93 protein-coding genes and 3 riboswitches (1 of these 96 running past the window's edge) are annotated in these 115343 nt (G+C 35.3%); of the genes, 76 read left to right on the forward strand and 17 right to left on the reverse strand.

Translation table 11 applies throughout. The annotated features are described in order from the left end of the window. Positions 1 to 11: 11 nt before the first annotated feature. The 7 genes from DM447_RS18460 (at position 12) to DM447_RS02650 (ending at position 9409) form a co-directional block, all read left to right on the forward strand. Positions 12 to 503: a DEAD/DEAH box helicase gene (locus tag DM447_RS18460; RefSeq protein WP_232824320.1), complete on the forward strand. Its 492-nt coding sequence runs from the start codon at positions 12 to 14 to the stop codon at positions 501 to 503. Positions 504 to 626: 123 nt separating this feature from the next. Further along, the gene (locus tag DM447_RS02620; protein WP_112179766.1) at positions 627 to 1367 is read left to right on the forward strand and encodes a Fic family protein; all 741 of its coding nucleotides are present in this window, start codon (positions 627 to 629) and stop codon (positions 1365 to 1367) included. An 858-nt stretch (positions 1368 to 2225) separates the two neighbouring features. Beyond that, positions 2226 to 3911, forward strand: coding sequence for a choline dehydrogenase (gene betA / locus DM447_RS02630; RefSeq protein ID WP_112179767.1), 1686 nt, complete (start codon positions 2226 to 2228; stop codon positions 3909 to 3911). 377 nt (positions 3912 to 4288) lie between these two features. Then, complete coding sequence (locus tag DM447_RS02635; RefSeq protein ID WP_157967407.1) at positions 4289 to 5515, forward strand: DUF3500 domain-containing protein; 1227 nt, start codon at positions 4289 to 4291, stop codon at positions 5513 to 5515. Then, complete coding sequence (locus tag DM447_RS02640) at positions 5512 to 6804, forward strand: HupE/UreJ family protein (protein ID WP_112179769.1); 1293 nt, start codon at positions 5512 to 5514, stop codon at positions 6802 to 6804. Before DM447_RS02635 ends, DM447_RS02640 begins: the two co-directional genes overlap by 4 nt. A gap of 433 nt (positions 6805 to 7237) precedes the next feature. Then, complete coding sequence (locus tag DM447_RS02645) at positions 7238 to 8374, forward strand: anaerobic sulfatase maturase (protein WP_112179770.1); 1137 nt, start codon at positions 7238 to 7240, stop codon at positions 8372 to 8374. 153 nt (positions 8375 to 8527) lie between these two features. Next, entirely contained in the window at positions 8528 to 9409 is an 882-nt protein-coding gene (locus tag DM447_RS02650) for a LysR family transcriptional regulator (protein ID WP_112179771.1), read from the forward strand. Between the two features lie 137 nt (positions 9410 to 9546). Here DM447_RS02650 and DM447_RS02655 read toward each other — a convergent pair whose 3' ends face one another. Further along, positions 9547 to 10344 carry a TSUP family transporter gene (locus DM447_RS02655; RefSeq protein ID WP_232824319.1) on the reverse strand — a complete coding sequence of 266 codons (798 nt, stop codon included), beginning with the start codon at positions 10342 to 10344 and terminating at the stop codon, positions 9547 to 9549. Positions 10345 to 10586: 242 nt separating this feature from the next. Here DM447_RS02655 and DM447_RS02660 point away from each other — a divergent pair, with 242 nt between their 5' ends. The 6 genes from DM447_RS02660 (at position 10587) to DM447_RS02690 (ending at position 19150) form a co-directional block, all read left to right on the forward strand. Then, the gene (locus DM447_RS02660; protein WP_112179772.1) at positions 10587 to 11552 is read left to right on the forward strand and encodes a formylglycine-generating enzyme family protein; all 966 of its coding nucleotides are present in this window, start codon (positions 10587 to 10589) and stop codon (positions 11550 to 11552) included. Positions 11553 to 11661: 109 nt separating this feature from the next. Continuing rightward, positions 11662 to 12441, forward strand: a complete 780-nt coding sequence (locus tag DM447_RS02665) for a MurR/RpiR family transcriptional regulator (protein ID WP_162632546.1) — start codon at positions 11662 to 11664, stop codon at positions 12439 to 12441. A gap of 237 nt (positions 12442 to 12678) precedes the next feature. Next, a complete protein-coding gene (locus DM447_RS02675; RefSeq protein ID WP_112179774.1) occupies positions 12679 to 14457 on the forward strand; it encodes a sulfatase in 1779 nt (592 codons plus the stop codon). A 60-nt stretch (positions 14458 to 14517) separates the two neighbouring features. After that, a complete protein-coding gene (locus DM447_RS02680; protein ID WP_112179775.1) occupies positions 14518 to 15939 on the forward strand; it encodes a 6-phospho-beta-glucosidase in 1422 nt (473 codons plus the stop codon). Between the two features lie 129 nt (positions 15940 to 16068). Continuing rightward, positions 16069 to 17982, forward strand: coding sequence for a beta-glucoside-specific PTS transporter subunit IIABC (locus DM447_RS02685; protein ID WP_112179776.1), 1914 nt, complete (start codon positions 16069 to 16071; stop codon positions 17980 to 17982). Positions 17983 to 18259: 277 nt separating this feature from the next. After that, on the forward strand, positions 18260 to 19150 hold the full coding sequence (locus DM447_RS02690) for a LysR family transcriptional regulator (RefSeq protein ID WP_112179777.1): 891 nt from the start codon (positions 18260 to 18262) through the stop codon (positions 19148 to 19150). On the opposite strand, the gene DM447_RS02695 is transcribed toward DM447_RS02690, so the two are convergent. The 4 genes from DM447_RS02695 to DM447_RS02710 form a co-directional block, all read right to left on the reverse strand. After that, on the reverse strand, positions 19119 to 19679 hold the full coding sequence (locus DM447_RS02695) for a UbiX family flavin prenyltransferase (RefSeq protein WP_112179778.1): 561 nt from the start codon (positions 19677 to 19679) through the stop codon (positions 19119 to 19121). The two genes, DM447_RS02690 and DM447_RS02695, sit on opposite strands and share 32 nt — an antisense overlap. 20 nt (positions 19680 to 19699) lie before the next feature. Further along, positions 19700 to 20050: a prenylated flavin chaperone LpdD gene (gene lpdD / locus DM447_RS02700; RefSeq protein WP_112179779.1), complete on the reverse strand. Its 351-nt coding sequence runs from the start codon at positions 20048 to 20050 to the stop codon at positions 19700 to 19702. Between the two features lie 84 nt (positions 20051 to 20134). Then, a complete protein-coding gene (locus tag DM447_RS02705) occupies positions 20135 to 20848 on the reverse strand; it encodes a DUF554 domain-containing protein (RefSeq protein ID WP_112179780.1) in 714 nt (237 codons plus the stop codon). Between the two features lie 73 nt (positions 20849 to 20921). Beyond that, on the reverse strand, positions 20922 to 22415 hold the full coding sequence (locus DM447_RS02710; RefSeq protein WP_112179781.1) for a UbiD family decarboxylase: 1494 nt from the start codon (positions 22413 to 22415) through the stop codon (positions 20922 to 20924). Positions 22416 to 22929: 514 nt separating this feature from the next. Here DM447_RS02710 and DM447_RS02715 point away from each other — a divergent pair. The 3 genes from DM447_RS02715 to DM447_RS02725 are packed head-to-tail and all read left to right on the forward strand — an operon-like array spanning position 22930 to position 27130. Then, positions 22930 to 24789 carry a beta-glucoside-specific PTS transporter subunit IIABC gene (locus tag DM447_RS02715; RefSeq protein WP_112179782.1) on the forward strand — a complete coding sequence of 620 codons (1860 nt, stop codon included), beginning with the start codon at positions 22930 to 22932 and terminating at the stop codon, positions 24787 to 24789. After that, entirely contained in the window at positions 24789 to 26255 is a 1467-nt protein-coding gene (locus DM447_RS02720; protein ID WP_269813826.1) for a glycoside hydrolase family 1 protein, read from the forward strand. Before DM447_RS02715 ends, DM447_RS02720 begins: the two co-directional genes overlap by 1 nt. A gap of 29 nt (positions 26256 to 26284) precedes the next feature. After that, the gene (locus tag DM447_RS02725; RefSeq protein WP_112179784.1) at positions 26285 to 27130 is read left to right on the forward strand and encodes a BglG family transcription antiterminator; all 846 of its coding nucleotides are present in this window, start codon (positions 26285 to 26287) and stop codon (positions 27128 to 27130) included. A gap of 84 nt (positions 27131 to 27214) precedes the next feature. Here DM447_RS02725 and DM447_RS02730 read toward each other — a convergent pair whose 3' ends face one another. Further along, entirely contained in the window at positions 27215 to 28279 is a 1065-nt protein-coding gene (locus DM447_RS02730; protein ID WP_112182630.1) for an iron-containing alcohol dehydrogenase family protein, read from the reverse strand. A 224-nt stretch (positions 28280 to 28503) separates the two neighbouring features. Continuing rightward, complete coding sequence (locus tag DM447_RS18465; RefSeq protein ID WP_232824149.1) at positions 28504 to 29547, reverse strand: response regulator transcription factor; 1044 nt, start codon at positions 29545 to 29547, stop codon at positions 28504 to 28506. Between the two features lie 359 nt (positions 29548 to 29906). Between DM447_RS18465 and DM447_RS02740 the strand changes: the two genes are divergently transcribed. The 3 genes from DM447_RS02740 to DM447_RS02750 all read left to right on the forward strand — a co-directional run bounded on the left by DM447_RS02740 (position 29907) and on the right by DM447_RS02750 (position 33895). Beyond that, positions 29907 to 31361: an amidase gene (locus tag DM447_RS02740; RefSeq protein WP_112179785.1), complete on the forward strand. Its 1455-nt coding sequence runs from the start codon at positions 29907 to 29909 to the stop codon at positions 31359 to 31361. 143 nt (positions 31362 to 31504) lie between these two features. Beyond that, a complete protein-coding gene (locus DM447_RS02745; RefSeq protein ID WP_112179786.1) occupies positions 31505 to 32800 on the forward strand; it encodes an MFS transporter in 1296 nt (431 codons plus the stop codon). Between the two features lie 276 nt (positions 32801 to 33076). Beyond that, positions 33077 to 33895 (forward strand): molybdenum cofactor biosynthesis F family protein, encoded by an 819-nt coding sequence (locus tag DM447_RS02750; RefSeq protein WP_112179787.1) that lies wholly within the window; start codon positions 33077 to 33079, stop codon positions 33893 to 33895. Between the two features lie 174 nt (positions 33896 to 34069). Here the strand turns inward: DM447_RS02750 and DM447_RS02755 are convergent, their stop codons facing one another. Beyond that, positions 34070 to 34873: a helix-turn-helix domain-containing protein gene (locus DM447_RS02755; protein ID WP_112179788.1), complete on the reverse strand. Its 804-nt coding sequence runs from the start codon at positions 34871 to 34873 to the stop codon at positions 34070 to 34072. Between the two features lie 289 nt (positions 34874 to 35162). Between DM447_RS02755 and DM447_RS02760 the strand changes: the two genes are divergently transcribed. The 16 genes from DM447_RS02760 (at position 35163) to DM447_RS02835 (ending at position 60481) form a co-directional block, all read left to right on the forward strand. Continuing rightward, positions 35163 to 36581: an APC family permease gene (locus DM447_RS02760; protein WP_112179789.1), complete on the forward strand. Its 1419-nt coding sequence runs from the start codon at positions 35163 to 35165 to the stop codon at positions 36579 to 36581. 267 nt (positions 36582 to 36848) lie between these two features. Beyond that, positions 36849 to 38492, forward strand: a complete 1644-nt coding sequence (locus tag DM447_RS02765; RefSeq protein WP_112179790.1) for an amidohydrolase — start codon at positions 36849 to 36851, stop codon at positions 38490 to 38492. A gap of 31 nt (positions 38493 to 38523) precedes the next feature. Further along, the gene (locus DM447_RS02770) at positions 38524 to 38973 is read left to right on the forward strand and encodes a DUF3237 family protein (RefSeq protein WP_112179791.1); all 450 of its coding nucleotides are present in this window, start codon (positions 38524 to 38526) and stop codon (positions 38971 to 38973) included. A 106-nt stretch (positions 38974 to 39079) separates the two neighbouring features. Further along, positions 39080 to 41029: a primary-amine oxidase gene (locus tag DM447_RS02775; RefSeq protein ID WP_112179792.1), complete on the forward strand. Its 1950-nt coding sequence runs from the start codon at positions 39080 to 39082 to the stop codon at positions 41027 to 41029. A 66-nt stretch (positions 41030 to 41095) separates the two neighbouring features. After that, positions 41096 to 41671: a hypothetical protein gene (locus DM447_RS02780; protein WP_112179793.1), complete on the forward strand. Its 576-nt coding sequence runs from the start codon at positions 41096 to 41098 to the stop codon at positions 41669 to 41671. Positions 41672 to 42131: 460 nt separating this feature from the next. Continuing rightward, positions 42132 to 44627 (forward strand): glycoside hydrolase family 3 protein, encoded by a 2496-nt coding sequence (locus DM447_RS02785; protein WP_162632548.1) that lies wholly within the window; start codon positions 42132 to 42134, stop codon positions 44625 to 44627. A gap of 510 nt (positions 44628 to 45137) precedes the next feature. Further along, positions 45138 to 45851: a LytR/AlgR family response regulator transcription factor gene (locus tag DM447_RS02790; protein WP_112179795.1), complete on the forward strand. Its 714-nt coding sequence runs from the start codon at positions 45138 to 45140 to the stop codon at positions 45849 to 45851. After that, complete coding sequence (locus tag DM447_RS02795; protein ID WP_112179796.1) at positions 45848 to 47167, forward strand: ATP-binding protein; 1320 nt, start codon at positions 45848 to 45850, stop codon at positions 47165 to 47167. Before DM447_RS02790 ends, DM447_RS02795 begins: the two co-directional genes overlap by 4 nt. A gap of 93 nt (positions 47168 to 47260) precedes the next feature. After that, positions 47261 to 49615 carry a glycoside hydrolase family 3 C-terminal domain-containing protein gene (locus DM447_RS02800; protein WP_241964551.1) on the forward strand — a complete coding sequence of 785 codons (2355 nt, stop codon included), beginning with the start codon at positions 47261 to 47263 and terminating at the stop codon, positions 49613 to 49615. Positions 49616 to 49674: 59 nt separating this feature from the next. Further along, complete coding sequence (locus tag DM447_RS02805; RefSeq protein WP_198663139.1) at positions 49675 to 50136, forward strand: hypothetical protein; 462 nt, start codon at positions 49675 to 49677, stop codon at positions 50134 to 50136. A gap of 62 nt (positions 50137 to 50198) precedes the next feature. Then, entirely contained in the window at positions 50199 to 53144 is a 2946-nt protein-coding gene (locus DM447_RS02810; RefSeq protein WP_112179798.1) for a beta-glucosidase, read from the forward strand. A gap of 132 nt (positions 53145 to 53276) precedes the next feature. Beyond that, positions 53277 to 54290: a glycosyltransferase family 2 protein gene (locus DM447_RS02815; protein ID WP_112179799.1), complete on the forward strand. Its 1014-nt coding sequence runs from the start codon at positions 53277 to 53279 to the stop codon at positions 54288 to 54290. A gap of 591 nt (positions 54291 to 54881) precedes the next feature. Then, a complete protein-coding gene (locus DM447_RS02820; RefSeq protein WP_157967851.1) occupies positions 54882 to 55928 on the forward strand; it encodes a carboxylesterase family protein in 1047 nt (348 codons plus the stop codon). Between the two features lie 199 nt (positions 55929 to 56127). Then, complete coding sequence (locus DM447_RS02825) at positions 56128 to 56958, forward strand: hypothetical protein (RefSeq protein WP_112179801.1); 831 nt, start codon at positions 56128 to 56130, stop codon at positions 56956 to 56958. Between the two features lie 363 nt (positions 56959 to 57321). Continuing rightward, positions 57322 to 59019 carry a methyl-accepting chemotaxis protein gene (locus DM447_RS02830; protein WP_112179802.1) on the forward strand — a complete coding sequence of 566 codons (1698 nt, stop codon included), beginning with the start codon at positions 57322 to 57324 and terminating at the stop codon, positions 59017 to 59019. Positions 59020 to 59305: 286 nt separating this feature from the next. Then, positions 59306 to 60481 (forward strand): GGDEF domain-containing protein, encoded by a 1176-nt coding sequence (locus DM447_RS02835; RefSeq protein WP_112179803.1) that lies wholly within the window; start codon positions 59306 to 59308, stop codon positions 60479 to 60481. Between the two features lie 193 nt (positions 60482 to 60674). On the opposite strand, the gene DM447_RS02840 is transcribed toward DM447_RS02835, so the two are convergent. After that, a complete protein-coding gene (locus DM447_RS02840; protein WP_112179804.1) occupies positions 60675 to 61313 on the reverse strand; it encodes an O-methyltransferase in 639 nt (212 codons plus the stop codon). Between the two features lie 276 nt (positions 61314 to 61589). Beyond that, positions 61590 to 62090, reverse strand: coding sequence for a lactoylglutathione lyase family protein (locus tag DM447_RS02845; RefSeq protein WP_112179805.1), 501 nt, complete (start codon positions 62088 to 62090; stop codon positions 61590 to 61592). Positions 62091 to 62192: 102 nt separating this feature from the next. Between DM447_RS02845 and DM447_RS02850 the strand changes: the two genes are divergently transcribed. Continuing rightward, on the forward strand, positions 62193 to 63002 hold the full coding sequence (locus DM447_RS02850; RefSeq protein WP_241964552.1) for a CPBP family intramembrane glutamic endopeptidase: 810 nt from the start codon (positions 62193 to 62195) through the stop codon (positions 63000 to 63002). A 169-nt stretch (positions 63003 to 63171) separates the two neighbouring features. On the opposite strand, the gene DM447_RS02855 is transcribed toward DM447_RS02850, so the two are convergent. Beyond that, positions 63172 to 63807, reverse strand: a complete 636-nt coding sequence (locus DM447_RS02855) for a pentapeptide repeat-containing protein (RefSeq protein ID WP_112179807.1) — start codon at positions 63805 to 63807, stop codon at positions 63172 to 63174. A 323-nt stretch (positions 63808 to 64130) separates the two neighbouring features. On the opposite strand from DM447_RS02855, the gene DM447_RS02860 reads away from it, so the two are divergent. Then, entirely contained in the window at positions 64131 to 65258 is a 1128-nt protein-coding gene (locus tag DM447_RS02860) for an NADH-dependent flavin oxidoreductase (RefSeq protein WP_112179808.1), read from the forward strand. A 568-nt stretch (positions 65259 to 65826) separates the two neighbouring features. Next, complete coding sequence (gene kdgT, locus DM447_RS02865) at positions 65827 to 66819, forward strand: 2-keto-3-deoxygluconate transporter (RefSeq protein ID WP_112179809.1); 993 nt, start codon at positions 65827 to 65829, stop codon at positions 66817 to 66819. A 93-nt stretch (positions 66820 to 66912) separates the two neighbouring features. On the opposite strand, the gene DM447_RS02870 is transcribed toward kdgT, so the two are convergent. Then, complete coding sequence (locus tag DM447_RS02870) at positions 66913 to 67665, reverse strand: IclR family transcriptional regulator (RefSeq protein WP_112179810.1); 753 nt, start codon at positions 67663 to 67665, stop codon at positions 66913 to 66915. A gap of 233 nt (positions 67666 to 67898) precedes the next feature. Here DM447_RS02870 and DM447_RS02875 point away from each other — a divergent pair, with 233 nt between their 5' ends. Both DM447_RS02875 and DM447_RS02880 read left to right on the forward strand, forming a co-directional pair. Continuing rightward, positions 67899 to 68543 carry a bifunctional 4-hydroxy-2-oxoglutarate aldolase/2-dehydro-3-deoxy-phosphogluconate aldolase gene (locus DM447_RS02875; protein WP_112182633.1) on the forward strand — a complete coding sequence of 215 codons (645 nt, stop codon included), beginning with the start codon at positions 67899 to 67901 and terminating at the stop codon, positions 68541 to 68543. A gap of 147 nt (positions 68544 to 68690) precedes the next feature. Further along, positions 68691 to 69368: a uracil-DNA glycosylase gene (locus tag DM447_RS02880; RefSeq protein ID WP_112179811.1), complete on the forward strand. Its 678-nt coding sequence runs from the start codon at positions 68691 to 68693 to the stop codon at positions 69366 to 69368. 43 nt (positions 69369 to 69411) lie between these two features. Here the strand turns inward: DM447_RS02880 and ytvA are convergent, their stop codons facing one another. Beyond that, positions 69412 to 70188, reverse strand: coding sequence for a YtvA family blue-light photoreceptor (ytvA, locus tag DM447_RS02885; RefSeq protein WP_241964553.1), 777 nt, complete (start codon positions 70186 to 70188; stop codon positions 69412 to 69414). Positions 70189 to 70328: 140 nt separating this feature from the next. On the opposite strand from ytvA, the gene DM447_RS02890 reads away from it, so the two are divergent. From DM447_RS02890 to DM447_RS02920, 7 genes are all read left to right on the forward strand, one after another. Further along, complete coding sequence (locus tag DM447_RS02890; RefSeq protein ID WP_112179813.1) at positions 70329 to 71417, forward strand: hypothetical protein; 1089 nt, start codon at positions 70329 to 70331, stop codon at positions 71415 to 71417. Between the two features lie 189 nt (positions 71418 to 71606). Beyond that, positions 71607 to 72974 (forward strand): TrkH family potassium uptake protein, encoded by a 1368-nt coding sequence (locus tag DM447_RS02895; protein WP_112179814.1) that lies wholly within the window; start codon positions 71607 to 71609, stop codon positions 72972 to 72974. A 181-nt stretch (positions 72975 to 73155) separates the two neighbouring features. After that, positions 73156 to 74118, forward strand: a complete 963-nt coding sequence (locus DM447_RS02900) for an AAA family ATPase (protein ID WP_112179815.1) — start codon at positions 73156 to 73158, stop codon at positions 74116 to 74118. Continuing rightward, positions 74118 to 75377: a DUF58 domain-containing protein gene (locus DM447_RS02905; RefSeq protein ID WP_112179816.1), complete on the forward strand. Its 1260-nt coding sequence runs from the start codon at positions 74118 to 74120 to the stop codon at positions 75375 to 75377. Before DM447_RS02900 ends, DM447_RS02905 begins: the two co-directional genes overlap by 1 nt. After that, entirely contained in the window at positions 75377 to 77584 is a 2208-nt protein-coding gene (locus DM447_RS02910) for a DUF4129 domain-containing transglutaminase family protein (protein WP_112179817.1), read from the forward strand. Before DM447_RS02905 ends, DM447_RS02910 begins: the two co-directional genes overlap by 1 nt. A 27-nt stretch (positions 77585 to 77611) precedes the next feature. Continuing rightward, a riboswitch (purine riboswitch) is annotated at positions 77612 to 77713 on the forward strand. Positions 77714 to 77799: 86 nt separating this feature from the next. Further along, positions 77800 to 79347, forward strand: coding sequence for a glutamine-hydrolyzing GMP synthase (guaA, locus tag DM447_RS02915; RefSeq protein ID WP_112182634.1), 1548 nt, complete (start codon positions 77800 to 77802; stop codon positions 79345 to 79347). Positions 79348 to 79462: 115 nt separating this feature from the next. After that, positions 79463 to 79562: riboswitch (purine riboswitch) on the forward strand. A 93-nt stretch (positions 79563 to 79655) separates the two neighbouring features. After that, positions 79656 to 80960 carry an NCS2 family permease gene (locus DM447_RS02920; RefSeq protein ID WP_112179818.1) on the forward strand — a complete coding sequence of 435 codons (1305 nt, stop codon included), beginning with the start codon at positions 79656 to 79658 and terminating at the stop codon, positions 80958 to 80960. 52 nt (positions 80961 to 81012) lie between these two features. On the opposite strand, the gene DM447_RS02925 is transcribed toward DM447_RS02920, so the two are convergent. Then, positions 81013 to 81447, reverse strand: a complete 435-nt coding sequence (locus DM447_RS02925; RefSeq protein ID WP_112179819.1) for an Hsp20/alpha crystallin family protein — start codon at positions 81445 to 81447, stop codon at positions 81013 to 81015. A 212-nt stretch (positions 81448 to 81659) separates the two neighbouring features. Here DM447_RS02925 and DM447_RS02930 point away from each other — a divergent pair, with 212 nt between their 5' ends. The 17 genes from DM447_RS02930 (at position 81660) to DM447_RS03010 (ending at position 99368) form a co-directional block, all read left to right on the forward strand. Continuing rightward, on the forward strand, positions 81660 to 82247 hold the full coding sequence (locus DM447_RS02930) for a DUF2179 domain-containing protein (RefSeq protein ID WP_112179820.1): 588 nt from the start codon (positions 81660 to 81662) through the stop codon (positions 82245 to 82247). Continuing rightward, a complete protein-coding gene (locus tag DM447_RS02935) occupies positions 82201 to 82443 on the forward strand; it encodes an NETI motif-containing protein (RefSeq protein WP_112179821.1) in 243 nt (80 codons plus the stop codon). The genes DM447_RS02930 and DM447_RS02935 overlap by 47 nt, the downstream gene beginning before the upstream one ends. 80 nt (positions 82444 to 82523) lie before the next feature. After that, positions 82524 to 82623, forward strand: a riboswitch (purine riboswitch). A gap of 273 nt (positions 82624 to 82896) precedes the next feature. Continuing rightward, complete coding sequence (gene purE / locus DM447_RS02940) at positions 82897 to 83388, forward strand: 5-(carboxyamino)imidazole ribonucleotide mutase (protein WP_112179822.1); 492 nt, start codon at positions 82897 to 82899, stop codon at positions 83386 to 83388. Next, a complete protein-coding gene (purK, locus tag DM447_RS02945) occupies positions 83375 to 84526 on the forward strand; it encodes a 5-(carboxyamino)imidazole ribonucleotide synthase (RefSeq protein ID WP_112179823.1) in 1152 nt (383 codons plus the stop codon). Before purE ends, purK begins: the two co-directional genes overlap by 14 nt. After that, positions 84519 to 85814 carry an adenylosuccinate lyase gene (purB, locus tag DM447_RS02950; protein WP_112179824.1) on the forward strand — a complete coding sequence of 432 codons (1296 nt, stop codon included), beginning with the start codon at positions 84519 to 84521 and terminating at the stop codon, positions 85812 to 85814. The genes purK and purB overlap by 8 nt, the downstream gene beginning before the upstream one ends. Before the next feature lie 24 nt (positions 85815 to 85838). Beyond that, positions 85839 to 86552 carry a phosphoribosylaminoimidazolesuccinocarboxamide synthase gene (purC, locus tag DM447_RS02955; RefSeq protein ID WP_112179825.1) on the forward strand — a complete coding sequence of 238 codons (714 nt, stop codon included), beginning with the start codon at positions 85839 to 85841 and terminating at the stop codon, positions 86550 to 86552. Continuing rightward, positions 86549 to 86800, forward strand: a complete 252-nt coding sequence (gene purS, locus DM447_RS02960; RefSeq protein WP_112179826.1) for a phosphoribosylformylglycinamidine synthase subunit PurS — start codon at positions 86549 to 86551, stop codon at positions 86798 to 86800. The genes purC and purS overlap by 4 nt, the downstream gene beginning before the upstream one ends. Next, positions 86797 to 87480 (forward strand): phosphoribosylformylglycinamidine synthase subunit PurQ, encoded by a 684-nt coding sequence (gene purQ, locus DM447_RS02965; protein ID WP_112179827.1) that lies wholly within the window; start codon positions 86797 to 86799, stop codon positions 87478 to 87480. The genes purS and purQ overlap by 4 nt, the downstream gene beginning before the upstream one ends. Then, positions 87464 to 89692, forward strand: coding sequence for a phosphoribosylformylglycinamidine synthase subunit PurL (gene purL / locus DM447_RS02970; RefSeq protein WP_112179828.1), 2229 nt, complete (start codon positions 87464 to 87466; stop codon positions 89690 to 89692). Before purQ ends, purL begins: the two co-directional genes overlap by 17 nt. Beyond that, entirely contained in the window at positions 89668 to 91077 is a 1410-nt protein-coding gene (purF, locus tag DM447_RS02975) for an amidophosphoribosyltransferase (protein ID WP_112179829.1), read from the forward strand. The genes purL and purF overlap by 25 nt, the downstream gene beginning before the upstream one ends. Positions 91078 to 91270: 193 nt before the next feature. Next, complete coding sequence (gene purM, locus DM447_RS02980) at positions 91271 to 92299, forward strand: phosphoribosylformylglycinamidine cyclo-ligase (RefSeq protein WP_112179830.1); 1029 nt, start codon at positions 91271 to 91273, stop codon at positions 92297 to 92299. Beyond that, positions 92292 to 92870 (forward strand): phosphoribosylglycinamide formyltransferase, encoded by a 579-nt coding sequence (purN, locus tag DM447_RS02985; protein WP_112179831.1) that lies wholly within the window; start codon positions 92292 to 92294, stop codon positions 92868 to 92870. Before purM ends, purN begins: the two co-directional genes overlap by 8 nt. A gap of 20 nt (positions 92871 to 92890) precedes the next feature. Next, on the forward strand, positions 92891 to 94426 hold the full coding sequence (purH, locus tag DM447_RS02990) for a bifunctional phosphoribosylaminoimidazolecarboxamide formyltransferase/IMP cyclohydrolase (protein WP_112179832.1): 1536 nt from the start codon (positions 92891 to 92893) through the stop codon (positions 94424 to 94426). 26 nt (positions 94427 to 94452) lie between these two features. Next, the gene (purD, locus tag DM447_RS02995; RefSeq protein WP_112179833.1) at positions 94453 to 95706 is read left to right on the forward strand and encodes a phosphoribosylamine--glycine ligase; all 1254 of its coding nucleotides are present in this window, start codon (positions 94453 to 94455) and stop codon (positions 95704 to 95706) included. A 394-nt stretch (positions 95707 to 96100) separates the two neighbouring features. Then, positions 96101 to 96856: an ABC transporter ATP-binding protein gene (locus DM447_RS03000; RefSeq protein ID WP_112179834.1), complete on the forward strand. Its 756-nt coding sequence runs from the start codon at positions 96101 to 96103 to the stop codon at positions 96854 to 96856. Next, on the forward strand, positions 96849 to 98453 hold the full coding sequence (locus DM447_RS03005; protein ID WP_112179835.1) for a hypothetical protein: 1605 nt from the start codon (positions 96849 to 96851) through the stop codon (positions 98451 to 98453). Before DM447_RS03000 ends, DM447_RS03005 begins: the two co-directional genes overlap by 8 nt. A gap of 642 nt (positions 98454 to 99095) precedes the next feature. Then, entirely contained in the window at positions 99096 to 99368 is a 273-nt protein-coding gene (locus DM447_RS03010; protein WP_112179836.1) for a hypothetical protein, read from the forward strand. Between the two features lie 73 nt (positions 99369 to 99441). Here DM447_RS03010 and DM447_RS03015 read toward each other — a convergent pair whose 3' ends face one another. Both DM447_RS03015 and DM447_RS03020 read right to left on the reverse strand, forming a co-directional pair. Continuing rightward, entirely contained in the window at positions 99442 to 100692 is a 1251-nt protein-coding gene (locus tag DM447_RS03015; protein WP_112179837.1) for a methyl-accepting chemotaxis protein, read from the reverse strand. 165 nt (positions 100693 to 100857) lie between these two features. After that, on the reverse strand, positions 100858 to 102186 hold the full coding sequence (locus DM447_RS03020) for a 6-phospho-beta-glucosidase (protein ID WP_112179838.1): 1329 nt from the start codon (positions 102184 to 102186) through the stop codon (positions 100858 to 100860). Positions 102187 to 103083: 897 nt separating this feature from the next. On the opposite strand from DM447_RS03020, the gene DM447_RS03025 reads away from it, so the two are divergent. After that, positions 103084 to 103584: a MogA/MoaB family molybdenum cofactor biosynthesis protein gene (locus DM447_RS03025; protein ID WP_112179839.1), complete on the forward strand. Its 501-nt coding sequence runs from the start codon at positions 103084 to 103086 to the stop codon at positions 103582 to 103584. A gap of 6 nt (positions 103585 to 103590) precedes the next feature. On the opposite strand, the gene moaC is transcribed toward DM447_RS03025, so the two are convergent. Then, positions 103591 to 104073 carry a cyclic pyranopterin monophosphate synthase MoaC gene (moaC, locus tag DM447_RS03030; RefSeq protein ID WP_112179840.1) on the reverse strand — a complete coding sequence of 161 codons (483 nt, stop codon included), beginning with the start codon at positions 104071 to 104073 and terminating at the stop codon, positions 103591 to 103593. Positions 104074 to 104149: 76 nt separating this feature from the next. On the opposite strand from moaC, the gene modA reads away from it, so the two are divergent. The 11 genes from modA to gatA all read left to right on the forward strand — a co-directional run. Further along, positions 104150 to 104956 (forward strand): molybdate ABC transporter substrate-binding protein, encoded by an 807-nt coding sequence (modA, locus tag DM447_RS03035; RefSeq protein ID WP_112179841.1) that lies wholly within the window; start codon positions 104150 to 104152, stop codon positions 104954 to 104956. Positions 104957 to 104958: 2 nt separating this feature from the next. Beyond that, entirely contained in the window at positions 104959 to 105609 is a 651-nt protein-coding gene (modB, locus tag DM447_RS03040; RefSeq protein ID WP_198663144.1) for a molybdate ABC transporter permease subunit, read from the forward strand. A gap of 123 nt (positions 105610 to 105732) precedes the next feature. After that, positions 105733 to 106764 (forward strand): DUF3048 domain-containing protein, encoded by a 1032-nt coding sequence (locus DM447_RS03045; RefSeq protein ID WP_112179843.1) that lies wholly within the window; start codon positions 105733 to 105735, stop codon positions 106762 to 106764. A 23-nt stretch (positions 106765 to 106787) separates the two neighbouring features. Continuing rightward, on the forward strand, positions 106788 to 107090 hold the full coding sequence (locus DM447_RS03050; RefSeq protein WP_112179844.1) for a YerC/YecD family TrpR-related protein: 303 nt from the start codon (positions 106788 to 106790) through the stop codon (positions 107088 to 107090). 28 nt (positions 107091 to 107118) lie between these two features. Next, complete coding sequence (locus tag DM447_RS03055; protein WP_112179845.1) at positions 107119 to 108105, forward strand: Gfo/Idh/MocA family protein; 987 nt, start codon at positions 107119 to 107121, stop codon at positions 108103 to 108105. A 210-nt stretch (positions 108106 to 108315) separates the two neighbouring features. After that, on the forward strand, positions 108316 to 109002 hold the full coding sequence (gene pcrB / locus DM447_RS03060) for a heptaprenylglyceryl phosphate synthase (protein ID WP_112179846.1): 687 nt from the start codon (positions 108316 to 108318) through the stop codon (positions 109000 to 109002). Positions 109003 to 109015: 13 nt separating this feature from the next. After that, positions 109016 to 111253, forward strand: coding sequence for a DNA helicase PcrA (gene pcrA / locus DM447_RS03065; protein WP_112179847.1), 2238 nt, complete (start codon positions 109016 to 109018; stop codon positions 111251 to 111253). A gap of 17 nt (positions 111254 to 111270) precedes the next feature. Beyond that, complete coding sequence (gene ligA, locus DM447_RS03070) at positions 111271 to 113277, forward strand: NAD-dependent DNA ligase LigA (protein WP_112179848.1); 2007 nt, start codon at positions 111271 to 111273, stop codon at positions 113275 to 113277. A 31-nt stretch (positions 113278 to 113308) separates the two neighbouring features. After that, positions 113309 to 114499 (forward strand): CamS family sex pheromone protein, encoded by a 1191-nt coding sequence (locus DM447_RS03075; RefSeq protein WP_112179849.1) that lies wholly within the window; start codon positions 113309 to 113311, stop codon positions 114497 to 114499. A gap of 124 nt (positions 114500 to 114623) precedes the next feature. Further along, on the forward strand, positions 114624 to 114914 hold the full coding sequence (gene gatC, locus DM447_RS03080) for an Asp-tRNA(Asn)/Glu-tRNA(Gln) amidotransferase subunit GatC (protein WP_112179850.1): 291 nt from the start codon (positions 114624 to 114626) through the stop codon (positions 114912 to 114914). 15 nt (positions 114915 to 114929) lie between these two features. Next, positions 114930 to 115343, forward strand: the 5' portion of a protein-coding gene (gene gatA / locus DM447_RS03085; protein WP_112179851.1) for an Asp-tRNA(Asn)/Glu-tRNA(Gln) amidotransferase subunit GatA. 1056 nt of this gene lie beyond the right edge of the window; 414 of the gene's 1470 nt are visible here — the first part of the coding sequence; its start codon is at positions 114930 to 114932; its stop codon lies beyond the right edge, outside the window.

The raw sequence follows: 115343 nt of genomic DNA on the forward strand, positions 1-115343 counted from the left end.
AGCGAAACGATATGATTTTTAATGATGTTCTACAAGCCCTAAATGAAAAAAGGTCTCCTATCGTGTTAACAGAACGTTTAGACCATATAAATGAGTTATACGAACTTTTTAAGGGATTTGCTAAAAATATTATTATTTTATCAGGAGCTATGAAGAAGAAAGAGCGGCAACAAAAGCTAGAAGAGTTAATTAAATTACCTGATAGCGATGAGAGATTGTTAATTGCAACAGGGAAATATATTGGAGAAGGATTTGATGATGCTAGATTAGATACGCTCTTTTTAACAATGCCAATCTCTTGGAAAGGAACGTTACAACAATATGTAGGACGGCTTCACCGAGATCATAGTAATAAAGAGGAAGTTAAAGTGTTTGATTATGTAGATTCGAACGTTGCTATTTTACAGAGAATGTTTGAAAAGCGGTTGAAAGGATATAAAAATATTGGTTATAGTCTATATGGTGAAAACAAAGAGAAAAGCCAACAAATTCAATTATTCTAGTAGTTTGAAATAAGAAATATGTATTTTATTAAATATTTGATTAAAATTTCTTTAGGGAGTATATTCAAAGAAAAGATGGAATTCTCCATTAAAGTATATGTTTCAGTAAGAGAGGTGAAGCAAATGTTCGAACAAATTAATCAAAAGAAGGAACGTTTAGATGCCAATCGACCGTTACCTAAATACACATTGAAAAGCTTACGTGAAAAGTTATTACTTGAATGGACATATAATACTAATGCAATTGAAGGAAACACGTTAACTATCAATGAAACGAAGGTAGTTCTAGAAGGAATTACGGTTGGTGGTAAAACGCTACGTGAACACTTGGAAGTTCTGAATCATCGGGAGGCCATTCAGTTTGTAGAAGAGATTGTAGAAAAGGATGAACCTTTATCGGAGTGGCAAACTAAGAATATACATCGACTTATATTAAAAGGAATTGATGATGAATATGCAGGTGTATATCGGGATCAGCAAGTTTTTATTGCTGGTGCTAAACATATACCACCAGCTCCCTTCCTTATAAAAGAAGAGATGGAGCAGCTGATGACATGGTATGAAAAAGCAGAAACAAAAAAAATGCACGCAGTTGCTCGTGGAGCTATGTTGCATGCTATTTTTGTTGGGATTCACCCATTTATTGATGGGAATGGTCGGACATCACGTTTGTTATTAAATCTAGAACTCATGAAAGATGGTTATCCGCCAATTGTTATTAAAGTAGAAAATCGAATAGCTTATTATGAAGCATTAGATAAAGCACATACAAAAAATGAATATGATGATTTTATTAAGTTAGTGACCGATGAAGTAGAAGATTCATTAAACTTATATTTGAGTACAATAAATAAAAATACCTAGTAAAATATAGACGGTCCATGACTTGTTTAAGCGTTACCTAGACTGTATTTATATTCTTTTCAACAGGGAAGTACCATCATCATATTGTGATAAACACTTGGAATGGGATAGGGGCTCCGAAACCACCAGAGAATAGTGGTAATCTTTCACATGATCCGTCTGGAAATCATATTAAGTTAGCTATTTAAGAGAGTATTGTATGGATTAAATATTCACTTGCTGATTTTGGTAAATATATTTATGAAAAAGCATGAAGCGGGACTCAATATATTTGATATGCTCATGTTTTTAAGGGAATTGAATTAAAAGGTCTTTCATTAAGTACTAGGTACTTAATGAAAGACCTTTTTTATTTTTCACTACTTATGGCCAATGAATAACTGTTTGAAAGGAATTTATCTTCATTAAAAAAGTTTATATGAGCTTTTATTCTATAGTTTCTATACTTTTCTTAATTTAATTTAAATAAAGTAGGAAAAAGAAGCTAGCCACAGGTTTACAAAAAAAAAAATCTGTGTTAAATTAAGAAAGTTAAATACGTTAAAAAAATATTTAACAAAATTAATAAAAGAATGTCAATTTACAAGAATTGGGATAGCCCGTTCTTAAGAAGTGAAGAGATATCATCCATATTTGGCTCATGTCCGTAGGGTAGATATTATTAGTCTGGATCAGAAATAATAACAAAACATTTATTTCATCTTAAACCCTGAACGACTGAATAGGCTAAATAAAGTAAATTATATAAAAAACTATTAAACTAATGACTAGTTCTAATAACTGAAGGAGAGTTTTTGATGAATGCTTTTCAGATTTCTTTAACTAAATTTAATTTTCAACATATAGGAGGTTCGGAAAATGAATAAAACATACGACTATGTAATCGTTGGCGGCGGTAGTGCAGGTTCTGTACTAGGTGACCGTTTAAGTGCAGATGGAAAAAAGAGTGTCCTTGTTTTAGAGGCAGGACGTAAGGATTTTTCTTGGGATCTATTAATCCAAATGCCAGCAGCTTTACCGTTCCCAGCAGGAAAAAGCTTGTACGACTGGAAATATGAATCCGACCCTGAACCATATATGAATGGACGACGTATTAAGCATGCCCGTGGAAAAGTGCTCGGAGGATCGAGCTCAATTAACGGCATGATTTTCCAACGTGGTAATCCACTGGATTATGAACGATGGGGAGCTGACCCAGGTATGGATACATGGGACTTTGCACACTGTCTTCCGTATTTTAAACGCATGGAAAATGCATTAGCATCTGAAAAAGATGATGAGTTTCGTGGCCATGATGGTCCACTTAAATTGGAACGTGGTCCAGCAACTAATCCTTTATTCCAAAACTTCTTTAAGTCAGCTGTTGAGGCTGGCTATACACGAACACCCGATGTAAATGGTTTTCGTCAAGAAGGATTCGGACCATTTGATAAGCATGTCTATAAAGGCAGACGTTTGTCAGCTTCACGTGCATACTTACATCCGAATATGAAGCGGGAGAATCTCACTGTGGTGACGCGTGCTTTTGTTACAAGTGTTGATTTCAATGGCACTCGAGCAAATGGTGTGACATATCAACGAAACGGTAAGACACATCAAGTCACTGCAGGAGAAGTTATCCTATCTGGGGGCGCAATTAATACACCGCAGCTACTTCAACTATCAGGTGTAGGAGATGCGGAACACTTGCGCTCGGTCGGTATCGATCCTGTGATTGACCTTCCAGGTGTAGGTGAAAACCTTCAGGATCATCTTGAAGCCTACATCCAATACTCTTGTCCATTACCGGTCTCGCAGCAGCCTAGTTTAAACAAATTGGGGATGCCTTGGATTGGTTTGCAGTGGTTGTTCGGTCGTAAAGGCCCAGCTGCAACTAACCATTTTGAAGGTGGAGGTTTTGTTCGTTCGAACGAGGACGTCGATTATCCAAATCTTATGTTCCACTTCCTTCCGGTAGCAGTAAGGTATGATGGGCAAAAGGCGGATACGAAACACGGATTCCAGGTACATGTCGGACCTATGTACTCCGACGCACGTGGGTCATTAAAGATTCGTTCGAAAGACCCGAAAGAGTATCCGAGCATGGTTTACAACTATCTTTCTACTGAACAAGACCGACGTGAATGGATCGAAGCGATTAGAATTTCACGCGAAATTATGGCTCAGCCAGCTATGGCACCATACAATTCAGGAGAAATTGCACCTGGTAGTGCTGTTAGTACAGATGAGGAGATTTTGGAATGGGTGGCAAACGATGCCGAGACTGCACTTCATCCAAGTTGCACTGCAAAAATGGGACCCGCATCAGATCCAATGGCTGTTGTAGATCCGTTAACGATGAAGGTTCATGGTCTCGAAAATGTACGAGTGGTCGATGCATCTGCCATGCCTTACGTAACTAATGGTAATATTCACGCACCCGTCTTAATGTTGGCAGAAAAGGCAGCAGACTTAATCCTAGGACGTGACCCGCTTGAGCCTATTAATGCTGAGTTTTATCGTCATGGCGTACATCCAGCTGACGCAGGTACAATAAAATCATAAGTTAAATAAAATAATACTTTTCAAGAGAAGGTCTCTTTTAAAATGTATTTGCTATTCAAGCAAACATTTATGAAAGAGCGCCTTCTCTTTTTTTAGCAAAAAAATCTAAGCTTATATTCGCTCATTTCACGGATGGCATGTTCAATAAATTATTTCAACTGCTATTGATATATATACTTTTTAGTTTATTTGGTTTTTTAAGAGTTTTTTAAGGTTCGTGTTTGATAATGTGCTTTGTAGAGATAACGTCAGGAAATTTTATTAATTCCTCTATTTAAAATAGGAAGTCTTCATTATGCTAATTGATTAGTGATAAATTAAGGTGATTTTCTAAATAGCAATAAGAACACATAGAAACTAACATGGAGGGAATAAAAATGAACAAGAATATTTTACTAGGAGCTGTTCTTGCAACAACTCTTACAGCTACGTTGGCTGCTTGTAGTAATACTGAGGAATCTCAAACAACAGAGGAGAGCACCACACAAGAAGAAAGCACAGAACAAGAGAATACATCAGGTGAAAGGCCTGAAGGTGGAATGCGAAGTGGGGGCTTCGGTGGAGGGATGGATTCAGCTAATGTTGATACAGATAGTATAGTAACAGATGTTGCTGCAACATTAACTGATGAAGTTTCTGTATCTGTTTCAGATGACAGTGCTTCACTAGATGAAAAGGCAACAGAGTTAGCACAAGCCTTTTTAGAGACATTATCTGACGAACAATTAGAGTCTATTCAATATGATTTAACTGCAGAAAATGCAGCAGTGTGGTCCAATTTTCCAGTAAATATGGTCCAACGTAATGGAATTTTGTTTGGTAGTCTTTCGGAGGAAAGCCTAGAAGTTGCAAAAGAATTATTCTATATTGCTTTAGGTGAAGAAGGATATGAACAATTAATGATGAGTCTTGAGGCAGAAGAAGCATTAGGAGAGCAAGCGGAGGGTTATGATGCCGATTTATATTATGTTTCCATTTTAGGTGATGTTTCTGATTCTTCTACTTGGATTCTTCAGTTAGGTGGTCATCACTATGCAAATAACTTTACCTTTAATGCAGATGAAACTGGGGCAACGCCTTTCTTTATTGGAATAGAGCCGCAAACATTTGAGAATGCTGACGGAGAAACCGTTGAACCAATGGCTGAACATAAAACGGCAATTTATTCTATGATAAATTCACTCAGTGATGATCAACTAGCTGAAGCAGAAATCACAGATATATTTGACGATGTACTTGTAGGACCAGGTAATGATGGCAACTTCCCAACAGAAAGTGAAGGGGTGCTAGTAACTTCTCTAAGTGAAGAGCAACAAGCACTAGTGAAGGAAGCAATTGAGGCTTGGGTGTCAGATGTTAATGAAGAAGATAAAGAAGCACTTCTAGATGCTTATTACGCTGATGATGCATGGTCAGAAACCTATATTGCTTGGTCTAGCTCTACAAGTGTAGATGATGAAGGTTCTTATATTCGGATTGATGGACCACGCGTTTGGATTGAATTCTCCGTGCAAGGAGGTATCGTCTTTGGAGATGTTTTACACTTCCACACGATTTGGAGAGATAAAGTAGCTGACTACGGTGGGGAGTTTAGTACACAATGATGAAAAAAATTGTTTTAATAACAATGAGTATATTGATGACGGTGTTGTTTCTATTACCGTCATCAAGTTCTGCTCATTCCATGCCTTCTTCTCTTGTGAATTTGGATTTTTTGGAAGATGAAGTAGAAACTGAGTTAGTTATCCCGTTGGATCGCTTAGAAATTGCATTTGATGAAAATTTATATGATGATCCAGAACAAGCCATCACAACATACCATGACGAGCTTGTATCTTATATAACAAGTCATATCAGTGCTGAAACTGCTGAAGAAGAACAGTGGTCTGTAACGTTTAATGATATGTCAATCGCTTATCCAGATTTGGCAACAGATTCGATAGATTTATTAGTTCACCTAACACTTACACCTCCAACAGGTGCAACTGTTGATGCCTTTACGCTTAACTATGACGTAGTAGTAAGAGAACTTGTTACACATGTTATAACAGTCGCTGTAAGAAGTGATTGGAATAATGCTGTTTATTCAAGTAATCCCGAAATTATTGCAAGTATTATTAACGATAATACAACAGTACAAATTGACCAATCTAATGGAAGTATTTGGACGGGATTTTCTAGTATTATAAAATCGGGTATGGCTCATATTGCTGAAGGTGTAGACCATTTACTATTTCTACTTGCACTTTTATTACCTGCATCATTATTGGTTAACGGTAAGAGATGGGGGAAGTCTGCTGGATTTAAAGCAAGTATGAAAAAACTCTTAAAAATCTCCCTTGCATTTACAATTGGTCATTCCATTACTTTAATTATTGGTGCAACTGGTGGGTTATCTATTCCAAGTCAACCAATTGAAATACTGATTGCTGTTTCCATTTTAGTTTCAGCAATCCACGCAATTCGTCCATTATTCGCTGGTCGTGAAATCTTTGTAGCTGGTGCTTTTGGGTTGGTACATGGATTAGCCTTTGCTACACTAGTGACAGACTTGGGTGTAACACCAATGCGAATAGTTATGAGTGTCTTAGGTTTCAACATCGGTATTGAACTCATGCAACTGATCGTAATTATTCTAATCATGCCATGGTTCTTGTTACTCAGCATGACAAAAGTATTTACACCTATTAGAATTATTGGAGCTTTATTTGCAATGATTGCTTCAATTGGTTGGATATTAGATCGTGCTTTTGGTATTACTAGTCCTATCGATGCGATCGTAAATAGCTTGGCGGAAAATGTGCTTTGGCTAGTTGCTATTTTAGCAGTTCTCTCAGTAATTAATATATTTTTCTCGAAAAAAGGTAGCAGTGTTCCGATTAGCATTGACTAACGTATACGAATGCTATAAAAAGAAATAGTGTAAAATAAACATTTTCTAAATGATATAATAACGAAAAGACTTCTCCTTAGTTCATGGAACTTTTGAGAAGTCCTTTTTGTGTAGTTACTCATATCAGACAATTCCCCTGTCCCATTTGTAGTAATATTACTAATGGTTTGTTCCCATAGATTGAAACCGTTTCCCTTTATCTGTTTTAGTTCTTTTATTAACTTGGGAATTAAATTATAATTACATTATAGTCGATAATAATATTAGAAGAATGACAAGTGAAAAAATAATCGTTACATCTCAATGAGTGCGTTTTTAGAAGCAAAGGGGAGAGAAAAAAGACAATTATTTTGTCTTCTTATTTCTATTTTATTTCTTTTTTATATAAGTTAAGATGACAAAAACTGATGAATAAAGAAAGCGTGGTGTAGAGATGGAACATACTATGTTGAGACCACAAATTGCAGGTGTTATGTGGAAAACAGTATCAGAAGCATGTAATTTAGCGTGTGACTATTGTTATTACAGTAGATGTAATGGTAAACCAGGAAAGCTAGATCGAATTCAAGATGAAACACTCGAAAAATTTATCAAGGAGTATCTATCACTTAGTCATGGATACGCTACATTTGTATGGCAAGGTGGAGAGCCATTATTAGCTGGATTAGGTTTCTTTGAAAGAGTAATTAGCCTTCAGAATAATCATGCGAAGAAGCGAATGCGTGTAGCTAATGCTATTCAGACAAATGGTATACTTATAAATGAAAATTGGGCGCGTTTTTTTAAAAAGCATAATTTTTTAGTAGGTGTTAGTTTGGATGGGCCTGAAGAAATTAATGATAGAAGAAGAGTCACTAATTCTGGAAATGGTAGCTTTAATCTTATAATGAATGGGATTCAACATTTAAGAGAACAAAATGTCGATTTCAATATCTTAACTGTTATACATGAAGATAATGTAAAAATGGCAAAGGAATTAGTAGCGTTTTACACGCAGGAGAATTATAAATACGTACAGTTTATACCATGTATGAGTTTCCAGTCCCAAGATGTCTCAACTGCAGGCAAGTATGCAATCACCGCTCAACAATATGGTGATTTTTTGTGTGAATTCTTTGACGCTTGGTATAATGATGGAGAACCCTATTTATCTGTACGTTTTTTCGATAACATGCTTGCTGTATATTTAGGCCATCAAGCTGAATTGTGCCAACAAAGTGAATTCTGTCCAAAAATGCTCGTTTTAGAACAAAATGGTGATGCCTATCCTTGTGATTTCTTTATTGAAGAAGAATATAAGTTAGGTAACGTTCAGAAGGATGCTTTACAAGATATAATAGACAATCCCAAATGGAATGAATTCTTAGAGATGAAACCAAATCTTCCTGATAAATGTAAATCGTGTGAGTTCCTTAATATGTGCCATGGCGGTTGTCCTAGAAATAGAATGCAAAAGAATAAAGACTTAGATGTAGATTACTTTTGTGAGAGCTATAAAACGATTTATAAATATGCGGAAAAAAGAATGACTTTTTTAGCAAAAAAGATAAGAAGTGTTACTAGTTTTTAAGAGCTAAAGGTTGTTAAATGTGCTTTTCAACAAATGGATGAACACTTACGTGAAGAATGTAAGTATTACTAGTTCGAAAAAGTATCCTTGTTCATATAACATACCACGCGGATAATGAGCATATTACTCATTTACCAGAAAGGACATTAAGAGATGAACATAGAAAGTCTACGAATGTTTTGTCGGGTTGTGGATGAGGGAAGTATTAGTGAGGCTGCACGACTAGGGTTTGTTTCTCAACCTGCGGTCACAAGACAAATTCGTCAATTAGAAAATAGGTATGGCACATTGTTATTTCACCGATTAGAAGGAAAGTTGATTTTATCTGATGCTGGTAAAACACTTTATCCTTATGCGAAGGAGATTATGGATAATGACAATACTTCTTTTAGCGCTATTCAAGAGCTGGTCGGTATAAATGACAATATATTAAACGTAGGTGCCAGTCTAACCATTGGGGAATATTTGTTACCAGGCTTATTGGGAAACTTTAAAAAACACCATGAAGACATTAAATTTAGTTTATCAATTGGGAATACACCTTACATGTTATCGAAATTGGAAGAAAACGAAATAGATATAGCTTTAGTTGAGAGTGAAGTAACTAGTTCAAAATATAAAGTCCAAAAATTTGCTGAGGATGAACTAATTTTGGTCACTTCTCATAATCATCGCTGGAAAGTTAAGGATGAGATTGAGGTTGAAGAGTTGTTAGAAGAAAAAATGATATGGAGAGAGAAAGATTCCGGTACCAGATTGCTAGTAGAGAACGCATTAAGTAAATATATCAAATTAGAACAAATCGAAAATGCAATGGAGCTTGGAAGTATGCAATCGATAAAAAGTGCAGTAGAAGCAGATTTGGGTATAAGTATTTTACCGAGAATAACTGTTAGCAAAGAATTAAGCTATAATACATTGAGAGAAGTAAAGATAAAGGATTTTAGTCTTATGAGAGATTTATGGGTTGCTCAGAAAATACGAAGATTTAAGAAAAGTGCTCAGTCACATTTTGAATCGTTTATACAAAGGTAATTTCAGAACCTATTATATAGATAGCAGTTGATAGTTAATTTAATTGCAATAAGTTACCACTGGCATGATAAAGAATAGTGAAATTCATGAAGATAATAACATATCAATAGTCTCCGCTTGTAATAGTGTTAAAAGTTCTAAACAAAAAAGGAGACTTTAATAATATTATATATATTTATAAAAATGATAATCAGAACGGCTATGTTAAATATTTTCTCCACCTGTAAGTTGGATAATTTAGTAACGAAATGTGAACCGATTAATCCACCAAGTATCCCACCGGGTATCATGTAGAAAAGCATAAACAACTCATAATCGTTAAAACCGGTAGTGAAAACTATTAATAAAAGAGCAGATAATTGAGAGAAAAATATTATAAAGATTGAATTCACACCAGCGTTTTTAGATGTCATGGAGAATAGTAGACATAAGATGGCTACGTTTAAAGGTCCACCACCAATTCCAAGAAATGCAGAAAGGAATCCGAGTGAGAAACCGACTCCAAAGATTATCTTTTTATCTTTTATCAAGTATGATTTGAGATTATGCTTTCTTTTAAAATAAATATATATTAGAGAAAGTAGAACAGCTAGTAAAGTCGATTGAATAATAGCTGTTGTTTTTGGAATATTTAACGAAATGGCTATGACGTTAAATATAGCTTTTCCGACAATACCTCCAACTATTGATCCACCTGCAATAATTGAGCTGGTTGCTTTATCTACTTTAACCTTTTTGATCTTCAAGTTTATTAAGGAAACTGTTGCCATTGCTAGCACAGTTGTAGCGGATAACACGCCAATTGTCGGTAAATCAAAATGACCAAACAGGTCTAATATGGGTTTAATGATCACGCCTCCTCCAAGGCCAGCGATGGCACCTAAAGTAGAGGCGATCAGTCCAATTGCAAAATAAAGAATAAAAATAATAATCATCTCCGATTGTAAAATCTAATTTAGATAAGGAGGTATATCTCATTAGATTTATCTTAGCAGTAATTTTTCGGTAAAAAAAATGCCGTTTTATTATAGGGTATAATAAAAAGTTATGATCACTTAATTTAAAGAGTATAACTGAATGAAATATCAAGTTTGAAAATACAAAAATATTGCTACTATAGGAATTATGTTTAAATTAAGGTAACAATTTTTAGAATTTACTAAAGGATGTGGATGTAATGGATAAAGGAGATATGGAATGCTCCTGTTGTGCTGGAAGTAGAGCTGATTTTGAAGACAAAATAAAGGAAGAAAAAAGGTCTGGTATAGTAGAACAAAGTCAACATAGTAAATATAAAGAAAAAATGGTCTACATTCCAGGTGGAGAATTTTTAATGGGAACTGAGGACAATGAAGGATTCCCAGCGGATGGAGAAGGACCAATAAGAAAAGTAACAGTGGACGCATATTACATAGATGCTTACGCAGTTACCAATGAAGAATTTAGTGCTTTTATTAAAGATACAGGCTACGTAACAGAGTCGGAAAATTTTGGGTGGTCATTTGTTTTTTATAAATTTATTCCACCAAGTTTAATGGGGAAGGCAAAACAATTACCGCAAACGCCATGGTGGTATGCAGTAGATGAAGCCTACTGGTATCAACCAGAGGGTCCAGGAACATCCATTAACGATCGGATGGATCATCCCGTAATTCAAGTTAGCTGGAATGATGCAGTAGCTTTTTGCAAATGGGCCGGGAAACGTCTTCCAACAGAAGCTGAATGGGAATACGCTGCAAGAGGAGGTCTCGAGCAGAAACTTTTTCCTTGGGGAGATGAACTCACTCCAAATGGTGAGCACTATTGTAATATATGGCAAGGGGATTTTCCGAGAGAGAACACAGTAGATGATGGCTATGTGAGCACTGCACCAGCAAAATCCTTTCCAGCTAACGGATATGAATTATATAATGTTTCAGGTAATGTCTGGGAATGGTGTGCGGATTGGTTTACTAGAACACCAGATTTGTCGAAACTTGTGAATCCTATTGGACCAAATATGGCTCAGAGCAAAGTAATGCGTGGTGGTTCCTATCTTTGTCATCAGTCTTATTGTAATCGATATCGAGTAGCAGCACGTAGCTCTAATACAATGGATAGTGCCACAGGTAATTTAGGATTTCGTTGTGCGGTAAATGCATAAGATTTAACTTACATGAAAAAGGAATTTGGAGTTTAGTTACTATAAGTGAAGATAGATATTAGAGGTATAAGTAACTAGAAATAAAATATCAAAAAAGTAGGTGATTCTAGTGAAAATAGAAGAATTGATTAATGATAACTTCACAACCTTTAGTGAGGGTGAAAAGGTTTTAGCGAAATTTATATTAGATAATAAGAAAGACATCTGTGATTTAGGAATTAACGAACTTGCTAAAAAAAGTTTAAGTTCTAAATCTTCAGTACTACGATTTGCTCAGAAGTTAGGGTTCTCAGGATATACGGAGATGAAAAACTTTATGAAGTGGGAAGATCAATTATCGGAAAACCCTATTTCAAAAGAGGACTTTGGGAAGTTAGTGATCAGTAATATAGAGAAAACAGTAAGTCAGTTGAATAATATGGATCTTTCTGATATTTGTGAAGTAATTGAAAAAAGTTCAAATATCTATATTACTGGTACCGGTCGCATGCAACAAAGCTTGGCTCAAGAAATGCAAAGATTGTTTTTAGGGATTGGGAAGAATATGCAATTTTTGTCTTTGGATTTAAGTACAAATATTTATCAACTAGTGACGGAGAGAATTACAGAACAGGACTTGATTATCGTATTTTCAGGTTCAGGCAATAATGCAATGTTAAAGGAAGCACTAAGTATTCCTTTAATTAAGGACGTAAATATCCTAGCAATTACTGGATCACATAATAATTGGTTGATGAATAATGCGACTTTTGGTATTGCGCTCGATGTCAATAATCATTCTACAGTTATCAACAATTGGTTTTCATCGTCAAACGCTTTTCACATTGCTATTGAAGTTCTTGCTTATAATTATTTTGAATATAAAAATAGAGCACTAAAGAATAAGTGATTTTCAAACTAGTACTGACTAAAGATTAGGGCAATTACATGCTAATGTAATTGCTTTTTTTTGTCTTCTGAAAAACCCTAGCTTAATTTAATGAAAATTTAAAGGGAGAGGATTATATATTCCCAACTCATGAAACCGTTTCCCACAATCCGGTCAAGGTCTTCTCTTCCAAAGAATCGTACACTATAATCATTGTAAGAGTGCAACACAGAAACACTTACGAAAGGAGAGACATTCATGAAAGTGATTCAAGTCATGTATGACACTTTAAAACGAAATTATTTAAGTCCATATGAAACTTCTGATGTAAGTACACCTAACTTTGACCGTTTAAAAACAAAATCGGTTCAATTCGATAATTTCTTTGCAGGAAGTTTACCCTGTATGCCTGCTAGAAGAGACTTACACGCTGGCCGATACAATTTCTTGCATCGTGGTTGGGGACCAATCGAACCTTTTGATGACTCGATGCCTGAAATTTTGAAACAAAATGGAATTTATACACATCTTGTTACTGACCATAAACATTACTGGCGAGATGGTGGTGCGACTTACCATACACGCTACTCCTCATATGAATTAATTCGTGGACAAGAAGGCGACAATTGGAAAGCAAGAATTAATAAAAATATGGAAATAGAAGGATTAGAAAACCTTCCTGATTTTGCAAAGAAACATAAGGCCGGTAGTATTTCACAAGATTTAGTTAATCGAGATTACATGAAAACAGAGGAAGATCACTCATTATATCGAACTGTCGAGGCGGGTTTGGAATTTTTAAAAGAGAATAAAGACGCTGATCAATGGTTTTTACAAATCGAATGTTTTGACCCGCATGAGCCTTTCTTTGTACCAGAAAAGTATTTAGAAATGTATGGTCTTTCGCAAGACGATTTCAATGGCTGGTTATTATATTCACACGATGATTTCACACCAGATAAAACAGAGATAGTTAAAGGGTATTATAAAGCATTAGTTACTATGTGTGACGCATATTTAGGCAAAGTGCTAGACTTTATGGATGAAAACAACATGTGGAAAGATACCATGTTAATAGTTAATACGGATCACGGTTTACTGTTAGGCGAACATGAATGGTGGGGTAAAAACATTATGCCTGTGTATAATGAAATTGCTCATCTCCCATTCTTTATATGGAATCCACAAGTAGGAGTTCAAAATGAATCGAGAGATCAATTAGCCCAAAACATTGACGTGCCAGCTACCGTATTAGAATTCTTTGATTTAGATATCCCAGAATTTATGCAAGGAAAGCCACTTCGTTCAGTTATTGAATCTAAAGAAGTTATTCATGACGCAGCTCTATTCGGTAATTTTGGTAGCAATATCAATCTAGTTGCTGGTGACTACATTTATATGAGAGGTCCAATGCCTGGAAAAGAAGAATATCTTCATGAATACACACTGATGCCAATGAGAATGAATAGGCGTTTTTCAACAGATGAATTAAAAGGTGCAGAATTAGATAACTCTTTCGCCTTTACAAAAGGGATCAGTACTTTAAAGATGAAAACCAGCGATTGGATGGCTAAAAGTTATCAACGGTTTGGCAACAAATTATTCAATTATAGAGATGACCCAAATCAAGGAAATCCGATTCTTGACGCAGATAAAGAATTTGAAATGATTAAAAAATTAAAGCAGCTCATGAAAGAAAATGAGGCGCCCGATTCACTATATTGCTACTATGGTCTAGATCAAGTTAATAGTGTTGAAGACTTATTAGAAGAGCACAAGGTCCTTGATAGGAAGCAAGAAATTATTTGTGAAAACATTAAATTCTTCAATCAGAGTGTTAAGGAAGGTTTTCTAACAATGGTCTTTTCTATTAAAGATAAAGCAAAAGTAGAATTGTTGAAATCAGCTCTTAAAAAAACTAATGAATCAGATGCGATTTCAGATCAACACCTTAAGGGTTGGATAAAGGAAAACATAGATGAGAAAGAACAAGCTTTTCTCTTCTATCAATTAGATATGGCTTTTAGAGTTGACTAGTAATCATATCAGAATTTGATTGTAAGATTCGAGTAACTGAATTAGGAAAGGAGAGAGTGCATGACTTTACCAAAAGATTTTTTATGGGGCGGTGCAATTGCCGCGAACCAGGCAGAAGGAGCGTATAAAGAAGGCGGAAAAGGAATGGCGTTGGTAGATGTTTTACCATCCGGGAAAGAGCGTTGGGTTGCTTTGTTAAATCCGAAAAAGGCTTTAGAAACAACGTATAATCAATATCCAAGCCATGAAGCAATTGATTTTTATCATACTTATAAAGAAGATATTAAACTTTTCGCTGAAATGGGCTTTAAGGTATTTCGGACATCGATCTCTTGGCCACGTATTTTCCCTAAAGGAGATGAATTGGAACCAAACGAAGAAGGGCTAAGATTCTATGATGACCTATTTTCTGAGTGTCAGAAGTATGGAATTGAGCCATTAGTTACCTTAAATCATTTCGATACTCCACTTTATTTGGTTCAAGAGTATGGAGGCTGGCGTAATCGAGGGCTAATTGGATTTTATGAGCGATATGCAAAGGTGGTACTAGAACGTTATAAAAATCAGGTAAAATACTGGTTAACATTTAATGAAATTAATATGTTACTTCACATTCCATTTTTTGGTGGAGGTCTAATCATTGACGAGGACGAGAATGCAGATCAAGTAAAGTTTCAGGCGGCACACCATCAGCTTGTTGCCTCAAGTTTGGCAACAAAAGCAGCGAAAGAAATTAATGGTGATAGGTTTATGGTTGGTTGTATGTTAGCAGCTGGTGAAATCTATCCTTACTCTTGTCATCCAGAAGATCTTTTGAAGTCGGTAAAAGAAAACCAAAAACAATATTTCTTTATCGATGTGCAATCTCGTGGAACTTATCCATCGTACACCGCACGAATGTTTCGTGAATTGGGTGTTGAATTGGTGATAGAAGAAGGGGATGAGTCCCTGCTGAAGAAATATCCTGTTGATTTTATTTCCTTTTCTTATTATTCATCACGTTTAACAAGTGCAGATCCAGCTATAAATGCGGGTCAAAAATCTGGTAACGCATTTGGTTCACTACAGAATCCGCATCTAGAAATATCGGAGTGGGGCTGGCAAATTGACCCTATTGGCTTACGTGTAACGATGAATAACATGTATGACCGTTATCAGAAACCATTGTTCATTGTAGAAAATGGACTAGGGGCAGTCGATAAACTGGAGGATGATACAGTAGAAGATACTTACCGCATTGACTATATGCGTGAACATCTTACGCAAATGATTGAAGCAGTTGATGATGGAGTGGAGTTATTAGGTTATACATCCTGGGGTTGTATTGACATTGTCAGTGCAGGATCAGGTGAAATGAAAAAACGGTATGGTTTCATTTATGTAGATCTTGATAACGAAGGAAATGGGACAGGTAAACGCTATCGAAAAAAATCGTTCGATTGGTATAAGAAAGTAATTGAATCTAATGGAACGGATTTATAAATCCGTTCTTAATATAAAGTTGCTTACGGATTTTTATTGTATGACATTTTGAAAGGGTTTCCAAATATAGTTAATCTGCTAGTTGACATAGAAAGTGTCTAAAAAACTTGAATGAAAGAAGGGTTAAAGATGAAATATGAACAGTTGGCAAAAGATATTATAGAATATGTCGGCGGAAAAGAAAACGTTAACAGCGTGGTTCACTGTGTTACACGTTTACGTTTTAAGTTAAAAGACGAGGATAAGGCAAATACAGATGTATTAAAAGATATCGATGGTGTTGTTACTGTTATGAAAAGTGGTGGCCAATACCAAGTGGTTATTGGAAACCATGTGCCGGATGTCTATAAAGCAGTAGTAGACATTGGTGGATTTGGCAACGAATCATCAGCAGATGAAGAGGAAAATGAAAATCAAAGTTTATTTAATAAGTTTATTGATATTATCTCAGGAATATTTGCACCAATTCTAGGAGTGTTAGCTGCTACAGGAATGATTAAAGGTTTTAACGCTTTGTTTGTTGCAATAGGTCTGTACACGAATACAGATGGAACTTACTATATGTTACATGCTATCGGTGATTCGTTATTCTATTTCTTTCCTATCTTTTTAGGTTTTTCAGCAATGAAAAAATTTGGCGGAAATCATTTTGTGGGAATGGCAATAGGTGCAGCATTAGTTTACCCAACACTTACTGGTCTAACTAGCGGTGAGCCAATGTACACTTTATTTTCTGGATCATTATTTGAATCACCTATTCATATAACGTTCCTTGGAATACCCGTTATTTTAATGAGTTATGCATCTTCTGTTATTCCAATTGTTTTGGCAACTTTTGTAGGTTCAAAATTGGAAAAATGGCTTGAAAAAGTAATTTCTGATGTTGTAAAAACATTTCTTGTACCATTCTTTACATTGTTAGTAATCGTTCCACTTACTTTCCTTATAATTGGACCAATAGCAACATGGATCGGTTCATTTTTAGGACAAGCTGGAGTTTGGATCTATGATCTGAGTCCAATATTGGCAGGTCTTGTATTAGGTGGATTATGGCAAGTGTTTGTAATGTTTGGACTTCATTGGGGTTTTATTCCGATAGCAATTAACAACATAGCCGTATTCGGTGATGACTTTATATTAGCTTTAATTTCAGCGACAGCTTTAGCAACTACCGGTGTGGTACTTGGTGTAATGGCTAAGACAAAGGATCAAAAAATTAAAACGCTAGGTATACCAGCTGCTATTTCAAGTGTCTTTGGTGTATCAGAGCCGGCGCTTTATGGGATTACACTACCTTTAAAAAGACCTTTTATTCTAACTTTAATCACCTCTGCAGTTGGTGGAGGTATTATGGGAGCAATGGGAACTAAAGTATACATGCTTGGTGGACTTGGACTTTTTGGTATACCATCTAAAATTGGCCCTAATGGTTTAGACCTCGGTTTCTGGGGTGGTATGATCGCAATGGCTGTTAACTTGGTATTAGGTTTTATACTTGCTTATTTCTTTGGATTGAGTAAAGAACAACAAAAATCGGGATCTAATCAAGAAAAAGATAATAATGTTTCAATAAAGATTCAAAACGAAGATATTGTTAGTCCACTTAAGGGTACTGTAATAGAACTCTCAGAAGTTAAAGACGAGGCTTTTTCTACAGGTGCACTTGGTAAAGGGCTTGCAATTGATCCTATAGAAGGAATATTAGTTTCACCAGCTTCAGGTACAGTATCAGCTCTATTTCCAACGAAACATGCGGTTGGTATCACAACTGATAATGGTAGTGAAATATTACTGCACATTGGGTTAGATACAGTTCAGTTAGAAGGGAAGTTTTTTACTACCTTTGTTAAGCAAGGTGATAGGATTGAAGAAGGTCAAAAACTTATCGAATTTGATATTGTTCAAATCAAACAAGCTGGTTTTTCAGTAGTTACCCCTATTCTTATTACCAATAAAGATGATTATAAAGAAATTAGTATGACTGATAAAGAGAAAATTAATACTGGTAATCATCTAATAAGTACGGTAGTACAGCCTCTGTGAATAGAGTTCTAGATTATAATCACTATACTATTAAGGTAAGGTTAAGTATGGTGATGTAAAATAATAAAAGTGCTAGTCATGTGGGAGTTACCCGTGTGATTAGCACTTTTGTGTGTTTCTTTGTTAAGGACCATTCTTTAAATTACTTTCTTCTACTAAAATTACTTTTGTAGATATTGCTCAGAAAAATTCATATTCTCTAAAACTCTGTTTATATACTCGCAACAACCTTCGTGTTAAAGTACTAATTAGATACTATGAATTTGAGGTGGATACCATGAATATTGACGAGTTAAAATATTTTCTTGCAGTTAGAAAGTATCAAAGTTTTTCTTTTGCAGCAGAGGAATTGAGTTTATCGCAATCCTCTCTATCCAAACATATTAAAAACCTAGAATCCGAGTTTAATACCATTTTTTTTGATAGAAAATCTAGAAATTTAACGCTCACTGAAGCGGGACAAGACTTTATCGTATACGCTGAAAAATTATTAAATAACTATCAGGAGATGGTTATAAATATGAAAAAACACTCTAACCTAGAAAAAGGAAAAATTCATCTTGCGGCTATTCCTATTATGTCTCAATATGGAATCACTACCCTAATTGCTGCTTTTTCTAACGCTCATCCTCATATTCATCTTGAAATTTTGGAACAGGAGCATGATTTAATCTTAGAAATGATTAGAAATTCAGAAATTGATTTGGCGATTATGAGAATGAATTACATTCCAGGAGGTTTAGTAAATATCTATCCACTTATGGATGATGAACTTGTATTGGTAACGAATAAAGATCATCCATTAGCCAATCAACCTGCTGTTAGTATCGATGAACTAAAATATGAAAAATTCATCTTACTTAATGCAACATCTGGTGTCTACCAAACTTGCATTGACGAGTGTAAAAAAGCCAAGTTTTCTCCTCATATTCTATATACCAATAGTAGAATTGAAACAATTATTGGATTAGTGGGAGAAGGTCTTGGTGTGACTTTATTGATGAAAAGGGCAATAGAATCTTTTGAACAATCAAAACTTTCAATTGTAGCATTAAATAAAAAAGTGCCAAGTACGTTAGCCCTTGTCACCCCAAAACGCAAAGAAGAATCAGATATTACCAAAGTCTTTATAAACTTTATAACCCATTCCATCGTTTATCATTCTTGATATAAATTCCAAATTGATCAAGTGTCTTCATTGCATGGTGATTAACAATGTCATCAATTGTTTGCGGATTGTTATAAAAAGATGGCATTGGTGGAACGATACTTACACCCAATCTAGCTAACTCTAGCATATTCTCTAAATGAATAGCGCTTTGAGGTGTTTCCCTAGGACAAACTATTAATTTTCTTCGCTCTTTGATCATGACATCTGCCGTTCTAGAAATTAAGGAATCGGAATAACCGTTAGCAATTGCACTTAAAGTTTTCATGCTGCATGGAACAATTATCATTCCATCCGTTAAAAAAGAACCACTGGAAACGGCAGCTCCCATATTACTGTTATCATATGAATAGGTAGCCAAGCCTTCTAAATACTCTAGGGTATAAGTAGTTTCCACTGTTAAGTTTTTTTTCGCCCAATTACTAATAATTACGTGTGTGTCGATATCTTTATATGACTGAAGCATTTCTAATATTCGAACGCCATAAACAGTTCCAGTTGCGCCAGAAATACCAATCACAATGTTCATAATAGTCCCGCCTTTCTATCTTATAAACTAGCTTTTTCTAGATCATGTATTAATTCTTTTCCTAAATCAATACATAGGTGTGAAAGGAGTTGAATCTCTTCCTTCTTAATGTTGTCGATGTGTACTCCGCTACAAATTGCAAAGTTCCCAGCAAACTTCTTTCTTAGTAAAACGGCTAACTCTTCTGTAATATAAAATTCTTTATGGTTTTGAAGTTGAATAGTTTGAATTGGTTCTAGTCGTGCCCCTGCTGTAATAGTTCCCAAATGTGGTTGGTCACCTCCGGAAATTAATAGAACTAAATCTTCACCCATGAAATATGCATCTAATTCAACATGGATCTCTCCTTGTGACTTTTCTTTATGAATCATGTATGCTCACGTCTTTTCTAAGTTTCATAATTTAGCAGAGCGTCTGTACCACAATGACGCTCTGCTATGTAAATTAATTTGTTATTAAAAAAAATGTGCCCAAATGGAAGCGATAGGCATGACAATCAATAGACCTGGGAGCATATTTGCAACTGGGAAAGATTTAATCCCTGCAATTCTCAAACCAGTTACTAACATAATAATTCCACCAACTGCAGAAAAATCTGCAATTAACAAGTCATTAACCATTGGTAAAATGAATCCAGCACTAAAAAATAATCCTAGCAAGATAATTATTTGGGGCACAGCAATAGTCATAACGATATAACCTAAAGCTGCAGCAAAAATAGCAGCTGTAAAGAAGTCAAGAAATGATTTCGAAAATAAGATAGAAGCATCTCCTGTCATTCCTTCAGTTAATGCCCCAAATATACCTGTTCCACTGGCACAAAATAATACAAGTATTCCAACGAATTTCTCCATAAATTCTTTTGGATCCATCGTATTTTTGCTTGAAAATATTTTTTCGATTGGACCTTTTATCTTTTTGGCACACCATTCGATCCCTTTTTCAAGCATAATTAGTTCTCCAATAGCACTACCTATTACTAAAGCTAATACAACGGCTGGTAGTAGGTTCACTTTAATTATCAGACTAACCCCCATCCCCATGGAAGCTGCTCCAAAAGTTAAAGGCAAGGCAACTCGAAGTCGTTCAGGAATTTTATTGCCTAGAAAAGCTCCAAGAAGTCCTCCTAAAAATACGGCTAATGCATTTACTATCGGTCCGACGGGCATATATTAACATCTCCTTTATTTGTAAAATAAGGCAGGTGGCAATATATAAGCTCACCTGCCATTAGTGTTATTATTAAAATAATGATGGAGCAAAAAGTTTGGCATCCATTTCTTTAAACTTTGCTCGTTTAAATTTATCCTTAAGGTGATAAGGCACCGTGCAATCAAAAATAGTTTTACATGAAACCCCTTTGTCACTAATAAATGGACTATATTCCGGGGATTCTGTTGGATCAAGTGGGTGACAACGTACACCAGGAATTGTAATAGTATCTATATCACCTTGGTAACGTGTAGTCATGGCCCATAAGACGTCGTTACTATCAAATGGGTCAACATCTTCATCAACAAGAAAGACATGTTTTAATTCACTAAAAGCAGAGAAAGCAAGCAGAGCTGCTTGTCTTTGTCTTCCTTCATCACTCGGCTGACTTTTCTTGAATTGCAGGACTGCCATGTATTTACCACCACCAGCAGAATGAGCATATACATTGAGTAGTCTTCCTGGCATGGCAGTTTCAACCATTTGAAGAATACTTGCTTCTGTAGGAATACCTGCCATACTAACATGCTCTTCACTTGGTCCAATTACGGTTTGCATAATTGGATTTTTACGATGTGTAACAGCTGTTACTTTAATTAATGGCACTTTCGGATTAGCTTCACCTGTATACCCAGGAAACTCTGGCATTGCTTTACCGGTGTTTGTATTTTGGTCTTCACGAACATAGCAATTAGGTATTAATTCTCCCTCTATAACATATTCTGCATTAGCAATTGCATTTTCGTTAATTGTTAAACATTGAACAAGTTCAACTGCACGCTTTCTAATAGCACCCGCAACTCCTAATTCATTAAAACCAAGTGGTGTAGTTGGTGGCTCAAAACATGCGCCAATCTCAATAGCTGGATCTACACCAATACTGATCGATATTGGCAGGGGTTTACCAAGTTTTTCCGCCTTTTCACGAAAGGTGCCTAAGTGGCGTGCACCAGGAGTAAAGAACATAGAAATTTCATCTTTGCTTTGTAAACACAAACGATGAATGGTTACATCTGATTCACCTGTTTCTGTATCAGACGCATAGCACATACCGATTGTGATATATGGTCCCGCATCTTCTTCAGTATTAGTTGGTGCAGGAATTAACTTGCGAATATCAAAACCGGGTTCATTAGCATAATGAACTACCTCTTGGCATTTCGCATCTTCGTTTGAGATAGTTACTGGTTGAATAGGATGCTGAACAGCTTCATTTAATAGATAGCCAAGACGTTCTGGCTCTTCATTTAGCAGTAATCCCACTCTTTCACGACTTGCTAATAGGCCAATAATTACATTTGCGTCTTCATGCCCTTTTACATTATTGAAAATCATGGCAGGACCAGTTTGTGTTGGACGCGTCACTGTTCCGCCTGCACCTACATATCGATAAACACCTGATATTTCTGCATGTGGATCTACAGCTTTATTGGTTTCGATTAGTTGACCAGGAACTGTTTTAAGTAAATCAATAGCAGATCGTAAATCATATACTTGTTTTTTCTCATGCTCATTTATCGCCATCAAAACATCTCCATTTTAAATTTATTCTTAATAAAACTCTTAGCTAAGATATCTATTATTATATTTGTTCATTCCCTCATATTACAATTCGATTTTAGAAAGATAGTATTCTCAAATGGAATACTAATAGCAGTGATTAATAGAGTAACCTGAATATATGAAGGAATATTTCATATTTTTCAATGACTAGATGCTTTATTTAATTGGATAAAAGAGATCTTAGCAGTTTAAAAACGTAATGATATAATGTAAATTAAAGCAAAAAACTAGTCTTTTGATAAATATAATATTTTTTGTTGACGCTTTCAAAATTGTGTTATATACTTTAAACAAATCAAATAATAAAAATAGACATGTGACTGGTAAAGCAGGCAGGATCTAGAATGGATGGATGTTAATATACATTTATCATTTTAGGTCCTTTTTTTATTGCCTAATAGCAAAGTTGCATAAGTTCTAGCATCAAAACAAAGAATAGTTTTAATATTAATTAAAGTTGAAAAGGAGAATGAAGATGGACTACAAACAAATTGCTACAGAAGTTCTAAAGCATGTCGGTGGAAGAGAAAATATTTCACACTTCGAACATTGTTCCACAAGATTAAGGTTTTCCTTACATGATAATAGCAAAGCTAACGTGGAGAAACTACAACAAATCTCTGGGGTTTTAGCAGTAAAAATGACGGCTCAATGTCAAGTCGTCATCGGAAATGAAGTAGTGGAAGTTTATAATGAAGTGAATAAATTATTGGGTGGTACTCCTACAGGCACAGGAAGCGAAGAATCCGCTGATAAACCAAAACAAAAGCAAAAGTTTGGCAGTATGTTCCTTGATTTCTTAATCGGTGTTTTCCAACCGCTAATTCCAGCAATCGCTGGGGGCGGGGTATTAAAGTCATTATTATTATTACTGGCTGTTATTGGTATAATGGATAAGGAAACTCAAACGTATCAAATCTTAAACATGATTGGGGATGCCCCGCTATACTTCTTGCCATTACTAGTGGCCGTTACTACAGCTAATAAATTAAAGGTAAACTCGTTAGTTGCCTTGTCAGCAGTTAGTGCATTGTTACTTCCTAGTATGTCTACAATGCTTGGTGAAGGAGCTCAATTGTTAGGCTTTGGATTACAAAATATTGCTTATGCGTATCAAGTATTTCCAGCAATTTTAACAGTACTTTTATATGCACAGTTAGAAAAGCTAGTTACTAAAATTTCACCAAAATCCATTCGTATTTTCTTTGTACCAATGGTGGCATTAGTAATTACAGTGCCAATTTCGTTACTTATTTTAGGACCAATTGGTTTTACGCTAGGTGAAGGTTTAACTTATATTATTTTAACGATGTTTGACTATGTAGGATGGGTTGCCGTGGCGATCTTAGCAGCTGTACTTCCGTTCATGGTTGCAACAGGAATGCATAAAGCGATGGTTCCTTATGCTGTTTCTGCATACTCAGCCGCTGGAAAAGAAGTCCTTTATTTACCAGCTTCTCTAGCACATAATATTGCAGAAAGTGGCGCGTGTTTTGCAGTTGCTTTACGTACTAAGGACAAAGCTTTAAAGTCTACTGCGATTTCTGCTGGTATTTCAGCTCTTTTTGGAATTACAGAACCTGCCTTATACGGGGTAACAATACAAAATAAAAAAGTGTTGTATAGTGTTATGATTGGATCATTTGTTGGTGGTGCATTTATCGGTATTATGGGTATAGAAGCATTTGTACTTGTAGGTCCTGGTTTAGCAAGTATGTCTATGTTTATTTCTGATGAATTACCAAGTAACCTTCTCTATGCCAGTTTTGGATTAGTCATTTCATTTGCGGTAGCATTCACAGCAGCATTTTTACTTGGAAAAGATAAGACTAACCAAGATGAAAAAGAAGAATTTAAGGACATGATAGATTCAGAAGAAGAATTCAAAAGTCCTGTGACAGGGAAAATGATTCCATTAGCTGAAGTGAAAGATGAAGTTTTTTCTACAAAGATTATGGGGGAAGGATTCGCTGTTATTCCGTCCAAAGGTGAATTGGTTGCTCCAGTCGATGGTACCATTAAAATGATTTTTGATACACACCACGCCCTTGGCATGGAAACAAAAAATGGTGTAGAGTTATTGTTTCATGTTGGTCTTGACACAGTTCAACTTGGAGGGGAATATTTCGAATCTCAAGTAAAAGTTGGCGATGAAGTTAAGGCTGGAGATTTATTATTGAAATTTGATGTAGATAAGATTGTAGAAGAAGGTTATGACCCTGTAACTGTCGGGGTTGTTACTAATAAAGACAAATATAATATTAATGTTATGAACCAAAAAGATCATGTCAATCACAGCGATACATTAATGGTTGTAACAATGTTAGGAGAGTAATTATGACAAAAACAGGATTTCAGAAGAATTTTTTATGGGGCGGTGCTATAGCCGCCAACCAGGTAGAAGGCGCGTGGAATGTTGACGGTAAAGGTTTATCTGTTGCAGATATGGCGACGTATAAATCTAACTTAAGAGTAGATGACTACGAAGGCCATGTCGGTATAACGTCTGCAACAATTGAAAAGGCTAGAAAAGACCCAAGTGATAAAATTTATCCGAAGCGTCGTGGGATTGATTTTTACCACCGTTATAAAGAGGATCTTGCACTATTTGCGGAAATGGGATTCAAAGTATTACGTGTATCGATTGCTTGGAGTCGAATTTTTCCAACAGGTGAAGAACGAGAGCCTAATGAAAAAGGGTTACAGTTTTATGAGAATCTGTTTACAGAAATGAAGCGACTTAATATTGAGCCGATTGTCACACTTTCCCATTATGAAATGCCATTAGAATTAAGCTTGAAATATAATGGGTGGGTAGAAAGAAAAATTATTGATGATTTCGTAAGATTTAGTAATGTTTGTTTCCATCGATATAAAGACTTAGTAAAATACTGGCTAACATTTAACGAAATTGATAGTATCAATCGACACCCGTTTACGACTGCTGGAATTATCCCAGATCGTTGTCCGGAAGGTAAGGAAGATGAAACAGTTTATCAGGCGCTACATCACCAGTTTGTCGCATCTGCTTTAGTTACAGCGGATTGCCATAGAATCATTGACGGAAGCGAAGTAGGTTGTATGTTAACAAAACTGACAACTTATCCAAATACATGTAATCCAAATGATGTGGAATTATCACTTAAGAAAAACCTTCATAACTATTTCTATTCCGATGTTCAAGTTTTTGGTGAATATCCTGTTATGATTGAGAGAATGTTTGAGCGTAACAATATCAACATTAAAATGGAGCCAGGTGATAGAGAAATACTGAAGAATAATACAGTAGATTTTATTTCGTTCAGTTATTATATGTCATTAACAGAGTCAGCACAGGAAGATATGGAGAAGTCAGCAGGAAATACTGTTATGGGCGTAAAAAACCCTTATTTACCTTCTACTGAATGGGGTTGGCAAATTGACCCGGTTGGACTTAAAATCTCATTAATAGAGTTGTATGATCGGTACAAAAAACCTTTAATCATCGTTGAAAATGGGATGGGAGCAGTCGATAAAGTAGAAGAGGATGGATCTATCCATGATGACTACAGAATCACATACTTCAAAGAGCATTTTAAACAAATGAAAGAAGCTGTTGAAGAAGGTGTTGAATTGTTCGGATATACTAGCTGGGGAGCAATTGACTTAATTAGTGCAGGGACATCTCAAATGACAAAGCGCTATGGATTTATTTATGTTGACCAGGATGATGAAGGAAATGGGACACTAGAACGCAGTCGCAAAGATTCTTTTTATTGGTATAAAAAGGTGATAGAAAGTAACGGGGAAGATTTGGATTAAGAAGCTTTTTAGTTGGAAAGGTGTTGACAATGAATAAGATAAAAAAAGTTCTCAATACAAGTGTTGTATTAGTCGAGAATGAAGACAAACAAGAATTTATTCTTTTTGGTAAAGGGATTGGCTTCGGGCAAAAAGTTGGTAATATCATCGTGGAACGTCAAGCTGATCAAACTTTCATGCCAATAGATAATACAAAAGCAAAAGAATTTTTAAGTTTGTTGGATTCAATCCAACCAGTATATATGGACTTAACACAGAAAATTGTTAACCAAGCTGAAAAGGAACTTAATACGAAGCTTAATTCTGGAATCTTTTTCACCTTAATGGATCATTTGAATTTTGCAGTGGAAAGGTTTAAAAAAAATATCAATATTACAAACCGTGTTTTCTGGGAAATAAAAAGCTACTATCCAAATGAATTTGAGGTAGGTATGTTCGCTGTAGAATTAGTGAATCAGGAGTTTGTTATAGAGTTACCACAAGAGGAAGCAGCGAATATTGCATTTCATTTAATCAACGCGCAAGGTGGCGGAAAAGAAACCAAAGATAGCATGAAGCATGCGAAAATGATTGGAAGTATTGTGAACTTAGTCCGTTACACGCTAAGTATCAATATGGATAAGGAGAATATTCATTATACCCGTTTCATTACACATGTGAAATTCTTTGTTGAACGTTACTTTGCAGATATATTGCTTGATAAGGATGACGTCTTGTTCGAGCAAATTGCCAATCTATATCCAGATGCGATGGATGGTGCTTTCAAAATAAAAGATTACATTAATCAAGTATACGGTAAAAGTATTCCGAATGACGAACTCACTTATCTTGCCGTTCATATTCATCGATTGATTTCTTATAATCAACTTAACTAATTTAAAGCCACTCGCTTCTTAGCTAAGCGAGTGGCTTTATCTATTTTAAATGGTAAGGCACTGTTTATGTGTCTGACACTTTTTTTATATATTCTCTAATTTTTCCATTGCCTCGATCACATCGTTTTCGTGAAAGCTACCGACTAATCGTAACGTTTCTTCTGGTTTAATAGCATGTGATGCAACTGTTTTCATTGCTTGATTTTGTTCTTTCATAATGTTTAAGTCTTCCATATACACGGGAAGACCTAGACTTTTATAAAATGGAAGTAGATCTTTTACTTCTTCTGTTCTATTTTCTAAAAGAAGCTGAACTAAAATCCCATAAGCAACCTTTTGTCCATGGAGTATGCTGTGTGTTTCATCAATAAAGCTTAAACCATTATGAACAGCATGTGCTCCAGACATTCTACCATAGTGTCCACCAAACCCTCCTACAGTTCCTGCTAGAGGTATTACTGCTTCTACCACCTTGATAAAGGATGTGGTAATAACCCTTGCGTCCATATTTTCGATTGCCGCAATGCTATCTTCCAATAAAATGTCTTTGATATAGGAGGCATGTTCTAATCCCACTTTTACCATGATGGAAAGATCCCCGTTCTTGTCGTTTCGAATAATTGCTTCTGCTTCATACCATTTAGCCAAGGAATCACCAATTCCACTCTTGAAATAATCAATAGGGCTGGATAGTAGAAAGAGAGGATCTACTAGAGTTAGGTGAATCGTGCTGGCATGGTAATCTACCCGAACAAAAGCCCCATTATCGTCGTAGATAACACTTAATGGCGTGGCAGCAGCGCAAGTTCCTACCACCGTTGGAATAGTAATGATTTCAATCCCTAACTTGTCTGCTACGGACTTGGCAGTATCAAGAATTATTCCTCCACCAATCCCGATAATGATATCAGCTTGACTAGCAAATTGGGAAATATCTCTTATTGATTCATCAGAACTGTATCCATTATGTTGATATACTTCAACATGTGATGGTAAGTTAGCATACTTTTGAAAAGCTGCGTATGATTTATATCCAGTAACGACTACTGGTGAACGATAGTCATTAATAAAATACGAAAGGTCTTTGAGGACTTCTTCCCTACAAATATACTGATTTGGTCCACTTCTTACAATCTCTTCAGGTCTTATCATAATTAATCGGACTCCCTTTTAAAGTAATAGAAATAAAAAAGACCTAATTTTAGCAGTACGAAAACACTGCTAATTTAGGTCTTGCGTAGATAACCAATATCATACCTAGAAGTTAGCTCGATCTTTACTATAACAATATTTGATAATAAGATAAATAGCATTTTAACTTTTGTAAGAGAAAATGACGAATTCCTTCCTTTTTTTAGTAATATTTACTATTTTTATTGCTTAAATATAAAGCATAGTTCTGTTTTGTTTTTAACATCTAGTTTGTTATAGATATTTTTTGCGTGACGTTTTACTGTATTGATACTGATAAATAAATTATTGGCAATTTTAACATTGGATAACCCACGGACAAGGAGCTTAGCAATCTCTCTTTCTCTTGGAGTCAAAAGCGAAAGAAGTTCATCTGCTTTATATTCAATTGATGATGAATTTTCATTTAACAATACCATCCATTGTTTCCCGTTGTTTATTTTTTTAATACTAATCTCAATGTTAGGTTGTTGTGGGAGGGTGAAACTTTTTTTAGTTTCCATGCTTTTATGGTCATTAAGCAATATATTGTTTAGAATTTCATGGACAGGATGGTTCTGATTTGGAGAGAAGTTATTGCAAATTTCTAATGCTTTTGTATTATAATAACGAATTCCGAACGATTCCTCTATAACTACTATGCCAACCGATAGAAGGTTAGCCCATTGTTCAGCTGCTGTAACTTTCTCTTTATAATCTTCAAAATAGTTGTCATAGAATTGTAGTTTAGAAATGTATTTTGATAGAAACAGTAAGCGACTTTTATCATTCATCGTAAACGCTTCTTCTTGTCTGGACCTTAAAAAGCTTATCACACCAGTTCGCTTATTCCCGTCATTTATATAAAAAGATATAATATCATGATTATTGTTCTTTTCCATAAATTTTAAAAAATCTGTCTGTTTAAAATCTTTAAATCGCAAAAAATCGCTATAACAGAAAACATCAGTATTCCTGAATTTAGAAGAAAAGTGAAGGATTGGATCATTGTGTTTATAAACTTCACAATATTCCATTATTTCACCATGGTTAATATTTAGGGTGATTGGATTTGATAACGTACTTCCGGTTGTATTTGATTGCCAGAAAACCCCCTTCTGATAACCAAATATGTCACAAAAGGTAGAAAGTATTTGTTCCCGTAAGTCTTTGTTTGGTCTTATTATCTCCTCAATAAATTGAAACCTTTTTGTTGTCTCCTTTTCAGAAATAAGATTTGTACTCACTGAAACCATCCCTCCTTGTAACAAGGTTAAAACTAGTAAAAGAAAATGTTGGTGGTCCATAAAATTCGATTAGACTTTCCTGATTTATGTATATTCAAGAAAGACGATTTCTGCTCTCTCTCTGTAGTCGTACTTTTTAATGAATTAGTTATTTAACCAACAGTATAATCACTATCCTTTCTCTAATTCAACAAACGTGTAAGATTCTATACCAATCCATTTTCAAAAGATAAACTCTTAGACTAATTTCATGAAAATATTACCCAAAAGGGTTATTTACTTATTATTCAGAAAGATGTGAAAATTAACTTAAAGTTATTCATGTAATTGATAATTTTATAAATGAAGGAGTGAAAGGGATGAGAGGAAATGTTTACGAGGATCAAAGTAAAAAAAACACGAATGAGTTTTGGAGGTGGACAGCTAGTGATTTAGCCAACGGAATTCGTACTAAAGCAATTTCTTCTTATGAAGTGGTTTCTAGTTGTCTAGCTAGAATTGATCAGATAAACCCTAAAGTAAAAGCACTAGCAGAAGTTTTCCATGAGGAAGCAATAAATGCGGCAAGAAATGCTGATGCAGATATTGCAAATGGGAAAATACTTGGTCCACTTCATGGTGTTCCTATCGCTACGAAGATGAATACCGATCAAGCTAACCACGTCACAACAGATGGTGTTAACGCATTTCAAAATAATTTGGCAGAAAAAGATGGTGCGCCTATTGCGAATCTAAGGAAAAATGGAGCAGTATTTATCGGTCGATCAAACGTTCCAGCTTTTAGCCTAAGATGGTTTACGACAAATGATTTACATGGAAGGACTTTAAATCCATGGGATGCAAATAGAACTCCAGGTGGGTCAAGTGGTGGAGCAAGCTCAGCGATTGCAACAGGAATGGTCTCTCTTGCTCAAGGAAACGATATTGCAGGTTCTATTCGTTATCCCGCATATGCATGTGGAATTATGGGATTGCGTCCAACTGTTGGAAGGATACCAAATGGCTCCGGAGATATAAATGTAGATTTACCACTAGCTTCACAAATAATGGCGGTTCAAGGTCCGTTGGCGCGTAGTGTAGCAGATTTACGATTAGGACTTGCTACGATGTCCGCATATCATCCGCGTGATCCTTTTCATGCCTCGGTCGCATTAAAGGGAAAAATTCATCAACGACCGCTTAAGATAGGTATGTTAAGGGATATTGGTGTATATCAATCAAGTGCAGTAGTTAATCATGCCTTAGATAAAGCAGCAAATTACTTAAGAAATGCTGGTTATATCGTGGAAGAAGTAGAGCTTCCATTGTTTGAGGAAGCATATAAATTATGGATGTTACTTGTTTTTGAGGATTTGAAAGATATTGAGGGTTTAATTAATAAGTTCGGTGATGAGGGAGCAAAATTAAACCTAAAATATAATTATCAAGTTGGTAAAGAAGTGTGTGGAGAAGCAACTCTAGAGAAATACAAACATGGCTACGCACGTAGAGGTACACTAATAGCGAAACTACAACAATTTCTTCAGGATTACTCCTTATTGTTGTTACCAGTTTCAGGAGAACAAGCAGTTGAACAAGATAAGGATATTGAAAGCTTGGAGAGTAATCGTAGTCTATTGTCTTCACAATGGCCAATGATGTCTATTCCACTGCTGGGATTTCCTGCTATGTCTATTCCTATTTCAATCGAAAATGGTTTACCAACTGGTGTCCAAATTTTGGGTGACCGATTCCGTGAAGACACGATTTTAGAGGCAGCAGAAATTATTGAGGCACAGACAACAATTTCGACTCCAATCGATCCGAAATTTTAACGATATCAATCGATGAATGGACGAATGGCGGCAATATCTAGATTGTAAAGATCGAAAAAATACTGATGAAAAGCGAAGACATAAGTTATAGGAATTTTAAAAACAAATACTTTTTTTATATTTTGACAATGGGGGTCGGATAAATGAAAAACATAGTACTAAGAGATAAAAATGGGAAAATATATTTTGGCTGGTTCATTGTTTTATTAGGATTCCTAGTTATGACACTAGGATATGTGCCGATTGTATCCTTAACAGGTGTATTTATGATACCAGTAACGACTGGTTTGGATATTTCAGTTGGTAATTTTTCGATATACTTGATGATCATTTCAATTGCATGCCTAACCGTTATGTCATTTATGGGACGTGTAATTGGTAAAGGAAATGTAAAACTAATCATGTTAATTAGCGCTGTTTTAGGGGCTATTTCATTTGTTGGGTTTGGAAGTGCGAATACACTCATAGCTATATATCTTTGGTCAATACCAATGGGAATTACTTTTGGATGTTTAACAGCTACACCTTCTACACTTTTAATAAATAATTGGTTTGGTCCAAAACTAAGAGGGATTGCGCTGAGTATTGCCTTTGGAGGATCAACCATGGGTGGTATGATTATGATTCCAACGATGAACTGGATTGTCCAAGAGTTTGGCTGGAGAGTGGGTTATTATCTTATAGCTGCTAATTTTATCGTAATAGTTATTCCGGCCGTTTTACTATTTGCTGTAAAGCATCCTCGTGATAAAGGAATGACGAGAATAGGAGATCTAGAAGAAAGTGAAGCGAATAAAGCGAAAAATGAAGGGTTTATGTTTGAAGAAGCTAGAAGAAAACCATTAACGTGGCTATTGTTTTTATCGACGGCGTTAGTTGTCTTTAGTTCTAGCTCAATCCTTGCTCATGCGCAACCTTACCTTATCATACAGGGTTTTTCTACTAATGCTAGTGCCTCGATTATTTCATTGATGATAGGATTTTTAACGATTGGTTCGATCGTTGCTGGGTATTATTGTGATAAGGTAAGTTTAAAACAAGGCGCTGCTGGTTGTGCGATTATATTTGCAATTTGTTTCTTAGGACTTGCTGCAATGCCAACTGCTAAATGGCTAATCGTGCTTGCAATCATTGGGTATGCATTTGGAAGTCCATCGGTTAATATTATTTCACCTCTATTAGCAAATCATATGTTTGGTGAGAAAGACTTTGGTACTTTCATGGGCTTAATTACACTATCTATTAGCCTCGGCGGAACATTTGGTGGTGTTTATGTTGGAATGATTTATGATATCACAGGTTCCTATACTTTAGGATGGTTAACGATGGCAGTTGCTCTTCTATTAGCAGCAATTATTCGTTGGTATTGTGCAAATCAAAATGTTAGATTTGATTTGCGAAAAGTAAAGCAAAGGGACTCAGAGTACAATCTTACTTAAATGAAGAAATAGAATGAACGACGGCTTTTACATTCACTTTTTCCATTTTAAAATAAAAAACAGAGAAAATTAAAAACCAAATACAATTTGTCATCTCCTAACATGCTGATGTAATTGCATGTTAGGATTTTTTTATGGCAATATATCGACTATCTGTCTTTATTCCTTTTTTTACAATGAAATATTACTTTATCTTTAGTATATTAAATAAAAAAGAGGAGTATTAGCTAATCAACTTCGTATGCACTCTTTTTAAACTAGGGAGGCTTTCTTTCAATGAGTACAGGAAATAACACACAAAAGTTTATCAGTGTTGGTGAACTCTCTGTAGGGTTTAGTGAAAATATAATAGAGCCTACTGAACATTTAGTTGGTAAAGAATTCAGCTTTTTTTATAAGACCGGAAAGACTGGAAAAATATCTTTTTTAGATAGAGAAACGGTAAAATGGTCGGAATTGGAAGAGGATAAGGAAGTAAGATATATATCTTCTTATACTGCAATAAATCCTCGAGATAACATATATTTTATTGACTTTATTGCTTCTTATGGAAATACAAAGTCTATTTCTATTATATTAGACGGCAAGAAACAAATAGCTACAGTTATAAGTGGTGTCCTACCAACAACAGCAGAGGTATCCATACCTATGTTAAAACGAGCAGAACAAGCAATGCCGTTAACTTCAGTAAAAGCTAATATTGAACATGTTTCCGTTAATTCACCATTTACAGAAAGTACTTTTCAACATCAAGAAACGAAAGATTTAATTGGAAAGCGGGTTCAATTTCAATATAGTTCTAAGGACATTTATGAACATATTTATCTTAATGAAAATATGTGTACGTGGCATTGTATCTCAGGCAATGAAAAAGGTCTAAGTGACACGGATAAATGTTTCTACTATAAGCTTGATGAAGATTTCTACTTATTTATATGGTTGGAGAAAGTAATTCCTACTATGGGAATTGTTCTTGAAGACCTCAATGTTCTAAGATCATATGGTAAAATTTACGGTTATGAAGATTATACTGCGGGAAAAATATCAAACTTTCCAGTTGGATCATTTGCTAAACTGATGAATAATGAGATTTAGAAAATAAGATAGTCGATATTGTAAACTGGTAAGCTTTTTAATTGCAATTACAAATAAATCGATTGCTTAATGAAAGCTAGAGAAGATTAATTAGATTCACTATAAAGATAAGGCAGATTAGAGAACAAAAGTTTCTAATCTGCCTTATTTATGTACTAGACCAAGAGAATGAATTTATGAATTGATTATTTCAAGATACTCTTTCGGTGTGATAAACATGTATTTTTTAAAATCTTTATAAAAATGGGCTTTATCATAATAACCATACTTATCAACAATATCTGATAGTAGATAAGGCTTTCTAATAAGAGTGTTAACAGAATATTGCAATCTGACTATTTGGCTAAATTCCTTAGGCGAGAAACCAATGTATTCTGCGAATTTTTTCCGTAAATATCTATCTGAATAGCCTGTTTCTGTTGAGAGCTCTTTTACAGTTTTTAATCCCTTGGATAGGTATATAATATCGAGACAACAATTGATTAGATTTCTATCATAGTTATATCCAGTCTCATTGGCAGGAGTTAAAAAAGAGGTAAACAATGAAATGCGTTTTTTGAATTCGTTTTGTTGGACTATTTGTTCAAGGAATGAGTTATTAAAATTTAAAACATCTGTTAAGGGAAGACGTTTATGATGAAGTAACTCCTCTAATGAACAATTTAAAAATAATCTGCCTTGATCCGGATATAGACGTATTCCAAAATAAGAGGTATGTGCTATAAATTCATCTTGCCTGCGTTGTTCAGGACTAACAGCTACCATCGCAGAAGGATTAGTTGAATGTAAGTTGAAGAGCAAGTCGATACAACCATCAGGAATTATAGGTAATATACCATGTTGGTCTGCTCCAACTTTAAATTGATAAAATAAGGATACACCACTACTTTGCTTTTGATTTGGTTTATATTCTATATATTGCTCACTATATCTTTTTATTTCAGGTTGTGTAGGATTGTAGCTCAAACTATTTATCATGTTAAATTAACTCCTCCTACTTGTTATAGCTATAGTAAAAATTATAGATTGTTTTCTGAATATTTCAATTACAATGTGAGATTATCTGACGCTACTTGTTAATTATTTTGTTTTAGTTCCTATTTTTACAATGAAAGTTTACAGAATTTTTTGTATATTAAGTTTATAAAAGGAGGGGCATTATGTGTTTTCAAAACTTACTTTTGGTAAATCGGCCATTAGAATGCTAAATACATGTTTTATTCTAAATGAATATATCTGAATATTTAAAAAATTGGAGGTAATATGGATGACTAATAATATGAATAATAAGGTAGGTTTATGGACAGCAACAGCTACTGCAGTGGGAATAGTAGTAGCGTCGTCAGTGATGGTATCATTAGGACAAGGATACGGGCTTGGCGGGCCTGGATTCATCATTGCAATGGTCGTGGCCCTTTTATTAAATGTTTTAGTCGCATTTACCTTTGCTGAGTTATCAGGAATGATGCCAAAAGCAGGTGGAATGGTTAACTATACATTGCCTGCGTTAGGTCCCTTTGTGGGAATGGTTTCGGTACTAAGTGGTTATGTTCTTGTCAGTATGTTTGCTGGTGGTGCAGAAATGTATGTTGCAGGAGTTATCGTTAATGATGTATTTGATCTATCCATATCTCCAACTATTGTTTCTGTTATTTTTGTAGCAGCCTTGGTACTGGTAAATATTCGCGGTGTTAAGTTGTTCGGTAAGGTACAGGTTGCTTTAACAAGTTTAATGATATTATCAATTGTAATTATAGGGCTAATAGGATTAACAGGAACTGGAAGTGGTGAACCCTTGGAGACTAGTATTGAATTCAATCCACTAGGAGTAGGGATTTTTAGTTTAGTTGCTTTAGCTTTCTGGCTCTTTGTAGGTATAGAGTTTGTGACTCCGATGGCTGAGGAATTAAAAAATCCTAAAGTATATATTCCCTTGTCTATGGTATTAGGATTACTAATTATTTTAGTTGCAGATTTAATATTTGGAAATGCAGCGATAAAATATGTACCTTTAGATGTATTAGCTAATTCTGACTCGCCTCATATGGATACTTCAACTGCGATTCTAGGAAGGACAGGACAAATTTGGATGGGAATAGTAACAATCTTAGCTACTTCTAGTACACTCAATACATTATTATACGCAATCCCAAAAATGTTGCAATCAATGGCAGAATTAGGGCAGTTACCTAAGGTTTTTGCGAAGTTAAATAAGTGGGGAACACCATGGATTTCCATTATATTTATGGGTGCATTAATGTTAATGCTTGTTGTTGCAAACGTTACTGCAACAAGTTCCATTACAACCTTCATTTTAGCTGGAGCGCTTTGTTGGTGTATAACTTATATCATCGCACACATAAATGTCATTGTCCTACGATTCAAATATCCTAACATGAAAAGATCTTTTAAATCACCGTTGGGTGTTACATTTCAGATAATAGGGATTATTGGAATGGTATTTATGGTAATAAATATTCATCCAGATCCAATGATGAAAACTCAAATTTATCAGTTTGCATTTGTGTTTTTAGCTTTCGTTGTAATTTTCTCGTTGCTGTGGATCAAGATAAAAATGAAAATGAAGTTATTTCAAACTACTAATCTAAGCAATCAAGAATCATCAACTGGCAACCCAAATGAAGAGCCTATACTAGATGAAAAACCTAATATTAACACTAATTAGGAAATAAAAAAGATACTTCTCTCTAAAGTTTGGAGAAGTATCTTTTTTCTGCGCATTTCACCTCAATGTAATCGTCTACAAGGTTTCTCTATTATAAACAGGAAGCACTTGCATCCTTTCAACCTTTTTAAACGGGTAATAAGTAAATTCACCCGTTTGGGTAATTGTTGACTTTCAAATTATAAAGTAAGTTTAAAGAAGGTAAGACAGAATTGAAAAAAAAATCATTATATTTCTATCAACTAAATTTAAGGAGTGATTTTTCGTATGACAGATTCAGTATATAAAAATGGGAATATTTATTGTGTAGAACCAAAAGGAACTTGGGCACAGGCCGTTGCTATTAAAAATAAGAAATTCATTGCTGTTGGAAGCAACGACGAGATAGATTCTTATATAACTCCTGAGACAGAAGTGATAGATTTATTGGGGAAAACAGTAATTCCAGGACTTCATGATATGCATACACATGCCTTAATTGGCTCATACGAATTATTTAATACCTGTAACCTACCAACTGCAGCTACTAGTACTCTAAAAGATCTACTCGAAATGATTGAACAATACTTGAAGACAAATCCACAAGCAGAATGGATTACTGGTGGTGCATGGCAGGCATTTGTACAGGATCAGCTTCACAGAAAGCATTTAGATGCCATTGAACCTAATCGTCCTATATTGTTATATGACTTTTCCCATCATAATGCCTGGGTAAACAGTAAAGCGCTAGAAATTGCAGCGATTGATGCAAATACACCAAATCCTTCTGGTGGTATGATTTTAAGAGATGAAAATGGTGAGCCGACTGGTATATTACTAGAAAGTGCAACACAACTAGTTGCAAAGCATATCAAGTTCCATGAAAAGTATAACCATAAAGAATCAGCTAAGTATATTATGAAATCACTAAATCAATATGGCATTACTAGTATTAAAGATGCACTAGCAGATAAAACTGTTTTGGATACATATCAGATACTGGATAAAGAGGATAACTTGAATATGAGGATAGCGGCATATTTACCGTGGAAAACAAGTGTTTTAGGCGCTGAGGCTACAGAGGCAGAACAATTATCATTGATTGAAAATCGAAAACAGTATCAATCAGACTTAGTTCAAACGAATTTTGTTAAGATGTTTATTGATGGTGTACCAGTTGCGAAAACTGCTGCATTCTTTGACAATTATGTTGGGGAAGAAAACAATTATGTAGACCAATTGTTAATAGATCCAGATACATTAAAAAAAGATTTCATTTATCTAGACAAACAAGGTATATCGATAAAAATTCATGCGACAGGTGATGCAGCAATTAGTGTAGTTTTAGATGCGATCGAAGCATCAAGTGCAAAAAATGGATCTACTTTAAGACATCAAATTGCCCATACGAACTTTGTGAGTCCAAAAGATTACAAGAGGTTTAAGCAAGTGAACGCCGTTGCAGAGTTCTCCCCTCCACTCTGGGCACCAACAATTACTCATGAGGGAAATAAAGCTGTGCTAGGAGAAAAGCGTGCCGATCAAGCATATCCAATCAAATCAATCATAAAAGAGGGTACAACTTCTGTTTATGGTTCAGATTATCCTATTATACCAGATCCAAATCCTTGGTACTCAATGGAAGCTATGATTACACGAGAGGATCCTTCTCGTGAATTTCCAGGGGCGTTAAATAAACGGGAGGCAATTACGGTGTTTGATGCGGTTGAAATCTTCACGATTAACGGAGCAAAATCAATGTACTTAGAAGATCTTACAGGCTCTATAGAAGTAGGGAAATCCGCAGATATGATCATATTGAATCAGAATATTTTTGAAATTGTTGCTTCTGAGATTCATCATACAGAGGTACTTGTTACTGTTTTTGGTGGAAAGAAAATATATGAAAATGATGAAGAGGTTATGAAGTAACTTGTACTAAATTAAAGGAGATGGGAGCAAGATGGAGATCGGTTTGGAATACATTTTTCAGGCATATATTAAGTTAGAAAAAGGGATTGACGTCGGTTTAACTGCAAATGGTTTCCGTAACATCGTACCTATTATAGGCGGTAATTTTAAAGGAAACGATTTAAACGGTGAAGTGATTCCAGGAGGAGCTGATTGGCAACTTATTAGACAAGATGGGATAATTCAAGCCGAAGCAAAGTACACGTTAAAAACGGACGACGGGGCACTAATCTTTGTGGTAAATAAGGGGGTCATAAACCCAGAACTAGGTTACGCCAGAGCGTCTCCACATTTTGAGGTTTCTAATGAAAAGTATATGTGGCTCTGTAAATCGCTTTTCATAAGTGAAATAACACCAATGTTGGATGAAAAAACGCCTATATCAGATGATCCTAGCCCTAGTCCAAACGGGGTATCCATTAGATTTTATCGAGTCACTTAAGAATGAATATAATAGCAGGGAAGTAGAAACTTAATCTGTTCCGTTTTTTACAATGATTAATAACAGAATTTTTAGTATATTTAGTTTAGAAAAAGGAGGGGTAATAATGAGTATTCAAAAATTAGTATCTGTAAATCATCCATTAGAACCTTTAAGAGCAGAAGAAATAGAACAAGCAGTCAGTATTTTAAAGAAGGAAAAACAATTAAATGATTCTGTTCGTTTTGCAACAGTAGTATTACATGAGCCAGAAAAGAAGTTTGTACTTAATTTCAAACTTGATCAAAATATTGATCGTGAGGCTTTCATTGTAGCATTGGATAATAAAGAAGAAAAAACATATGAAGCAGTTGTATCTATTACGAATGAGGAAGTTAAATCTTGGGATTATATTCCGGGAGTACAAGCCGGGATTATGTTAGATGAATTTGAAGAAGTAGAAAACATAGTTAAAAATTATCCGAAATTTCAAGAGGCTTTACTAAAAAGGGGCATTACTGACTCGGAATTAGTAATGGTTGATCCATGGTCAGCAGGTAATTTCGGTATCAAAGAAGATGAGGGTATAAGATTAGCACGTGCAATTTGTTGGATGAAAAAGTTTCCGCTCGATAACGGATACGCCTATCCATTAACTGGTATTGTTGTCTATGTTGATTTGAATAAACGGAAGGTTCATCGATTTGAAGATCATGGTGTTCGTTCTATTCCACCAACAGATGCAAACTACTCACCAGAAACATCCGATAGCATCTTTACTAGGACGGATTTAAAACCACTGGATATCATTCAACCTGAAGGGCCAAGCTTTGAAATTGATGGTCATAACATTAAATGGCAAAAATGGGACATTCGTTTTGGTTTCACACCACGAGAGGGACTAGTGCTTTATAATGTTGGATATGAAGATAAAGAAAAAATTCGTCCAATATTATATCGCGCTTCCTTGTCAGAGATGGTGGTGCCTTATGCGGATAGTAGCTTTGCACACAACACCCAAAATGCCTTTGATGCAGGAGAATACGGAATGGGTCAGTTGGCAAATTCATTAGAATTAGGATGTGATTGTTTAGGTGAAATTCGTTACTTTGATGCAGTTATGTCCGACAGTAAAGGAAATGCAAGAACATTACCGAATGCAGTCTGTTTGCATGAAGAAGATTATGGCGTAGCGTGGAAACACACGGATTGGAGAACAAATCAAGTGGAGGTGCGTCGCTCTCGTAGACTTGTATTATCGTTCTTCTGTACGGTTGGAAACTATGATTATGGTTTTTATTGGTGTTTTTATCAAGATGGTACGATTGAAATGGAAGTCAAACTAACTGGTATGTTGAACACCGGTACTTACGATGAAACAGGTAAATCTAAATATGGTACAGAGGTTGCGCCACAATTGAATGCATCTCATCATCAACACTTTTTCAACTTCCGTTTGGATACGATGGTAGATGGTATGCAAAACTCTGTCGTGGAATACCATACGGAAGCTGAAGCCGAAGGGAAACACAATCCTTATGATAATGGCTTTTACACGGTATCAAAAACATTTAAGAATGAGCAAGAAGCACAGCGTGTGATAGACATTCCGTCTCAACGTACTTGGAAGGTCATTAATGCTAACTCCTTAAATGCAGTAGGTACTCCAGTTGGTTATAAAATTGTTCCAGGGGAAAACTGCTTACCATTTGCTGGTCAAAAATCTAGTGTTTTAAAACGTGCAGGTTTCCTTAATAAGCATTTATTCGTTACAAAATATGATCCGAAAGAAAAGTATGCTTCAGGAGATTATCCGAACCAACATCCTGGTGGAGAAGGTATAACCAAATATGCAGAAGCAAACCGTAATATTGAGAATGAAGATGTAGTCATGTGGTACACAATGGGCCATCATCATATTACAAGACCAGAGGATTGGCCAGTAATGCCAACTGCTTATATTAGTTTTCAGTTAAAGCCTGTCGGATTCTTTGATCGAAATCCTGCACTAGATTTACCAAGACCAGTATCAAAATCAGGACATTGTAAGACTAAAGATAGTGGTAGTTGTCATTAAAAAAGAGAGAAGAAGTAAGAAGTAAACACTTCTTACTTCTTCTTCACAATTGGAGGAGGTCTTGACATGCTGATTACTAGTCTTATTACGGTTATCTTGTTTAGTTTTTTCTTTTATTTATCAATCAAATCAGCAAGTAGTGAATCGATCAAATCATTAGGAAAATGTGTTCCGATGGTTTTAGGAATGACGAGTAGTGTTACCATCGGTTTAATTATAGGAGTTTGGATACCTGATTTCCTTGCTATTGCGACAATTGCTGCTATTACTGTTTCATCACTTGTCTCCTTTTTATTTGTAAAAAGATTTGGTATCAACGGAATTATGGAAGCACAAGCAGCCAGTTTTATGGGAGCAATGATGGGAGCTATGTTAGGAGTCATGCTTACATCTACTACGGAAGTTGTCCTTATGTTAGTAGCATCGATCCTGTTTTTCATCGTTAGTGTTGGTATCATGATTGCGTTATTAAATAAAAAGTCGGGTCAAAAAGTAGTGCTTTTTACTAAAAGAATAGAGTTTTATGTATTACTAGTATTAACAGTAAGTGTGATTGGCGCATTAGGGGTTCATGAAATATCGAAGGAAGGAAGTACAGATCAAGAGAATATGGAGGAAGAAATGCTTGAACATTCTCATTAAATTAGAAAGAAGTAGTAGCATTAAGTACGTAAGTGTTATAAAAAATAGGGTATGCTAGCACAAGACCTCTTTAGAAAAGTCTAAGTTATATAAACTTTTCTAAAGGGGTCTTATAATGTTTTTAAATAATTTCAATTAATCCTTATGTTTTATAAACGATATTGAAAATCATGTTTAGAAATAAACCAGCTTCATAAAAAAATAGTAACGCTCATCTTTTAATGTGATAAAGAGAATAGAAGAAACATAAAATGATATATATTACCTTTCACAGATAAATGTTAAAGTGCAACTAAACAAATAGCTTAGACTTCTATAAGAAAACTATAGCTAAAAATAAAGCGCTTTCAAATTATGTAACTTATACAACAGTTTATGTAATTTGAATTTTTGTGTTTACCTTCAGTGCTATACTAAATTTAGTCAAATGGAAAGGGGAGATTATTAGATGAAAGATAAGATGAAAAGATTAATTTATTTATTAGTAATGTTTACTTTATTAACTGTTCTTATTGCATGCACTAATGATAGCGCTACCAATGAAAATGAAGAAGTTGAATCTGAACAAGAAGAGACTGGCGGTGAAACTGATTCTGATGGACCTATAGAGCCTATAGAACCTGAAGAATTAGGATCTGGAGATGTTAAATGGGAGGAAATAGAAACAGCTTATGGGTATTCATTAGTTACCAATGAAGATGGAGAAACACTAGGTAGTTCTAATGAGTCTAGTGTTGAGCTAATCCAAGTTGATGGGTTTGCTTTCAAAGATTTGAACAAAAACAACTTGTTGGATGCATATGAAGATTGGAGATTAGAAACAGATGTAAGAGCACAAAACTTAGCAACATTGTTGCCTGAAGAGGATATAGCAGGGATGATGCTTTACAGTGGACACCAACGTGATCTTAGTGAGAACTTAACAGAAGAACAAATTACATTTTTAGATGGTGGTCTTCGAGCAGTTCTAAATGCAGCGCCATCAGTATCGGCAGAAGACACTGCTAAGTGGAATAATGCTATGCAAGCTTATGTTGAAGGAATTGGTCTTGGTGTTCCAGTTAATACGAGTACAGATCCAAGAGATGAAGGTATATCTGTATGGCCCTCTAACCTTGGTTTAGCAGCAACTTTTGATACTGCGATTGCTAGCGAGTCTGCAGCTACTGTATCAGAAGAATACCGACATTTAGGTATAACTACGCTGCTTGGACCTCAAATCGATTTATCATCTGAACCAAGATGGTCGCGTATTGTAGGAACGTTTGGCGAAGATCCTGCATTGTCTAGAGATTTAACTCAAGCTTATGTAAACGCTGTCCAATCGACCTATGATGAAAGTGATTCTGATTTAGGATGGGGAGAAAATAGTTTAAATGCAATGATAAAACACTGGCCTGGTGACGGCGCGGGTGACAGTGGACGTGAATCACATTCAGAAACTGGTGAATATACAGTTTATCCTGGTGGACAATTCGAGACACACTTAATTCCGTTCGTTGATGGCGGTTTTGATTTAGAAGGTGAAACTGGCTCAGCAAGTAGTATTATGACATCGTATTCAATTGCGTGGAGTGAGGATGGCTCACTTGGAGAGTTCCAAGGTACTTCTTTTAGTGACTATAAGATGGATCTGCTTAGAGAAAAATATGGTTTTGATGGTGTAATCACTACTGACTGGCGTGTAGTATTAGATCCGCCGCCTGAAGGTGAAGGTCAACCACACGGTGTTGAAGATTTAACTATAGCAGAAAGACATTATGTCGCTCTTATGCTAGGAGTGGATCAGTTTGGTGGAGTAAATGATCCAGTGCCTTTATTAGAAGCATATCAAATGGGTGTTGAAGAGCACGGGGAAGAGGTTATGCGTGCGCAATTTGAAGAATCTGCAGTTAGATTATTAAAAGGTTATTTTAGAACAGGATTATTTGAGAATCCTTATGTAGATGTTGCGCAAGCTTCAGAAGTGGTGGCGAATGACGAATATGTTCAAGCGGGATATGAAGCACAACTGAAATCTGTTGTTATGCTAAAAAACAGTAATAATACTATCCAAGCAGCAGAAGGTTCAGAAAAACCAACTGTCTATATTCCGATGATATTTAGGCCCGCATCTGAATCTCGTAGTGGTGTTACGCCTGCTTCATGGACACTACCAGTAGAAATTAAGGAAGCAGAACAATTCTATAATGTAGTAACTGACACGGTTAGCGAGGAACTTACGGGACCTGAAGATGAAGAAGGAAATCCTACTGTAACGGTTGACGATATTATTAGAGCAAGCTCCACAGAGATAGCAGATGTTGATTATGCTCTTGCTATTGTCGATAGTCCATCTAACGTAAATGCTAGAGGTGGAACTAATGAAGAGACTGGTGAATTTATTCCACTATCAGTACAATATGGAACATATACAGCAGACTCTGAATCTGTACGAAAAGAATCTATATCTGGTGATATGGTTGAAGAAGTAGTAGAAGATACCTATGGTGCACAAACCGTAGAAGAAAAAGAGAATCGCTCATACTTTGGAAAAGAAGCTATGATTATTAATTCAACAGATCTAGATTCTATATTAGCTGCAGGAACTAATGTTGCAGAAGATGTACCTGTTATTGCAGCTATTAGAGCAGAAAATCCGATGGTACTCTCAGAGTTTGAAAATGAAGTGGATGCAATAATCATGGGCTTTGGTATCAGTGATAGTGCATTAATGGAAGTAGCTTCAGGAAACTATGAGCCATCTGGTTTATTGCCTATACAAATGCCTGAAAGCATGGAAACGATAGAAGCACAATTTGAGGATGTACCACGTGATATGGAAACTTATGTTGATAGTGAAGGAAACAACTATGACTTTGCATTCGGACTAAATTATTCTGGTGTAATTCAAGATGAGCGTACAGAACAGTATGGTATCCCAGCTTTAGTTACCCCTGATAATACAGGAAATTAATATCAATGCTCGTTATAAATAGTTGAACGTAAGTTGAAGAAAGTTTTTAAAAAAGTAAATAGAATCCCAAGGGAGAAATCTCTTGGGATTCTTTCTTAGAATGAGAATATAAGATGTAGGTAGTTAATTTAATGGAAGTTTCTTGTGATGGTTAACAATTGATTCACATACTAGAAAACAAGAGCCCCCCATAGAATTTAATTTGAGTTCCAAAGACAAATCATAATAATCACAAATTAAATTTATCCCCTACCAGGCATTGAAAGCATACGGTAAGCATATATCCGATATTAGAGTGGTTTTATTTCTTGAAATATAATAATTAGTTATTTCTTAGCTTCTTCAGAAGATATAATTTTACAGTTTATGCATGAAAACAACAGGTTGTGTAATTTGTATATATGATGCTTTTCGATGTTATATAGTATAGATACTAACTCATCTTGAAGCTGTTTCATGACAATATGTTGTCCATTGCATAACATAACATTCACTATTAGAGGTGATTTTATGATTCATGTTGCTATTGTAGAAGATGAAAAGATGTATGCGGATACATTAGAAGGATATATTATGCGGTATTCAGTTGAAAGTGGAGAGGAATTTAAGGTTGATATATTTTCGGATGGTGATGGAATTACTAAGGACTACACACCTAAGTATGGAATTATTTTTCTGGACATAGAGATGAAGTTCATGGATGGTATGACAACAGCTAGACATATAAGGAATTCGGATCAAGAGGTCATATTGATCTTCATAACTAATATGGCCCAATATGCAATTAAGGGCTATCAGGTGGATGCGATGAGTTACCTTTTAAAGCCAGTGCCTTATTTTGCATTTTCACAAGAAATGAATCGTTCGATCGAGAGGTTAAAGCAGAATAAGAATAATAATAGTATTCTGCTTCCTAACAGCAATGGAATGGTTAAGGTTGATGTGAAAAGTATTCTTTTTATAGAAAGTTACAAGCATCGTATCATAGTTAACACGATGAATGAAAAATATTCATTTGTTGGTACTATGAAAGAGATGGAGAACAGAATGAAAATGTACAAATTTTTTAGATGCAATAATGGCTATTTAGTTAATTTATTTCATGTGACTGGTGTAAAAGATAATGAAGCAATTGTAGGTGATGACTATATCCCTATTAGTCGTGCTAGAAAAAAAGATTTCCTTAACTCACTTACAGATTATGTAGGGGGATTATCGAAATGACTATCTCTGATATTCCTAGAATCTTTACTGCAATAGTAGAGTGGGGTGCTTGTCTGGTTTTTATTATACCGAATAGGAAAGCATCAAGGAACTGGTATTGGATAATGATATTGTTGTTGTCACTATTAACTTTGATTGTTTACCATTTGATAGCAGATCATTTGCCTGTTCAATTTTGGTTAGTGGGTATGTTCGGAGCAGCTTTCATCATGTATATATTTATCAACCTTACATTAAATAGGGATCGTAGGTCAGCAGCCTATTATGCTGCGTTTGCATTTATTACTGCAGAGTTTATTCAGTCTTTGGAGTGGCAGATTCATACATTTATATTTGCTGAAAATCAAAGTGGTGAATTTTTATTAAGTATTCTATTTGCAATGTCTATATACGCTGGTGTATTGATAATAATTTGGCACTATATATCCAGGAGCTTGCATCCTAATATTCATTTCTATGTTAGTAGTAAACTAATGTGGGCTACCATTATCATTGCAACTGGTGCATTTCTTGTTAGTAACATTAGTTTTGTTTATACAAACACGCCTTTTAGTGGGCGATTACCTCAGGAAATATTTTATATTAGAACCTTGGTTGATTTTTCTGCTTTAGTCGGTTTGTTTGTTCTTAAAGAACAGCATTTTCAATCACAGATAAAGTATGAGTTAAAATCCATCCAAGATATATTAAATAGGCAGTATGAGCAGTATAAAATGTCAAAGGGAAGTATTGAGATAGTAAATAGAAAGTACCATGATTTAAAGCATCAAATAGCCGTAATTAGAGCTGAAACAGATATAAGTAAAAAATCAGAGTATCTAGATGAGTTAGAAAAAGGGATTATGTTCTATGAAACTTATAATAAAACAGGCAATCATGTATTAGATACAATTTTAAATAGTAAATCATTATTATGTAAGGAATATGAAATTAATATGACGTGTATTGCTGACGGACATTTAATTGACTTTATAGATATTATGGACATATGTACTATTTTTGGAAACGCATTAGATAATGCAATCGAGAGTGTTAAGCAAATAGAAGAAGTAGATAAACGTTTGATTAAAGTAGCCGTATTTAACCAGAATAATTTCCTTATAATTCGTTTTGAAAATTACTATGAAAGTAAACTTAATTTTGAAAAAGGTACGTTAACTACTACAAAGAAAAATAAAGACTACCATGGTTATGGAATTAAGAGTTTAAAGTACACTGCTAAAAGCTATGATGGTTCAATGACAATTCATACAGAAGACAATTGGTTTAGGTTATGTATATTAATCCCAATAGAAGAAAGTAGTAACAATAAGTAATGTGAGGAGGGAAAATGATTATAATCTAATGTAAGTATATTTGATCAATATAATCATTTGAATGATATGAAATATAGAGATTTGATTACGAAAATGACAATAGAAGAAAAAGTTTCTTTGCTGGCAGGAAAAGACTTTTGGACGACTCATTCTATTGAAAGGTTAAATATACCTTCAATGGCAATGGCTGATGGCCCTCATGGTGTGAGAAAACAAGCTGAAAATGGCGATCATTTAGGTTTAGTAGAAGGTGTGAAAGCAACGTGTTTCCCAACGTCAGCAACAATGGCTAATAGTTGGAATGTTGAGATATGTGAAAGAATTGGTCAAGGTCTAGGTCAAGAGGCCGTAGCTAGCAATGTCAATGTTTTACTTGGCCCAGGTATGAATATTAAAAGGAATCCTTTATGTGGAAGAAATTTTGAATACTTTAGTGAGGACCCTTATCTATCTGGTAAATTAGCTGCAGCATATGTTAGAGGAATTCAAAGTAAAGGTGTTTCAGCGTGTCCAAAGCACTTTGCGGCTAATAATCAAGAGTATTTACGTATGACCAATGATTCAGTAGTAGATGAAAGGACTTTAAGAGAAATTTACTTGACTGGATTTGAAATTGCAGTAAAAGAAAGTAACCCTAAGACAATTATGTCATCCTATAACAAAGTTAATGGTGAATATGCTAATGAAAGTGAAAAACTCCTTAGAGACACTCTAATTGATGATTGGGGATTTAATGGAATAGTAGTCTCTGATTGGGGTGGAAGCAATGATCATGTTGAAGGAGTTAAAAATGGAAATCACTTAGAAATGCCAACAACCGGAGGTGACAGTGATTATCAGTTACTTGAAGCTATAAAAAAAGGTGTAATTACTGAATCACTTGTAGATAAACGTGTTGAAGAGTATCTTGATGTATTATTCAGTGTTCAAATTCAAGGGGAACATCAAGTGAATTATGAAGAACATCACGAACTTGCAAGGAAAGCTGCAGAGGAATCTATTGTTCTACTAAAAAATAATGACACGCTTCCTTTGAAATCGCATACAAAAATTTCAGTTATTGGAGATTTTGCAGAAACTCCTCGATATCAAGGAGCTGGTTCTAGTTTAGTGAATTCATATAAATTAGAAAGCACTATCGAAGTAATCTCTGATTATGAATTAGACTATATTGGTTATGTCCAAGGTTATGATCGTATTGGTAGAGCAGATTCTAATAAAATTAATGATGCAGTAAATTTGGCTGAAAAATCTGATGTGATTTTACTTTATATCGGTTTAGATGATGTTAATGAAGTAGAAGGTTATGACAGGGAGCATATGAAAATTCCTGAAAATCAAGTTCAACTAATTGAAGCGTTAGCTAAGTTGCCGCAACCAATTGTAATTGTACTTAGCTGTGGCGCACCAATAGATATGCGATGGAATGATCGTTGTGATGCTATTGTTCATGGGTATTTACCCGGCCAGGCAGGTGCAAAAGCAATACTTAATGTCATGGTAGGTAAAGTTAACCCAAGTGGTAAATTAAGTGAATCTTACCCATATGAATATAAGGATTTGAGTAATTACAACTATTATCCAGGTCTAGAAAAAACAAGTGAATATAGAGAAGGGCTATATGTAGGATACAGATATTTTGATACAAATGCTGTTGATGTACGCTATCCATTTGGTTATGGACTTAGCTATACTTCATTCGAATATTCAGATATAAAGATTGATTCTAATAGTGTTAGATTTACTATTTTGAACACAGGTGATATGCAAGGCAGTGAGATTTCACAGTTATATGTAGGAAAGAAGTCAAAAGCAATCTATCGCCCACTTAAGGAATTAAAAGGTTTTAAAAAAGTTTATTTAGAACCTGGTGAATCTAAAGAAGTAGTTATTGAATTTGATGACAAATCGTTTAGGTACTTTGATATTAATACAATGAAATTCCAAGTAGAAGATGGAGATTATGAAATTATGATTGGAGCATCTTCACGAGATATAAGGTTATCGGGAACATTATATGTAAAAGGTGTGGAGGTTATTAGAGACACAAATATATCTAAAAGATATTTCAGTGGTGATGTTCAGCAGATTACTAACGAAGAGTTTGAAGGCCTATTAGGACATAAACTTCCCGATGCCGATTGGGATCGAACAAAACCGCTAGGATTAAATGACTCTCTTACTCAGATGACATACGCTAAAAGCAGGTTAGCAAGACTGGCAATCAAAATTCTTCTTACACTAAGAAAGCGCTCTTTTAAGAAAGGTAAACCTAATTTAAATATCCTTTTCTTAACAAATATGCCATTCAGGGCAATTGCTAAAATGAGTGGAGGTACTGTTTCTATGGAAATGGTCGGAAATATTGTAACTATTGTAAATGGCCATTTTTTCAAAGGAACAAGCAGGCTGATAAAATCCTGGATTTGGTTAGGAAGGAGAGGTTAATTATTATTACTCAGATAAGTAACTTTAGAGAAAAACATGCACAATTATATGAATTTATTATGTTTAATCTATTAAGTAATATTGCTACAATTACAAATTTCGTAGTTCTCAACATTAGTATGACTTTAATCTTTAAATCTATGACATCTACAGATTTTAACTTTTGGATTTTTAATTATACCTCAGAAAATGGTGGATTAGGAGCATTCTATTCTTTCTTAATTAGTTTTTTTGTTGCACAAGGTGTGAATTTTGTCGTTCAACGTAAACTGGTTTTTAATTCTAATAATAAATTGGGTGCAGCAATACCTATCTATTTATTTACAGTTATTGTTGTTTATATCATTTGTCTGTATATACCAACACTTGTCTTAGGACCAATATCAAGCGTTGTAGGCTCTTTCTGGGGTACTAATATTACTAACGCTATCAACATCATGGTACAGGTGATTATTATATATCCAGTACTAAAATTTATTGTGATGAAGAAAGTTCCCGAAGAAGATGCTCAAATTTCATAAACAAATAGCTATTCTTTTTTATGAATATATCTAAAGTATTATAAAAGAAGGAAGGTTTTTTTATGAATTCAAAAAATCAACAACCGACAATAAAGAAAAAAAGGAAAATAATTAGAAAGGTTTTATTATCTGTTTTTATTATAATAGTAATTGCTGCAAATTTATTGCTTCAAGTGTTTGAGGCACACGCTAACCTATACTTAGGTCGAGGTGACGTTATAATCAATGAAGCTGAAGGAACAAATGGATGGGAAAGCCAATATTATCCTTTAGATTATGAGAATGAAGAGGAGGTAATTAGTGCTTCTGAAGAAATGATAGAAGAGATTTCGAATGAAGGCTTTGTCCTAATGAAGAATAACGGTGTCTTACCGATGGCAGAACAATCAAAAGTTACTTTGTTGGGGCGAAATTCAGCTGATCCTGTATATGGTGGTTCTGGATCAGGATCAGTATCTTTAGACACAGTAGTTGACATGAAAACAGGCTTATTGAATACAGGATTTGAAATTAATGAAGAAGTGTATTCTGTCTTAGAAGAATATGCAGGTTTTGAAACAGAGCTAACCAGTACTGGTAGCGAAAAGCGTGTGTACAACAATCCAAAGGCTGATATTATCATGGATAGGCCAGAGGATTCTTCCTATTATATTGGTGAAATGCCAGTAGATAATTATACACAGGAAGCTATTGATAGTTTTACTAATTATTCTGATGCTGCAATTGTATCTATCGGTCGTGGTGGAGGCGAAGGAGGGGACTTAACCACAGATATGGCGGGTTGGGATAAAAATTATGAAGAAGGACAACACCAGCTAGAGCTCAATTATGATGAAAGAGAGACAATTGAATTAGCAAAGGAAAACTTTGAAAATGTTATTGTGGTAGTTAATTCAAGTGCTGCACTGGAAATGGGTGATTTAGAAGAAGATGAAGGTGTGGATGCTATTGTTTGGGTAGGTTCACCTGGGCAAACTGGTTTCAATGCTTTAGGTAATATTTTAAATGGATCAGTTAATCCGTCCGGTAAAACGGCAGATATTTATCCTGCTGATTTCACTAAAGATCCAACATTTGTGAACTTTGGTTCATATCAATATTCAAATATTAGTGATAGAAATGCAAGTGGAGATGCATTCTTTGTCCAATACGAAGAAGGTGTCTATATTGGGTATCGTTACTATGAGACAGCTGCAGAAGAAGGATTTATCGACTATGATGAAGCTGTTGTCTATCCTTTCGGTCATGGTTTAAGTTACACAACTTTTGATTGGGAAGTTGTTGATCAACAATTAGGGGATGTAGATGGAGAGATAACAGTAGATGTCGAAGTTACAAATACAGGTGATACTTATTCTGGTAAGGAAGTTGTTCAACTTTACTATTCAGCACCATATTATGAAGGTGGGATAGAAAAATCAGAAGTGGTATTAGGAGACTTTGCAAAAACATCATTACTTGCTCCAGGAGAATCTGAAATTGTTTCAGTAATAATTGCAGTAGAAGATATGGCTTCATATGATTATGAAGATAATAAATCCTATGTTTTAGATGAAGGTGAGTATGAAATTCTTATTCAAAACAACTCGCATGAATTAAAAGAAGGTATTGAACCGATTGTCTATACAGTAGATAACACACATATTTATGATGAAAGTAATACACGTACGTCAGATGTGGTAGCAGTTACGAATCAATTTGATGATGTAAATAGACTTTTTACTGACACCGCTGAAGAAGGTAAAATTCTCAATATGTCACGTAATGATTTAGCAACAACCTTCCCTACAGCACCTACAGAAGAAGATATGAAGGCGGACGAACAAATAATTGAAGGTTTCCAACCATATGTTGCTGCAGAGCATGTAGATCTAGATGAAGAAATGCCAACAGCGGATACAGAAAATGGATTACAACTGATTAATTTACGTGGTGTACCGTTTGACGATCCAGCTTGGGACTTACTTCTAGACCAAGTAAAGACAGAAGATATTGTATCTGTAATAATGGATGGTGCATATAACACAAAACCTATTGAAAGCATCGGGAAGCCAGCTACTGTAGATCTTGATGGTCCAGCAGGTATCTCAGCATTCATGGGTGATATACATGGTACAGCATATACTTCTGAAGTGGTTATGGCATCGACATTTAATACTGATTTACTTTATCAAATGGGACAAATGATCGGTAATGAAGCAATTTCTCTTGGAGTTAACGGGTGGTATGCACCAGGGTTGAACTTACACCGTAATCAGTTTGCTGGAAGAAACTTTGAGTATTATTCAGAGGACCCATTACTATCAGGGAAAATAGCGCAAGCTGTTGTTGAAGGTACTTCTAGTAAAGGTCTGACTACATTTATTAAACACTATGCATTAAATGATCAAGAAACGAATCGAGTAAATAATGGCGTAAGTACATGGGCGAACGAACAAGCAATACGTGAAATCTATTTAAAACCATTTGAGATGGTAGTTAAAAATTCAAAAACGACATTAGAGTATCATGCTGATGATGACGGTGTTTTAGATGAGAAAGAAATGAATGCTGCAACAGCTATTATGAGCTCATTTAACCGAGTTGGTTCTACATGGGCTGGTGGAAGTCATGCACTAATGCAGACTGTTCTACGTGATGAGTGGGGATTTGAGGGTGTTGCTGTTAGTGACTTTAATTTATATGATTATATGTATGTAAATCAAGGAATTGCTGCTGGAACAGATTACAACATTACATTTGCATCAAACAAAACGATTGAGGATACGGAAAGTGTAACAGCAGTTAATGATTTAAGGAAATCAGCGCACAGAATATTATATGCTGTTGCTAATAGTAATACAATGAATGGTATTATTCCTGGAACTACAATTTCCTATGAAATGGCAACATGGAAAAAAGTACAAATCATTGTTGATATTGTTATTATTTTGGGTTTAATAACAGGCTTTGTAATTAATCGTAGGAAAAAACAAAAACGAGTGATTGAAAGTAATGAAGCTATTTAAGTTGAGTTTATAGATAAGTAAACACTAAAATTCGGCACAATTTAATTGTAGTCGAATTTTAGTGTTTAAGAATGAATTCGAGATAAGCTAAGAGTATTGACTGAAAAAAAGTTATAAAAAGGTAGTGTGAATATGAAATTATTATCAGTAGTTATACCTTGTTATAATTCACAAGATTATATGAGATATTGCATAGAGTCCCTATTACCAGGAGGGGAAGACGTTGAGTTACTAATAGTGAATGATGGATCTGTTGATAGATCAGCTGAAATTGCCGATGAATATGCAAAAAAGTATCCTACTATCATTAAATCCATACATCAGGAAAATGGCGGTCACGGTGAAGCTGTAAATACAGGGATTCGAAATGCATCAGGCAGATATTTTAAGATAGTAGATAGTGACGACTGGGTTGATATCAGAGCGTACATGAAAATATTGAAAGTGTTAAAATGTTTAATTGATGATAATTTAGTAGACCTGATTATTAGTAACTTTGTATATGAGAAAGAGGGTGCTAAATATAAGAAGATTATGAAATATGACAACGTACTTCCCCAGAATATGGTCTTCTCTTGGGATGATATTAAACATTTTCGAAAAGGTCAGTATATTTTAATGCATTCTGTTATCTATCGGACACAATTGTTACTAGATTGTGAGTTAAAGCTTCCTAAACACACATTTTATGTGGATAATTTATATGTTTTTACTCCATTAAAATTTGTTAACAATATCTATTATGTTAATGTAGATTTTTATCGGTATTTTATTGGACGAGAAGACCAATCTGTTCATGAAAAAATAATGATCAAACGAATTGATCAACAGATAAAAGTTAACAAACTTATGATCGAACAAGCTAACCTGGAGTTGATCAAGAATCAAAATCTGTACCAATATATGCTTAGGCATTTAGAAATCGTTACAGTAGTATCTGCAATTTTACTAATTCGTTCAGGGACTGTTGAAAATATCAAGAAAAAAAGAGAATTATGGAGATATATTAAAAAGAATGATAACGAGTTATACCATAGCTTGAAATTCGGAATAATGGGAAGCTTAATTAATTTGCCAGGACCTGCTGGACGTAAGATTTCGGTGGAAGCATATAAACTATCACAGAAACTTGTAGGGTTTAATTAATGATTATAAGCAATGATAACTTGATTATGAAGTTATCATTGCTTTATAGATTACTAATTTTATAATTCAGATTTTACATATATTGTATCACTAGCATTGAACGAATTCGTTCCCCACCATTTGATAAAATTATCTGTACTTTTGCTCCGTGGATGTGTGATTCTGATCCCAAACCTTTTCAAAATCTCTTCTACTCCGTAATAGTTTCCCAATGTTAGTAGTTAGCTACTTTAGTCTTTTTAACATACGCTCCTTCACTTCCTAATATCATTTAGAAAAATAAAATTAAGTTTTTTTTTTGCACATGCAAGCTTTATCATGTAATCGTTTATGTTCATCAAATTATGTGCAGTAAAATCATGGTATTTCATAGCAATCTTCTGTGTTTTTCTCTTGCAAATACATAATTATAATGGCTAATCGTTCTTTATTTGATAACCCTTATAATCTTTTATCACCTTTAAGGTTAATTTAAGGTATTTAAATTATATTCTAAATATAGTTAATTACATTAATTGAAAACTAATTGACACGAGCGTTTAAAGTAATGTTCGACTATATATGTTTTCTAAAAAAAATGGAGGAATAAAAATGAAAAACAAATTTTTAAAAAGTCTTATGCTAACTGGAACACTATGTATTATATTAAGTGCTTGCTCTAGCACTGAAGAAGAGGAAACAAGTACTAGTACAACGGAAGAAACAACGGAAGAAACAACTGAAACCACACCGCCTGAGGGTGAGATGCCTGAAGGAGCACCAGAAGGTATGATGGCAGGAGGAGCTGTAGATAAAAGTAGTGATACGTTACTTCAAGACATGATTTCCGAAGTAGAAGGAGAATTTGAGCAACTTGAGTTTACTGATCCTGAAACAGGTGAAACATTAACCTATAATTTATATACACCTGAAAATTATGATGCATCCCAATCATATCCATTAGTAACGTTTATTGCGGATTCTAGTGTCGTTGGAGATGATGCAACTGCGTCATTAACGCAAGGATATGGTGGATTAATTTGGGCAACTGAAGAAGAACAGGCTAAACATGAAAGCTTTGTACTGGTGCCTAGCTATCCTGAAACTATTATAGATGACCATGGTAGTTATACTACGACGGACTATGTTGAAATGACAAAAAGATTGTTAGACTCTGTAATATCAAGTTATAGTATTGATGAAGATCGTCTATATGCGACAGGTCAATCCATGGGCTGTATGACATTAATGTATTTAAGTGCAGAATATCCCGATTTATTTGCTGGAGAACTCTTTATATCTGGTCAATGGGATGTAACCACACTTGAACCGTTAGCAAGTCAAAACTTCTTCTATATTGCTGCAGAAGGAGATGAAAAAGCATCTGCTGGACAGGAAGAGCTTCTGACTACTTTAGAAAACGCTGGAGCATCAATAAGTACAGCAACTTTGGATGCTACGTGGTCAGCTGAAGAATCTACAGCTGCTATTGAGAGTATTCTATCAGAAGGAAATGATATTAACTTCGCAACTTTTGAATTAGGAACAGTCCTACCAGAAGGGGTAGAAGTTGGTACAAGCGAGCATATGTATTCTTTTGATTATGCTTATAACCTAGAAGCCGTACGTGACTGGTTATTTGAACAAGTTAAAGAGTAAAAAGATAAGGTAATAATAATTCAATATTTATAACATAAAAGGCACATTTCATTTAAAGAAATGTGCCTTTTAATAATTTGAATTAGAACGAATACGTGGAAGGACCCAACATTTTATATAGCTTCTAGAACCATCGACTCTTTATTGAATATGGGAATGATCACTGGGGAATGATAATGGAAAAAAAGGGAGCCATATAATGCCTAATTACGTTCCTTATTTTATCCTTATCATTATTAGCCTCATATTATTAAGCGTAGTAATCATTCATAAAAAACAATTTGGATTTATTGTACTGTTCTTGAGTTTTTCTGGAATGGTATATGTAGCGGAGATCTTTGTTATGATTATCGGAAATAGTTACGTCTATAATCCTGAAGTGCTGTCTGTAGAATACTACGATCATGCACTAGGCGCAATTGTTTCGAATTTTTTTATTATACCCAGTTTAGGTTTAGTGGCTGCCGTTTATCAACTTCGAGTACGCTGGTGTGTTCTTTTTGCTTTAACATTGGTAGGTGTTGAATGGCTATTTGAATGGCTAAATATTTATCATACAAATTGGTGGAGATATGAATATACTTTAATTTCCGTATTAACTTTTTGTTCATTAACGAAGCTCTGGTTACGCATTCTTCAGCGAGGTAAATGGTTAATTTTCTTGTCAATGTGGATGCAAGGATGGGCTTGTGCAGGCACTGTGATGTACATCATGTCTGTAGCTACAATTCGGCATTATGAAATAGGAGTTTTTGAAAATGTATATCGAGATGACATTTTTATTTTATCGATCATGGGCTTGATGAAAGGTCTGATTTTTGTTGTAGCAATTTTGTGTTTTAAGAAACTATATTGGCGTTTACTTGCACCTATTATGGTTTATGGAATTGATTTGCCATTGTACTACTTTGGAGTACTTGTAGTTGAAATTCCTTTTTGGCTATATACAATCATTTATCTAGTGCTAGCAATTCTTTTGCTTTGGTGGACACATTATGCTTACTCATTTATTCGCAAAATCTCAACATGATTTTAAAAGGGTATCTACTATAAAAATAAATATTAAACTTTATAATACCGTAATTTTGAATGAGTATGTATTCACTTGAAATTACGGTATTGTTCGTGTTTTTAAAAAGGTTGTCTGTAATTTGTCCATAACCTTATGTAATATTCTTTCTAATATATGCATCTAAAAAATAATATTTATGATTGTAAATAATGCATTTAATTTAAGTCGAATATTGTCGATATATATCTTATGGATAGTAAATAAAAATAACAGAAATATAGTTAGGTATCTCTTTAAGTTTTTTTCTTCCATTATATTAATTAAAATGGACAATTTTTTTAAAGATAAAGAAAACTATTTTCTGTGAATGGAGATAATAAAATGAAAAAACTGTATAAATTTAAAAGTATTAAAACGAAATTAATTGCTTCATTTTTCCTGATTGCTCTTTTAGTCTTTGGGTTTGGTCTTTATTTGGTAAAACCTATTAGTGAAATGTCAGAACAAACAGAGGAGATGGCGAATGAAGAAATTCCACTGGCGCTTTCGGAGTGGAAAGTATCGATGATTGTTCGCGGTGTCCAAAATGAGCTAAGAGGTTATTTAATTGATGGGGAAGAAACTATTCCAGAAAAGCTAGCAGGTATGAGACAATCTGCATTACAAACAAAAGACGTAGTTGTATCACTTACAGATGACCCAGAAACTCTTGAAATAGCTGGTAATCTTGAAGAGAGCTTTCAAATAATTGATGAAGAATACCTTCCTTCTATTAGAACTGGAGATACTGTAGTTGCTCAACAAATATTAAGTGAGGAAATTGAGCCACTTCTTGAAGAGTTTCTTGAATTTTATAGACAACTAGCATTAGCCAAAGAACAAGAAGTAGAAGTAAGTAGTCAAATAGCTTTAAATAGCGTAGAAGAAACTAAAAATAGTTTTATAGTATTAGGTTTGGCAATATTGGTTATTGTTATAGCGCTATCAGTTATTATCCCTAATACTATTTCGAAGCCAATTATTAAGTTAAAAGAACGCATGAACTTAATGTCAAATGGTGATTTGAGTGGTGATCCATTGAAAACAGATGCTAGGGATGAAATCGGTGACTTAATTAAGGCATCAAATCTAGTAAATGAAAGTATAAAAGGAATGTTAAATCAAATTAATGATGTTTCCGAGACACTTTCAGCTCAAAGTAATGATTTAATGAATAGCTCAACGAACGTTAAGGATGGAAGTAGCCAAATAGTTATTACAATGGATGAATTGGCTTCTGGAGCTGAAAGCCAAGCAAACACAACGAGTGATCTATCGCATTCAATGGCTAATTTTAGTAACAAGATAAAAGAAGCAAATAATAGTGGTGGAAATGCTTATAAATCTTCACAACAACTAATAGATTTAACCAATCGAGGAAGTAATTTAATGGAATCTTCTATAAATCAAATGGGTGTCATTGATTCCATCGTAAAAGAAGCTGTGGAAAAAGTTAGCGGTTTAGATAATCAATCACAAGAAATATCTCAACTAGTTAGTGTGATTAAGGATATTGCTGAACAGACAAACTTATTGGCATTGAATGCCGCGATTGAAGCTGCTCGTGCAGGTGAACAAGGAAAAGGATTTGCAGTTGTAGCTGATGAAGTGCGAAAATTAGCAGAACGAGTTTCCATTTCTGTTGCAGATATTACACGAATTGTTACGAATATTCAACAAGAAACAGGAGTGGTAACTGAATCATTACAAAATGGATATAAGGAAGTAGAGAATGGTAGAAGTAAAATTTTAACCACCGGGAATACATTTGAAGAAATCAATGATTCGCTTTTAGGAATGACAAAAGAAATTAAGCAGATTTCCGATAATTTAAATAATATATCAGATAATAGCGATAATATTAATAACTCTATAGAAGAAATAGCAGCAGTATCTGAGGAATCAGCGGCAGGTATAGAACAATCATCTGCAACAGTACAACAAACAAATCATTCCATTGAGCAAGTTTCATCTAGTGCAAGTCAACTAAATAGTCTATCTAATGATTTAAGACAATTAATTGAAAAATTTAAGTTATAAAATGTAAAATAAAAGATGTACGTAATAACTATAAAATGTTACTGAAAATTTGCAGTAGTAGTTAATTAGTAAATAAGAGAAAGCAATTATCTTAGGATAGAGGCTTTCTCTTTTTAACAAATATAGGAAAAGTAGGCTTGGTATCTGTATTTGTTCTGTTAATTAATGAATTCTAGCTATAAACTTATTAAAGTAGTCAGTATTGAAAAATGTGTCGAAAAATATCTAAACGTGATATACTGTTAATGTTATAAAAAGTAACTATAAAACTGTGAGGATAGACAAAATGTATGAATCAATAATATTAATCATATCGATGAATTTTCTAGCACTGTTTATCTTCTTTCAATTATATTTTAGATTTGTCGCACATTTAAAGTCTAAAATCATCAAATACATTGTATTAGGGATAGGATTTGGACTTATTCAATCTTTATTTTATCAATTTCCAATTGCTATATCTGTTGAACAGGGTCCAATATTTTTAGGTGGTTCAACATTTTTAATTGCAGGAGTCTATGGTGGTAGTCTAGCAACATTTATAGCATTGAGTATTAAAAACCTTATCGAAAGGGTTATAGATAATCCTTTTAATCCCATGTTAAATTTATCGTCTGATAGTAATGGTATCAATTTTATGGGTCCGACGCATAACGAATTCGATCTTGCTCCAGATACATTCTTTTTTATAGAACCATATGTGATAGAAATGTTGTTTTTCACCATTCTTGTCGCAGGTACTTTTCGATTTTTATCTTGGAAACCGTGGAAGATATGGTTACTTCTAAATGTAATATTCCAAATATATTTAATGATTTCACAAAAAACCGATCTGTATTTCACATTAATACGGGCAACTATAGAAATTGCTGGAGGCGCACTAATCTTTTATTTTATCTCCTATATGTATAATTCCTATCATAATAAAAGAGAACTTGAACGTAAAGCTTATAATGATGGTTTAACGGGATTGTATAATGTTCGTTATTTTAAGATGATCATTTTAAAGCTATTTCAAAAGTTCCAAAACACATCAACCAGAAATTTAACTCTTGCTATAATAGATATTGATCATTTTAAAGAGATTAATGATACGCATGGACATCTTGTTGGCGACCAAATGTTAGTGGGATTGGCAGAGGAACTTAAGAAATCATTTCAAAATGAAGTAGTATCGCGTAATGGTGGAGAAGAATTTACAGTTCTGATTACTAATAAAGATCGATTATCTGTTAAAGAGTTAATTGAGACTTTTCATTTAAATATCCAAGAACGCAAATTCTTCATGGATCAGAAAATTGACCCTCTTCATATAACTGTATCAATTGGCGTTGCTTATTTAGAAAATGATATTAATAGCCCTGAACAAATGTATGATCTGGCTGATAAGTCTCTCTATAAAGCCAAACAAAGTGGTCGAAATCAGATTTGTTATGCAGATAGTTCAGAAAAAAATAATTAATGGACTACCACACACTTTACTGGTGTTTGGTAGTTTTTTTGTGAAAGATTATATAACCTTAAAAAACTTTACTATAATAAATTATATGTAAAAAGAAAAACGTGTATGGTAACAAGTTTTTCTTTTTACAAATTAATTTAAATTGTTTTTAGACTTTCAGACTTCTTCCACTTTAATAAAAACGTAACACTTTTTATTTTTTTACTCTGGAGACGGTCATCCCATCACCAATTGGTATAAGTATAGATTCTAATAGAGGGTGATTAGCTACCGTATTATTAAATTCTCTCATGAATTCAGTATAACGTTTAGATTTTGTTTCCGGGTCCATCACACTACCTCCAGCAAGCACATTATCGGCTACAATTAGAGCACCGGGTTCTGCCAATTTAATAGAGTAATTAAGGTAATTCTCATAATTTAGTTTGTCAGCATCGATAAAGAAAAAATCAAATTTCTTTTGATCTGTAACTAATTTTTCGAGGCTATCTATAGCTAGTCCAGTTAAATAAGAAACCTGATTTCCAAAGCCAGCTTTAAATAGGTTACTATGTGCAAGTTGTGCAAACTTTTCCTCTAATTCTAGCGAAGTTAATTTTCCCTCTTTACCAAAACCCCTTGCAAGACAAATTCCACTAAATCCTCCAAGTGCCCCTATTTCTAAGACGTTTTTTGACCCGGAAATGGATATTAGCATGGTGAGGAGTTTTCCAGATGATGGAGAAACCGATATAGAAGGCATACCATTTTCCTTTATGGATGAAATAACATCTTCTAAAAGATCGTCTTGATTGGTGAATAAGGAATCAATATAATTATTCATTTGTTTCATAAATTATTATCTCCTCGTATAGTGTATTTAAATAGTACATGATATTCATTCTCATTATACATAAAAAACCACAAGTTAACCATATATTGTTACCCTGTTTATAGCAAGGATATTTCTTGGAAAGAGAGTTCACTATATCCACTAAAGCGAATTTAATGTAGAATTCAAAAATTATAATTTCTTTAGCTATTGAGAATGTGTGGCTAGATAAACGAACAAGCTTCCACTTTTATTGTAAAGTGGAAGCTTGTGTTCATTTTTACTATTAATTTTACGTTAATAAGCTCCTAAAGAATAAGTTAATTCATAGCTATGGCTATAAATTTCAACGAGGTTTCCAAATGGATCTTCGCAGTACACCATTCGATAAGGCTTCTCTCCTGGATAATATTCTCTGACTGGCATACGCTGTTTGCCACCATATTCTTTAATTTTTTCTACAAGGCCTTCTAGATCAGGATCTTGAACACAATAATGAAAAAGACCTGTTTTCCAATATTCAAAGTTATTCTCTGGCTTTTCGTTATTTTTGAATTCAAATAACTCAATTCCTACACCATCAGAGGTTGAGAGATGTGCAATACGAAACTTCCCCCAGCCAGGACCAAAGACATCTTTACACATGATACCAACTGGACTGTTGTCTTCAACTACATCAGAAGGTTCCATGATTACATACCACCCCATCACCTCTTTGTAAAATTCAACTGCTTTGTTAACATCTGGAACAGAAATGCCAATATGAGAAAATGCACGTGGATAAGTTTTCTGATTCATTTTATTACCTCCTCAAAAATTGAACTTGTATAAAGTATAATTCAAGGATACCATTAAGTTAAGAAGGCACCAACTTATATGAATTTTTACTTCTTAGTTATAGTGAAATTATTATTTATTAAAGAGAAAGTGGTGATCAATTTGGAAGAAAATGAATTTGAATTAGATAAGAAAGAGTTAGAGGGTGAGAGAAATGATCTTGAGAATGCAAATCCACAAAATAATTATCAATTTGGTTGGAAGGAAATTGTTCTTTTCTTTTTAACTTATTTAGGAGCTAGTTTTGTTCTAGGAATAGTTATAGCTATTCCAATTGTAATTATTGATACAGTAAATAACAGTAATCTGCTCGATCAAGTACTATCAGGTCATTGGTTATTATACTTAGACGCTGCGTCGTTTGTCATTGCCCTTCTAATATTTAAAAGTGCACGAATTTTTCTGAAAGGTAAATTTTCATTCAGTCCTTTGAAGCAGGGAAAAACCTACTTATACTTGGTTGCGGCACTCATTGTAGTTTATGGAAGCCAATATCTCTTCATAGATGTGCTACATTTAGAAGACGCAACTGATCAGATAGATACTTTTGGACTTAATAACATATCATTTCAGTGGTGGAATACGGTACTCTTATATTTAGCTTTTACTGTTATTACTCCAATCAAAGAGGAGATAATATATAGAGGTTTCCTCCATGGATTTCTAGATAAAAAATTTCACTTCATAGTGGGTGTTATCGTGTCCTCGTTAGTATTTGGTTTGCTTCATACTGGTCACGTGTTATCTGCTACCATAATGGGTCTTGCTTTTGTTCTTTTGTATAAGTTAACAAAGTCATTAGTTGTACCGATCCTTTTTCATATTTTATGGAATTCATACGCAGTAACAGGACTTTTGCTAATAATGAACTAATGTAGTGTATTGAGAAGGACTTTATCAGAGGGATAGAGGTTATCAAAAAAGGCACAACTAGCTTTGATAGCTAAATTGTGCTTTTTCTTTTTCTTGCGAATGATTATCATATTTACAGAAAAATTTGTTCAATTTGAAATTAAAAACGAAAAAGCCTATCAAACAATAACTATTCAACAATTATTACGCCCAACAAAGCAGCAAATTGAATTGCTTGGTGAGTGGAAACTTTGCAACCTTTTAAATCTGATAATGATAGAGTAAGTGATTCAAAAGTAGAAGTGCTAAGGTCTAGTCCTTTTAGTGATGTCTTTTCAAAGCTAACATCATTAATGTTGCATGATTTAAAGTCTATTTTTTTTAGGTTACAATCATAAAAATCGGAACTCTCTAATGAATTATCATGAAATTTAACCTTTTCAAGTTTTGAACTCCCGAATGATGCCAAGTTTAGTAATGAATTAGTAAACGCAACATTTCCAAGTTTAGATTCTGTGAAATCAGCACCAATTAGTTTACAATTATTAAAAACTGATCTGTGTATAGAAGACTTCCTCATAGTAGTATTAGAAAAATCACAGTTTTCAAAAGAAACATCGGTTATATCAATATTAGAAAAATCTGTATTATTAAACCTGCAATTTTTAATGATCATTTTATATAAGCGACTTCTAGTTAAGACTTCATTTTCAAAAATAGAATCATTAATTTCACATAGTTCTAATTCTGGTTCTTCCTCATATAAAATATCACTAAAATTTTTAAAGGGTAACTCATTTGGTAAATTCGGTAAATCAATTTTCATGAAAAACAACCTTTCTATCAAGATATGAATTAAAAAATCTTCTTAGTGTATAAGATATAGGATAAATAATTATAAAAAAAGACTGTTTTTTTTAGGAGACTTATGTGCAACGAGATAAATGTAAACGAATTAGATAATACAAATTAAGCGCGTTCCAAAATATACAGTGAGTTAGTACAAATACAAAAAAATCGTTAAATGTATATAGTTCGAACGCGAAATCCACAAGTCTATTTCCTTTTCATCTTTTTTTTATAATGCTATAGTAAATTTCATAGTAAATAAAAGGATGCAAATTTGTAAATTAGCAATGGAGGAAAATAATGAATAATAAATATGCAGCTCTATTTGAGCCTTATAAATTACCAAGTGGTATTGAAATTAGAAATAGAATAATGATGGCGCCGATGACAAATTATTCTTCTAACGTAGATGGTTCTGTTAAATTGGATGAAGTGTCTTATTATGCCCGTCGCTCTATGGGTGTTGGTGCAGTAATTTCAGCAGTTGCAAATATCTCACCTGGTGGAAAAGGATTTCCCGGAGAAATTGGTTGTGACCGTGATGAATTAATTCCTAGTTTAAAAAAGCTAGCAGATGGAATTAAAAACGAAGGTGCAAAGGCTATTTTACAGATCTTTCATGCTGGTAGATTAGCACCACGAGATCTTGTACCAGAAGGAGATGTTGTAGCTCCTAGTAATATTCCTGCCGAGCGTGGTGGAACTCCGATAGTACCGAGAGAACTAACGACGACAGAGATTGAGGCTATTATTGAAGCATTTGGTCAAGCGACACGTCGTGCGATAGAGGCTGGCTTTGATGGAGTAGAAATCCATGGAGCGAATGGCTACCTTATTCAACAATTCTTTTCTCCACATTCCAATCGTAGAGATGATCAATACGGAGGAAATCTAGCAAAGCGGATGACATTCCCGCTAACAGTTATTGAACGAGTGCAGCAAGTTGTTAAAGAACAGGCGAAAGAACCGTTTATCGTTGGTTATCGCTTTTCACCAGAAGAACCAGAAACACCTGGAATCTCTATGGGTGAAACGCTCCAGTTGGTTGATGTACTGGCAGATAAAGGGCTTGATTATCTGCATGTTTCCTTGCAAGACTTTTGGTCTAAAGCAAGAAGAGAAGCGGATCAAACGAAAACACGCATAGAGCTTTTGCTTCAAACAATTAATAAACGATTGCCGTTAATTGGAGTTGGATCTATTTATAGTGCAGATGATGCAGCAGAAGCTATGAAAACTGGCATTGAATTTTTAGCTTTGGGAAGAGAAATAGTTATTGATCCCGATTGGATCCAAAAGATTCAAAATGGAAAAGAAGCTACAATTCAAACAACATTAGATTTAAATGCGAAGGATTCATTGGATATACCAGATAGTTTTTGGAATGTGATTACTTCTGTCCCTGGATGGTTTCCTGGAGTTAAATAATTAGTAGTAGACATAAATGAGAAAGTCATTCTATATAATAGGATGACTTTTTTTGTTTGATGAAATAAATCCTAAAAAGGCAACTATCCCATTGTCTTTCTATTTTGGAACATATAATTGTACGATTAAATTCCTGAGAGCTTTGTTTCAGGTTAGTTTAAATTCTTAGGTAAGTTTGCACATTATAACACGTTATAATGTTCATAGTATTGTCAAATTTTAGTTGTTAATATAAACAGAATAATGATATAATTATTAAATGAAACGAAGTTCCGCAATACGGAACTAAGGTAAAAATTTTATTATAGGAGTGTGATAATTAGTAGATGCCTAGAAGGTTAATCGAGTGTTATTTAGAACGATAAGGATTTTAAGAATTTGTTGTATCAAAGCAAATCTATATTTTTTCCAATAGTAACGGTTATGGTTATCAATTCGTTACTATCATTGTGGAGGAATAAAGAGAAATGTAAGGGTTATCTTTTAAACTGAATCAGATAAAAACAACAATAACGAAACAAATTGTAGTTATTAAAATACGCGTAAATTGGAAGAAGGGAAAATTATAATGCGAATTATGAAAACGATTGAAAAAGTACCAGGAGGTTTAATGTTAATTCCACTATTTTCAGGAGCAGTAATTCATACATTCACACCAAATGCAGGTGAGTATTTTGGATCATTTACAAATGGATTGATGACCGGAACAGTGCCGATTCTAGCAGTATGGTTTTTTTGCATGGGTGCAGGTATCAAACTGAAATCTACCGGTACTGTTTTGAGAAAATCAGGAACGCTTGTATTAACAAAGATATTGGTTGCGTGGATTGTTGCCTATATAGCCACGTTATTCATTCCAGAGAGCGGCATACAAACAGGTGTATTTGCTGGCTTTTCCGTACTTGCGTTAATTGCTGCAATGGACATGACAAATGGTGGTCTTTATGCTTCTATTATGCAACAGTATGGAACAAAAGAAGAAGCAGGTGCATTTGTTTTAATGTCAATTGAATCTGGTCCATTGGTAACTATGTTGATTTTAGGAAGTACTGGATTGGCTGTATTTGAACCACAAATATTTGTAGGAGCTTTATTACCTTTCTTAATTGGTTTTGCTCTTGGTAATCTAGACCCTGATTCACGTGACTTTTTTAGTAAAGCTACGTATACAATGATTCCGTTTTTTGGATTTGCTTTAGGGAGTTCTATTGATTTAAAAGTGATTGCAAAAGCCGGTTTTGCCGGCATATTACTAGGTATTATTGTAATATTAATTACAGGTATACCATTAATATTAGCTGATAAATTTATTGGTGGGGGAAATGGTACAGCTGGAATTGCTGCTTCTAGTACAGCTGGTGCTGCAGTGGCAAATCCAATGATAATTGCTGAAATGAAGCCTGAATTTTTTAATGTTGCCCAATCAGCAACTGCTTTAGTCGCAACTTCCGTAATTGTGACATCTATATTAGTACCCATAATAACCGCATTGTGGTCCCAATATATGAAGAAGAAGGAAATGGTACAGGTAGTATCAGAAGAGCATAAAACAATAAGTTAAAAAAAATTAATATAATTTTGTGAAAGTGGATGTATCTTATTTAAATGTAAATATGCATTCCCTATTGTAGATTTAGGGAACGCTATTCTTCTTTCATCCTAGATTTCGAGAGATTATCAAGCTATACTCTTTTACTTTTTCGATCAAAGTACTATTTATAAAGTCCATTGTTACGCGATTACTCGGACCTGAAATACTGAAGCTAGCCACGATTTCCCCTTGATGATTAAGAATTGGGGAAGCGATACAGGTTAAACCTTCTTCATTTTCAGAATTATCTAATGCATAACCCTGATCTTTAATTAAATTGATTTCTTTGTAGAGTTCTTCCTTAGAAGTTATTGTCGTTTGTGTTTTGGGGATAAACTCCATTTTTGAGACTGTTTCTTCTAATTGGTCCTGATCCATACCTGAAAGTAATACTTTTCCGACCGCTGTACAATACATAGGTGCTCTACTCCCTATACGGGAATACATTCGAATTGTTTGATTTGATTCGATTTTATCTATGTAGACAATTTCTTTTTTATCTTCAATGCATAAGTGAATCGTTTCATTGACTTCTTTAGCCAGATTCTCTAAATGTGGTTTAGCTATACTGACGACATCTAAGTTATTCAAAAGATTTCTAGCAAGAAAAAGAGGTTGTAAACCAAGTTTATATTTATCAGTTTCTGGATCTTTTACGACGTAATTCATATCAAGTAAAGTAGCTAACAATCGATGTGTTGTACTTTTCGTTAGATTTACTTGTTCAGATAATCGAACAATTTGTATCCCATTTGGATATTCAGAAAGTTTATTTAATATATTTAAAGCTCTTTCTAGCGATTGGACATTCGACATAAGTAACCTACCTTTTTAAATTATTTAAAAGAAGTATTTGATGTATTTGTATTAGATACTTTTAATTTAAAAAGCATCTAAGATTTCAAACTAATGAGAGCGTTATTAATACTTGTAAAAACCATTACCATGATACGTTATATTAATTCGTTTGTAAATTAATTATAGATTAGGTTCTATATAAATACCAATTAACTAGTTACTCTAAATAGATAGGGGAATTGAATAAAATGATGAATAAAATAAATGTGTTAAAAAAGATTACTGAATGTGGCGTTGTGGCAGTTGTAAGAGCAGATTCAGAGAAAGAAGCTATTGCTATTTCAAAAGCGTGTGTTGAAGGAGGCATTAAAGGTATTGAGATTACTTTTACTATCCAAGGTGCGGAAAAGGTAATAAAAGAACTACGTGCGTTATATCAAGATAATAATGAAGTGGTGATTGGTGCGGGGACGGTACTTGATACAGCAACAGCACGAATGGCAATTCTGGCAGGAGCTCAGTTCGTTGTTAGTCCTGCTTTTGCTGCAGATACAGTGAAACTATGTAATCTATATCAAATCCCTTATATGCCAGGATGTATGACAATGACTGAAATGACAAGAGCCTTAGAAGCGGGGGTTGATATTGTTAAGTTATTCCCTGGTACAGTATATGGCCCTGAGTTTGTCAAAACGGTTAAAGCACCACTTCCCCAAATAAATATAATGCCAACCGGTGGAGTGAATTTAGAGAATGTTGATCAATGGATTAAGAACGGATCTGTAGCAGTTGGAGTAGGTGGTAATTTGGTTGCACCAGCTAAAACAGGAGATTATCAAAAGATTACCGAATATGCAAACCAATATGTTAACATAGTTAGAGAAGCAAGAAAATGATAATTTAACTACAATTATTATCAACATTCGTAAAGAATATTAAGGGCTCTTCAATCAGAGTATGGTTGGGAAGCCCTTTTTTATAGACTATTAGTTAGGTTGAATACGGAGGAAAGTAAGTAAAGTGTAAAAGGAGTTGTCATTAAGTTGAATAAACAAATAGTAAAAAACGATTGGGCAGAACTTTTAGCAGCAGAATGGGAGAAGCCTTATTTTCAGAAATTAACTAGCTATCTAGATAAGGAATATAAACAAAATACTATCTATCCGGAGATGGATAGTATTTTTAATGCTTTTCATTATACGTCTTTTGAAGATGTGAAGGTAGTTATTCTTGGACAAGATCCTTATCATGGACCAGATCAGGCACATGGACTCAGTTTTTCTGTTAAATCAGAAGTGAATATTCCACCTTCACTTCGAAATATTTTTAAAGAATTACATAATGATATTGGTTGTCCAATACCAAATCATGGCCATTTAGGTAAATGGGCAGAACAAGGTGTTTTACTATTAAATAATGTGTTAACAGTAAGAGGAGGAAAAGCACATTCACATCAAAATATGGGATGGGAAATTTTCACTGACAATGTAATTGAGTTATTAAATAAAAAAACGACTCCTATTGTATATATTTTATGGGGAGCTGCTGCTCAGAAAAAACAATCACTCATTGATAAGACACTTCATTATCTTGTTAAAGCACCACATCCAAGTCCATTGTCTGCATATAAAGGTTTTTATGGTAGTAAGCCGTTTTCAACTACCAATCAGTATTTGAAAATGTTTGGTAAGAAAAAAATTGATTGGGAATTACCTAAATAAATAAGGTTGTTTACCCATTTAAGGATGAACAACCTTATTATTTTTAGTTAACTAAAGCAACCAATGCATCTTTTACTGTCCGATACGTTCGCAGATGTTTTAATTTTTCACCGATAACTATTGTCTTGATTGCCAACTCTGGCCGAATACCAGTAAGGACAAGCTGTGTACCAATTAATGAGGTTAAATTGTGCATCTTAAGGATAGAAGATGCTACATATGTATCTACTTTATATAAACCGGATAGATCTAAGATTAAATAGTTATCCTTTGATTTCGTTAAATAATTCGATATAGTTTCTGAAAGTTTATCTAGCCGATTATGGTCAATGGAACCAATTAACGGTAAAATAGAAACACCATCACTTATTGGAACTATTGGTGTAGAAATCTTCTCCATTTCACTCAATGTCTCGGTTAAAATCCGTTCTTTATCTTTCGTGATGGTTATATCTTTTTGTACGCCAACAAAATAAAGTTTTTGTTCCTCTTCTATCCACATGGGATCAACTGTTAGTTCATTCCAAAATCCCGTTCCGTCTTTTTTATAATTATATAGTTGAACGGTGACTGTTTTTTCTTTTAATACAGCCTCGCGTATACTAGTAATCGCAGCTTGGTCTGTTTCTTCCCCTTGTAAGAACCGACAATTATTCCCTGTTATTTCGGCTTCCTTGTAACCAGTCATCTTCGTAAATCCTTGATTAGCAAAAATTACTGGGTTATCTGGTAAGGATGGATCGGTAATAATCAATCCAACTTTAGTATGATCCAAAGCTTTTTCGAATAAATAACTTTTGGTTGTTTTGCTATTGATCACAGAAATGCCCCTATTCATTTTTTAAAGGAATTATCTCATTAATTCTACTGAAAATCAATGAAATCATTATTATATGATTAGCTATGGCTACAATTGGGTAGTAATTTATATAATGGAAATACTAGTAAGTAGGTGAGTTAATGAGTCAAATTAGAATTGGATTAATCGCTGCACCTGAGTTACCACAGGAAATTTCAAATGACATTATCAATCAATTACCTGATATAATCTCTAAGGGGATTGATGGAAATGTTGAATGGGAAGTTGAGATAGTCGTTGATCCTTTAACAGGAGCTGCAGAAACGGCTAAGGAAGTTATTGATGAAGCTATTGACATAAAACAAGAAAATAATTGGGATTACGCTATATGTTTAACAGATTTACCGCTTTTTGCTGAAAAAGATATTGTGTTATCAGATATTAATTTTCATCAAAATATTGCTCGTATTTCCCTTCCAGCATTCGGTTTTACTCCAATGCGAAGTCGTGTTAAAAAGACGTTTGTTAAAATTGTAAGGGAAATGTATGAGCAGACCTTGAACGAAGAAAAGGATGAGTGGAAACGACCCTTTCGTTTTTCACCTATTCGCAGAATCACCGCACCTGTTGGAATGAATGAAACGGACATAAGATACGTACTTACCCCAAGAATTAATGGTTTGCTAAGACTGGTTTTTGGAATGACGAGGGCAAATCGACCTTGGTCAATAATCTCTTCATTTAAACCAATCATTGCGATAGCGTTTGCTACTGGTGCCTATGTTCTTGTTTTCCCCACGCTTTGGGAGCTTAGTGCGGCTTTTACTTATACAAGATTGATTAGTTTAATGTTTGTTGCCGTATTAAGTATGGTAATTTGGATGATCACCTCGCATCATTTGTGGGAAGGTAAAGCATCGAAAAGTAAAAAGAAATTGAGGCGCCTTTATAATGAAGTAACAATTAGCACACTTTTACTAGCTGTATTATTTTATTATGTTGTTTTATTCATCATCTTTTTAATGGCAGTTAGTTTTTTCGTACCACCAGAACTGTTTAGTGAAAAAGCAAGTTTAGATGGGCCGGTAGATTTAAAAAACTTTATCGATCTTGCTTGGTTAGCGACTTCTGTAGCAACATTAGCTGGATCAATTGGTGCAGGTGTGGAAAATGAAGAGCTAGTCCGAAATGTAGCGTATGGTTATCGTCAAAACCGTCGTTATAATGAATTGTATAAGAAAGATAGTTAGGAATGAAAACATCTTATTTTGTATCTATATAAAGTAGATATAAGTTTAAGGTGTTTTTTGTTAGGATTAGGTAAACTTATAATTAAGAATCAAAAGCGTGTAGTCTATTTATCCAAAAGTAGTTTCAATCAATTCATAATATGGTACACTTACAACTAGTTTTGCTACTATCATTTAAGGAGCTTCATTATGCAACTATTTTCCAAGCCATTCAAAATTACGAAGCAACTCTCCACCGTACAACTAATTGTGTTGTTTTATGTATCGGCAGTGGCATTTTCCACCCTGTTACTAAGCTTCTCTTTTTTTAAAGAGGACGGCATCACATTATCGTTTATTGATACATTATTTACGGCGATCAGTGCGATTAGTGTAACAGGATTAACAGTTGTTTCAACAGCTGAAACGTTTAATACTGCAGGACATATTGCATTGGCTTTTATTTTGCAATTTGGTGGCATTGGTATTATGACTTTAGGAACATTTATTTATATTCTTTTCGGCAAGAAAATTGGTCTTCGAGAAAGACAGTTAATCCGAATTGATCAAAACAGGACAACTTTATCTGGACTTGTTAAATTAATGCTTAAAATATTACAAATTATTATAATTATTGAGTTGATCGGTACTGTAATATTAAGTACTTACTTTTTGACTTACTTTGATACGTGGCAAGAAGCCCTTATACAAGGATTTTTTGGTGCTGTTAGTGCAACAACAAATGCTGGATTTGATATAACAGGTAATTCTTTAATCCCTTTCGCTAACGATTATTTTGTGCAATTTATTAATATGGTACTACTTATATTAGGCGCAATTGGATTCCCAGTATTAATTGAAGTACAAGAGTTAATACGTGGTAAACATGAAGGTGTTAATGAAAGAAATGTATTTTCTTTATTTACGAAATTGACATCAATTACATTCTTTTCATTAGTTATTATTGGTGCTGTTCTTATTTTCGTGTTTGAACGAACGAATTTCTTTATGGATAAAACATGGCATGAATCATTATTTTATAGTTTGTTCCAGTCCGTTACTACGAGAAATGGTGGTCTAGCAACGATGGACATGAATGAATTTTCTATTCCGACGTTATTGACAATTAGTGGGTTAATGTTTATTGGTGCCTCTCCGAGTAGTGTTGGTGGTGGAATTCGGACGACAACATTCGCAATTATGTTACTAAGTATCTATAACTATGCGAAGGGAAATACAACAATTAAAGTATTTGGTAGGCAAATTGATCAAGAAGATATTATGCGTTCCTTTATCGTTATTACCACAGCAAGTATGTTGTGTGTCGTTTCGACTATTGTGTTAGCGGCAACGGAAAATCTACCAATGATCGCTGTGTTGTTTGAAGTAACATCTGCTTTTGGAACAACAGGATTATCGCTGGGCATTACACCAGAATTATCGTCGTTTGGTAAATCTGTAATTATGTTTTTAATGTTTGTTGGACGAATCGGTATTTTCTCCTTCTTATTTATAATTAGAGGGAAAGTACAAAAAGACGTATTCCGTTATCCAACGGAAAAGATGATTATTGGTTAGTAATAAGTAAAGGTAGGCTACTTTTTTGATGAAGTGTCTACCTCTTTCAAAAAACAATGCATGTCATTCCTTGAATTTCCTATTCACTCTACTTGCAATATCGAAACCCTCTTGTAATATAGTTAGTAGATAGAAAGTAACTTTTTATTAAAATAAGTAAGTTGGAAGGAGAACAGCTTTCATGACGCACCAGACAATTGACTATCATCCACAAATTAAAAAGGTACTAGATAATATTAATAAAGTTATTGTTGGTAAGGAAGAAGTTAGTACTCTAAGTATTGTAGCGTTATTAGCTGAAGGACATGTGTTATTAGAAGATGTACCCGGAGTAGGTAAAACAATGTTAGTGCGAACAATAGCTAAATCTCTAGATTGTGAGTTTAAACGAATCCAATTCACCCCAGATTTATTACCATCTGATGTTACAGGTGTATCCATATATAATCCAAAAGAATTAAACTTTGAATTTCGTAATGGACCCATAATGGGAGATATTGTTCTCGCAGATGAAGTGAATAGAACATCTCCAAAGACACAGTCATCCTTATTGGAAGCAATGGAAGAAAGAAGTGTAACAGTTGATGGTCAAACAATTAACTTACAAAGACCATTCTTTGTTATGGCGACCCAAAATCCAATTGAATATGAAGGAACCTATCCCCTACCAGAAGCACAACTAGATCGTTTCCTATTAAAATTAAAAATGGGTTATCCAACTGAAGAACAAGAATTGCAAATGTTAGAGGCTACGGCTAAACAGCACCCAATTGAAAGAATAGACGCTGTATTAGATAAAACTGAATTATTGCAATTACAACAGCAAGTTAAAGAAGTATATATTGATAAAATTGTTCAGAACTATATTATTCAATTAGTTAAAAGAACGCGAGTAGATAATGCCATTTATTTAGGTGCTAGTCCAAGGGCGTCTATTGCTTTAATGAAAGCGGCCAAGGCCTTTGCTTTTATTCATAACCGTGATTATGTGTTACCGGATGATGTGAAATATTTAGCACCATTTGTATTATCACACCGGATTATTTTAACATCTGAAGCGAAATTTGAAGGTCTAGATGCTCACAATCTTATAACTCAACTGATAGTAACTGTATCTATACCAATGCGGAAGGAATTTTCTTAATGAAGGGTGGTTTAAAGCTAAGTGGAAAGCTGATCCAGTTAAGTCTTCTTTTCGGAATTTTATTTTCATACACGATGTTTCAAGGTGGATTTGTTAGTGGATTTCTTTTTTATGCTTTTTTACCCGTTTTTTGTTATTTCCTTATTTTCTTACTTTATCCATTGTCGACTTGGAAAGTGAAACGTACGCTTTCAAGAAATGTCACCCAGGCTGGTAATAGTGTGGAAGTGACGATAGATTTAGAAAGAAAAATTGGAATGTTTTTACCATACCTTATAATCGAAGACTGTTTTTCTGCTTCATTAGAACCAATTTATCAATCAAACATGGTTTGGAAAAAAGTTAATGATAAAGCCCAGCCAAGAAAAACGGAAAATAAACAAGCCGTGTTTCCACTGTTTAAAAGAAAAATTCGTTTGTCTTATCGATTTACAGATTTACCACGCGGTGCGCATCATTTCGATAAAGTAATGATAAAGACAAGTGATATTTTTGGTTTTATGGAGAAAACAGCAACCTTTTCAGTGGAAAATAGTATCGTTGTGTACCCAGAGAAAAAAGAAATAGCAATCAAAAAGCAACGGAATAACTTTGAGGAAGGTGCTAAAGCCTCTTATTCTTTGCAATCCAGAAACACACATGTTGTAACAGGTGTAAGAGAATATATGCCAGGGGATAGATTCTCTTGGATAGATTGGAAAACAACAGCAAGAAAGCAAAGTTTAATGACAAAAGAATTTGAACAAGAAAAAAGCACAGATGGCTTCCTTGTTTTAGATACAAGTTATTCAGAGAGTTTTAATGGGATGGGTGTTGAGGCAAGTGTTGTGTTGGCGCGTTCAATCGTCCATTATTTTGATAGGAAATCTACTAATATAGGTTTATTGTCTTTAGGTAGTGAAGTAGCTTATTTTCCTCCGCAACAAGCTAGTATGAAAGAGATGCTTCATTATCAGCTGGCCACTTTAAAACCACATAAAAATGGTCGATTTGCAATGAAGTTAACAGAGCATATAAACCAGATGCCTAGTAATCTATTTATTCTTATATTAACAACAGAAGTAGACCATGCGTTGGTACAAGCTTTGAAACAAGTACAACAGAAAAGTAAACAAATAATTATATATATATCTAAACCATCTTATTTGCTGTCAGAGGAAGACAACCGATTGATCCAACAAATGCGATTAGGCGGGATGATCGTAGATGTAATAACAGAAGATGTTCTACGCCAAGATGTAATTGAGGTGAGTATGTAATGAAGTACCATAAAAGATTTTGGAATCCCTCGCTTGTCTTTTCAATCCTACTGTATCTTTGTGGATTTATCTTGTTTTGGGAATGGCTTCGACCATTAGAATTCATTTCGGATACAGGTAATATTACGATGTTCATCGTATATGCGGTTTTTTGTTTTTTTCTTTCCACTTTAAAAGTTAAGTGGTGGATTTCAAGTCCCTTAAAAATAATAGGGATGTTGTTTATAATAGATGGCTTGTTTCTTCAACAAACGATAGGAACACAACAATGGTTTAAAGACTTTGTCTTTCAAATACAGTATAATGCGGAAATGATTGGAGATCATCAATGGTACCAGTTGACGCCATTTTTTAGAAGCTTATTGTTTCTTATTTTACTCTGGTTGATGAGTTACTTGCTCTATTATTGGTTTGTTGTAGTAAAACGAGTCTCCTTATTTATCATACTCACATTCATCTATCTGACAGTTTTAGATACGTTTACGGTCTATCAAGCTGACGCTTCTATTGTGAGGACATTTATCATTTCGATGTTTGCATTAGCGATATCAGGATTCTCAAATCAGATGGAGAAAGAATCTGTAAGACCACACTATGGCAAGTGGTTTGGATCTATCCTTATTCCTGTTCTTATCCTCTTACCATTAGTAACGTTACTTGGTTATAGTGCACCTAAATTTGATCCTAAATGGCCTGATCCAGTACCGTTTTTAACCAGTACTGCTGAAAATGCAGGTTTTGGGGAAGGTGGTAATAGCTCATTACAGAAAGTTGGTTATGGGGAAGATGATTCGCAATTAGGTGGCTCTTTTATACAAGATGATACACTGGTCTTTGAGGCGAGAGTAGAACGAAGTCACTATTGGCGTATTGAATCGAAAGATAGGTATACAGGAAAAGGATGGGAGCGGTCTACAGATTTAGATTATCAAGCACAGACGAATGGGAATATCGATTTAGCGTTATTTTCTGATGAAGTAGAAACACGTGAATTAAATGGAACCATTCAATATACCGATGAAGTGAATTTTTCAAAAGTTGTCTATCCATATGGGATTGAAAAAGTCAGTGGGGCTGATCAGGTGAGTTATTTACTAGATCAACAGACTGGTATAATTGAAGCGGAAGGCCCCGAGCAACAGGGAGTTTTAGCTACCCATGATATCGTATATCAGTATCCTTCTTTCTCGTTAAATCTATTAGAAAATGCAGGGGATAATGATCCGAATCATATAACAGATTTATATTTGCAACTTCCAAATGAACTTCCGAACCGTGTAGTTGATTTAGCAGAAAGCATTACAATGGATGATGAGACACGTTATGACAAAGCAAAGTCCGTCGAACGCTACTTTAGTCAAAATGGTTTTGACTATCAAACAGAAGATGTCGCTATACCCGGTCGCAATGATGATTATGTTGATCAATTTTTATTTGAAACACAAATTGGTTATTGTGATAACTTTTCAACATCAATGGTTGTACTGTTACGTTCTTTAGACATACCAACGCGTTGGGTCAAAGGTTTTACGGGTGGTCAAATTGCTAATGACCAAGTGATCACTTCAAATACAGAAAATACGTATCAAGTAACAAACGGAAATGCACATTCATGGGTAGAAGTTTATTTTCCTGACGTAGGTTGGGTACCTTTTGAACCGACTATCGGCTTTTCTAATACTGTTGACTTTTATCAAGAAACAAATACAGATCAAGATAATGATACAGAAACAGAAGAAACTGCAACCGAAGATGAGGAAGAAGAACAAGTAGAGGAAGAACAAGCACAAGAGATAGACGAGAAAGAAGAAACAGTAGGTTCTAGCGCAACGCAAAATGATAGATGGTACTTCCCTGTTATCGTAGTCATCGTTCTTATGATTTTGGTTAGTCTAGCGATTTTTACACGATATCGTTGGTTAAGTTTTATTTATGTAAGACGATATAACACATTTAAGGATCAACAATCGCTAGATAAGGCGTATCATTTTCTGTTACGTGTATTACAGCATAAAGGAATAAATAAAACAAAACAACAAACGCTTCGAGAATATGCTAGAGATGTGGATGCTTATTTTGAAACAAAGCAAATGAGTGAATTAACGAACTTTTACGAGCGTGCTTTATATAGAAATGAACAAGACCTTAAAAACAATGTAAAAATGCAAGAATTATGGGAAAACGTATTAAAGCGTTTATGGTCTTGACCAGTAGATAAGGCACTGATAGAATGATATAAATATTATTAATACCTCTGTATATACTCGAAAATATGGTTCGAGAGTTTCTAGCGAGATACCTTAAATATCTTGACTATGGAGGCGGATTGATTGATGTGTGTGCAGAATCTGCCTTCTTATATTATATAGGAGGCAGATTCTATGTATATAGAAGGTAGGAAAGATAGGGATGGATGGAGGAGATGACTAACGTGCAAGTAAATAACGAATTGATTCTTGTTTTAGACTTCGGGAGTCAATATAACCAATTAATAACAAGGCGTATAAGAGAATTTGGTGTATATAGTGAGCTGCATTCTCATCGGCTAACAGCTGAAGAAATAAAAGCGATGGCACCAAAAGGCATTATTCTTTCTGGTGGACCACATAGCGTATATGACGAGAATAGTTTCCGTTGTGATGAGGGGATTTTTGACTTAGATATTCCGGTGTTTGGTATCTGTTACGGTATGCAACTAATGACGCATCATTTTGGAGGCAAGGTGGAGCGAGCCAATCAACGCGAATATGGTAAAGCGGATATTCAGGTAACAGATCAAGCGAGATTGTTTACAGGAACGCCAAATGAACAAACGGTTTGGATGAGTCATAGTGATAAAATTATTGAAGCTCCAGCTAACTTTGTAATAGAAGCTACTAGTTCATCTACACCAATTGCAGCAATGAGCAATAATGAAAAAGATTTATATGGTGTGCAATTCCATCCTGAAGTACGAAATACTGTCTATGGCAATGATTTGTTAAAGCAGTTTGTTTTTGGCGCATGTGACTGCACGGGTGACTGGACAATGGCAAACTTCGTTGAACAAGAAGTAGAGAAATTACAAGAAAAAGTAGGCGATCGCAAGGTGCTGTGCGCCTTAAGTGGTGGAGTAGATTCTTCTGTTGTAGCGGCTCTTATTCATAAAGCTATAGGCGATCAATTAACATGTATTTTTGTTGATCATGGACTTTTACGTAAAAATGAAGGCGAAATGGTGATGGAAACATTCCAAGATGGCTTTAATATGAATATCATAAAAGTAGATGCACAAGAGCGCTTTTTAAGTAAATTAAGAGGTGTAATAGATCCAGAGGAAAAACGTAAAATTATTGGAAATGAATTTATTTATGTTTTTGATGATGAAGCAGAGCGTTTGAAAGATATGGATTTCCTTGCACAAGGAACGCTCTATACAGATATTGTTGAGAGTGGAACGGAAACAGCTCAAACAATAAAATCCCACCACAATGTTGGTGGATTACCAAAAGATATGCAATTTGAATTACTTGAACCACTTAATACATTGTTCAAAGATGAAGTTCGTGTATTAGGTTTAGAGTTAGGTCTTCCAGAAGCAGTTGTTTGGAGACAGCCGTTTCCTGGACCAGGTCTTGGGATCCGTGTATTAGGAGAAGTTACCGACAAAAAGATTGAAATCGTTCGTGAATCTGATGCAATCTTGCGTGAAGAGATTCAGTTAGCTGGACTTGACCGTGATATATGGCAGTACTTTACTGTCCTTCCAAACATCAGAAGTGTTGGTGTGATGGGTGATGCTCGAACATATGACCATACAATTGGTATCAGAGCTGTCACTTCCATTGATGGGATGACATCTGACTGGGCGAGAATCCCGTGGGAAGTACTAGAGAAAGTATCAACTAGAATTGTTAATGAAGTAGATCATGTCAATCGCATTGTCTATGACATAACGAGTAAGCCACCTTCAACGATTGAATGGGAATAATTTGAATGAAGTTGAATGACGAAAGGGCATAACCGAACGATGGTTGTGTCTTTTTAAATTAATATTCGTTATTAGCTTGACTGATTTTCAATTCCTTAGTATCATAAGAAATGTAATTTAATAAAAAGAGAACCGTCGTATAATCTTGAGAATAAGGCTCTAGAGTTTCTACTGACCACCGTAAATGGTCTAACTACACAGAAGGATAAATGAGTACACTATGTTTATTTGAATCTTCTGAATAGTTAGAAACACTTTTGCCGCTGGTAAGGGTGTTTTTTAATTCGACGAAAGAGGGGGAAATAAAAGTGAAGAATTTTTTTGAATTTGAACAACTTGGAACAAATTATCGTACAGAAATTATTGCAGGTCTTACAACGTTCTTATCTATGGCTTATATTTTATTTGTTAATCCAAGTACATTAACTGTTGATGGTACTACTGGTATGGATCCAGGTGCAGTGTTTACAGCTACGGCGTTAGCGGCAGCTGTTGGTACACTCGTTATGGGATTACTTGCGAAATATCCGATCGCATTAGCACCAGGAATGGGTTTAAATGCATTCTTTGCTTATACGGTTGTATTAGGTTATGGCATCCCATGGGAAACTGCACTTAGTGGTGTACTCGTTTCGGGACTTATCTTTGTTCTATTAACACTTTCTGGGCTGCGAGAAAAAATTATTAATGCGATACCATCTAGTTTAAAAATGGCTGTAGGTGCAGGTATTGGTCTCTTTATTGCTTTTATTGGGTTTCAAAACTCTGGAATTATTGTTGGTGATGAAGCTACAATGGTGGCACTTGGTGATATTACAAGTGGGAACACACTCTTAGCTGTCTTTGGTGTAGTTATCACGGTCATTTTAATTACACTAGGTATCAAGGGTGGTATTTTTTATGGAATGGTCGTTACCGCAATTGCCGGTATGATTTTTGGTTTAGTTGATGCACCTAGCGCTATTGTTAGTGCACCTCCTAGCTTAGCGCCAACATTCGGTCAAGCATTTTTACATTTAGGTGATGTATTTACATTGCAAATGGTCGGAATTATTTTAACTTTCTTGTTTGTTGACTTTTTTGATACAGCTGGTACATTGGTTGCTGTTGCGACTAAAGCAGGTTTGATGAAAGATAACAAATTACCTAAAGCTGGTAAAGCGTTGTTCTCTGACTCTACTGCAACAGTTGTGGGAGCAACATTAGGTACATCAACTACTACTGCCTATGTGGAATCGGCGACTGGGGTAAGTGCTGGTGGACGATCAGGTTTCACAGCAGTTGTAACAGCCTTTTTCTTTTTATTGGCTTTGTTATTCTCACCATTATTAAGTGTTGTCACATCAGCAGTAACGGCACCAGCTTTAATTATTGTTGGTGTCATGATGGTAACAGCATTAAAAGATATTGAATGGGACCAATTTGAAATTGCGGTTCCCGCCTTTTTAACTGTTATTATGATGCCACTTGCATATAGTATTGCAACAGGAATTGCATTTGGTTTTATTTTCTATCCAATTACGATGCTTGCAAAAGGGAAAGGTAAAGATATTAACCCTATTATGTGGTTCTTATTTATTGTCTTTGTTCTCTATCTTGCATTTTTAAGCTAATTGTTATAAAAGAAGTTTTAACTGCGTACAATCAGTTAAAGCTTCTTTTTCATTATTCTTCATCTAATTGGTTAATTTCTAGTCGTTTTTTCTTGCTTTTTTCTTGCATTAGCCGATGTAATCGAATGATTAATAATCCATACTGATATGTCGCCTCAATTTTATCTTCACGGACAGGATAAGGTAAGTCTAGTTTTCGGTTAAATGTTCCGTGTAAAATTTCTTCCTTAATAATCTGACCACGATGATGTTCAATCGTAATTGTACCGTTTAATTCTAGTTCAGTTTGGTTAACAAAAATATCAATTTTTTTACTATCTTTTAATCCAGGAAGGCTTACATAACAAATGATTTCTTTCTCTGTTTGATACATATTTATGTGTGGAATCGGTGGTTTAAGTACATCGTCAAATTCGTTCCAAAACTTATCTCCAAAAAAATGATCCATATTTTGCTTCCAATCCTGCATGTGTTCAAATGGTTTCATAGCAGCATCCTCCTTATAAGACATTCTACTTGTGTTATTCCTTTCATTTTTATTAAAATCAGCTACAATAGAAGTGAATCTTAGTTGCAGTTTATGCAGCTTTCCTAGTCTGGGTGATTAACATAATAAAGAACGAATAGACGTAAAATGGTTAATTGAACAAGGATTGTGGAATTATAGGTAATATAATATAAATATGGGAGGACTTTAGTTTGTTAGAGAATGCATTAGTCATGCTAGGTATCATTTTAGCTATTAATATTGTATATGTTTCCCTTTCAACGTTAAGAGTTATCTTAACGTTGAAAGGGAAAAGATATGTCGCAGCAGGTATGGGTATGTTTGAGATTACGTTTTATACTTTGGGCTTAGGTTTAGTCCTAGATAATCTTGATCGTATTGAGAACTTAATTGCCTATGCGGTAGGTTATGGAATTGGTGTTATTGTTGGTTCGAAAATTGAAGAAAAATTAGCACTTGGCTATATAACAGTCAATGTAATTTCATCTAATCCTGATATTCAATTTACGAAGCAACTACGTGATAAAGGCTATGGTGTAACCAGTTGGTATGCATACGGTATGGATGGTGATCGACTATCGATGCAAATTCTGACTCCAAGAAAGTATGAATTAAATTTATATAAAACAATTAAAGAAATTGATCCAAAAGCATTTATTATCGCTTACGAACCAAAACAAATTATTGGTGGTTTCTGGGTGAAACAAGTAAAGAGAGGACGAATTTCAAAAAGTGTCGAACAACAACAAGAAGAGGCGGAAAGACAACCAGCCGAATAAAAAGAGGTTTGTACTGGAAGAAGGAGAAACAATTGATGCTTGTTTAGATCGGATTAGAGAAGCTGGCTATCAACCAATCAGACGATCGGAGAAACCAATATTCCAAGAAAAAATCCAAGGTGATCAAAATAGTCTAGAACCTGTTGCAAGAGAGATTACCTTTGATACTGTACGACTAAACACGAACGTTAATTAATAAGGATATTTAATCGTTCGATATTAATTGACGTATTATCATTTCCTTGTTATCATAAATATGCAACACAACAAATCTAATAAACTAAATAATAAGTACCTCATATAATTTTGGGAATATGGCCCAATAGTCTCTACCCGTTACCGTAAATGATGGACTATGAGGGAAGATGATTCATTGCTACATTTATTCTATAGTCACGCTTTGGAGAGGGTTCGTGGTAGAACGTTCAGTTATATTCTTAATTGTATAACGTTAGTGAACGATTCCTTTCAAGAGACGATAGATGAATGCTGTAGTGCTGTTTTTACTTGTGCAATAATGTCAACAACAAGGCCTATTCATCTTCTCTCATAAATAGAGAGATGAATAGGCCTTTTCTATCTATTTTTTTATAACGTATTCGGGATATATCAGATAAAATAAAGAACAAGTAGGAAATGAGGGGAAACAATGGCCATAGTTGGTGTAATCATGGGGAGTATTTCTGATTGGGACACAATGAAGCATACATGTGATGTTTTAGAAGAATTAGGTATTGCATATGAAAAAGAAGTGATCTCTGCACATCGTACTCCAGAAGATATGTTTACTTACGCAGAAACAGCTCGAAATAAAGGGATAAAAGTAATTATTGCTGGAGCTGGTGGTGCAGCACATTTACCTGGTATGGTTGCTGCTAAAACGACACTACCTGTTATTGGTGTCCCTATTCAAACAAAAAGTTTAAATGGATTAGACTCGCTTTTATCTATTGTACAGATGCCAGGTGGTGTCCCAGTCGCGACAGTAGCGATAGGTCAAGCAGGAGCGAAGAATGCAGCGATTCTAGCAACACAAATTATTGGTGCATTTGAATCAGATTTTGCGAATCGATTAGGAAACTATCAAAAACAAATGAAAGAAAAAGTGTTAGAAATGAGGGATGACCTTGCAAAGCAATAAATTACTATTCGGATCTACAATAGGAATTATTGGTGGTGGTCAGCTCGGTCGAATGATGGCAACAACTGCTAAACATATGGGATATTCGATTGTTGTTCTCGATCCAACACCAGATTGTCCAGCAGCCCAAGTAGCAGATCAACAACTGGTCGCAGCATATAATGATCGAGATGCGATTGTGCAACTCACGGATATCTGTGATGTTATTACGTACGAGTTTGAGAATGTTGATCTTGAAGCTGCAAGATATATAGAAGAAAGAGGTTTGCTTCCACAAGGGTCAACTTCACTGAAAATCACCCAAGATCGTGAACAAGAAAAAAATGCAATTGTCCAAAGTAGTCAACCAGTAGCTAGTTTTAAAATTGTCGAAACAAAATTAGAAGTACAACAAGCGATTGAATCTATTGGTTTTCCAGCTGTAATTAAAACCTGTCGTGGTGGATATGATGGGAAGGGACAACAAAAACTAGAGGCATTAGAAGATATGGAGAAGGCAATTGAATTTGTTGACGTAAATGGTCGTTCTATTGTCGAAAAATGGGTGGCATTTGATAAAGAAATTTCGATTATTTTCACAAGAGGACATGACGGTGATGTTACGTTCTTTCCAATTGCTGAGAATACACATAAAGATCATGTGTTACAAACGACTAGTGTTCCAGCTGAGATTTCAGAAAAGGTTGCAGACAAAGCAAGAGAAGCTGCGAAATCTATTGCTGAAACAATAGGTGTAATTGGAACGTTTGCGATTGAAATGTTCGTTGACGGAGAAGCTATTTTGATAAATGAAATGGCTCCTCGTCCACATAATTCTGGTCATTATACGATAGAGGCTTGTAATGTATCACAGTTTGAACAACATATTCGAGCAATTTGTGGGCTGCCATTAATAGACATACATTTCCACGGCGCAGCCATTATGATTAATTTATTGGGTGAAGATGTTGCCCGATTTATGGAAAGAATCGATGAAATAGGGGACGCACATATTCATATGTACGGTAAAAAAGAAAATAAACCGAAACGAAAAATGGGCCATGTCACCTATATAGGAAATGAACTAGCTAAACTTGAACAAAACTTAGTAAATAAACGAATTATACATAAAAATCAGGAGGTTATTTCAAATGATTGAACGCTATACACGAGAAGAAATAGGAGCTATCTGGACAGATGAAAATAAATATAAAGCGTGGTTAGAGGTAGAAATATTAGCGTGTGAGGCATGGAGTGAATTAGGCGCTATCCCTAAAGAAGATGTCACCACATTACGGAAAAATGCATCATTTGATGTTTCTCGTATTTTGGAAATTGAACAAGAAACGCGTCATGACGTTGTAGCATTTACGAGAGCTGTGTCGGAAACATTAGGAGAAGAAAGAAAATGGGTACATTACGGTTTAACTTCAACAGATGTTGTCGATACCGCGCTATCTTATATAATCAAGCAAGCAAACACAATTATTCGTAAAGATATTGAGAACTTCATTGAAATATTAAAAGAGAAAGCAATTGAACACAAGCATACTGTCATGATGGGTAGAACACATGGTGTCCACGCTGAGCCAACTACATTTGGTTTGAAAATGGCCCTTTGGTACGAAGAAATGAAACGTAATTTAGAACGTTTTAACGCAGCAGCAGAAGTAATTGAAACAGGTAAATTATCTGGAGCAGTTGGAACATATGCAAATATTGACCCATTTGTAGAAGAGTATGTTTGTAAAGAACTTGGATTAGCAGCAGCACCTGTTTCAACACAGACATTGCAACGCGATCGTCATGCGCAGTATGTTGCTGCACTAGCTTTGGTCGCAACCTCAATTGAGAAATTTGCTACAGAAGTTCGTGGCTTGCAAAAAACAGAAACGCGCGAAGTGGAAGAATTCTTTGCGAAAGGTCAAAAAGGTTCTTCAGCAATGCCGCACAAACGTAATCCAATTGGTTCAGAGAATATGACAGGAATGGCACGTGTAATCAGAGGATACATGATGACGGCGTATGAAAATGTATCGTTATGGCACGAACGTGATATTTCACACTCTTCTGCTGAACGTGTAATTTTACCGGATGCAACGATTGCGCTTGACTATATGCTTACACGCTTTAGTAATATCATTAAGAATCTAACTGTCTTCCCTGAAAATATGAAGCGTAATATTGATCGAACGTACGGCGTTATCTTCTCACAACGTGTGTTGCTTTCCTTAATTGATGCGGGTATGAGTCGTGAAAAGGCATATGATATTGTCCAACCAAATGCGATGAAAGCATGGGAGAATGCTATCCCATTCCGTGAATTAATTGAAGTCGAAGAAGAAATTACAAGTAGGCTTTCCAGTGAACAAATTGCTGCATGTTTTGATTACAACTATCATTTAAAAAATGTCGATCGTATTTTTACCAAAATTGGTTTAGCTTAAATTATACGAAAGAGGTGATGTGCTTTGAAAGAAAATCTGTTATACGAAGGCAAAGCAAAACAAGTGTATACCGTCGTAAATGATCCGGATTCACTCATTTTATCTTATAAAAATGAAGCGACAGCATTTAATGGTGAGAAGAAAGCAACAATCTCTGGTAAAGGTCGATACAATAACTTGATTGCAGCAAAGGTATTTGAGTATCTAGACAAACATGGAATATCTAGTCATTTTAAACAAACATTGAATGATACCGAGCAATTGGTGGAGAAAACAACAATTATTCCAATTGAGGTGGTTGTCCGTAATGTTGCGGCAGGAAGTATTACACGTCGCTTAGGTATAACAGAGAAAAAAGCATTTAACCCGCCACTCGTTGAATTCTTTTATAAAAAGGATGAGCTTGGAGATCCAATCATTAATGATGCTCATGCGCTTTTTTTAACAGATGCAACAGAAGCTGATTTAACAGAAATCAAAGATATCGCACGTAAAGTAAATAAAGAGCTTCAAGTACTTTTTAAAGAAGTGAATTTACAATTAGTAGATTTCAAATTAGAGTTTGGTAAAAACGCAGCAGGAAAAATTGTTCTCTCTGATGAAATATCTCCAGATACATGTCGTTTGTGGGATCTTGAAACAGGAGAGAAGATGGATAAAGATGTATTTCGTGAGGATTTAGGCGATTTGGTCCACGTATATGATCAAATTTTAACACGACTGGAGGCAGTAAAATGAAAAAGGTAAAAATACACATCACATTAAAAGAAGGTGTACTTGATCCTCAAGGAAAAGCAGTACAAGGGTCTTTAAACACACTAGGGTACGAGGCTGTTCAAAAAGTGCGTGTCGGTAAATACATGGAGTTATATGTTGAAGACAGTGCAAACATCGAACAACAGATTGAAGATATGTGTGTGAAGTTACTTGCCAATCCAGTAATTGAAGATTATCACTATACCGTGGAGGAGGGAGTCACACAGTGAAATTTGCAGTGATTGTTTTCCCAGGATCTAATTGTGACCGAGATATGTATCATGCATCTAAGGATGCTTTAGGTGAAGAGGCTGATCTTGTTTGGTATGCTGATGCAAATCTAGCAAGCTATGATGCTATCCTTTTACCAGGAGGTTTCTCTTATGGTGATTACTTGCGTACTGGTGCGATTGCATCTACTTCAACTATCGTTAGTCAGTTGAAAATACAAGCAGACAAAGGCGTACCTATTTTAGGTGTATGTAATGGATTTCAAATTTTATTAGAATCAGGACTTCTACCAGGAGCCATGTTGAAAAATAAAAATTTAAAATTCATGTGTCGTTTTGAACAACTGATGGTGGAAAATAATCATACAATCTTTACGACTGCCTACGGTGAGAAAGAAGTTATTTCGCTTCCAATTGCACATGGAGAAGGCAACTACTATTGTGATCCAACAGCACTTGCTTCATTAAAAGCGAATAACCAGATTGTGTTTAGCTATGTAAATAATCCAAACGGATCTGTTGCTGATATTGCCGGGATTGTTAATGAACGAGGTAATGTTTTAGGAATGATGCCACATCCAGAGCGTGCTGTGGAAGCACTCTTAGGCTGTGATGATGGGTTAAAGCTATTTAAATCAATGTTAGAAAATTGGAGGGAAGCATATGTTGCAGGCGCCTGAGATAACTCCCGAAGTAATTGAACAAGACCAACTCTATCGAGAAATGGGTTTAACCGATCAAGAATATCAATCCGTTAAAAATATTCTAGGAAGACTACCAAATCACACAGAAACTGGTATATACTCCGTGATGTGGTCTGAGCATTGTAGTTATAAAACATCTAAACCGTTATTAAGAAAGTTTCCAACCGAAGCACCGCATGTTATTCAAGGACCTGGTGAAGGTGCAGGTGTCGTTGATATCGGTGACGGACAAGCAGTTGTGTTTAAAGTAGAGAGTCACAATCATCCATCAGCAGTTGAACCATATCAAGGTGCAGCTACAGGTGTTGGTGGAATTATTCGAGATATCTTCTCAATGGGTGCAAGACCAATTGCTGTATTAAACTCATTACGTTTCGGTAATCTGACAAGCGGACGTGTTAAATACTTATTAGAAGAAATTGTACATGGAATTGCAGGATACGGGAATTGTGTGGGTGTTCCAACAGTTGGTGGTGAAATACAGTTCGATGATTGTTATGAAGGTAATCCGCTTGTTAATGCAATGTGTGTTGGCATCATCGATCAAAAGGATATACAAAAAGGTATCGCAGCAGGACTTGGTAACACGGTTCTTTATGTTGGTTCCAAGACAGGACGCGACGGGATTCATGGTGCGACCTTTGCTTCGGAAGATTTAACAGAAGACTCAGAAAGTAAACGTTCGAATGTGCAAGTTGGTGATCCATTTATGGAGAAGCTTTTAATTGAAGCGTGCTTAGAGGTAATTCACTCGGATGCACTTGTAGGTATGCAAGATATGGGAGCGGCTGGTCTAACTTCATCGGCAAGTGAGATGGCGAGTAAGGCTGGTATGGGAATGGAAATGAATTTAGATCTCATCCCACAACGCGAACAAGATATGACGCCTTATGAGATGATGTTGTCTGAATCACAGGAACGGATGCTACTTGTTGTTAAGAAAGGGCGCGAACAGGAAATTGTAGCTGTTTTTGAGAAATACGGGCTTGAAGCTGTAGCAGTTGGTCAGGTAACAGATGACAAACAGTTCCGTTTAGTGCATAAGGGTGAAGTAGTAACAGATATTCCTGTTGACTCTTTAGCTGAAGATGCGCCTGTTTACCATAAACTATCAAAAGTACCGGCTTATTTCGAAGAATTTCAACAAATGCCAGTATATCTTCCCAATGTGACAGATCATGCTGAGTTATTGAAAAAGTTAATCCAACAGCCAACTATTGCAAGTAAAGAGTACGTATACGATCAATATGATTCAATGGTACAAACGAACACTGTACTCGCACCTGGATCGGATGCAGCGGTTATTCGAGTACGTGGTTATGATAAAGCATTGGCGATGACAACTGATTGTAATTCACGCTATATTTACTTGGATCCAGAAACTGGAGGAAAGATCGCTGTGGCAGAAGCAGCGCGAAATATTATTTGTTCAGGTGCTAAACCACTAGCGTTAACAGATGGTTTGAACTTTGGTAATCCGGATAAACCCGAAATCTTCTGGCAGATGGAGAAAAGTGTAGATGGTATGAGTGCTGCTAGCTTACGTTTAAATACGCCAGTTATTAGTGGAAACGTGTCCTTATACAATGAGTCCAAGGGTCAGGCGATTTTTCCAACACCAGTTGTTGGAATGGTTGGTGTACATGCGTCACTTGCTCACATTACCACTTCTTTCTTTAAAAATGATGGCGATCTGATTTATGTGATTGGTGAAACAAGACCAGAGTTCGGTGGAAGTGAGTTACAAAACGTACTAGAAGGAAAATACTTTGGCAAAGCGCCAACAATCGATTTGGATGTGGAGGCAACACGTCAACAAGAAGTATTGCAAGCAATTCAAGCAGGACTTGTCGTATCTGCACATGATCTGGCAGAGGGTGGATTGGCTGTTGCTTTAGCTGAAAGTCTATTTAGTCAAGCGGGGCTCGGTTGTGAAGTAGAGCTAGCTGGTGATACAACGACTGCATTATTTAGTGAAACACAATCTCGCTTTCTCGTTTCTGTTAAAAAAGAAAATCAAATAAAATTCGAAAAAATCATACAGGGTGCTAATTTAATAGGTAATGTAACAGCTACTAACCAGTTAGTTATTACAGCTAATCATCAAGATGTGATAAAAGAAGAGATAGAAAATATCCACGCGTTGTGGAAAGGAGCTATTCCATGCTTGCTGAAATCAAAGGCTTAAACGAAGAATGTGGCGTTTTTGCTATATGGGGTCATGAAAAAGCAGCCGAAATGACATATTACGGGTTACATGCCATGCAGCATCGTGGTCAAGAAGGTGCTGGTATCGTAACAAGTGACAGGGAAGAGCTCCATTTGCATAAAGGGAACGGACTAATTAATGAGGTTTTTGAAAAAGGTGAGATTAGTAGATTAAACGGAAATGCCGCTTTAGGTCATGTTCGTTACGCGACGCAGGGTGGTGGCGGTTATGATAATGTCCAACCACTTGTATTTCGTTCACAGAAGAAGAGTATGGCACTTGCACATAACGGAAATTTAGTAAATGCGACAGCGTTAAAGAATCAATTGGAAGCACAAGGTAGTATCATGCAGACAACCTCCGATACAGAGGTTATTGCGCATCTCATTAAACGAAGTGGTCACTTAGAAATGGAAGAGGCGTTGAAACAAGCACTTGGTATGATCAAAGGTGCTTATGCATTTTCTATCTTAACGGAAGATAAACTGTTTGTTGCATTAGATCCGCGTGGATTAAGACCTCTCTCGATTGGTAAACTAGGCGATGCTTATGTTGTTGCTTCAGAGACTTGTGCGTTTGATTTAATTGGTGCGACGTATTTACGTGAAGTAAAGCCAGGAGAATTGATAACGATTGATGATGATGGACTTAGAACGACTATGTTTTCGTCACCAATGCAACGTACACTTTGCTCGATGGAATATGTCTATTTCTCTCGTCCAGATAGTGATTTAGATGGTTTAAATGTCCATGCAAGTCGGAAAACGATGGGCAAACAACTCGCAAGTGAAGCGCCTATTGAAGCGGATGTTGTTACTGGTGTACCAGATTCTAGTATTTCGGCTGCAATTGGTTTCTCTGAAGCGAGTGGTATTCCATATGAACTTGGATTAATTAAAAATAGATATGTAGGTCGTACATTTATTCAACCTTCTCAAGAGTTACGTGAACAAGGAGTAAAGATGAAGCTCTCACCTGTTCGTGGAATTGTTAAGGGAAAAAGAGTTGTGATGGTTGATGATTCGATTGTTCGTGGAACGACATGCCGACGTATTGTTGGATTGTTGAAGGAAGCGGGTGCGACTGAAGTACACGTTCGAATTGCTTCTCCACCAATTAAAAACCCTTGCTATTACGGGATTGATACATCGAACAAAGGTGAATTGATCGCTTCTAATTACAGTATTGAGGAGATGCGTAAAGAAATAGGTGCTGATAGTCTAGCTTTTCTAACTACAGAGGGTTTGGAACAATCAATTGTTACCGAAGAATCAATGAATCATGGCATATGTAAAGCGTGTTTTACTGGGAATTACCCAACGGAGATATATCCAGATACGATCATTCCTGCTTACAAAGCTTGATTTTTTAGAAAACCATTAAAAGAGTGTGTTCAAAAAGTCGGTAAATTAGAAGCAAGCAGGTCGAGGTGGCGAAGTTTCTGATGACCAGAGTGTAGATCTCCCCTACATAAGGACCGGAAGAACAAGCCAACGAAGAGATGCGCCGCTTAGCATTTGATGATTTTTTGAACAACCTCTAAAAGGAGTTAAATAGATGAGCGATATTTATAAAGACGCCGGTGTTGATGTACACGCAGGTTACAAAGCGGTAGACTTAATGAAGAAGCATATTCAAACAACGAATCGCAAAGAAGTAATTGGTGGTGTTGGTGCGTTTGCTGGCCTTTTTGATTTAAGTGGTTTTTCTTATAAAGAACCTGTTTTAATTTCAGGGACAGACGGTGTTGGAACCAAGCTGAAACTGGCATTTGCGCTTGATCAACATGACACGGTTGGAATAGATCTAGTTGCTATGTGTGTGAATGATGTTGTCGCACAAGGTGCTGATCCATTATTCTTACTTGATTACATTGCTTGCGGAAAAAACAAGCCAACGCAAATCGAACAAATTGTTAAAGGTATCAGCGCGGGTTGTGTTGAGAGTGGTAGTGCATTAATTGGTGGAGAAACAGCCGAAATGCCTGGTATGTACCAGGATGGTGAATATGATCTTGCTGGATTTGTTGTCGGAATTGCAGAGAAACAAGCCGTTATCACTGGAGCTGAGATAGAAGTTGGCGATAAAGTGATCGGAATTGCTTCTAGTGGTGTACACTCTAATGGCTTTTCGCTTGTTCGGAAAATAATTGCAGACAAAGGTTTAGCATATACCGATTATATTGAAGAATTAGGTGACACATTGGGCAATGTGTTGCTAACACCTACAAAAATATATGCAAAAGCGATTAAACAATTAAAAGGTGACATCTCTATTAAAGGAGTTAGTCATGTAACTGGTGGCGGTTTTTACGAGAATATTCCACGCGCATTGCCAATTGGTCTTGGTGTTACGATTAAACAGGATAGTTGGAAAGTACCTGCAATTTTCCCTTATTTACAAAAACAAGCTGATTTCACTTTTGAAGAAATGCTAGGCGTCTTTAATATGGGTGTCGGAATGGCAATTGTTGTAGCGCCCCATGAAGTCGATATTGCCTTGCAATTATTAGCAGATAGTGGAGAAGATGCTGCAGAGATTGGGGAAGTGACAGCAGAATCTGGGGTGAAACTGATTGATGCATAAAACAAAGATCGCTGTTTTTGCTTCTGGAACAGGTAGTAACTATGATGCTTTAGTAGCAGCAATTCAATCAGGTGCTTTATCATGTGAGATCGTTTTACTTGTATCAGACAAACTTACAGCAAAAGTAGTAGAAAAGGCGAAACAAAATAGTACACCTTGTTTTGTGTTTGATCCTAAACAGTATGATCAAAAGGCAGATTTTGAAGCAGAAATTGTCGAGCAGTTAAGTCAGATGGAAGCAGAATGGATTGTATTAGCTGGATATATGCGTTTAATTGGCTCCACGCTACTACAACCTTATGAAGGAAAGATTCTAAATATCCACCCATCCTTATTGCCAGCTTTTCCTGGATTGGATGCAATTGGACAAGCCTTTAAAGCAGGGGTTAAAATTACTGGTGTGACCATTCACATTGTCGATGAAGGAATGGACACCGGGAAAATCCTTGCGCAAGAAGCAGTTACAGTAAATCCAGAAATGACGGAATCAGAATTGCAAACGAAGATTCAAAGTATCGAGCATAAGCTTTATCCACAAACCATTCAACAGATTATAAAGCAAATGAAGTGAAAATCGAAAGGAGATCAACGATGAAAAAACGTGCATTATTAAGTGTTTCCGACAAAAGCAATCTAGTAGAATTTGCAAAAGGATTAGATGAACTTGGCTACGAGTTAATTTCTACTGGTGGCACATTAAAGACTCTAAAAGAAGCGGGGTTACCTGCATTGCCAGTCTCAGCCGTAACTAATTTTGATGAGATATTAGATGGACGAGTTAAAACATTACATCCCTTTATCCATGCAGGAGTGCTTGCACGACGAGATGATCCATCCCATCAAAAACAATTAGAAGAAAGAGATATCCATCCTATTGATGTAGTAGTAGTCAATTTATATCCTTTTAAAGATACGATTGCCAAAGAAAGTGTCACAGAAGAAGATGCTATTGAAAACATTGATATTGGTGGCCCAACGATGCTACGTTCAGCTGCAAAGAATTTCCGTGATGTTACGGTTGTTGTTGATCCGTCAGATTATGACGCTGTAATTGAAATACTGAAAACAGAAGATCCAACAGTAGAATTCCGTAAACAGTTAGCGGCGAAAGTATTTAGACATACGGCAAATTACGATGCAATGATTGCAAAATATTTTATAGATATTACTGGGGCCCAAGATCCAGAAACCTATACCGTTACATACGAAAAAGTACAATCTTTACGTTATGGTGAAAACCCACATCAACAAGCTTCTTTCTATAAAGAAGGTAATGTAAAAGGTGCCTCGATTGCTGGTGCGAAACAATTACATGGAAAAGAACTTTCTTACAATAACATTCAAGATGCAAATGCAGCATTAGAAATTGTTTTAGAATTTGATGAACAGCCTGCTGCAGTAGCGGTTAAACATATGAATCCATGTGGTGTTGGAATTGGTGAAACAATTGCTTCGGCTTACGAAAAGGCTTATCAAGGGGATCCAGTTTCCATTTTTGGTGGAATTGTTGCGCTCAATCGTGAAGTTGATGCGGAAACAGCTAATCAGCTAAAAGAAATTTTCTTAGAAATCGTTATTGCACCAAGTTTCTCAGAAAAGGCCTTAGAAATTCTAACGGTCAAACCAAATATCCGTTTATTAGAAACTTCGATGAAAAAAGATGAAGCAGATGGAGAAAAAGTAGTAAGTGTTATGGGTGGTTTACTTGTCCAAGATCGTGATACTGGATCTGTAACAGCTGATGATATTACTATTGCGACTGAACGTAAGCCAGATCCTGCTGAATTAGCGGAACTATTGTTTGCTTGGAAAGTTGTCAAACATGTAAAGTCTAATGCAATTGTGGTAGCAAAAGCTGACCAAACCATTGGTGTAGGCGCAGGTCAAATGAATCGTGTAGGTGCAGCATCAATTGCTTTTGAACAAGCAGGTGAGAAGGCAGTAGGAGCTGTAATGGCATCAGATGCATTCTTCCCAATGCCAGATACAGTTGAGGCTGCGGCAAAAGCTGGTATTAAAGCAATCATTCAACCGGGTGGATCTAAACGTGATCAAGATTCAATTGATGCATGTAATAAGCATGGTATTGTTATGGTAATGACGAAAATGCGCCATTTCAAACATTAAAAATAAGCCTAGTTGAGGTGATGTAAATGAAGGTTTTAGTTATTGGAAGTGGTGGAAGAGAACATGCTATCGTTCAAAAATTAAAGCAGAGTAAACAAGGTCTTGATATCTTTGTTGCACCTGGAAACGGTGGTATTGCGAGTCAAGCAACTTGTGTCCCTATTAAAGACGATGATATCGAAGGACTGTTAAAGTTTGCTAAGGAAAACGCAATTGATTATACAATTGTTGGTCCAGAGATCGCATTAACAGAAGGTGTCGTGAATGCTTTTGAAGCGGAAGGATTACAAATATTCGGACCTACTAAAGAAGCCGCACTAATTGAGGGGAGCAAGGACTTTGCCAAAGCGTTTATGAAAAAACACAATATTCCTACAGCTGATTATCAAACATTTACGGAAGTTGAAGCTGCCAAGGCTTATCTGGAGGAAAAAGGTGCTCCTATTGTTGTAAAAGCAGATGGTTTAGCAGCTGGTAAAGGCGTTGTCGTAGCAACAACGCTTGAGCAAGCAATTGAAGCTGTCGAATCTATGTTAGTAGATAACTGTTTTGGTGATGCTGGGAGTCGCGTTGTTATTGAAGAATTTCTTGCTGGTAAAGAATTCTCTTTAATGGCTTTTGTCCACGGAGAGAACGTCTATCCAATGATGCCTGCAAGAGATCACAAACGTGCCTATGATCATGACCAAGGGCCAAATACTGGTGGTATGGGCGCTTTTTCTCCAGTACCTGATCTTGATCAAGCCAAAGTGGACTTTGCTGTAGAGCATATTTTAAAACCAACAGCAAAAGGAATGATGGAAGAAGGACGTTCTTTTACTGGTATTCTTTACGGTGGATTAATTGAAACACCAGCAGGACCTAAAGTGATTGAATTTAATGCACGGTTAGGTGATCCAGAAACACAGGTTGTATTACCTTTATTAGAAAACGAATTAATGCAAGTGATAGTCGACGTGAAAAACGGTGATGATCCGCAATTAACGTGGAAAAAAGGCTATGCAATTGGAACAGTTGTTGCTTCAAAAGGTTATCCTGGTAGCTATCAAAAGGAAGTCCAGCTACCTGATTTAACAAATGAATCAGATTGTTTCGTTATACATGCAGGTACTGGGTTGTCATCTTCAGGATCTTTCTATTCAACAGGTGGACGTGTGTTACTTGTTGGAGCAGTTGAAAAGAATCCAGAAGATGCCCGAGAAAAAGTATATCAATATGTAAAAGCGTTTGATCAAACAGATGATTTTTTCTATCGAAAAGATATCGGATCAACGAAATAATTAGAATAGTAGCGTCTACAAAGTATAGACTTTGTAGGCGTTTTTTTGAAAAAGCTATAAACTTAGACATAACGTGCTATACCCGCTACGGAAGCAAAGGCTATTTTTAATAAAAATGCAATTAATCAGGCGAAAAGAGTGATAATCGGGCGAATATGCAATTAATCGGGCGAAAAGAATGATAATCGAGCGAAAATGCAATTAAACGAGCGAAAAGAATGATAATTTAGTAATAAATAAAGAACGGCTAAAAGGTGAAACTTTTCAGCCGTTTATTTTGTATTATATAATAATTAAAAAGGTAAATTATGTTAAGCTAAAGATACTAACGTATAGGAAGGTGAGGCGTATCGAATTCAGTCATGAGAGTGTGCTAAAGATTGAAGATTTGACGATGAGTTTTAGCGGAAAAAAAGTGTTGGTTGGGATTGACTTGGAAGTATTTCGTGGTCAAATTATTGGTTATATCGGTCCAAATGGTGCTGGTAAAAGTACAACGGTAAAAATTATCCTTGGGCTCTTAGAAGGATACCAAGGTAAGGTTGAAATTTTTGGTCAAGATATTGCAAAAGGTGATGTGTCATATAAAAGGAAAATCGGCTATGTTCCCGAAAGCGGTGAAGTTTACGATAATTTGACAGCTTTAGAATATGTTACGTTTATCGGACAACTATATGGCATGTCTGAGGAAGAAGTAGAAGTGAAAACAATCCAGTTATTAGATAAATTCGGTATGCGTGATTCCCTACATCAAAGAATTTCTTCTTTTTCAAAAGGTATGAAACAGAAACTGCTTATTATCTCAAGTGTCATTCATGACCCAGAGCTACTGTTTTTTGATGAGCCATTAAATGGTTTGGATGCAAATAGTGTGATGATTATCAAAGAGATGATGACGCTCTTGGCTGCAGAAGGAAAAACAATCTTTTACTCGTCTCATATTATGGATGTCGTTGAGAAAATAAGTAACCGTATTGTCTTATTAAAGGATGGTAAAATTGTAGCAGACGGTACATTTGGTCAATTGAAGGAGAAAAATGAGGAAGGTACACTTGAGCAAATCTTTAATCAGTTAACGGGATTTGATAACCATCAAGAGATCGCTAAAGAGGTAATCACAATCGTACATGGAGATCGTTCATATGAGTGATTTTTTTACATTAAAAGTATTAGATCGTTTTAAGCGCCTCTTTCCACTGTTTGGTGTTAACTATCCAGTAATGCGTAGAATTTTAGCGATTAAGTTAACAATGGATCAACGACGTGTACCGACTATTTTTCAAGATATGAAACAAAAAGAAAACGGAAATCCATTAGTAAAGTCATTACTTTTATATGGATTTTATGGATTAATTCTAATTCCGTTTATTCTGATGGATGATAATTTTTTATTTCAAATGAGTATTGTGTTTGGCATTTTTATGTTTATCTTGATGACATCAATGATATCCGATTTTTCCACCGTATTACTTGATGTTCGTGATAAAACGATCTTACATACGAAGCCAATTAACAGTAAGACAATTAGTGCAGCTAAACTAATTCATGTCATCATTTACATGAGTCAAATAACTGGATCATTTGTTATGATACCATTGATTGTAGCGGGTGCTGTTCAAGGTATTGGATTTGCTTTGCTATTTTTAGCTGAAATTATTTTGAATGCACTATTTATTATCGTAGTAACGGCCTTGTTTTACATCTTTATTTTACGATTCTTTGATGGAGAGAAACTAAAAGACTTCATTAACTATGTCCAAATCTTTCTATCGGTTACAATATTGATAGGTTATCAGATTGTCGCTCGATCATTTGAATTCGTTGATTTAAATGTGCAATTTGACTGGCAGTGGTGGCATTTACTTTTACCACCTGTTTGGTTTGCGGCACCATTTGAATGGTTTCTTTCAGGTAATCAATCTATGTACACTATTTTATTTTCTATTATGGCACTTGTTATACCAATTCTATCGATTGTACTTTACTTATATCTAGTTCCGTCATTTGAACGTAATCTACAGAAATTATTAGAAACAAGTGGAACGAAGAGATCGAAAGGACTAAAATGGGAAAGGTTTTTAGCGAAGCTCAGCTGTGGTAGTCAGGAAGAACGAACAGTGTTTCGTTTCGCTAGTAAGATGCTTCGACAGGAACGAGAATTTAAACTAAAAGTCTATCCTTCACTAGGGTTCTCTATTGTTATGCCGTTTATCATTCTCTTTAATGTCCTACGCACCGGCCTTGATTCGCCTAATGCATATTTAACTATTTATTTTTGTAACCTAATGATTCCGAATATTGTTCATATGTTAAAGTTTTCAGGTAGTTATAAAGGAGCATGGATCTATCGTACGCTTCCGTTTTTAAAACCAAAAGCGATTTATCGTGCTACTTTAAAAGCCTTCTTATTTCAATTGTATATGCCAGTAATCTTGGTCATTAGTTGTATCTTTATGGGTTTTTTTTCATTTCATTTGTTACCAGATGTTATAGCAATCATTTTAACTGGCTGGCTTTATGCATTAATATGCTATAAATTAATGAACAATCAACAGTATCCGTTTTCTGAATCCTTTTCATTTGCCCAAAATATTAATACAGGAAGCATGATTCTACTCATCTCATTAATCGGTATATTCACGCTCATGCACTATTTAGTTAGCTTACTCCCATTTGGCGTTTATTTCTATAATATTATATTGGCTATAATCAATTGGATTGCATGGAAAAAGGTATTTGATAAGTAAGTTACTCAACTTTCTCACTTGAAAAATAAGCACTAAACGTTGGCTGTTATGAGTTTTGACATGTAACATGATTTAAAAAAGATGTTTATTACTGAATAAACATAGACTATGCGATAACTGCCATGTTGATTTCCGCTACAGGCAGTCGCTTTTCGCGGGAAAATTTTTTCGGGGGTACATTACAAATCTTAGGCCCAAAAAGCGCTTTCCGAAGTGGATCTTCAGATCTTGCTTTTCCCGCAGGAGTCGACTGCCTTACGCTACATTCAATCAGCATAATGTGAGAAGCTGTTGTCATAAGCACAATAAAACTTATTGACCAGCAGATAATATATTAATTTTAACCTTTATCCAGCGTATCAAATGAAATTGGCGACACTCCTGTAGGAACAGCGCGGGCTGAAGATCCATTCTGTAAAACGGTTTTCTTTAAAGATTTAGCTGAAGCCGTGCCTACGGAAAGGGAGTCAATTTTATTTGAGGAGCAGGTAAGAACTTTATGCCTCTTACCGCATAGTTTCTCTCAAGTGCGTCAGAACAAATGCACGGATGATTGCCAAAGAAGCGTGAAGTCAACTCCAATTTTGGATTGTGAGACTTTCTTGTTGGGTATTGAAATTATTTTGAATGAGGAGTGAATAAATGGAATATCTACTTATAACCATATCTATTCTTATCATAATTTCTTTATCAAGTAAGGTGGATAAATTGGAAGGTCATATAAAAGGAATGCAATATAAATTAGATCAATTAGTTAAACAATCGGGAATACCTGAACACCCGATAAATGATGATTTACGTGAACTAATAAAAGAAGGTAAAGATATAAAAGCAGTTAAAAAAGCAAGAGAAACATTAGGTCTTTCTTTGTTAGAAGGAAAACAATATATTGATAAATTAAAATCTGAAGTATAATTCACTTTATAAAAAAGCAACATGCGGCACATTTTATTGTGCATGTTGCTTAAGTATTTTTGTGATTCCCTTATTAAAATGATGCTTTTAGTGCTTCTAATTCTTGCTGTACTTCTTCTGTTTTTGTCAATTGGTCTGTCAATGTTGTGTTTAAGTGCATAATTTTTTCGGTTGTATCCTCTGTTTTATTTGTAACGTACTCCATTGTGGTTGTTATTTCAAGGCTTGCTTTCGAAACATCTTGACTGTTTGTATTAACTTTTTCGATAGATTTAATGTTTGTCATAATTGTTGAAGCAATATCCTCAAAACTAGTGTTGATTTCTAATATTTTTTCTGATTCGTGATTAATATTATTGGCACGTTCTTCCGACTGACTTGCAATGTTCTGGACATCTTCTAAAATTCGGTCTACCGTTTTTGTGATTTGTTCTGTTGCATCAACAGATCTTTCTGCTAGCTTACGAACTTCCTCTGCTACAACTGAAAAACCTTTTCCATTTTCTCCAGCACGTGCTGCTTCAATGGATGCATTTAAGGCAAGTAAATTAGTCTGTTCTGAAATATCGTTAATTAATGTAACAACTTCGTTTATTCTTAGAATTTCATCTGCAAGTTGAACGATTTTATTTTTCGCGTTTTCAGAGTTACTAGCGATTTTCTCCATCGTTTCGGACGAATCATTAATTTGCTTTACGCCGTCCTCTGTCTTCATCTTCATGTGATGGAATGCATCAGTTAAGTTTGATAAGTCGTCTGTAATTGTTTGGAATTGATTATTCATATTATCCGCAACTGCTGTCGTTTCTTCAAAAGAACCTAATTGTTCTTGGGAAGTTGCTGATATATCCTCAAAATGTTCACTAATTGATTTTATCTCATCCGTTAAATTATTAACACGTTCCGAAATGTTAGTTGATCTTTCTTCGACTAAATGAATTTGATCTTGTTGCTTTAATTGAAAGTCTTCTATACTTGCAAATAATTTATTCAATTGTCCTCCCAATAAACCAATTTCATTATTTTCTTTCGATTGAATACGAGTATCGAGTTCGCCATTTTCAAATTGTTGAATTTTCTGTTCCATATCTTTAATAGGCTTCAATATGTAATAGCGTAAAAAGCCTCCAATCAAAATTGTGGTGACAACAATGTTCATTAGATTATTGATCCAAATACCAATTATCCCTAAATTAATGTTTGTCATTTCAATTAAACTTAAAATAAAATTTGAAATAGTTGTATTTAACAGTAAGACAATGATTAGTGCGATGATAATTCGAAATTGGATATGCTGCCAGATTGGTAGTTTTTTTGTTTCCATTTTTATAATTCCTCTCGAAACTAGTATTTTTTATATGCTCTGATATATACCCCGATTATTTAAAGATAAACCTTTATTTATAATTATTTTATCCTAGGCATATATAACTGGTTCATAAAGGAAAAATAACGCGCTAATCATATCGATTAGCGCGTGTTTCTAATGCTATGCATTCACCTTTGTGAAAAATTGTGGTAGATGTTCTTTATGTGCTTCCATCATTTCATCAATAATTTCCTTTGCTATTGTATCTGATGGAGTTAATGGATTAATAGTTAGGGCTAAGACGACTTTATCGTAATCCCCGGTTACTGCAGCTTCAGCTGAAATACGTTCAAATGATTTAATTTGTTGTACTAATCCGCGGACAGCCACTGGCAAATCACCCATTGTAATAGGTTTCGGACCATCTTTGGTAATGACACAGCTAACTTCAACAGCTGAATCATTGGGAATACTTGCGATTGCGCCATTGTTTCTAGTGTTTACTGGTTGGATGTCTCGTTTGTCATTATAAATAGAAGTAATTAAACGAACAGCTGCATCAGAATAATAGGCGCCGCCACGTTCTTGTAATTGTGGTGGTTTACTATCTAATTCAGGATCTTTATACAATTCAAAAAGTTCTTTTTCTAATTTTTGAACGACTTCTGCACGAGTACCTTCTTTTTCAGCATTCTTAACATTTTTCTCTAGCATTTGTTTCGATTTGTAGTAATAATTATGGTAAGGACAAGTTAAGGCATCAAGACTTTTAATGAATTCTGGTTCCCAGCCTAAGCCCTCAATGTTTTTCACAAAGCTACTATTCTCTGGATTTGATAATAAGTCAATTACTTCTTTTTTAACACTTTTTCCATCTACATAGACATCTAATCCGTAAACCATATGATTAAGTCCAGCGAAATCGATATGAATACGAGAATGATCTACATCTAATAATTTAGCAATACCCATCTCCATACCAATAGGTACATTGCACAGGCCAACAATTTTGGTAATGTTAGAATAACGAAGAACGGCTTCTGTCACCATTCCCGCTGGGTTAGTAAAGTTAATCAACCATGCATTCGGACATAGTCGTTCGATGTCCTTACAAATTTCAAGAATCACCGGGATGGTGCGTAATCCTTTAAATAAGCCGCCGGGGCCGTTGGTTTCTTGACCAAGTACACCGTATTTCATTGGAATGCGTTCGTCTTTTGCACGTGCTTCTAGTAAACCAACGCGAAATTGTGTCGTAACAAAATCAGCACCTTTTAATGCTTCTTCCCTGTCTAATGTTAAATGAATCTCAATTGGAAGACCTGCCTTTTTTACCATACGTCTTGCTAAAGCGCCAACTATTTCTAGTTTATCTTTACCAGCTTCGATATCAACTAACCAAAGCTCACGAATGGATAATTCATGATAATGATTAATAAAACCTTCCATTAATTCTGGGGTGTAACTTGAGCCGCCACCAATTGTCGCAATTTTTAATCCCTTCGTCATAAGAATCCCTCCAAATTGATTGTAAGTACCCTTCTTTCAACATAGAGTAAAGGCTTACAATGTTTATGTTTCAATTTTAGCTTGTAAAGAAGTTTCCGTATAGATAAAACGAACATCTAGTTTTAAATTACAGTTAAAGGAATATGTCACATAGACGTAACAGGGTGTTTCAACTACAATAAAAGATAACTATTCTATTAATAACTCAACTTTCTCACTTAAAAAATAAGCGCTAAACGTTGGCTGTTATAAGTTTGGTTTGTGTTCCTTATAAAACTTGACACGATTAAAAAATGTTTAGTAATGAAAACCCATAAAATCTGTCGTAACTGCAATGTTGATTTCCGCTGCAGGCAGTCGCTTTCCGCGGGCAAGTCTTCAGCTAACTTCGAAAAGCAAAAAGCACTTTCCGAAGTGGATCTTCAGATCTTGCTTTTCCCGCAGGATTCGACTGCCTTACGCTTCAATCAGCTCAGCATATTGTAAGCACCTGTTGTTATAAGTATAAATAAAAATTTATGACAAGAAGCTATTTTAACCTCTATCCAGCGCATCAAATGAAATTGACGAGACTCCAGTAGGAACAGCACATGTTTTCGATGGGATGAGTAATCGCAGTCCCACGGGCTGAAGATCCATTCGGTAAAGCGTTTTTCTTTACCGAATTAGCTGAAGCCGTGCCTACGGAAAGGAAGTCAATTTCATTTGAGGAGCGGGTAAGAACTTTATGCCTCTTGCGGCGGAATTTCTCTCAAGTGCGTCAGGTCAAACATACGGATGATAACCAAAGAAGGTGAAGTCAATTTCTATTTTGGATTATGAGACTACGTTGATATACTAAGGCTTAACTGCCTGTTTTACAGTACGAAAGTTGAGTTAATAAGAAAGGACCTGATTATGACACATCTTGATAATGATAAAATTAAAAATGTTCGCTGTATGGTTATAACAGTGAGTGATACGCGAGATAAAGAAACGGATAAAAGTGGACAAGCTATTAAGGGATTTCTCGAAGAAAATGATCACCTGCTACAAGATTACGTGATTGTAAAAGATGAAAAAGAAGAGATTAATAAAGCGATCCAACAGGGGTTAGCAGATGTACAAGTTGAAGCTATTTTATTAAATGGAGGGACAGGTATTGCGAAGCGTGATGTCACAATAGAAGTTGTACAAAGCGTTTTAGAGAAGGAATTGCCAGGGTTTGGTGAATTATTCCGTTATTTAAGCTATCAATATGATATTGGATCTGCTGCGATATTATCTCGTGCAACAGCAGGAGTAGCACGAGATACAGCCATATTTGCAATGCCAGGATCAACTGGAGCGGTTAAACTTGCTATGGAGCGATTAGTTTTACCTGAGTTGATCCATGTCATAACAGAGATAAAAAAATAAGGCTATTTATCGTTGATAATCGCCGCTTTTTCCGCCAGTTTTTGTTAACAAGAATGTTGGACCTAGTATCATTCCTTTATCTACTGCTTTACACATGTCATACACAGTTAAACCTGTCACAGAGGCGGCGGTGAGTGCCTCCATTTCCACGCCTGTGCTTCCTTTTGTTTTGACTTCTACCTCGATAATAAGGGACTGTTTATCGTTATCTTGGCTTTCCCAACTAAAGCTTATATTTACACCACTTAAAGGTAAGGGATGACACATTGGAATGATCGTTGAAGTTTGCTTTGCTGCCATAATACCAGCAACTTGAGCAACGGCAAGTACATCACCCTTAGCAAATGCGTGCTGTGTTATTTTTTGATAAATTTCTTGATTAACAATTACGCGTGACTGACTAACAGCAGTACGAGTCGTTTCCTGTTTATCCGTTATATCGACCATTTTTGCTCTACCTTCTGAATTAAAATGAGAAAATTCAGTCATGTTGATCACCTCTTATGTTATTATAACAAAATATAGAATGGACGTCTGTGCTAGAATGAAGGGAAGGAAGAGAAAAATGCAAAAAAAACAAATATTGTGTTTGCTAATTGGTAGCCTACTTATATTAACAACAGCATGTGTGCAAAATTCAAAAGGTAGCAATGAGGAAAAAGTAGAGTTAACTATTTCAGCGGCTGCTAGTTTGACAGATGTAATGGATGAACTAGTAACAGTTTTTGAAGAAGACCATACAAACATTCAAATCCAACTGAATTTGGGTTCATCTGGTGCTTTACAACAACAAATTGAACAAGGTGCACCGACTGATCTATTTATTTCAGCGGCAGAAGATAAATTAATTTATTTACTAGAGAAGAATTTAATAGATGATAGATATTACCAGACTATTGTTGAGAATAGCTTGGTATTGATTGCGAATAAAGAAGCTAATTCTACTATTACCTCCTTTGAAGATTTATTAGAAACAGATGTGAAAAAGATCGCAATTGGCACACCTGAAAGTGTCCCGGCTGGCGCATACGCGAAACAAACGTTAGAGCAGTTAGGATTGTATCAGACGTTATCTGAAAAAGATAAACTAATACCTGCTAAAGATGTTCGTCAAGTTTTACAGTATGTCGAGACAAATAATGTCGATGCAGGGATTGTTTATCAGACAGATGCAATACAGTCGGATTTAGTAGAGATTGTAGCGGTAGCAGATCAAGCTGATCATGACAGAATTGCTTATCCTGCTGGGGTTGTGAAAGATACAGCCCATGGACCAGAAGCAATCTTATTTTATGATTTTTTAACATCAGAACAGGCAACGACTATATTTAAAGAATATGGATTTCGTTCAGTAGGGAGCGAAAACGATTGAATATGACATTTTGGCAACCAATACAACTCTCTATAATTGTAGCATTTGTTGCCACGTTATTTGTCGTTATTACTGGAATAACAATGGCATGGTTAATGACGAAAAAGCGTTTACCAGCTAAATTATTAATAGAAACGATGCTATTATTGCCGATTGTATTACCACCGACTGTAATAGGTTTTTTATTAATTATACTTTTCGGACGTAATGGTTGGATTGGGGAAATTATTCACTTTTTTAGTGGGCAGTCCATTATATTTACGATAACTGCCGCTATTATTGCCGCTATAGTTGTCGCGTTTCCTTTAATGTATCAAACTGTTAAGCTAGGGTTTCAATCGATTGATCGAGATATAGAAGATGCTGCTCAAGTCGACGGTGGAAACGAATGGCACGTTTTTCGTTTTGTTTCTTTACCACTATGCTATAAACCGATTATTGCAGGCTTTATTTTAAGTTTTGCACGTGCATTGGGAGAATTCGGTGCGACTGTAATGTTTGCTGGTAATATTCCTGGAAAGACCCAGACCATTCCACTGGCTATTTATGTGGCGTTTGAATCAAATCAAATGCAACTTGCATGGGCGTGGGTTATTTCCATTGTAGCTATTTCGTTTGTCATGTTACTCCTTTTGCGTAAAGTAAATCAGTAATGTATGTCAATGTTGTTTAATGATAAATTAAAAGAGCGATGATAGTTGGACATACTTTTGCTATAATTATGGAGAAGAACTGCAGATAAAAATCAATCCTCAAATAGAAAAGGTGTGTGACAAATGAAAAAGAAGTTAATGCTATTATTAATATTTTTAATTCCGTTATTATTGGTCGCTTGTTCAAATGAAACAGAGCAGACTGATTCAGATCCGGAAGTTGAAGAACCAGTAGGAGAATCAGAACCAGCGTTACCAAATGTATATCCGCTTACTGGAGAAAGGACAGAAGAAGCAGTTGATAATCGAATTGTCGCTGTCATGATCAATAATCATCCATCAGCCCGACCGCAGACTGGTTTATCCCAAGCAGATGTTGTGTTTGAAATTTTGGCTGAGGGTGACATTACAAGACTAATGGCTCTCTTTCAAAGTCAACAGCCAGAGGTTGTCGGACCAGTAAGAAGTGCGCGTCCTTATTATTTTAATACGGCAGATGACTATGGTGCGCTCTATGTTTATCATGGTGCAGCAAACTTTATAGAAGATATGCTAGCAGATGGTGCCGCTGAGTATTTGAATGGTGCTTATTATGATGATGATGGTAATTTATTTAAACGGGAGTCTTTCCGTGTTGCACCGCACAACTCTTATTTGCAATTTGGAGCTGTTTATGATGTTGCAGAAGAAAAAGGGTACCAAACAAGTATGGAGTATGAGTCTCTAAGATTTTTAGAAGAAGAAGAAACTACTGAAATTGGAGGAACTGAGGTTACAGAGGTATCTTTCAATTACACATCAACACCAGTTCGTTATGTGTATAATTCGGAATCAGAAGCCTATTTACGTTATAATGGGGAAGAACAAACACTTGAGTTAAATACAGATGAACCTGTAGAGCTAGACAATGTCTTTATTATCGAGACAAATCATGAAGTGGTTGATGATGCTGGACGCCGCGAGATAGATTTAGATTCAGGTGGAAATGCATATCTTTTACAAAAAGGAAAACTTCAAAAAATCCAATGGAAGAACCAGGATGGACGAATTATACCGGTTCGTGATGGAGAAGAAGTTGGGTTAGTTTCTGGTCAGACTTGGATTAATGTGATTCCCACGGATCCAGGATTATCAGCAGTAGAAGAGATAGAATAAGACAAAGGGAGGAGAATAGTTCGATGCAGATCGATAAATTAAGAGGTGAACAATTGGATCAGCTATTTGATGCAATGCTAACATTAAAAAACCGAGAAGAATGCTATCAATTTTTTGATGATATTGCGACAATGAGCGAGATTCAATCCTTTTCCCAAAGGTTACAAGTAGCAAAAATGTTAAAAGAAGGCCATACGTATCATGCTATTGTTGAAGAGTCGAGCGCATCAACAACCACGATTTCGCGTGTGAAGCGTTGCCTTAATTATGGTAATGACGGTTATCAAATGGTACTTGGACGTCTAGAAGAACAAGAGGAGTCATAGATATTAATTTTATAGGAGGTAAAAATATATGGTTAGATTCGGAATTATCGGGACAAATTGGATAACAGAAAGTTTTATTAATGCTGCGTTAGATGTGGAGGATTTTGAGCTAGTTGCAGTTTATTCTCGCACAGAGGATAAGGCAAAGCAATTCGCAGACAAGTTCTCTGTAGAAACAATATTTACAGATATGGATCGTTTTCTGCAAAATGATCAAATGGATGCAGTGTACATAGCAAGCCCAAATGTTATGCATGCAGGACAAGCGATTGAAGCGATGAATGCAGGTAAACATGTGATTGTGGAAAAAGCAATAGCATCAAATGCAACTGAAGTTAAAGAATTAATTGATACAGCAAAGCGAAACGGTGTATTGCTAATGGAAGCAATTAAATCAATCTTTTTGCCCAACTTTCAAGCAGTTAAAGAAAACTTGGACAAGATAGGGCCAGTTCGTCGCTATTTTGCGAGCTACTGTCAGTATTCATCACGTTATGATGCATATAAAGAAGGAAACGTCATGAATGCGTTTAAGCCTGAATTCTCTAATGGTTCTCTAATGGATATAGGAATCTATTGTATTTATCCTATGGTAACCCTCTTTGGCAAGCCAAAAAAAGTTCATGCTAATGCTTATATGCTTGAATCAGGTGTTGATGGACAAGGAAGTGCCCTGTTTGATTATGATGAACTAAATGGTTCAGTAATGTATTCTAAGGTTACAAATTCTTATCTGCCATCTGAAATTCAAGGTGAACAAGGCGCAATCATAATTGACAATATTAATCACCCTACCAAAGTAGAAATAAAATGGAATGATGGAACTGTCGAAGATATCTCGCGACCACAAAAAGACAATGCCATGTATTATGAAGCAAAGGCTTTTATTGATGCAATAAAAAACAATGAATTAGAATCCTCAATTAATACGTATGAAAATACACTAATAACGGCGACTATTTTAGAAGAAGCAAGAGGACAGTTTGGACTCGTATTTCCAGCCGATAATAAATAGAAAAAGCTAGCCTAAGTGGCTAGCTTTTTTCTATTATATTCTATTTTCTTTTTAAGTCACTATTCGCCACTATGTTGCCATTTAAATGTCGGGATAGATAGATTCTCATGAAAAACGACCTTTTTTAAAATGATTCAGATATCTTACTGAATTTTGTAGGATTTTTGGTATAATGAAATAATGGATTAGTAGTGGATGGAGGCTAATACTTTGTATAATAGGAAAGAATGGAAACATATTTTCAAATTAGACCCTAATAAAGAAATTACTAACGAAGAAGTAACGAAAATTTGTCAATCAGGAACAGATGCAATAATCGTTGGTGGAACAGATGGGGTTACTTTAGATGGTGTATTACAACTATTAAGTCAGATTCGCAGGTTTTCAGTACCTTGCATTTTAGAAGTCTCTTCAATGGATGCAATTACACCTGGTTTTGACTTTTATTATATTCCAATGGTGTTAAATAGTCAGGATAAAAAATGGATGATGGACATTCAGCATCAAGCAATTAAAGATTTTGGAAATATGTTGAACTGGAACGAAATTGTGGCGGAAGGATATTGTATTTTAAATCCGGAAGCAAAAGCATACAATCTTGCTAATTGTAAGCTCCCAGATGCAGGAGATGTAATAGCTTATGCACAAATGGTTGAACACATGCTTCATTTGCCAATTTTTTATTTAGAATATAGCGGTACATACGGTGATCCAGAATTAGTGAGGCAAGTGAAACAACAATTGAACGCTACACAATTATTCTACGGTGGTGGGATAAAGAATAAACAGCAGGCAAAAGAAATGGCGACTTGCGCGGATGTCATTGTTGTAGGAAATAGTATATATGAAAATTTTGAAGAAGCGTTACAAACAGTTGAGGCAGTAAAAGAAGGATAAAGGCGGTGGACTAATGAGCAAAGCAATGGAAAAATTACTTAATGGATTAAATAAACCACAACAGGATGCTGTTCGTCATACAGATGGTCCATTACTCATAATGGCAGGTGCGGGAAGTGGTAAAACGAGAGTCCTAACACATCGAATCGCTTATTTGTTAGATGAAAAAGAAATTTCTCCTAGAAGCGTTTTGGCGATTACCTTTACAAATAAAGCAGCAAGAGAAATGAAAGAGCGGATCTCCCGACTAGTTGGACCAGAAGCAGATCAAATATGGGTATCTACTTTTCACTCAATGTGTGTACGGATATTGCGCAGAGATATTGATCGAATTGGTTACAGTAGAAGCTTTTCAATCTTAGACAGTGGGGATCAATTAACTGTAATAAAGAACATCTTAAAAGAAAAGAATATCGATCCAAAAAAATTCGAACCGCGAGCTATGTTGAATGCAATTAGTTCAGCAAAGAATAGTTTAATTACACCTGAAGGGTATAAAGCAGAAGCAGGAGATTTCTATCAACAACAAATAGCAACGGTTTACGAATCGTATCAAAGACGACTGATGAAAAACCAATCACTTGATTTTGATGATTTAATCATGCAGACAATTGTATTGTTTAAACGATTACCAGAAGTGTTGGAATATTACCAGCGACGGTTTCAATATGTTCATGTGGATGAGTATCAAGATACAAACCATGCACAATATTCTTTAGTAAAACAGTTAGCATCACGCTATCAAAACTTATGCGTAGTAGGTGATTCTGATCAATCTATCTATGGCTGGCGTGGAGCAGATATTGCGAATATCCTTTCTTTTGAAAAGGATTATCCAAGTGCTAGAGTCGTTATACTTGAGCAAAATTACCGTTCGACACAATCAATTTTAGAAGCAGCTAATCGTGTGATTGAAAATAATCCTGGACGTAAGGCGAAGAAACTATGGACAGATAATACAGAGGGCTCGAAAATAAATTATTATAAAGCGGCAACAGAACAATATGAAGGGTTATATGTGGCTGGCAAGGCGGAAGAGTATGTACAATCTAATGAATATAACTATCGTGATATAGCCATTCTTTATCGAACAAATGCTCAGTCTAGATCCGTCGAGGAAACGTTTGTTAAAGCAAATATTCCTTATCAAATTGTTGGCGGAACTAAGTTCTATGATCGAAAAGAAATTAAAGACATGCTTGCATACTTACGTTTAATATCGAATCCTGATGATGACCTTAGTTTTGTAAGAGTGGCAAATGAGCCGAAGCGTGGTGTTGGTAAAACATCTTTGGATAAGCTTCAAGCCTATGCAGCTGAACATGACATTTCTTTATACACTGCAGTACAAGAAGTTGACTTTGCTGGTGTTAGTGGTAAAGCTGCAAAAGAGTTAGCGAACTTTGGAGCATTAATAAGAAATTGGACACAACAGCAAGAGTTTTTAACTGCAACGGATATGGTGGAAGAAGTGATAACAAAGACAGGGTACGAGACAATGCTTCAGAATGAGCGTAGCATTGAAGCACAAAGTCGTCTTGAGAACTTAGAAGAGTTCAAAACGGTTACTAAACATTTTGAGGAAAATAGTGAAGATAAGACATTACTTGCTTTCTTAACTGATTTAGCCTTAGTTGCTGATATTGACCGAGTAGATGATGATCCATTTGCAGATAATAAAGTAACACTAATGACTTTGCACGCTGCCAAGGGACTAGAGTTCCCGATTGTATTCTTAGTAGGCATGGAAGAGAACGTCTTCCCACATAGTCGTTCTATTCTTGATGAAGATGAGATGGAAGAAGAACGTCGTTTAGCCTATGTAGGAATTACAAGAGCGGAAAAGATACTACACATTTCACATGCTCAGATGCGAACCTTATATGGCAGAACCAATATGAATCCAATTAGTCGATTCATTAGAGAGATTCCAGAAGTATTGTTAGAAGGTATGGAAGAAGTGAAAGAACAAATGTCCAAATCGCCTTCTATCAATTCCAATCTCCAAAAACCAAATCCATTTGCTGCACCATCCAAGTTGGCTGTTAAAAAAGCAGCACAAAAAACAACGACGGGTGGAGAAAAGGTTGGATGGCAAGTTGGTGACAAAGCTAACCACAAAAAATGGGGTCAAGGAACCGTTGTGAAAGTTACCGGTGAAGGTGAATCAATGGAATTAGATATCGCATTTCCATCACCAACTGGTATTAAGCGATTATTAGCGAAGTTTGCTCCGATTACAAAAGATTAAATTGAGGTGGATGTCAGATGGATCAAGCAAAAGCTGATCAAGAGATAAAAGCATTACGTCAGACATTAGAAAAGTATAATTATGACTATCATGTCTTAGATAATCCGACTGTTCCAGATGCGGAATATGATAAAAAAATGCAACAGTTGCATCGATTAGAGGAAGAATTTCCCGCACTTGTTACACCAGATTCACCCACACACCGAGTTGGTGGAAAACCTCTAGAGGGTTTTAAAAAGGTGCAACATAATGTACCAATGCTTAGTTTAGCTAATGCGTTTAGTGATACAGATCTAAAAGATTTTGATCGACGTATCCGTGAAGGCTTAGATATAGAGGCGGTCACGTATGTTTGTGAGTTGAAAATTGATGGGTTAGCCGTATCTCTTCGCTATGAAGAAGGTATTTTCACTCTGGGAGCTACTCGAGGAGATGGTGAAACGGGCGAGGATATTACACATAATCTAAAAACGATTCGAAACATTCCATTAAAAATTGCAGAGAAAAGTACAATTGAAGTTCGTGGAGAAGCATTTATGCCACAGAAATCTTTTCTTGCCTTAAATGCGCAAAAAGAAGAAAATGGAGAGGAACCGTTTGCGAATCCACGTAATGCGGCAGCGGGTTCTTTAAGACAATTAGATTCTAAAATTGCTTCTAAACGTAGCCTTGATGTTTTCCTTTATGCGGTTGGACAATGGGAGTCTGGTACACTTACGACACATAGTGAACGGTTAAATTATTTAGCTTCATTAGGTTTACAAACAAACCCAGAATGGCGGAAATGCCAAAATATTGATGAAGTGATTGCTTATGTAGAAGGTTGGGTTCAAAATCGTGAGAACTTATCTTATGACATAGATGGCATTGTAGTGAAAGTGGATAATCTTGCATATCAAGATATACTTGGTAATACAGCTAAAGGGCCACGTTGGGCAATTGCTTATAAGTTTCCAGCGGAAGAAGTTGTCACTAAGCTTACAGATATCGAATTAAGTGTTGGAAGAACTGGGGTTATTACGCCTACTGCTATTCTTGATGCAGTTAAAGTTGCAGGTACAACTGTACAGCGTGCTTCCTTACACAATGCAGATTTTATTCGTGATAAAGACATTCGAATTGATGATACAGTTGTAATTAAAAAAGCCGGAGATATTATCCCAGAGGTTGTGCGTGTCTTAACTGACAAACGAAATGGGGAAGAAATTCCTTATGAGATGCCTACACATTGTCCTGCATGTGAAAGTGAGTTAGTTAGGCTTGAGGAAGAAGTTGCACTAAGGTGTATAAATCCTAGTTGTCCGGCACAAGTAAAAGAAGGATTGACGCACTTTGTTTCGCGTAACGCCATGAATATTGATGGTTTAGGAGAAAAAGTTATTGAGCAACTTTTTGATGCGGATTTAGTTGATAAAATTTCTGATATCTATCGACTAGAGCGTGATTCCTTACTAGAATTAGAACGAATGGGTGAGAAGTCAGTTGATAATTTGTTACGTGCAATCGAAGTATCAAAAGGTAATTCACTTGAGAAACTGTTGTTTGGTTTAGGAATACGTTTTGTTGGGGCAAAAGCTGCGAAAACATTAGCAATTGAATTTGAGACGATCGATAATTTAGTAGCGGCTACGTATGATGATTTAGTTGCAGTGAACGAAATTGGTGAAAAAATGGCTGATTCGATTGTTCGATATTTTTCAGAAGATCATGTAAAAGAATTGGTCGAACAGTTAAAGCTATTAGGATTGAATATGAATTACCTAGGACCGAAAAAGACACAGCAAGCTGAGGATTCGATTTTTAGTGGAAAGACAATTGTTCTGACAGGAAAAATGGAGCAACTGACACGTCCAGAAGCAAAAGAAAAAATTGAAGCTTTAGGTGGCAATGTGACAGGAAGTGTTAGTAAAAAGACGGACCTACTCATTGCAGGATCAGAAGCTGGATCTAAATTGGATAAAGCTAGAAAGTTAGATATAGAAGTTTGGGAAGAGCAACAGTTAATTGATGCGCTTGATATATAACCCAAACAACTGAGAGAGGATGACATGCTTAATGAATAAAAAAGGTTTTAGCGTACTCTTGTTATTACTCCTATTGTTTTTAACAAGTTGTGCTCCTTCATTTGATAATCAAGAAGATGAAGTTGTTGATGATAATACCTTAGATGATACAGGTCAGGAAACAGCGATTATTCCAAGCTACAGTGTATCAGATCAAGATTATCAAGTGTTGTTACCTTATAAACTAAGTCAATCTCGAGGAGTAATTGTCAATCAAATTGCCAATCGTTTAGACATTGATTCGTTTGAGGAAGGATTACGAAGACACTCAACGAATGTTTACGATCCTGATGATTACTTTTTTCAAGAAGGGCAAAAGATCACGTCAGATGTTGTCTATAATTGGTTAGAACGTTATTCTGAAGAAGATGACAGTAATGGGAATCCACTCGGTCTAAATCCTGAAATTGATCTTCCCGTAAATGAAGAAGACCGAGATCCAGAACAAATATTAAAAGAGGAACGAGAAAACCCAAAATATTTATCCCATATTCTAGAACAAGACTATTTAGTCAAAACAGAAGATAATGCTGTTCAACTCGCTGGGATTTCAATTGGAATAGCGATGAAATCAAATTACCGATTTGAAACAGAGGATGGCCTTTATTATTACGAAGATATTAGTATGGATAAAATGTTATCTGAAGCAAATCGGATAGCAAAAGAAGTGGTTACAAGAGTACGAGAAATAGAAGGGTTAGAAGAAGTGCCGATTATGTTAGCTGTATATCGAGAAGAATCACGTGATGCATTAGTACCTGGGAATTTTGTCGCAACAGCAACTGTAGATAATGGTAGCAATTCTGTTGGGGATTGGGAATCTATTGATGAGGAATATATTTTATTTCCTTCCACTGAAGCCACTGAAAAAGATCCAGATACAACAGCAAACTTAGACGACTTTGAAAAAGACATTGCTGAATATTTTCCGAACTATGTTGGTGTAATCGGGGAAGGATTCTATATTGATGAACAATTGCAAAAACTCACGTTAGAAGTCCCAATTCAATTTAAAGGTAAAGCGGAGGTAATTGGATTTACCCAATATGCTTATGGGCTTGTAATGGATGGTTTTCAAAACCACTACGATTTAGAGATTAATATAACGGCAAGTGACAATCAGGAGAGCTTGATTTTCCGTAAGGCTGGCGAAGAGGAACCGACTGTTCATATTTATGATTAAAATCCGATAAGGAAATAGTAAGTTAGTAAATCAATAGTTGCTAATACAGTCCTTTTTTTGCTATTATCATAAGTATTGTTAGTCTACGAATATAATCACGGAAATAAATGTGGAGGTGAAAAGAATGGCAGAAATATCTAAAGAAGAAGTAAGACACGTGGCAAACTTAGCACGTTTAGCAATATCAGAAGAAGAAGTAGAGAAAATGACGAAACAGCTCGGAGATATTATTAGCTATGCCGAACTATTAAACGATTTAGATACAGAGAATGTTGAACCGACAACACACGTATTAGATTTGAAAAATGTGATGCGCAAAGATGAGCCAAGAAAATGGATCGAAAAAGAAGATGCACTAAAAAATGCACCTGACCAACAAGAAGGTCAATTTCGCGTCCCTTCCATATTAGAATAAGGAGGTTTACAGATTATGTCCCTGTTTGATTATACATTAAAAGAATTACAAGATAAGCTACATAGTAAGGAGATTACAGTCAGTGATCTCGTTTCCGCGTCTTATGAGCGTATTAACGCTGTGGACGACAAGGTAAAAGCATTTTTAACATTGAATGAAGAAGCGGCACGTGCAAAAGCAAAAGAATTAGATGGACAAGTGGACGAAGCTTCAAATCCATTGTTTGGTATGCCACTAGGTGTAAAAGACAATATGGTGACGAAAGGACTTCGTACAACATGTGCTAGTCAAATTTTAGATAACTTTGATGATCCATTATATAATGCAACTGTGGTTGATAAGCTAGAAGCTGAAAATACAGTTGTAATTGGTAAGTTAAATATGGACGAATTTGCGATGGGTTCATCAAATGAGAACTCTAGCTATGCA

Source organism: Paraliobacillus zengyii (genome assembly GCF_003268595.1).
Classification (GTDB): Bacteria; Bacillota; Bacilli; order Bacillales; family Amphibacillaceae; genus Paraliobacillus_A; species Paraliobacillus_A zengyii.

Bases quoted from the DNA above. Each gene is read 5' to 3' on its own strand.
- DM447_RS02660 (WP_112179772.1), top strand. From the start codon at position 10,587: ATGGATAAAGGAGATATGGAATGCTCCTGTTGTGCTGGAAGTAGAGCT.
- DM447_RS02675 (WP_112179774.1), top strand. From the start codon at position 12,679: ATGAAAGTGATTCAAGTCATGTATGACACTTTAAAACGAAATTATTTA.
- DM447_RS02870 (WP_112179810.1), bottom strand. From the start codon at position 67,665: ATGTCGAATGTCCAATCGCTAGAAAGAGCTTTAAATATATTAAATAAA.
- purN (WP_112179831.1), top strand. From the start codon at position 92,292: ATGCATAAAACAAAGATCGCTGTTTTTGCTTCTGGAACAGGTAGTAAC.
- purS (WP_112179826.1), top strand. From the start codon at position 86,549: ATGAAAAAGGTAAAAATACACATCACATTAAAAGAAGGTGTACTTGAT.
- DM447_RS02910 (WP_112179817.1), top strand. From the start codon at position 75,377: ATGAAGTACCATAAAAGATTTTGGAATCCCTCGCTTGTCTTTTCAATC.
- purF (WP_112179829.1), top strand. From the start codon at position 89,668: ATGCTTGCTGAAATCAAAGGCTTAAACGAAGAATGTGGCGTTTTTGCT.
- DM447_RS02830 (WP_112179802.1), top strand. From the start codon at position 57,322: ATGAAAAAACTGTATAAATTTAAAAGTATTAAAACGAAATTAATTGCT.
- DM447_RS02635 (WP_157967407.1), top strand. From the start codon at position 4,289: ATGAACAAGAATATTTTACTAGGAGCTGTTCTTGCAACAACTCTTACA.
- DM447_RS02705 (WP_112179780.1), bottom strand. From the start codon at position 20,848: ATGCCCGTCGGACCGATAGTAAATGCATTAGCCGTATTTTTAGGAGGA.
- purH (WP_112179832.1), top strand. From the start codon at position 92,891: ATGAAAAAACGTGCATTATTAAGTGTTTCCGACAAAAGCAATCTAGTA.
- DM447_RS02855 (WP_112179807.1), bottom strand. From the start codon at position 63,807: ATGAAAATTGATTTACCGAATTTACCAAATGAGTTACCCTTTAAAAAT.
- DM447_RS03025 (WP_112179839.1), top strand. From the start codon at position 103,084: ATGACACATCTTGATAATGATAAAATTAAAAATGTTCGCTGTATGGTT.
- purM (WP_112179830.1), top strand. From the start codon at position 91,271: ATGAGCGATATTTATAAAGACGCCGGTGTTGATGTACACGCAGGTTAC.
- DM447_RS02680 (WP_112179775.1), top strand. From the start codon at position 14,518: ATGACTTTACCAAAAGATTTTTTATGGGGCGGTGCAATTGCCGCGAAC.
- gatC (WP_112179850.1), top strand. From the start codon at position 114,624: ATGGCAGAAATATCTAAAGAAGAAGTAAGACACGTGGCAAACTTAGCA.
- DM447_RS02840 (WP_112179804.1), bottom strand. From the start codon at position 61,313: ATGAAACAAATGAATAATTATATTGATTCCTTATTCACCAATCAAGAC.
- DM447_RS02620 (WP_112179766.1), top strand. From the start codon at position 627: ATGTTCGAACAAATTAATCAAAAGAAGGAACGTTTAGATGCCAATCGA.
- DM447_RS02655 (WP_232824319.1), bottom strand. From the start codon at position 10,344: ATGATTATTATTTTTATTCTTTATTTTGCAATTGGACTGATCGCCTCT.
- DM447_RS02765 (WP_112179790.1), top strand. From the start codon at position 36,849: ATGACAGATTCAGTATATAAAAATGGGAATATTTATTGTGTAGAACCA.
- pcrA (WP_112179847.1), top strand. From the start codon at position 109,016: ATGAGCAAAGCAATGGAAAAATTACTTAATGGATTAAATAAACCACAA.
- DM447_RS03005 (WP_112179835.1), top strand. From the start codon at position 96,849: ATGAGTGATTTTTTTACATTAAAAGTATTAGATCGTTTTAAGCGCCTC.
- lpdD (WP_112179779.1), bottom strand. From the start codon at position 20,050: ATGATTCATAAAGAAAAGTCACAAGGAGAGATCCATGTTGAATTAGAT.
- DM447_RS02795 (WP_112179796.1), top strand. From the start codon at position 45,848: ATGACTATCTCTGATATTCCTAGAATCTTTACTGCAATAGTAGAGTGG.
- DM447_RS02835 (WP_112179803.1), top strand. From the start codon at position 59,306: ATGTATGAATCAATAATATTAATCATATCGATGAATTTTCTAGCACTG.
- DM447_RS02650 (WP_112179771.1), top strand. From the start codon at position 8,528: ATGAACATAGAAAGTCTACGAATGTTTTGTCGGGTTGTGGATGAGGGA.
- purD (WP_112179833.1), top strand. From the start codon at position 94,453: ATGAAGGTTTTAGTTATTGGAAGTGGTGGAAGAGAACATGCTATCGTT.
- DM447_RS02790 (WP_112179795.1), top strand. From the start codon at position 45,138: ATGATTCATGTTGCTATTGTAGAAGATGAAAAGATGTATGCGGATACA.
- DM447_RS03010 (WP_112179836.1), top strand. From the start codon at position 99,096: ATGGAATATCTACTTATAACCATATCTATTCTTATCATAATTTCTTTA.
- DM447_RS02900 (WP_112179815.1), top strand. From the start codon at position 73,156: ATGACGCACCAGACAATTGACTATCATCCACAAATTAAAAAGGTACTA.
- DM447_RS03045 (WP_112179843.1), top strand. From the start codon at position 105,733: ATGAAAAAGAAGTTAATGCTATTATTAATATTTTTAATTCCGTTATTA.
- DM447_RS02740 (WP_112179785.1), top strand. From the start codon at position 29,907: ATGAGAGGAAATGTTTACGAGGATCAAAGTAAAAAAAACACGAATGAG.
- DM447_RS03050 (WP_112179844.1), top strand. From the start codon at position 106,788: ATGCAGATCGATAAATTAAGAGGTGAACAATTGGATCAGCTATTTGAT.
- moaC (WP_112179840.1), bottom strand. From the start codon at position 104,073: ATGACTGAATTTTCTCATTTTAATTCAGAAGGTAGAGCAAAAATGGTC.
- betA (WP_112179767.1), top strand. From the start codon at position 2,226: ATGAATAAAACATACGACTATGTAATCGTTGGCGGCGGTAGTGCAGGT.
- DM447_RS02745 (WP_112179786.1), top strand. From the start codon at position 31,505: ATGAAAAACATAGTACTAAGAGATAAAAATGGGAAAATATATTTTGGC.
- DM447_RS02805 (WP_198663139.1), top strand. From the start codon at position 49,675: ATGTTTAATCTATTAAGTAATATTGCTACAATTACAAATTTCGTAGTT.
- DM447_RS02645 (WP_112179770.1), top strand. From the start codon at position 7,238: ATGGAACATACTATGTTGAGACCACAAATTGCAGGTGTTATGTGGAAA.
- DM447_RS02685 (WP_112179776.1), top strand. From the start codon at position 16,069: ATGAAATATGAACAGTTGGCAAAAGATATTATAGAATATGTCGGCGGA.
- DM447_RS02780 (WP_112179793.1), top strand. From the start codon at position 41,096: ATGCTGATTACTAGTCTTATTACGGTTATCTTGTTTAGTTTTTTCTTT.
- DM447_RS02825 (WP_112179801.1), top strand. From the start codon at position 56,128: ATGCCTAATTACGTTCCTTATTTTATCCTTATCATTATTAGCCTCATA.
- DM447_RS03020 (WP_112179838.1), bottom strand. From the start codon at position 102,186: ATGACGAAGGGATTAAAAATTGCGACAATTGGTGGCGGCTCAAGTTAC.
- purL (WP_112179828.1), top strand. From the start codon at position 87,464: ATGTTGCAGGCGCCTGAGATAACTCCCGAAGTAATTGAACAAGACCAA.
- DM447_RS18460 (WP_232824320.1), top strand. From the start codon at position 12: ATGATTTTTAATGATGTTCTACAAGCCCTAAATGAAAAAAGGTCTCCT.
- DM447_RS02725 (WP_112179784.1), top strand. From the start codon at position 26,285: ATGAATAAGATAAAAAAAGTTCTCAATACAAGTGTTGTATTAGTCGAG.
- DM447_RS02785 (WP_162632548.1), top strand. From the start codon at position 42,132: ATGAAAAGATTAATTTATTTATTAGTAATGTTTACTTTATTAACTGTT.
- DM447_RS02845 (WP_112179805.1), bottom strand. From the start codon at position 62,090: ATGAATCAGAAAACTTATCCACGTGCATTTTCTCATATTGGCATTTCT.
- DM447_RS02750 (WP_112179787.1), top strand. From the start codon at position 33,077: ATGAGTACAGGAAATAACACACAAAAGTTTATCAGTGTTGGTGAACTC.
- DM447_RS02895 (WP_112179814.1), top strand. From the start codon at position 71,607: ATGCAACTATTTTCCAAGCCATTCAAAATTACGAAGCAACTCTCCACC.
- DM447_RS02810 (WP_112179798.1), top strand. From the start codon at position 50,199: ATGAATTCAAAAAATCAACAACCGACAATAAAGAAAAAAAGGAAAATA.
- modB (WP_198663144.1), top strand. From the start codon at position 104,959: ATGACATTTTGGCAACCAATACAACTCTCTATAATTGTAGCATTTGTT.
- DM447_RS02820 (WP_157967851.1), top strand. From the start codon at position 54,882: ATGAAAAACAAATTTTTAAAAAGTCTTATGCTAACTGGAACACTATGT.
- DM447_RS02800 (WP_241964551.1), top strand. From the start codon at position 47,261: ATGACAATAGAAGAAAAAGTTTCTTTGCTGGCAGGAAAAGACTTTTGG.
- DM447_RS02770 (WP_112179791.1), top strand. From the start codon at position 38,524: ATGGAGATCGGTTTGGAATACATTTTTCAGGCATATATTAAGTTAGAA.
- purB (WP_112179824.1), top strand. From the start codon at position 84,519: ATGATTGAACGCTATACACGAGAAGAAATAGGAGCTATCTGGACAGAT.
- DM447_RS02640 (WP_112179769.1), top strand. From the start codon at position 5,512: ATGATGAAAAAAATTGTTTTAATAACAATGAGTATATTGATGACGGTG.
- DM447_RS02815 (WP_112179799.1), top strand. From the start codon at position 53,277: ATGAAATTATTATCAGTAGTTATACCTTGTTATAATTCACAAGATTAT.
- DM447_RS02695 (WP_112179778.1), bottom strand. From the start codon at position 19,679: ATGAACATTGTGATTGGTATTTCTGGCGCAACTGGAACTGTTTATGGC.
- DM447_RS02890 (WP_112179813.1), top strand. From the start codon at position 70,329: ATGAGTCAAATTAGAATTGGATTAATCGCTGCACCTGAGTTACCACAG.
- guaA (WP_112182634.1), top strand. From the start codon at position 77,800: ATGACTAACGTGCAAGTAAATAACGAATTGATTCTTGTTTTAGACTTC.
- purE (WP_112179822.1), top strand. From the start codon at position 82,897: ATGGCCATAGTTGGTGTAATCATGGGGAGTATTTCTGATTGGGACACA.
- DM447_RS03055 (WP_112179845.1), top strand. From the start codon at position 107,119: ATGGTTAGATTCGGAATTATCGGGACAAATTGGATAACAGAAAGTTTT.
- DM447_RS02925 (WP_112179819.1), bottom strand. From the start codon at position 81,447: ATGAAACCATTTGAACACATGCAGGATTGGAAGCAAAATATGGATCAT.
- DM447_RS02775 (WP_112179792.1), top strand. From the start codon at position 39,080: ATGAGTATTCAAAAATTAGTATCTGTAAATCATCCATTAGAACCTTTA.
- DM447_RS03000 (WP_112179834.1), top strand. From the start codon at position 96,101: ATGAGTTTTAGCGGAAAAAAAGTGTTGGTTGGGATTGACTTGGAAGTA.
- DM447_RS03075 (WP_112179849.1), top strand. From the start codon at position 113,309: ATGAATAAAAAAGGTTTTAGCGTACTCTTGTTATTACTCCTATTGTTT.
- modA (WP_112179841.1), top strand. From the start codon at position 104,150: ATGCAAAAAAAACAAATATTGTGTTTGCTAATTGGTAGCCTACTTATA.
- DM447_RS02715 (WP_112179782.1), top strand. From the start codon at position 22,930: ATGGACTACAAACAAATTGCTACAGAAGTTCTAAAGCATGTCGGTGGA.
- DM447_RS02710 (WP_112179781.1), bottom strand. From the start codon at position 22,415: ATGGCGATAAATGAGCATGAGAAAAAACAAGTATATGATTTACGATCT.
- DM447_RS03015 (WP_112179837.1), bottom strand. From the start codon at position 100,692: ATGGAAACAAAAAAACTACCAATCTGGCAGCATATCCAATTTCGAATT.
- DM447_RS02690 (WP_112179777.1), top strand. From the start codon at position 18,260: ATGAATATTGACGAGTTAAAATATTTTCTTGCAGTTAGAAAGTATCAA.
- DM447_RS02760 (WP_112179789.1), top strand. From the start codon at position 35,163: ATGACTAATAATATGAATAATAAGGTAGGTTTATGGACAGCAACAGCT.
- DM447_RS02905 (WP_112179816.1), top strand. From the start codon at position 74,118: ATGAAGGGTGGTTTAAAGCTAAGTGGAAAGCTGATCCAGTTAAGTCTT.
- kdgT (WP_112179809.1), top strand. From the start codon at position 65,827: ATGCGAATTATGAAAACGATTGAAAAAGTACCAGGAGGTTTAATGTTA.
- DM447_RS02860 (WP_112179808.1), top strand. From the start codon at position 64,131: ATGAATAATAAATATGCAGCTCTATTTGAGCCTTATAAATTACCAAGT.
- DM447_RS02875 (WP_112182633.1), top strand. From the start codon at position 67,899: ATGAATAAAATAAATGTGTTAAAAAAGATTACTGAATGTGGCGTTGTG.
- DM447_RS02755 (WP_112179788.1), bottom strand. From the start codon at position 34,873: ATGATAAATAGTTTGAGCTACAATCCTACACAACCTGAAATAAAAAGA.
- ligA (WP_112179848.1), top strand. From the start codon at position 111,271: ATGGATCAAGCAAAAGCTGATCAAGAGATAAAAGCATTACGTCAGACA.